We start from the raw sequence: 114,302 nt of genomic DNA, 5'->3' as shown, positions 1-114,302 counted from the left end.
GGCGGCGACGACCGCTCCGGAGACGGCGTGCACGATCCCGGGCTGGTCGTCGCAGACGAGCGTCAGGGTCCAGTGCGTGGGGGTCGGGTCGGTCACCGGATCAGGGTACCGGGCGCGGCGAGCGCGGTGCTTCGTGCGCAGAAATGGTCGAGTGCCGTCACGCGACCCGACCATTTCTGCTCACGAAGCGGGCGCGGCGGCGGTGCGGAGGCGGCGGTCGGCCAGGGTCAGGACCGTCAGGAGCACCGCGACCCCGAGGATCACCCACGCCAGCACGTGCAGGTCCGGTGTGGTCGGGGCCTGGCCGAACACGCCACCGATGAGCGACGAGGCCCCGATCGCCCCGATGTACACCGCCGTGCGGGACAGCCCGGCCGCGGTGCCGATGTACGACGCGGGCACGAGCCGGTACAGCGCCGCCTGGTTCGACACCGACGCCAGGGCCTGCGGGACGCCGAACAGCGCCGGCGCCAGCGCGAGCAGCACGACCGGCGACCCGGTGTGCAGGAAGAGCAGGAGCGCCCCGCCGACGATCGGCACGACGGCCGCGACGATCAGGGGTCCGCGCACGGCGGTCTTCCGGGCGACGACGAACGACGCGATCCCGGCCACGATCGCGGCCGGCAGCTGGATGTACCCGGCGACGTCGCTCGAGTACCCGGCGACGTCCTGCACCCACTGCGAGAACCCGTAGGTCATCGTGTACGCGAGCAGGTAGGTCAGGAACAGCCGCACGTAGGTGCGGGACAGCGCCCCGTTCCGAGCGAGCATCCGGACGTCCACGAACGGTCGGACCGCGCGCAGCTCCCACAGCACGAGGGCGACGAGCAGCACGATCGCCACCGCGAGCAGCCACCACAGGCCGGCGGACAGGTCGAGCAGGAAGACGAGCAGCGCCGAGACGGTGCCCGTCATGAGCAGCATGCCGAACGGGTCGAGCGCCTGCAGGACGGGCAGGGCCTCGTCGTCACGCGGACGGAGCCGGTCGGACGGCAGCCACATCGACGCCACGACGATGCCGAACGCCGCCAGGGGCACGTTCACCAGGAAGATCGCGTGCCAGCCGAACGCGGCGATCAGCGCGCCGCCGAGCGGAGGCCCGGCCGCCGCGGACACGAGCGAGGTGATGGACAGCGCTCCGAGCACGAGCGGCGGGGTCGGCTTCCCGATCCGTGCCGAGTGCTGTCGGAGGGTGGTGAGTGCTGCCGGGTACGCCGACGAGGTGCCGATGCCGATGAGCACGCGGGCGAACACCGCGCCGCCGAAGCCGGTCAGGAACTCGGGCACGACCCCGGCGACACCGACGATCACGAGCCCGGTCAGGAACACCTTCTTCGGGCCAAAGCGGTCGGCGAGCTTGCCCATCGTCGGCTGCGCGATCGCACTCGCCAGGTACAGGGCGGCGACGAGCCAGATCGCCTGCGCCGCACCGATCCCCAGGTCGCGGGAGATCGGCGTGAGCGCGACGGACACCATCGTGGTGTTGATCGGGTTGAGCAGCGGCCCGACGAGCACCGGGATGAGGAGCTTCGGGCCGAAGCCACTGCCGGTGCTGCCCGGCGCGACGACGGGGGTGGGAGTGGTCGAGGTGGACGTGGGAGTGCTTCTTCCGGGGTCAGCGTTCGGTGAGCGGGGCGAGGATCGCGATCGCTCGGGCGACGGTGTCGCGGTCGGCGTCGGGCAGCGCGGCGAGCCGGTCGGTCAGGACGCGGGTGCGGGTGGTCCAGGCGTCCTCGCGGGCACGGGCGCCCTGGTCGGTCGCGCGGACGAGCGCACGGCGGCGGTCGGCGGGGTCAGGACGTCGTTCGACGAGGCCGAGGTCCTCGAGCGCCTGGACGGTCGCGCCCATCGACTGCGGTCGGACGCCCTCGGCGCGGGCGAGCTCGGCGACCGTGCTCTCGCCGTGCCGCAGCAGGCGGCCGAGCGCGGCGGTCTGGGACGCCGTGACCTCGTCGGCCTTGCCGGTCAGCAGCGTGCGACGGATCCGGCCGTACAGCGTCAGCAGGTCACCGGCGAGCGCGGTCGGATCGGGTGATTCCATACCGGCACGGTACTACTTCGACAGCACAACTTGCAAGGCTGCCTTGCGAGTTCGAGGCTCGCCGCTCCGGATCGGCTCAGCGCTCGAACACGATGCGGCGCCTCGTCACCACGAAGCCGGCCCGCTCGAACGCCCGGCGCATCGGGGTGTTCGCCGCGTCCGTCGTGCCGACCACCTTCGGCTCCCCGGCCTCGGCGTGCACGCGCAGCCCCTCGGTGAGCAGGCCGTCGACCACACCGCGCCCACGGTGCTGCGGCAGCACGCCGATGAAGCTGATCGCCGCGTCGTACGCCGTCCGCGTCGCCAGGACGAACCCGACCACCAGGCCGTCGGGGTCGAGCGCGACCCGCCAGCCGTCACGCGACCCCGGCAGCGAGCGGTAGAACTCGAGGTCGTCGGCGGCGGCGCCCCGCGGGCCGAGTTCGTCCACCGACGCCACGGTGTGGGCGTCGAGGCTCCCCACCGCGACGCGGGCGAACAGGTCCACGAACTCGTCGTCGTCACCGGACCGGAAGCGCAGCGAGGACGGCATCGGCACTCCGTGGTCCGGCGTCCACGCCACACTCACCCGCTCCGTCGAACGTCCGAGCCCCGCAGCCCGGGCGGCCGCCGTGCGCCACGACACCGCGGCGACGGCCTCGGGGTCGTCGTGCCAGTCCACCGCGACGTCGACGATCCACTCCGGTCGCGCCCCGAACGCAGCGGTCCCCGCCGTGATCAACCCGGCGGCGATCGCCACCTGCTCGTCCTCGGGCACGTCCGGAGCCACCAGCAGGTCGTCGAGGGTCGACGGCACCTCGGCGTCCGCGCCACCCCACCAGAGCGCCCGTGCCACCGGACGGCCGTCGCGCTCGGCCAGCCACGACCACCCCGGGCGGTAGTTGTCCGTGCCGGACTCGGCGCGGTACCGGTCCGGACCGATCCACGCGACCGGTTCCGACGTCGAGAACGCGAGCAGGGCCTCCCGGTCGTCCTCGGTGGTCGCGCGGAAGGTGACCGTCACCGCGGGTCGGTCATCGTCGTGATCAGGTGCTCCTGCACGTAGCCGAGCCAGTCGTAGACGTCGCGCAGGCCGACGCCCGCGTCGGCCTCGACCGAACGCTCCTCGTCGTCGGCGTCGACGATCCCGAGGCGGTCGGCGATCGTCAGCCGCAGGTCGGTAAGCGTGCGGAGCCAGGCCTGCTCGTCCTCCGGGTCGAGGGCGCCGTCGCGGGTCCCCGTCAGCCACTCGTGCACGGTCGTCGCGTTCGAGGTCTTCTGCGCCAGCAGGTCGGACTGCGTGTACTTGCGGAACTCCGCGCTGGCGTCGTCGTCGTCCGGGTAGGCGTCCGGGAACATCCGAGTCGCCACCGGGTCCGCCGTCAGGTCGCCGTCGAGCACCTGGCGCAGCTGCTCGGTCAGGGACGTGAGCAACCCGCGCTCGCCGGAGGACATGCCGAGGTGGACGCCGTCGGCCCGGCGGACGAAGGGGATCACGCTTCGGGGGCCTTGTCGACGGTCGCCTGCAGGCCGTAGCCGTGCATCGACTGGACGTGGGCCTCCATCGCCTCGCGCGGACCCGTCGCCACGATGGCCCGACCCTCGGTGTCCACCTGGTGCATGAGCCGTTCCGCCTGCGCACGACCGAAGCCGAAGTGCCGCTGGAAGACGTACGTGACGTACGACATCAGGTTCACCGGGTCGTCCCACACGACGGTGACCCACGGGGTGTCCGCGCGCGCACTGGTGCGTTCGTCCGGGGTGGTCCGTTCGTCCACGTCGGGCGAGGTCAGCGTCATGCATCCAGGGTGACACAGGGCGGGCGGCTCGGTACGATCGTCACGTCGCGACTGGCGTTGGATGGGTCACCATCGGGGAGCGACACCTGACACGGTGCGCGGCCGTACGCCTGGGCTGCACCGACCGATCGTCCGTGCGCGACCCACCGGTCGTCGCCAACCCACGTAGGAGAACCGTGTCCATCACCGATCTGCCCGCCGTCGACGGCTCCGTCGACACCGACCGCGCAGCCTTCAACGCCCCGCTCACCGAGGTCGACCCCGAGATCGCCGCCGTCCTGCAGCAGGAGCTCGGCCGTCAGCGCGACACCCTCGAGATGATCGCGTCCGAGAACTTCGTGCCGCGCGCCGTGCTCGAGTCCCAGGGCTCCGTCCTCACCAACAAGTACGCCGAGGGCTACCCCGGCAAGCGCTACTACGGCGGCTGCGAGTACGTCGACGTCGCCGAGCAGCTCGCCATCGACCGTGCCAAGGCGCTCTTCGGTGCTGCCTACGCCAACGTCCAGCCGCACTCGGGCGCCACGGCCAACGCCGCGGTCCTGCACGCCATCGCCAGCGCCGGCGACACGATCCTCGGCCTCGAGCTCGCGCACGGCGGTCACCTGACCCACGGCATGAAGCTCAACTTCTCCGGCCGCATCTACAACGCCGTCGCGTACGGCGTCGACCCCGAGACGTTCGAGGTCGACTACGACGACATCCGCGCCAAGGCCATCGAGCACCAGCCGAAGGTCCTCATCGCCGGCTGGTCCGCCTACCCGCGCCAGCTCGACTTCGCGAAGTTCCGCGAGATCGCGGACGAGGTCGGCGCCAAGCTCTGGGTCGACATGGCGCACTTCGCCGGCCTCGTCGCCGCCGGTCTGCACCCGTCCCCGGTCCCGCACGCCCACGTCGTCTCGTCGACCGTGCACAAGACCCTCGGCGGCCCCCGCTCGGGCATCATCCTGTCCAACGACGAGACCCTGTTCAAGAAGCTGAACTCCGCGGTCTTCCCGGGCCAGCAGGGCGGCCCGCTCATGCACGTGATCGCCGCCAAGGCCACCGCGTTCCTGCTCGCCGGCACCCCCGAGTTCAAGGCCCGCCAGGAGCGCACCATCCGCGGTGCCCGCTTGCTCGCGGATCGGCTCACGCAGCCGGACGCCCGCGCGGCCGGCGTCGACGTCCTCACCGGCGGTACCGACGTGCACCTGGTGCTGGTCGACCTGCGCACCTCCGAGGTCGACGGCAAGCAGGCCGAAGACCTGCTGCACGAGGTCGGCATCACCGTGAACCGCAACTCCGTGCCGTTCGACCCGCGTCCTCCGATGGTCACCTCGGGTGTCCGCATCGGCACGTCGGCGCTCGCCACGCGTGGCTTCGGCGACGCCGAGTTCACCGAGGTCGCGGACATCATCGCGCTGACCCTCATGCCGAACCCGGACATCGCAGCGCTCTCGGCCCGGGTGAAGACCCTGACCGACGCGTTCCCCCTCTACGCGTGAGCGACGCCCTGAGCCCCCTGCCCGTCGAGCGATGGGCGGGGGAGGGCACTGCCGTCCGCATCGACGGCACCGCCCTCGCTGCCCGGACGCTCGACGAACTGCGGGTCCGCATCGATCGGTTGCACGAGCACGGCATCCGTCCGGGGCTCGGCACGATCCTGGTCGGGGAGAACCCCGGTTCCCTGTCCTACGTCGCGGGCAAGCACCGCGACTCGGCGCAGATCGGGCTCGACTCGCACCGCATCGACCTGCCTGCGACGGCATCCGCCGCGGACATCCGAGCCGCGATCCTGCAGATGAACGACGACCCCCGGGTCACCGCGTTCATCCTGCAGCTGCCGCTGCCGGAGGGCATCGACCCGACGCCGATGCTCGAGCTGATGGACCCGTCGAAGGACGCCGACGGCCTGCACCCGACGAACCTCGGTGAGCTCGTGCTCGCCGTGCCCGGTGGTGCCGGCACGATCGACGCGCCCCTGCCCTGCACCCCGCGGGGCATCGTCGCGATGCTCGAGGCGTACGACATCCCGATCCGGGGCGCGCACGTCACGATCATCGGGCAGGGCCTGACGGTCGGCCGGCCGCTCGGTCTGCTGCTCACCCGCCTCGAGGCCACCGCCACCCTGACCCACTCCCTGACGGCGGACGTCGCCGCGGAGTGCCGTCGCGCCGACATCGTCATCGCGGCGGCCGGGGTCGCCGGGCTCGTCAAGCCGGACTGGATCCAGCCCGGTGCGGCCGTGATCGACGTCGGCATCACCCGCGTGGTGAACGACGAGACCGGGAAGGCAAAGCTGCACGGCGACGTCGACCCCGCCGTCGCGTCCGTCGCTGGGTTCATGTCGCCGGTGCCCGGCGGCGTCGGCCCGATGACCCGCGCGATGCTCATGAAGAACGTGGTCGAGGCGGCGGAGCGCCACCTGAAGTAGGTGCGGCGGTCGGCTCACGAGGCGCGCGTTGGCATCGTGAGCAGAAATGGTCGGGTCCCGTCGTGGGACTCGACCATTTCTGCTCACCAGATGCGGCCGGGAGGCGCGGCTCGCCCCCGCCCCGCGCGTTCGGGGGACGGGTGCGGAGCCGCCCCCAGTGCTACGGTCACCGCATGGGGGAGAACGTCCAGACCGCGCCCGTGATGGCGGCCACCGGCAGGAAGCTGCGTCCGCGTGCGTGGGGACTCGTACTCGTCGGGACCGTCGCACTGGTGCTGTCCCCGAACCTGGTGCTCTGGAGCACGTCGACGGGCTACGGCGGGGTCGACGCCGACGACAACTGGATCGACAACGGCGGCAAGGTCCTCGAGACCGCGCCCATCACGGTGCAGGTCGAAGCGCACGTCGCACCGGCCGCACTCGCACTGTTGCTGCTCGTGGTCGTCGTCGGGATCGTCCTGCCGCCGACGCTCGCGCGCTACGGGCACCGCACCCTCGGCGACATCGTGCGGTACTCCGCGTACCTGGCGGTCCCGGTGTGCATCGTCGTCGGCGTGCTGGTCTACACGGTGTGGCAGGGCCACGTCGTGATGGACCAGCTCCAGCACGAGGTGCTGCACCCGCACGGGTTCCCGTGGGGCGGCGTCACCGTCACCACGGGTCACATGACCCACTGACGTCCGAGTCTCGCGCTGGATTGCGCCGAAGTTTCGCGGTCAGCGACACCTCACGGGCCGTGCGCCGCGTGACGTGTCGGTGAGCGCGAAACTCCGCCGGTCAGGCTCAGTCGCGGCGGGCGCCCTGCGCGGCGTGCACCGTGAAGACGTTCGGCTCGCGGTACCCGGCGGCTGCGAAGGCGGCGGTGACGGCCTCGGTGATCGCGCCACGGGCCTCCCGGTCGACCAGCGCGATCGCCGCACCACCGAACCCACCACCGGTCATCCGCGCACCGACGGCGCCGTGCTCGACGGCGGTCGCGACGGCCAGGTCGAGCTCCGGCACGGAGATCTCGAAGTCGTCGCGCATCGACTCGTGCGACGCGACGAGCAGCGAGCCGATCGCCCGCGGGCCCTGTTCGCGCAGCGTCCGGACGGTGTCGAGGACTCGTTGGTCCTCGGTCACGACGTGGCGCACGCGGCGGAAGGTCTCGTCGTCGAGCAGCTCCTGCGCACGGGGCAGGTCATCGACGCTCAGGTCACGCAGGGCCTCGACACCGAGCACCTGCGCACCCTTCTCGCACGAGGCCCGACGAGCTGCGTACCCACCGGTGGCGTGGGCGTGCTCGACCCGGGTGTCGATGACCAGGACCTCGAGCCCGTTGGCCTCGAGCGCCAGGTCGACCACGGCGGTGTCGAGCGTGCGGCAGTCCAGGAACACGACGGCGTCCTGCTCGCCGAGCAGTGACGCGGACTGGTCCATGATGCCCGTCGGTGCGCCGACGGCGTGGTTCTCGGAGTACTGCCCCACGCGGGCGAGGGTCTTGCGGTCGAGCCCGAGCTCCCACAGGTCGTTGAAGGCGAGCGCGACGCCGCACTCGATCGCGGCGCTGGACGACAGGCCGGCCCCGACGGGGACGTCGGACTCGATGAAGACGTCGAACCCGGTCTTGTCCGATAGGTCTGCGCCGGCCTGCTCGCGGAGTGCCCAGGCGATGCCGAAGACGTACGCCGACCAGCCGGTCATGTTCGACGGGTCGAGGTCGTCGAGCGACAGTTCGAGCACCGTGTCGGCGTCGAACGCGGACGAGACGCGCAGCACACGGTCCGGCCGCGGGGCGATCGACGCGGTGGTGCGCCGGTCGATCGCGAACGGCAGGACGTACCCGTCGTTGTAGTCGGTGTGCTCACCGATCAGGTTGACCCGGCCGGGGGCGGAGTACCGCACCGCCGGCTCGTACCCGTAGACCTGCTGGAACGTCATGCTCGCTCGATTCCCTGTCGGATGAACTCGGCTGCCTTCTCGGGCACGAGGTCCCCGATCCAGGCACCCATGGCGGCTTCACTGCCGGCCAGGAACTTCAACTTGTCCGCCGCCCGACGTGGCGACGTGATCTGCAGCATGAGCCGCACGGTGTCCCGCCCGACGTGCACCGGCGCCTGGTGCCACGCGGCGATGTACGGGGTCGGGTCGCCGTAGAGCTCGTCGATGCCCCGCGTCAGGCGCAGGTGCATGTGGGCCAGTTCGTCCTTCTCGGCTTCGGTCAGGCCGGCGAAGTCGGGGACGTGGCGGTGCGGCAGCATGTGGATCTCGATGGGCCAGCGTGCGGCGAACGGCACGAAGGCCGTGAAGTGCTCGCCCTGCAGGACGACCCGGTCCGAGGCCCGCTCGTTCGCCAGGTGCTGTTCGAACAGGTCCGGCCCGAAGCGCTCGATGGAGTCGAGCAGACGCTGCGTGCGGGGCGTGACGTACGGGTACGAGTAGATCTGCCCGTGCGGGTGGTGCAGCGTGACGCCGATCGCTTCGCCGCGGTTCTCGAACGGGAACACCTGCTGGATGCCGGGCATGGCGGAGAGCGCGGCGGTGCGGTCCGCCCAGGCCTCGACCACGGTGCGGGCACGCGACTCGGAGATCGACGCGAAGGACCCCTCGGTCGCGGGCGAGAAGCACACGACCTCGCACCGGCCGACGCTGCGGAGCTGCCGGTTCAGGCCGACGTCGGACAAGGACTGGAGCGAGGACGGAGCGTCATCGGCCTCGAGCAGCGGACCGAACGACGGTGACCGGTTCTCGAACACGGCGACGTCGTAGGTGCTCGGGATCTCGGACGGGTTCTGCGGTGTCTGCGGCGCGAGCGGGTCCTGGTCGGCCGGCGGCAGGAACGCACGGTTCTGCCGGCTCGCGGCGATGGAGACCCACTCGCCGGTCAGGACGTCCTGGCGCATCCGCGCGGTCTCGGGCCGAGGGTCGAGCGCACGCTCGTCGATGGCACGCTCAGCGGGCAGGGTGCTGTCCGCATCGTCGAAGTAGAACAGGTCGCGGCCGTCCGCGAGCTTCGTCACGCGCTTGGTGATCACCGGAACAGCCTAGCGCTGATCCGAAGCGTTGCGAAAGACTTCGGAAGCAAGCGAAACTAGAGCCGTGACCGACGACGACCTCTCCTTCCTGGCCGGATCGCTGCCCGCGCCGCTGCGGCAGGACCGCATCGTCTCCATCGTCGAGGGCGCACCCGGCATGGTCCGGACCGCCGCGCTGGCCGCGTCGCTCGGTACGAGTGAGGTGACGGTCCGGCAGGACCTCGCGGTCCTCGACCAGGAGGCCCGGATCCGGCGGGTGCACGGCGGAGCGGTCCGCCTCGGGGCCGGGTCCACCGAGCGCCCCTTCGAGGAGACCGCCGTCGAGCACCAGGTGGCCAAGGCCGCCATCGGCCGTGCGGCCGCAGCGCTCGTGCGTTCCGGCGAGTGCGTCGTGCTCGACGTCGGCACCACCCCGGCAGCGGTCGCCGAGGCGCTCGTCGCCCGCACGGAGCTGTCCGACGTCACCGTCGTCACGAACTCGCTGACGACCGCGCTGGCCCTCGAGCGCGCCGTACCGCGGTTCACCGTGATCGTCACCGGCGGCACCCTCCGACCGCTCCAGCACTCGCTCGTCGCGCCGTTCAACAACACCCTGTTGCCGGTGATCGCCGCTGACATCGTGTTCCTCGGTGGCACCGGTGTGGACGTCGCGCACGGTCTGACCAACGTCAACCTGCCCGAGACCGAGGCGAAGCGGGTGCTCGCGGCCACGGCTCGGCGTACCGTCGTCGTCGCGGACGGGTCGAAGTTCGGCCGGGCCCACATCGGGGTCGTCCGCGCGCTCGAGGACATCGACGTCGTCGTCACCGCCGAGGCCGAAGCCGACGCGGTCGCCACGATCCGGGCGGCCGGCGTCGAGGTCGTCGTCGCGGACGGCGAGGACACAGCCGGAAGGAACCACACCCCATGACCGCAGCACCCACCGGTGGCCAGTACCGCCTGCACCACGCCGGACCGGACGGCGTCGTCGAGGCCGTCGTGACCGAGGTCGCCGCCGGCATCCGAGAACTCCGTGTCGCCGGCTTCGACCTGACCGAGCCGTTCCCCGTCACCGAGCAGCCGCCCGGTGCCAACGGCATCGTGCTCGTACCGTGGCCGAACCGCGTCGCCGGCGGGGTCTGGGGACTCGACGGCAAGCGGCAGCAGCTGGACGTCTCGGAGCCGAAGTACGGCAACGCGTCGCACGGCCTGCTCCGCTTCGCGCCGTACCGCGTGGTGTCGCAGACCGAGACGGGCATCGTGCAGGAAGCCACGATCCACCCGCAGCACGGCTGGCCGTTCACCCTCGAGACCCGCGTGCACCACGAGCTCGTCGACGACGGCATCCGGGTGACGCACGAGATCACGAACCGATCCGGTGTCCGCGCGCCCTTCGCCGTGGGGGCACACCCGTACCTGCGCGCCGGCGACACCCCGGCCGACGACCTCGTCGTCACGCTCGACGCCGCCACCGCCTTCACCGTCGACGAGCAGAAGGTGCCGAACGGGTCCGTGTCGGTGGAGGGCACTTCGTTCGACCTGCGACGGGGACTGCGCGCCGGTGACGCGGATCTCGACACCGCGTACTCCGACATCACCCCGGATGCCGACGGGGTCCGTCACACGACGCTGCACGGCCCCGAGGGTGACGGCGTGCAGCTCTGGCAGGACGCGTCGTTCCCGTACGTGCAGGTGTTCACCTCACGGGAGTACCCCCGCGGCGACGGGAAGGGTCTGGCCGTGGCGGTCGAGCCGATGACCGCTCCGGCCAACGCCCTGAACTCCGGCGAGGGCCTGCGGTGGCTCGAGCCCGACGAGACCTGGACGGGCACCTGGGGCATCCGCCGCGTCTGGTCCTGATCGCCTTCGTGCACTGAGAAGGCCCCGCCGGATGTCCGGCGGGGCCTTCTGCGTTCGTGGCGGGGAGCTGCTGGTCAGCCGCGGCGCATGCGGAGTGCCTCGACCGCGAGTGATTCGCTGGCGTAGCGCCCGACCTCGTGCGCCCAGGCCGGGTCGTCCCCGCGCAGGGCGATGAAGTCCTTGCGCTGTCGGCACACGTAGCCGAGCACCGCGGTGGCCGTCGCGACCTCGATGAAGTCCTTGCGGATGTGCCGGGTCGTGACCTGCGCGTTGCGACGGAGCGTGTCGAGCAGGAGCTCGTTGCTCATCGTCGTGTTGGTCGCTGCGGCGAGCTCGACGATGCGGCGCGCGTCCCCGGTGCTGCTGGTCTGCGTGGCTTCGATGGGCTCGATCACGGTGTACCCCGTTCATTCGTGGTGGTGCGGTGCTGCAGGATCCGGTGATCAGATCCGGGAGCGACACTATCGGCGGCAGCCCAACAGTCGGCTGTGCGCAGGCTGATGTGTGCAGGGGATCTGCCATGAGCCAGCTGGGGACGACTTGTACCCCGAACCCGAACCCGAGGTCAGGCGCAGCGTTCGTCGTCGGAGGCAGCGAGCGCGTCGAGGGAGTCCGAGACCCGGTCCGCCAGGTACTGGTAGCCGGCGTCGTTGAGGTGTCCGCCGTCGATCGCCGCGTAGCCCGGGCTGTTCGCCGCGGTGAACCACTGCCCGGCGAGCGCGTCGATGTACGGCACGCCCGCTGCCGCTGCCCCCGCGGAGACCGATGCGGCGACCCCGACGGTCGACTTCGCCCACGGCAGCGGCGCCGACGGCCCGAGCGCGACGATGACGGCGTCCGGCCACGTCTGTTCGGCGTCGCGGAGGGTCTTCTCGACGCGGGCCTGCAGGACCGACGCGTCGACGAGCCAGTCGTTCTGGCTGCCCTGCACGATGACGAGCTCGGGATCGACGGTCGCGGCGTGCCGTTCGAGGCGGGGGCCGAACGTGTAGTGCGAGGACCCGGTGCGGCCGGTGTCGACGTAGCCCGTCCCCGGGTAGCCGTCGATCGTGGCCTTCCAGTCCCGGTCGGCCGCGAGGTCCTGCGCCCACCCGTCGATGCCGCTGGTCGAACCGCGGCCGGAGGTGTACGAGTCGCCGACGATGAGCACACGCGAGCCGGGGGCGATCGCGTCGGTGACCTCGGCGGAGGAGACGCTCGCCGACGTCGTGACGGGCTGGCAGGCACTCGACACGGTCGGCAGGATGACGAGCAGCCCGCTCACGCCGAGAGCCATAGCTCCGAGCGCGATGCCGGGGAGGAGTCGTCGTGCCATCCGCCACATCTTAGACAACGGACGCACGGACCAGGCTGATGGTGGGCCCCGTGGGGCTCGAACCCACGACCCTCGGATTAAAAGTCCGGTGCTCTACCAACTGAGCTAGAGGCCCTCACCCGCAAGGCTAGCGGGTGAGGGCCTCTGGGAAGAACCTGGTGTCGAGGGTCAGCCGCGACGCCCGGTGAGCGTCCGCAGCAGCCACAGGACGACGGCCACGATGAGCAGCACGATGCCGACCCACAGCAGGAACTTGAGGCTCGCGGTGAAGCCACCGACGAACAGCAGGATGACCGCGATGACGGCCAGGATGATGAGCAACGGGTTCATGGGGGAGTCCTCTCCTTCACGTTCGGGAGGAGCGCCTCCCGACGAGACACCGTACCCGCGGCGCTGCCGTTGCGTTCTGGGCGAACGGAGGGCGGGCGTGTCACCGGCCGTGCCTACACTGACGCGGTGCCTCGCGATCACCACCGTCCTGTCCACTTCACCGATGCCGAGTTCGCCGCGATCCAGGGCGGTGAGGACCCGGCGGTCGTGAACCGTGTCGCGCACGAGACCGCGAACGCGCTGCTGCACCGGGTGCGTCAGGACCCGGACCCCGCGGTGGTGGAGCGGCTCGTCACCTACACGGACGTGCACGGCATCGACGCGATCGCCGAACTCTGGGCACGGGTGGGTGCGCACACCCTGCCGGGCGCCCTGTGGCGGGTGTACCTGGTCCGCACGGTGATCCGGCAGAACCCGGAGGAGATCGCGTACTTCTTCCAGCGCGGCACCGAGCGCATCGGCACGATCGACCAGGCCGTCGCGGGGGCGGAGCAGCCGACCGGTCCTGCCGAGATCCTCACCTTGGCGGACCGCATCCTGCACGGGCTGTACACGGGCGACTTCGCCGTGGCGCTCGACCGTGGGGCGGCGTTCTGCCGGCTGACCGCGGCCGGTGCGACTGCGGTGGCGGACGAGTCCGACCTCACCGCGACCGGCCGCGCGAGCGAGCTGACGCGGCGGGCGCTCCGTCTCACGGAGCTGGCGGCCGACCTGACCGAGGCGGCGGCGCTCTGGCGTCGCGAGAGCCTGGACTAGCGAGCGAACGCGCCGGATCCGCACCGGGCCTCCCGGCTGGCTGCGCATGGTGAGCAGAAGATGTCGGGTCGCAACGATGCAAGCGACCATTTCTGCTCACGAAGCGAGACGGGACGAAGCAAGACGAGACGACGCAAGACGGCAGAGAAGAACCGGGCCGCAGAAGCGCCTCTCGGCGCGAGGCCGCTCGAAGCGGCGAATTTTGGAGCCCGGGGCTTGCTGCGGCCCGGCGACACCAACTCTACGACGCGTCGGCTGAGTCTGCTGCCCTGTTCACTCTCGGTGGACAGATCCGGACCCGGGCGTGCCCGGCAGACGGCCCGGACGCGGCGTCCCGACAACTTCTCGGCATCCGATCCAATCCACCACGGGCACCGCGCCGAATCATCAGCGTGACGGACTTGATGACCGTCACGAACGCGAGAGGCCCGGCGTGACCCGGACCGGTATCCGCCGGTCAATTCCCTGTGGGTCACGCTGGCCTCTCGTCTCGACCGCACGACGCGGCGGCTTCGTCCTACCCGGGGCGGGACCGCAGCACAGCTCCAACCGCAGCACAGCACCACCAGCACCACCGCATCACGCAGTACCCCTGACAGAACGGCCACAACCGGTCGCCGACGCACCCGAGAGGAGGGAAACCTGCAATGCTTGCCCTCGTGGATAGCGACACCGAACGCTGGAGCTCGTCAGAGCCAGCCCAGGCATCGCCGGACGACCTCTTGGCGCGGGTTGCCTCCGGTGACCAAGCCGCCTTCGCGGACCTCTACGACGCCCTCTCCGGCCGGGTCCTCGGACTCGTGACGCGGCTCCTCCGGGACCGCGCCCAGTCCGAAGAGGTCACGCAAGAGGTGTTCCTCGAAGTCTGGCAACAAGCCACCCGGTTCGACCGGAAGCGCGGGACCGCCTCCAGCTGGGTCCTGACCATGGCGCACCGCCGAGCGGTGGACCGGGTCCGGGCGTCGCAGGCCTCGCACGACCGGGACACGAAGATCGGTATCCGCGACCTCGAGTCCGGTTTCGACCAGGTCTCCGAGTCGGTCGAGATCCGCATCGAACACGAACGTGTCGGCAGGGCCCTGGCCAAGCTGACCGAGTTCCAGCGCCAGGCCGTGCAGCTCGCGTACTACGGAGGCTTCTCGCACAGCGAGATGGCCGAACAACTCGGTGTCCCCATCGGCACCGTCAAGACCCGTCTGCGTGACGGGATGATCCGACTCCGAGACGAGATGGGGGTGACCTCATGACCGAACGACACGACGACCCCGCCCTGCTGACGGGTTCCTACGCACTCGACGCGCTGTCCGACGATGAGCGCATGCTCCTCGAGGACGTCCTCACGACGTCGCCCGAACTCCAGGCCGAGGCCGACTCGCTGCGCGAGACCGCGCTGCAGCTGGCCTTCGCCGCCGCTCCGATCGAGCCGCCGACGTCGCTCCGCGCGTCGCTGCTGGCCCAGATCGCGACGACCCCGCAGGCTGCACCACTGGCCGAGACGGCTCCTGCCGTCGACACGACATCCGTCCAGGAGGCCCGTCCCGAGCCCGCCAGGCACGTCGCCTCGATCGCCGACGGCTCCACCACCGGTGGCCGGGCGACCTCCGAGGCTCGCCGCCGCTGGTTCCAGCGTCCGGCAGTGATGCTGACGGCCGCCGCTGCCGTCGCCGCGGTCTTCTTCGGGGGACTCGGGTTCGGATCGGTCTTCGACCCGAACGGCTCCGGACCGGGCACCGGCACCACGCAGGCGTCGAGCGGCCTCGACCGCATCTACGCCGCGTCGGACTTCCAGCGCAGCACCACCAAGGTCGAGGGCGGCGGCACGGCCACGGTCGTGTGGTCGAGCGACCTCGGCAAGTCCGCGGTCATCCTCGACGGTGTCGCCCAGGCGCCGAAGGGCAAGACGTACGAGCTCTGGTACATCGGCTCCCAGAACGAGGGCGGCACGATCAAGTCGGCCGGCCTGGTCGACGGTGTCGCCGACGGCGTGCACTCGGCCGTGCTGAAGGGCTCGATGTCCGACGGCGCGACGATCGGCATGACGGTCGAGCCCGCCGGTGGTTCGGAGCAGCCGACCACGACGCCGATCATGGCGGTCCCGACCACCTCGGCCTGACCCTCCCCGGAAGACCGACCCCGAACGACACCCTCGACGTCGCACGACATCGAGGGTGTCGTTCTGCGTCGGCACGGCCACCGCTCCCAGCGCAACCACGAAGGCCCGGTGCGCGTCCGTTGCGGACGTGCACCGGGCCTCCCGGCCGTCCGTCAGCACGACGGACGCAAAGCGATCAACCGAAGCGACCCGAGACGTAGTCCTCGGTGGCCTGCACGGACGGGTTCGAGAACATCGTGGCGGTGTCGTCGAACTCGATGAGCTTGCCCGGCGCACCGGTGCCGGCGATGTTGAAGAACGCCGTCTTGTCGCTGACGCGCGACGCCTGCTGCATGTTGTGCGTGACGATGACGATCGTGAACTCCTTCTTGAGCTCGCCGATCAGGTCCTCGATGGCCAGGGTGGAGATCGGGTCGAGCGCCGAGCAGGGCTCGTCCATCAGCAGCACGTCGGGCTGCACCGCGATGGCGCGGGCGATGCAGAGACGCTGCTGCTGCCCACCGGACAGGCCCATGCCGGGCTTGTCGAGGCGGTCCTTGACCTCGTTCCACAGGTTCGCGCCCTGCAGGGAGCGCTCGACGATGTCGTCGGCCTCGGACTTCGAGACGCGCTTGTTGTTGAGCTTCACGCCCGCGAGCACGTTGTCCTTGATGGACATCGTCGGGAACGGGTTCGGACGCTGGAAGACCATGCCGACCTGGCGACGCACGAGCACCGGGTCGACCCCGGGGCCGTACAGGTCGTCGCCGTCGATCTTGACCGAGCCCTCGACCCATGCGCCGGGGATGACCTCGTGCATGCGGTTCAGGGTGCGGAGGAAGGTGGACTTGCCGCAGCCGGACGGGCCGATGAAGGCGGTGACGGTGCGGGGCTCGATGGTGATGTCGACACCCTCGACCGCCTTGAACTTCGAGTAGTAGACGTTGAGGCCGTCGACCTCGATGCGCTTGGACACGTTGATCCTTCTGGTGGGTGGGGAAGTGGGTTCGCTAGCGCGAGAGCTTGGGGGCGAAGAGTCGGGTGACGAACCGGGCGAGCAGGTTGAGCGCCATCACGATGAGGATGAGCACCAGCGCGGCGGTCCAGGCACGGTCGACGAACGGCTGCGGGTTGGCGCCCTGCTGCGAGTACTGCGTGTACGCGTACACCGGCAGGGTCATCATCGGGTCCTTGAACAGGTCGTAGTTCATGCTCGCGGTGAAGCCGGCGGTGACGAGCAGCGGAGCCGTCTCGCCGATGACGCGGGCGATGGAGAGCATGACGCCGGTGGTGATGCCGGCGAGCGACGTGGGCAGGACGACCTTGAGGATCGTGAGGTACTTCGGCACCCCGAGGGCGTAGGACGCTTCGCGGAGCTCCATCGGCACGATCTTCAGCACCTCTTCGGTGGAGCGCACGACGATCGGGATCATCAGCACCGACAGGGCGACGGAGCCGACCAGGCCGAAACGGGCGCCCGGGCCGAGGAACAGCGCGAACAGCGAGTACGCGAACAGACCGGCGACGATCGAGGGGATGCCCGTCATGACGTCGACGAAGAACGTGATGCCCTTCGCCAGCGCGCCGCGGCCGTACTCGACCAGGTAGATCGAGGTGAGCAGCCCGATCGGCACCGAGATGAGCGCCGCGAACAGGGTGATCTCGAGCGTGCCGACCAGCGCGTGGATCGCGCCGCCACCCTCGGAGATCACGCCGCGCATCGAGTACGAGAAGAAGTTCGCGTCGAAGCGGGCCAGGCCGTCGGCGATCACGGTCCAGAGCAGCGACACCAGCGGCAGGACCGCGATGACGAAGGCGGTGATGACGAGCGAGGTGACCAGTCGGTTGACGGCCTGACGACCGCCCTCGACGATGCGCGAGACGACCACGATCAGGACGTCGAACAGGACGGTGCCGAGGAACAGGGCGGCGACGACGTTGAAGTCCTTGACCGCACCGCCGGCGTTGAGCAGGGCGAACACGGCCACCAGGGCGACCCAGCTGCCGACCAGCAGCAGCCACGGCACCGAGCGGTGCAGCTTGCCGTTGGCGTAGACGTTGCCGGCGGTGCCGGTCTGACGGAGCGCGAGGGACATCGGGTGCGACCTCTCAGCTGACCCGCGTGCGGACGATGTACCGCGCGAGCATGTTGATGACCAGGGTGATGACGAACAGGATCAGGCCCGTCGCGATCAGGGCGTTCAGGGCGGTCCCCGATGCCTCGGCGAACTGCAGCGCGATGTTCGCGGCGATCGTCGAGGGGTTCTGCGAGGTCAGCATCTGGAAGGTGACGTTCGTCGAGACCGACAGCACCAGGGCGATCGCCATCGTCTCGCCCAGGGCACGTCCGAGCCCGAGCATGATCGCGGAGACGATGCCCGACTTCGCGAACGGCAGCACGGACAGGCGGATCATCTCCCAGCGCGTCGCACCGAGGGCCAGGGCGGCTTCCTCGTTGAGCGTGGGCGCCTGCAGGAAGATCTCGCGCATGACGGCCGTCATGATCGGGATCGCCATCACGGCGAGGACGATCGACGCGGTCAGGATGGTGCGGCCGGTGCCGGACACCTGGCCGGAGAAGAGCGGGAACCAGCCGAGGTACTCGTTCAGGAAGCCGTAGAACGGCTTCACGAACGGCGCCAGCACCACGATGCCCCAGAGGCCGTAGACGACCGACGGGACCGCGGCGAGCAGGTCGATGACGTAGCCGAGCACCGGCGCGAGGCGTCGCGGTGCGTAGTGCGAGATGAACAGGGCGATCCCGAGGGCGAGCGGGACCGCGATCACGAGCGCGATGAGCGCGGACCAGACGGTGCCGAACACCAGGGGGCCGACGTAGTCCCAGAAGTTCGTGGCGTTGTTCGGCAGGTCGCCGACCTTGGCGGCGAACGCCGGGATGCTCTGCCAGACGAGGAACGCGGCGACGAGCACGAGCACGAAGAGGATGAGGCCGCCGGCGATCACCGAGGCGGCGGAGAACACCCGGTCACCGACGCGGACGACGGCCTTCGGCTTGGTCGGGGTGACGGTGGCCCCTGGCTGGGCCGGTGCGGTCGTCATGGGACTCCTGTCGGAGGAACGCCGGGGGAGGCGACGGGTTCGGGTGGTGGAGCGTGGAGCGTGGAACGGGGTGCTGGTCGGACGGGCGCTGGCGGTGGAGCCGGGCTGCTCGCGTCGCGACGAGCAAGGGCCCGGACGCCGGTCAGGTGGGTGGGACCGGCGTCCGGGCGCTCGAGGGTCTTACTTGATCGAGTCGACCGCGGCAGCGGCCTTGTCGGCCAGGTCGGACGACAGGGCGGCCGACTTGGCCTCCTTCGCCGCAGCGTCCTGGGCGTCGCCGGAGACGACGTAGTTCAGGAAGCCCTTGACCAGGTCGGCCTTGTCCGAGTCCTTGTACTCCTGGCACGCGATGGCGTAGGAGACGAGGACGAGCGGCCAGGCGCCGTCAGCGGTGTCCTTGCGGTCGATGTCGATCGCGAGGTCGTTGTCCTCGCGGCCGGTGGCGACCTTCGAGTCGGCGACGACCTGCGCGGCGCCGTCGGCGGAGATCTCGGTGGCCTTGTCGCCGACCATCAGCTTCGCCTTGTCGAGGTCACCCGCGCCGGAGTCGTCGATGTAGGTGATCGCGTTGGAGGCGCTGCCCATGGCGGAGGCGACACCGGAGGTGCCCTTCGCGCTGTCACCGACCGAGTACGGGAAGGTCTGGCTCGGCTCTTCGGTCCAGACGTCGCCGGCGTTCGCGGAGACGTACTCCGAGAAGTTCTGCGTGGTGCCCGAGTCGTCGGAGCGGTGCACGACCGTGATGTTCGCGTCCGGCAGGTCGACGCCGTCGTTCAGGTCGGCGATCTGCGAGTCGTTCCACTTGGTGATCTTGCCCGAGAAGATGCCCGCGATGGTCTTCGCGTCGAGGGTCAGGTCGCTGACGCCGTCGACCTTGTAGGCGATCGCGATCGGGGAGATGTAGACCGGGATGTCGATGGCCTTGGTGTCGGCCTTGCACAGGTCGAAGGAGCCCGAGAGCTCCTCGTCGTTCAGTGCGGCGTCGGAGCCGGCGAAGTCCGCGGCGCCCGAGATGAAGTTCTTGCGGCCGGCGCCCGAGCCGTCGGGCGAGTAGTTCACCGTGACGCCCTTGGCGACGTCCTGGAAACCGGCGGCCCAGGTGGCCTGCGCGGTCTGCTGGGCGGAGGAGCCGGAGCCGGTCAGGGTTCCGGTGAGGCTCGAGGAGCCGGTGTTGCTCGAGGAGGACTCGGTGCTGCCCGCGTCCTCGTTCGCCGCGCAGGAGGAGAGCACGACTGCGCCGGCGATCGCGATTGCTGCGATCGAACCGATTCGCTTGATGTTCACAGGGGTCCCTTCGGGGATGGGGTGCAGTGGGACCACTGCGGTCCCTGGGCCGGTGCCGACCCGGGAGCGACTGTAGGGACGCGAGGTGACGGGGATCACGCGCGTTGGTGAACGGAAGGTGAACGAGGGGTTGTGCCGACCGGGAGGCGCGGATCGCGTTCCGCGCGCGGCGGACGCCCGGCCCGTGGCCGGGCGCAGGGCGTGCGGTCGCTACGCCGGGATCGTGTTGCGGTGCGTCTCGACGGCGACGAGGGTATCGCCGGCGATGTGCATCACGGAGAAGTCGCCGACCGAGAGCATCGCGGCGCGGCGGAGGTCGAACCGGCCGGAGTCGTCGGCGGTCGCGGTGGCGATCCGGGCGATGATGTCCGGCAGCACCGGCCCGTGCGAGCACAGCACCGCGGTCTTGCCCTTGTCGAGCCGGCGGCGGACGATGCCCTTGACGTCGGCGGCGCCGCGGTCGTGGGCGTCCTGGCTGATGTCGGGGGTGCTCGAGACGCCGAGCTTCGTGGTGGCGGACAGCGGTTCGACGGTGGCGAGGCACCGGGCCGCCGTGCTGCTCACGATCTTCTTCGGGCCGAACGCGGCGACGGGCGACGCGGCGGCCTTGGCTTGGGAACGACCGACGGGCAGGAGCGGACGGGTGGCGTCCGGGCCGTTCCAGTCGGAGCCGGGCACGGTCTTCGCGTGTCGCAGCGCGATCAGGGCGAACGTGCGGTGGTGGCCCGCGGCGGCGCGCTCGGCGAACCGGTCGAGGATCGCCACGTCCCGCTCGTAGGTCAGGCGGTTGCGGGCGTCGTCGATCGTGACCCACTCGAGAGCGGCGACCTCGTGGTTCGGGGTGAAGTCACCCGCGCGGGCGTACTCCTTCGACGAGACACGGGCGGTCCAGTAGTGCACGACCTTGTCGCGGCCGTTCGGCAGCACGTACTCCGCGGTGCCGAGCGGGGCGCCGAGGTGCACGCGGTACCCGGTCTCCTCGTCGATCTCGCGCACGGCGGTCGTCGGGACGGCCTCGCCAGGGTCGACCTTGCCCTTGGGCAGGGAGACGTCCTTGTGGTGGTCGCGGTGGATGAGCAGCACGAGGGGCGTGCCGTCCTGTTCGCGCCAGACGACTGCGCCGGCGGCGAGGACGGGGCCCGAGGGACCGCCGCTCACCGAGTGGAGCGCTTCCGAGCCGAGATCTTCCGCATCGTCACATTCTGCACGTCTTCGAGCGGGCGACCGTCATCGTCGGTCGAGTGCCGCGTCCACTCACCGTCGGACTCGAGGTGCCACGAGCTCGCGGTGTCGGCCATCGCCAGGTCGAACATAGCGAGCACCTCGTCGATGTGGTCCGGAGCCGTCAGCCGGACGAGGGCCTCGACGCGGCGGTCGAGGTTGCGGTGCATCATGTCGGCGCTGCCGATGAACACCGCCGGGTCGCCGTCGTTGTGGAACGCGAACGCACGGGAGTGCTCGAGGTACCGCCCGACGATGCTCCGCACCCGGATGGTGTCGCTCACGCCCTCCATCCCCGGCTTGAGGGAGCAGATGCCGCGCACCCAGACGTCCACCGGCACGCCGGCCTGGCTGGCCAGGTACAGGGCGTCGATGATCTGCTCGTCGACCATCGAGTTGACCTTGATCCGGATGCCGGACGGCTTGCCGGCACGCGCGTTGTCGGACTCGGTCTGGATCCGCTTGAGCAGCCCCTTGCGCAGGTGCAACGGCGCGACCAGCAGCCGCTTGAACTTCTTCTCGATCGCGTAGCCGGACAGCTCGTTGAACAGGCGCGTCAGGTCCTTGCCCACGGTGTCGTCGGCGGTGAACAGGCCCATGTCCTCGTAGATGCGCGAGGTCTTCGGGTTGTAGTTGCCCGTGCCGATGTGGCTGTAGTGCTTGAGCGTGCCGCCCTCTTGCCGGATGACGAGCACGAGCTTCGAGTGCGTCTTCAGCCCGACCAGGCCGTAGACGACGTGCACGCCGGCCTTCTCGAGCTTGCGGGCCCACGTGATGTTGTTCTGCTCGTCGAAGCGCGCCTTGATCTCGACGAGCGCCAGGACCTGCTTGCCCGCGGCGGCCGCGTCGATCAGGGCCTCGACGATGGGGCTGTCACCCGAAGTGCGGTACAGCGTCTGCTTGATCGCGAGCACGTGTGGGTCGGCCGCGGCCTGCTCGAGGAACGCCTGCACGCTCGTCGCGAAGGACTCGTACGGGTGGTGCACGAGGACGTCGTTCGCCTTGATCGCACGGAACAGGTCGGGCTTCGTGTTCGGCTCACCGGGCTGGAACTGCACCGGGGTCGTCGGCACGTGCTTCGGGTAGTGCAGGTCCGGGCGGTTGATCTTCGAGAGCTCGAACAGGCCACCGAGGTCGAGCGGCGACGGCAGTCGGAAGACCTCCTGTTCGGTGATGTCGAGTTCGCGCACGAGCAGGTCGAGGGTCACCGGGTCCATGTCCTCGGTGATCTCGAGACGGATGGGCGGACCGAACCGGCGACGCAGCAGCTCGCGCTCGAGTGCCTGGATGAGGTTCTCGGCCTCGTCCTCCTCGATCTCGACGTCCTCGTTGCGGGTGACCCGGAACACGTGGTGCTCGAGCACCTCCATCCCCGGGAACAGGTCGTCGAGGTGGTTCGCGATGAGGTCTTCGAGGGGGATGAAGCGCATCCGGCCGGAGTTGTCGTCCGGCAGCTTGATGAAGCGGGAGAAGTTCTGCGGCACCTTGAGGCGCGCGAACTCCTGGCGCTGCGACTTCGGGTTGCGGACCCGGACGGCCAGGTTGAGCGAGAGCCCGGAGATGTAGGGGAACGGGTGCGCCGGGTCGACCGCCAGGGGCATGAGCACCGGGAAGATCTGCTCGTTGAAGTACTCGCGCATCCGGAGCCGGTCGGCCTCGTCCAGGTCGGACCAGTGCTCGACGTGGATGCCGGCGGCGTCGAGGTCGGGCTTGAGTGACCCGATGAACGCCTGGGCGTGCCGGTCCTGCAGCTCGTGTGCCTTCTTCGCGATGTCGCGCAGGACGTCGCTCGGGGCGCGGCCGACGTTGGTGGGCACGGCGATGCCGGTGTCGATGCGGCGCTTCAGGCCCGCGACCCGGACCATGAAGAACTCGTCGAGGTTGGACGCGAAGATCGCCAGGAAGTTCGCCCGCTCGAGCAGGGGCTGCGTGCGGTCCTCGCCCAGCTCGAGCACGCGCTGGTTGAAGCGGAGCCAGCTCAGCTCGCGGTCGAAGTAGCGGTCCGACGGCAGCGACTCGTGCTCGATCTCGACGACCTCGTCGAAGTCGTCGAGGTCGGGTGCGACGGATTCGCCGTCGAGCTGCGGTTCGGTGTCCATGTCCACATCCTGCCACCAGGGCACCACGGCCGGAGGGGCTCTGGTGGACGCTGTGGAAACACGCGGTGAACGCGCTCAGCAGGATGTCGACGGTCTGCGCAGGAGCGGGACGTGGCCCCACCGCGTCACGACGCGCCACGACCACTCGACCGGGCCGTACGTGAACCGGCGCAGCCAGAGTCGGCTCGCGATCGACTGCGTCGTGATCGAGAGGACTCCGATCACGACGACCGGCCACGAATCGGCACTGTGCCGGAGGTCGAGGGCCGGTCCCGCGACCCAGGCGATGACGGCCGCGGCCACAAAGTTCGTCAGGGCCATCCGGCCGAGCGGCTCGAACACGGCTGCGAGCACGCGCTGCGCCGGAGTGTGCCAGAGCAGGGCGAACCCGGCCGTGTACGCGATCGCCATGACGACCCCGGCGATGCCGCCCGGTGTGGTGAAGCGCGGATCGCCGGGCGTGGTCGTCTGCCACAGCGCTGCCGGGACCGCCGCGACGGCAGCGACGCCGAACACCACGCCGATCCACCTGGTGCCGCGCTCGGCGACCCACGGCAGCCCGAACGCGGCCGACCCGGCGCCGAGCAGCATGAGTCCGGGCAGGCTCAGCACACCGCCGCCGGTGGACACGTACGCGGCGACCGTCCCCACGGCCCCGAGCAGCAGCACGGGGAGCCGGGGCAGCAGCAGGACGAACGGCATCACCACGAGACCGACCACGCCGTACTCCGCCAGGATGTTCCCGGGGTAGATCAGCCAGAGCAGGGCACCGATGGCGAAGAGGGCGACCAACCGGCGGACGAGCACCGCCCAGACGGCCGCACCACGTCGGCGCGCGCCGTCCTGCACGAACCACAGGCCCATGCCGAACAGGAACGCGAACACCGGGACGAAGCGCGTCTGCACGGTGAAGTCGAGCACGTCCCGCACGGGGTCGTCGTGCATCGGGTCGAGGGCTGCCCCGATCTCGGTGATGTCGGCGATGTTCACGGCGATGATGCCGGCGAGTGCGAACCCGCGGACGGCGTCGAGCAGGTGTGCGCGGTGGGGGAGTTGCGGCGAGGTGGTCATGCCTCCGATCCCAGCGGAGGGCGCACCGGTCTCGCGTCGTTCCGACGGATGATATTCCGTACATCACCAGAAGTACCGCGCTACGGCGAGGAGGAATGGTCACGATATACGAACGGTGACATCTGCGCCGGATTGTGGGTATGGTGGGTCCCGTCAGAGCCTCCGGGGGGATTCCACTGCGCGGGGGTGCAGCTACGAATGAAAGAGGTTCATCATGTCGCGTGTCCTTTCGACCGAGCAGGCCAAGACCGCCATCCGTCAGGTGCAGTCGATCATCAACGGTGGGTTCACCGACCAGATCTCACAGCTCGACGCCCAGGGCCGGATCCTGTCCGACTCCAACGTCTGGGACGGCCCGCTCGCGGCGACGTTCCGTGGGTCGACCTGGCCGGAGACCAAGGCCGCCCTCGACAAGGCGAAGACCGAGCTGGAGCAGCTCCGCACGCAGCTCGACAAGATCTCGCAGGACATCTTCACCGCGGGTGGCGGCGCGTAAGCAGCCACTCGTTCCGCCCGGACCGTCGCGCTCGCGGCGGTCCGGGCGTTCGCGGTCGGTGGGGCCGCGTGACCAGCACGACCAGTACGACTTCGGGGGATGAACCATGGCTGACCTGCACGGCAACGATCCGGTCAAGTTCGACAACGGCACGGCCGACGCACTCAGCACGGCGCTGAACGGCGCGGCCGAGTCGATCGAGGGGCAGGCCGGCTCACGGCAGTCCTACGTCACCACCGCGTCGCAAGAGTTCCGCGGGCACTTCTCCGAGCTCTTCGCGCAGAACGCGTCGACGGCAGCGTCCGACGGTTCGACGATCGCCGCGAACCTCCGCACCGTCGCGGGGTGGGTCGACAAGATGAAGGCCGCCGCCGAGCGGGAGAACGCTCGTCGCAAGGAAGCCCGCGACTGGGAAGCGGAGTACGGCGACCGGAACTTCTTCGAGTGGGTGCACGACAAGGTCGCCGGGGCGCCCGTGCCGCCCACCGTCCACCACGAGGACGCACCGACCTTCGACCAGGCGACCGGACCGAGCACTCCGCGCCAGACGCCGAACCCCGGCTCCGGTGGCGGGGGTGGGGGCGGGACGTCGTCCGCGAAGCCCGCCGACCTCCGCTCGTTCGCCACCGGGTCGTCGACGCTGAACCAGTCCCTCGACGGCAAGCCTGCCGGTCTGCGCGGCAAGCTCACCGACTTCGCGGCGAAGTGCTCCTGGGGGCACATCGACGCGACGAGCCTGGTGAACGCCTTCGAGCAGTGGATCACCGCCAACGGCCAGGACGTCACGTGGGCGAACACCATCGCCGACGCGTTCGCTGCTGCCGGCGGTGAAGGCGCCGTCTCCACGGTCTCGGATGCCGCGCTCGCCGCAGCCCTGGCTGCCGCGGGGGTCTCGCAGTCCCGCACGGACCTGCAGTTCGATCCGCCGTCCGCCTACGGGGCCCAGCCGACGACCGGCTACTCGATGGACCCGGTCAACACCACGACGGGCAACTTCCTCGAGCCGGAGCTCGACCTCGGGTTCACCGGTGCATCTGCAGCGCTGCAGGTCACCCGCATGTACAACTCCCTCGACCAGCACGTCGGGCTCTTCGGTCCGGGGTGGGCGTCGATCCTCGAGACCCGGCTGCTCATCGACGACGAAGGCGCGTCCTTCGTCGGTGCTGACGGCCGCCAGGTCCGGTTCCCGCGCGACGGCGAGGGCTGGGCGCGCGGAGTCGGCGAGAACCGCTGGCTCGCGGCCGAGGGTGACCGGCTCGTCGTCCGCGACAACCAGGGCGGGCGCATCGACTTCTCGCCGTCGGGGCAGTGGCTCGGACAGCGCGGCGGAGCCGGCACAGCGGTCCGCATCGAACGGAACAGCGACGACGTCGTCGTCCGCCTGGTGCACGAGCGAGGCCGCTCGATCGACGTCGACCACGTCGACGGCCGGGTCACGGTGCTCCGCGCGTCCGACGGCCGCCGCGTCGAGTACGGGTACGACGACCGGGGCCGCCTCGTCACGGTGACCGATGCCGTCGGCACCCGGACCTACGGCTGGAACGACGACGACCTGATCACCACGGTCACGAGCGCGGCCGGTGTCGTCGAGGTCGACAACACCTACGACGACCAGCGCCGCGTCGTCGAGCAGGTCAGCCCGCACGGCCGCACCGTGCGCTTCGCCTACCTGCCCGGTCGTGTCACGGTGGTGTCCGACCACGACGGTTCCCGGTCCAACTCGTACATCGCCGACGCCAAGGGGCGTCTCGTCGGGGTCATTGACTCCGACGACCGCCGCCAGTCGATGAGCTACGACCGCCACGGCAACCTGGTGTCGGCGACCGAGCGCGACGGGTCCGTCACCGTGCACGCGTACGACGACCGCGGCAGGAAGACCCGCACCGTCACGCCGTCCGGCGGTGACCTGACCTACGGGTACGACGAGCAGGACCGCGTCACGACCGTCGTCACCGAGGCCGGCGCCGTCGTCACCTACGAGTACGTGGGCGACGACCGCGACCCGTCGGTGATCACCGACCCGGTCGGCGGCCGGACGGAGCTGACCTGGCGAGACGGCGCGCTCACCCACGTCGTCGACCCGACCGGCGTGGTCCTGACCTTCGACCACGACGCGTTCGGCGAGCTCGTCGCGACCACGAACGCCGTCGGCGCCACCGCTCGGATCGAGCGCGACGACGCCGGTCGCCCGGTCGCCGCCGTCAGCCCGTCCGGCGCCCGGAGCGAGTACCGCTACGACGCAGCGGGGCTCCTCGTCGAACGGCGTGACGCCGACGGGGCCGTCTGGCGCTTCGAGTACGGCGCCGGCTCACGCATCGCAGCGGTCGTGGACCCACTCGGAGCACGCACCACGTTCGACTACGCCCCGAACGGTGAACTCGCGACGACCATCGACCCGCTGGGTCGGCGTGTCTTGCGGACGTTCGACGACCAGGGGAACCTGGCGGAGCTCGCATTGCCGGGCGGCGCGGTCTGGACGTTCGCGCACGACGCGTTGTCGCGCCTCCAGGCCGTCACCGACCCCGCCGGCGCGACCTGGCGTCGTGAGTACGACGTCGTCGGCGAGCTGACGGCGACCATCGACCCGACGGGGGTCCGCCAGGAGTTCTCGGACGACGTCGCGACCGGCGTCGCGACCCTGCGTGACGCCTTCGACGCGGCGACCGTCCGGTTCGACGAGTACGGCCGACCCGTCGAGTCCACGTCTGACGAGACCGGTTCCGAACTCATCACCTACGACGCCGCCGGTCGCCTCGTCGAACTCGTCGACGGCGAAGGCGGACTGACCCGACTCGAGCGCGACCTCGCCGGTCGCGTCGTCGCGTTGGTCGCCCCCTCGGGCGCGCGCTCCACGTACGAGTACGACGCCTGCGGGCGTCCCGCCGCAGCCACCGACGCCGCGGGGGCGCGGACGACGCTCACCTACGACGCGGACTCCCGCGTCGTGGCTCGGACCCTACCCACCGGCGAAGTCGAGGAGGTCACGTACGACGCCGTCGGACGTGTGGTCACGCAGACGACTCCGGGTTCCGGCACCGCGCGGTTCCGGTACGACCAGGCCGGGAGGCTCGTCTCCAGCCACGACGCACGCTTCGGCCGTCGTCGGTTCCGCTACGACCCCGCGGGCCAGCTGATCCAGGTCGTCAACGGTCTCGACGGGGTCACCTCGTTCGAGTACGACGAGCGCGGGCGCCTGGTGACGATCACCGACCCTGCCGGCGGGACCACTCGACGCGAGTACGACGCCGCCGACCACGTGGTCGCTGTCACCGATCCGCTCGGACGGACGACCACGGCGGCCTACGACCCGGCCGGGCGCCAGATCCGCCAGACGGATCCCGACGGCCGCACGACGGAGTGGACCCACGACGCGGCTGGCCGACAGCGGGCCGTGCTCGTCGACGGTGCGGTGCAGTCGGAGATCTCCCGCGACGGCGTCCACCGCACGGTCGTCGTGGCGGACCACACCCGTGGTGCCGGTCGGACGATCGAGCACGAGCTCCAGCACGACCGCCGTGGCCTGCTCGTCCGCCGTGCCCGAGGCGACCAGTCCGTCGCGTGGGAGTACGACGCCGACGGCAACCGCACCGCTCGGGTCGACCCGAACGGCACCCGCACCACCTACCGTCGCGATTCCGTCGGCCGCGTCGTCGGGGTGGAACGGGACGGCGCCCCTGCCGGCATGTTCTCGTACGACGCCTCGGGTCGGATCGTCCAGGCAGCCACTGGTGAACTGGTGCAGTCGTGGTCGTACGAGGGTGGCGCACTCGTCGCGCACACCTCGACGACGCTCGACGGTGCCACCACCACGCGCATCGAGCGCGATGCCGACGCGCGGATCACCACGATCGACGGACCGTCCGGGACGGTGTCGTACGAGTACGACCCTGCCGGCCAGCTCGTCCGCGCCGGGGAGTCGACGTGGACCTACGACGACCGTGGGCGGCTCGTCGCCGAGACCGTCGGCGGAACCGAGACACGCCACGAGTACGACGCTGCCGGTCAGCTGGTCGCGACGTTCACCGAAGCCGGCCGGACCGAGTACGTCCACGACGGTCTCGGCCGACGCATCCGGCGGACCGCCGCTGACGGTTCGACCACCGAGTACGCGTGGTCGGACCTCGGGTACCTCGCTGCCGTCGTCGACCGCGACGCCTCGTACGCTGAGACCGGCCGGATCGACGTCTGGGTCGATGCCCTGGGTGAACTCGCCGAGGTGGGCGGGGTCGCGGCGTGGTGGGACTCCGCCGCGGTCGTGCCGTCACTCATCAGCATCGCCGACACGTCGCTGCTCGACCTGCCGGGGGGTGTCACCGCGATCGGCGATGTCGTCACGCAGCCCGCGTGGCGCAGCGCGCGCGCCACCGATGCTGCGGATCCGTGGGCCGCGCTCGCTGCCGTCACCGACGTCGGACTGCCCGCGGGGGTGTCACTGACCGGCTCGGGCGGGGTCTCCGTCGCCGGGTTGGAGTGGCTCGGCGCACGTGTGTACGACCCGGCGGCGCGGGGCTTCCTGTCGGTCGACCCGCTCGCGCCGATCCTGGGTGCGGCGTGGTCGGGGAACCCCTACTCGTACGCGGGTAACGATCCGTTGCAGGCCGTCGACCCGCTCGGGCTGCGGCCGGCGACGGACAAGGACCTGCAGGCGTACCGGGATGCGAACCAGGGGGCGATCGCGGCTGCCGGGAGCTGGTGGAACGACAACTGGGAGTACGTCGCCGCAGGTGCTGCGATTGGACTGGGTGTCGCGCTCATGTTCACCGGGGTCGGCGGCCCTGCTGGAATCGCGCTCATGGCTGCGTCTGGGGCGTTGCTCAGCGGGGGCGTCTCGGTGGCGTCGCAGAAAGCACAGACCGGAAAAGTAGATTGGGGCAGAGTCGGAGTCGACACTGCTGTGGGCGGCGTGCTCGGTGCAGCCGGTGGCGGAGCAATGATGTTCGGCAAGGCTGCCATGGCAGGCGCACCTGCAGGCCAAGCGGCGCGAGCCGTCGCGGTCAACATGGGTGTCAACGGAGGGGTCGGTGCTGTGAGTGGTGGTGTGACCAACCTTCAGAAGAACGGCTGGCAGATCCGCAACGGGTGGGAGTTTGCGGGGGACGTCGTCGGCGGTGGTGTGTCCGGTGCTGCCGGAGGAATGGCTGGTCCGGCCGGGGGCACGATCGCTAAGGAAATCGGGTACTCAGCGTCCGGAGCGCTCGCTCAGGGGACGTCCTTGGTGCTGAGTGGCGCATCAACGGCGGCCGGGACGGCAGTCAGTCAGGTGATCAGCGGGGACGGAGTGGATCTCGGCACTGTGGCGCAGAACGGAGCCACGGGTATGGCGGGCACGTACGTCAGCGGGAGGATCCTCCCGGGTCAGCACGGAGTGGATACCCTTGCGCAGATGCCCTACTTCCACCCGCGAACCCCCTCCGGCGCGTTCAACTTCTTCCAGAAGAACACGAGCACCTTGTGGGGATCGGCCGTCGGCGGTTCGGTCGTGGGAGGTCTCTTCGGATGACAGGTCGATCAGGCCGTCGATTGAGACCTTGGTTCGTAGACGCAGTTGCAGCCGTCGCTTGCCTTGGAATCGCCTGGTGGCGCTTGCGGAGTAGTCCCCAAGACATCGACGTCCCCGCGGCGATCATTGTCGGCGCCGTTGCTCTTGGCTACGGGGGTGCCGTCGGATGCTGGTCGAAGCTGAACGATCGCCGTCCGGTGGTACTGGCCTCGCTTATGGTGGTTGTGATCTTGGTCTTCATCGGCCTCGTCGGCGCTGCTCCCCCGATTGCGGGCCTTCAATGGTTGTGGCTTCTCACCACGTTCGCCGGTCTGATCAGTGGCGCGGCGGTCGGCGATCGCGTGAGCGTGCGGTTCCGGGGAACTGCGCAACCGAATATCGAACGTTGATCTATCCCGTTTGAGCTGCTAGGCGCAGACAAGTTCTGTTCGGCGCGCAGTCCCGCTGGGTAGCGGGTTATCACGCGCAGTCTCGTAACCAAGAACGCAGTCGCTCAACTTCGGCCGCCGTGAGCGTGTGTACGACGGACTCGACGTTCGGCGTGATGACGAGAGCGATTGCGTCGGCCGGAACGTTCTGTCGCGCCACATCGATGGGTGCACCTGTGCCCTGTTCTCCGCCGAAGAACAGGAATGCGATCGGAGTCGAATCAGACTCGATCTGCTGCACCCGACCGTTGACAAGGCTCGAGAGTTCTTCGCCACGAAAGACGGCGACGTCGCTGGCAATCTTCATTGTCACGATGAGCTGGAGGCGACGAGTCAAGCCGCGGGGTTCGGCGGAAGCTGTGATCCGAAGACCGCCGGAATCCGACGTCCACGGTGACGGCATCTGGATCGCTTCCGCCTTGGAGGCACGTTTTTCGAACATGCCGAAATGCTACTGACGTGTGCTGCTGGGCGGGCCGCCCGCGAGCAGGAAGGCCCTCGCAGACCCCGATGAACCGGTCAGATCGACGTCCAACGGAGACGGCTCCATCACCCTCGGCGCCGACGACCGTCCCCTTGAAGCCGACGACGGCGCGGGCGGACTGACCCGCCTCAGACCTGATCTCGCGGGCCATCCTGCTGAGGATCGTCCTTTCTGGCGTCGGACGACCCTTGCGACCGATCAATTGGGCCGCCGCATCTCGCGGACGTTCGACGACCAGGGGAACCTGGCGGAGCTCGCGGTGCTTGGCGGCGCGGTCCGGACGTTCGCGCACGACGCGTTGTCGCGCCTCCAGGGCGTCACCGACCCCGCTGGCGCGACGTCGCGGCGACCGTCGACCCGACGGGCGTCCGCCGGGAGTTTTTCTCGCGATGTCGCGACGGCCGAGACGATCCTCGTCAACGGTCTCGACGGGGCACCTCGTTCGAGTGCGACGAGCGCGGGCGCCTGGCGACAATCCCCATCAGATCGCGTTCACAATCTCACGGGGAACTACACCTAGAGCTTGCAGCATTCATTGCCAACCATTGCGCCAGGCGAGCTCCCTCGTGCCGATTGATCGGCGGTCGAGTTTCACTTCGAGGCCGCGTTCCTTTGGGAAGTCCGGCTGTCCAACCGTGGAGTTTGACTCGCTGAGCACGGCAAGCCAAAGGCGGATGAAGCTGGTCGGTTCTTAAAGGGCATCGGCGCGTTCTACGCGGGTGTTGGATTCGACACCTCTGATTGCGGCCGTCTGACCTACTCGAGGACAATCTCGTTCGATAATCCAGACGCTTTCACCGCTACAACCCTGCCCTCGGGCCGTACGTAGTCGCCGTCGGCGCAGGTTCGTTCTGGGCGAGGGAGCACGCGCCGTGGCTGCGGCTGGACCCGGAGGTGTGCGACGTCAGCGAGCTTAGGCGAATTCGAGGTGCCTGTTCGGTGGGCACAGCTTGTGACAGGTCCAGAGACCCTGGCGGCGCTGATCGTGCCGGATCAGGAGTTCCCGGCGGCTCAGTCTGATGGCAGACCGTCCATCCATCTCCGGGACGATTTCGGTTCAGCGCCGTGGAGCACCATGACCGGGTGTGGCAGGTCGCCGACGAGTAGCGCGAGCGCATCATCGGGAACACCTGCCGTCGCCGAACCCGCCGCGGAGGAACGGGCAGCGCTCCCTGGGAGGAAAAGGTAGGCCTCGGGCGACGAGAGCGACTCCGCGATCCCGTGCCGGCCGCTCGGGACAGCGCGCAGTTCTTCGAGCGCAGTGCGGCCATGCCGGCGGCGGGCCTGATGCGGACAACTGGCTGCGACCCAGGGCCGAATCCCAATGGAAGCATCGTCCAGTCTGTAAAAACGTCCACTCCACGCCAGGCAGGAACAGCGGATTGAAGGATGCCATCAACGGTGCCGTGTCAGGTGCCGGCGGGCCTACGGTTGGTCTCCACATCCGCTGATGCGGAACAACGAACATCGGAGCTGCAGTTGACGAGATCGACGCTCGAACGCACAGCGCAGAGAAGGCTCGTGCGCAGGAGGCGGATTCTTGCTTCCATCGTGCTGGCGTTCGTTGTCTTGGTTCCGCTGCTCGGCTTCTTCATCGGACCGATAACTTTGAAGGCGTACGACGCCGGACATCGTGTCGAGCCGATCTGCACAGTCAGCTCGGCGCACAGCAGCATCGATTCGTCTCGTTCGTTGAAGGGCGTTGGGTCGTCGACATCTCAAGTCGTGTTCGAGACGTCTGACTGTGGAACGCTCGTGCTGCAGAGGGGTGTCACGCGCGACAACGAGGACGACATCGCCCGAGGTGTCGACGAGGGCGGGCGATACAGATTCGACGTGGGAGAGGGGTCCTACAACATGCGGGGATTCCTGAACGGAATCCGCCAAGCCGTCTACGTGAAGAGCTTCGAACCCGCTTGACCTCTCCGCGCGCTTCCGGCGCCGGTGATCGGGGATCGGACGGCGTTCCCCGGGTGCTGATGTCACCCGGTCGAAGGGCGGCGCTCAGCAGCCGGTGTTGAGCCCGGTTCCCACCGGGCTCGAGTTCTTGCTCGCTGGTATCCGTCCCTGGGCCGGGATGTACGTCACGTTGTAGGTCGACATCGCGACTGGGTCCGCGTCCGTGCTCGGGCGGTACTCCACGCAGACTGTTCCGCTGATGGAGGTCGACCTCTTCGTGATCTCCCACGTCCCGAGACGGTGGTGCTCGCCGAGCGGGTTCGCTTGCAAGTAGTCCTCGCTGTCCGCATCCAGCTCGCCTGCTGCGATGGACTCGAGCATGGAGTTGGCGGCGGCCTCGGCATCGGACGTGAGCCCTGGCAAGGTCGCCTTCCGTTGTGCCTGCGACATGTCTGGTTCCGTCTTCTGTGCAGGGGCGGGGTCGATGTTGCCCCCGCTGCAGCCGGTGATCGCCACCAGAATCGCTGCTCCGAAGGCGAGGGCGCTGGTCGAACGGCGGGTGTTCATCGTCTTGTGCTCCTTGTGTGTCATCGCCCGAAGACCTGCACGAATTCGTTCCACTGCGCCGGCGCACGCTGCTCGAGCCATCCACACAGTTCGGGGTAGGCCGCATCGATGGAGATGACGCTGATGACGCCGCGCTGCCCGTTCACCTTGATGTCCAGGCCGCCGAACCGGTTGGTGGTGGGACGGATGTGCTTGATCGCCGTCGGGTCGATGGTCCGTGCTGCGCGGAACATCGGGGTGACCACCAGCTGGGAGTCGTACGCCTCGACGCGACGGCGCTTCTGCCCGACGCCGAGGTAGACGAACAGGATCCCGAACAGCACCATGGCGACAGCAGTGATGAGCATCCCGATCGCGTCAGGGTCGTCGAGCAGCGTGAGCGTGGCGAGGAAGAAGAACCCTCCCACGACGATGAACACGATCCCGATGATCCGGAGCAGCAGGTAGTTCCACCGGCGTGCGCGGACGGTGAAGAGCACGCCGTACGCCTCGTCGCCGACGACGGTGGACGGTGGTCGCTTGCGATCGCTGCGGCGGACGAGCGCGCTGACGGCGGCCGGGATCGCGATCATCGCGAGCAGCGCGATGAGGACCGGCGAGAGGTTGAGTGTCACCGATCTGCCCCCGGTCGTGCGTGCGGACGTCGTCGTTCGATGGGCCCGAAGCCCTGGTCCCCCTGGATCATGCGTGCAGAGTATCAGCGCGGTTGTAGACGGCGAACGCGCAACTCCCCGGATGCGATACGTTGTATTCCAGTCGGGGCGTGTGGCCCGAACGGGGGCGGCCAGGGCGGCCGATCGACGCGGACCCGACGCCATCGAGCAACTAGCATCGATGTGCTCGACGATTCTCTTGGGGGGAAGACCGTGATCAACCAGCGTGCCGGGAACACCGGAGCACGAAGCACCACTCGCCGGCTCGTGGGGGCGGTCGCCGTCACCGGCATCGCCGCGCTGGTGCTCGCCGGGTGCACGTCCGACGACAAGCCGGTGGCTGACCCGTCACGGATCTTGCAGACGGTCGACACGCGTCTGGCCGCGGACGGCTCGATCACGTCGATCTCCGACACCGCGATCTCCGTCGCGGGCAAGGACTCCTCGTCAGCGACGACCGACCACGACCCCGCGAAGGCGGCTGGTGACCTCCCGCTCCGCATCACGACGCAGTACTCGACGTCGAAGAAGACCGGTACCGACCTTGCCGACCTCGACGGGTACTCGGGTCGTATCGCGATCGACCTGACGATCGAGAACCTCACGGTCACGTCGAAGAACCTGACCTACGACGTCGCCGGCACCTCACGCTCGACGCCGGCGCTCGTGGGTGCGCCCTTCAGCCTCGCCGCTTCGACCGTCCTCACCGGCACCGCGGCCGACCGGATCGTCACCGATGCCGCTGACTCCGGTTCGTCCACGGACGGAGTCGTCAGCACGAACGAGGACGGGGACGCGGTCGTCCAGTGGGGCCGCCTGCTGGCACCGCCGACATCCGGCGCGAGCAGCACGTTGCACCTCGTCGCCGACGTCAAGGACTTCACGGCGCCGACGTTCGACGTCGCCGCGCAGCCCGGGCTGTCCACGGACCTGTCCTCGACCGGCGTGGTGAACGCGGCGTTCGGGTCCGACAGTGACTCCGAACTCGCGCTCCAACGCCGCACCATCGACCTCATCTCGCAGGTGAACGAGGTGCTCGCACGAGCGGGCGGCACGATCACCGAGGTCCGGTCCAACCTCGAGACCACGTCGAAGACCCTCGGCGTCAGGACGGCCGAGCGGCTCAAGGAGAGCAGCTCGTCCCTGGCGGGCACCATGCGGTCCCTGTCCGGCGAGCTCGGTTCCCTGAACGGCGACCTCGGCACGACCGTCAAGGCGACACAGTCCACCGTGCTGCAGCAGCTCCAGCAGACCACGACGAGTCTCGACAGCCTGCTCGGCGACACCTCGGCGACGGCACCGGCCACGGTGCTCGACGGTAACGGGTGCGCGGCGACGCCGAAGACCTCGACCGCGGGTGGCAGCGTCTACGGCAACCTGCTCCGCGTCTCGTCGCAGCTCGAGGGCTACGCCGACGCGAGCGAGGCGTGCAAGCAGCAGGTCAGTGCGCAGTTGGCGGGATCCGTCGGCCCGGCGTCACCGGACGCAGCGACGTGCGCCCCTCAGGAGGCCCGTGGATCGTTGACCTGCGCGCTCTGGGAATCGTCGCGTGCGGTGAGCACCTCGTTGATCGGTCTGGTCAGCACCGGGCAGCAGCTCGCCGACCAGCTCGACCCCAAGCTCACGGACACGGCGATCGAGCAGTCGAACGCCCTGCGCGCCAAGCTCGGCGAGATCGACACCGCGGTCCAGGCCCTCGGAAGCGACGGCACCGGCGAGGTTGCTCGCAGTCTGCAGGCTTTGCAGGACCTGCGTGACCAGACCGCCGACGACCTCGGCCCCGTGCGCGACGCCGTCACGACGGTGAACCGGCAGGCCATCGCAGCGAGCGGGCTCGTGGGCAACGTCGACGATGGTCTGTTCAGCACCTCGATGCAGGCGCAGAACCGTGTGGTCGCCGACCAGCTCTGCGCCCTCGCGGCAACCGACCAGCTCGACGCGGAACAGGCGGATGCGCTGCGGGGCTACCTGACCGCGACCCCCTGCCCCGGCGCCGAAGAGGGCACGACGCTGAAGCCCGGAGGACGTTTCAGCACCCCGATGGATGAACGCCTCACGGACCAGGCGAAGCAGTGGGACGCGGTGATCGCGGCAACCGATCTCCGTTCCGCGACCGGCATCGGTGCCGCGATCACGACGCTGTCCGACGACGTCGATGCACTCGACGACGGCATCGCGGAGGTGCGTCGAGCGGTGCGCAACGACGGGGGTTCGGTCGACGGCGCAGCCCGCCAGCTCGAGGAACTCGTCGAGCAGGCAACGAAGTCGAGCGATGTGGTCGGCACCCAGCTGACCGCGATCAGCGCCCAGCAGTCCGAGCTGCAGGACGCCGTCCGCAAGGCCTTCGCAGACGCGTCCACGCAGTCCGAGAAGGACGTCCAGAAGATCATCGACCAGCAGGTGCGGCAGGTCAGCGAGACGGCGAAGGGCAGTCGTGACGCCGTCATCTCGGCCTTCGACAAGTCGATCGCCGGCCTCCGGTCCACCTCGGGCGAGGTCACGAAGGACTCGAAGGGAACGATCGACGAGCAGAAGAGCACGCTCGAGCAAGAGGGCTCGGAGCTCTCCTCGGCGGTCGACCGGCAGACGGCGTCCAGCCTCGAGCGGATCGCGGCCAGCACGAGCGCCTCGACGCGTGACGTGCAGGGTGCTTCGACGCTGCTGACCGGCGACCTCAACCGGGTGATGCTCGACCTCGGCGACCGCAAGGTGAACGGCTCCGGCATCCTCGGCGCCATGGCCACGAGCGCGGCCAAGTCCGACTCCGCCGACTACCAGCTCGCCCTGGCGTCGCAGAACGCCGCGGGCTACGCGAACGTCCGGGCCGAGGACGTCGCCGGCATCCTGCTCCAACAGGAGCAGTTCCGTGCATCGCTCGATGCGGCGACGACGCTGCCGGCGTTCCAGCTGAAGGTGCCCGCCAGCGCGACGTCGACCACGCTGTACACCTTCCGGATCGGGGCGAACCGATGAGCGACCAGACGACCGAAGCCACGGCGACGGAGAGCTCCGACGGGACGCGTCCGCGCAGCCGCCGTCCGCTGCTCTTCGTCGGCATCGCGGTGCTCCTGGTGGCCGCGGTGGTCGCCGCCGTCCTGACGTTCCGGGCGTTCGGCAGCAGCACCCCGGCCGAAGCGGTCTCGGCGACCGTGCCGGTGAAGATCACGGTGGCGCACGTCCCGGCGAAGACGACGATCGGCGTCATCGTCACCCTCGGCGACGGCGAGGGATCTGAGTGGAACGAAGCGGCGCAGGGTGCGCTGGTGGCGGAGCGTCGGCTCGCACTCGGCGGCACCGACGTCGCGCTCGTCACGAAGAACGACGGCGGAACCGCTGCCGGGGGCACGGCCGCGGTCGACGCCCTGGCGAAGAGCGGGGTCGCGGGCATCGTCGTCGCCTCGTCGGGCAGCCACGTGTCCGGCGCCCTCACTGCTGCTGCGGCGAAGGGCATCCCGGTCGTCCTGCCCTACGCTCCGGCGGAGAAGGACTCCTGGTCGACGGCGCCGGCGGCTGGCTCGATCAGCACGGCGATGACCACGGCACTCGGCGACGCCGACGCGCCACTGCTGGTCGACCTGGGCGGCGGTGCTCCGGCGGGCCTGCGGGTCGCGCACGTCCTGGACGGGGACGACACCGCGGACACTGCAGCGCTGGCCACGACCGTCGCCGAGCGCACCGGCGCGACGAGCAACGAGGAAGACGCCGATGCCGACGAGAAGACGGTGACGCCGGACTCCGACGCGGTCGTCGTCAGTGGCTCCGCGCAGCGCCAGGGTGCCTTCGTCGCCGCGCTCCAGGCCGAGAACGTCACGGTGCCGGTCGTCCTCACCCCGGATGCGACGAGCCCGGCGTTCGGCGCAGCGCTCGTCGAAGCCGGCGGCAGCCTGAGCGGCGCCTTCCGGACCGTGGGTGTCGCCACCGACGACGCCCGAGCGCTCGCCTCCGATGCCGGGGGGCGCGCGATGTCCGCCTTCCTCGGCGGTGTCCGGGTGCTCGCCGGCGACCAGGACGCCGAGAACCTGACCGGTGACCAGCCGTTCTCGGCGGTCGCGGGCGCAGCGGACTCGCGCAGTCACGACGCCGTCATCGCCCTGGTCCGCGCCGTCGGTTCGGCGCGGAGCGTCGAGCCGACGGACGTCACCGATGCCCTCGCCGCGCTCGACCTCGACGCTGATGCGGGCATCGCCGGTCCGGCACTCGACTTCACGCGGCAGCAGGCACTCGGGACGCCCGCGACGGTGCTCGCGGCGTCGGCGCAGCAGCTCGGTCTCCGTCCGGCCAGCACCGCGTCCGGCGACGGCACGGGGAGCGGAACCGACGCTGCCCGGACCGCGTCGCTCGTCTGGTTCGACGACTCCAGCACGGACTGACCCACCCACGCACCGACCCGGAAGAGGAACGCGAGCATGCGCCTGTTGATCGAGCTCGACGACCGACGTGATGCGGTCGAGGTCGACGGGTGGTCCGGCGCATCCTCGCTCGGGGACCTCGTGTCCGCGGCCATCGGCCTCACGCTCGAACCCGGCACCACCCTGGCGGTCGACGGGCACCGCACCAGCGTCGACACCCCGCTCCGGGACCTCGTGCTGCTCGAGGGATCCCGCATCGGACGAACCCCCGAGGAACGTCCGCTCGGCACCGACGGCTGGACCGTCACGCTCGCCGGCGGGCTCGAAGCCGGGCTCGTGGTGCCGGTCCCGCGCGGGCGGGAGCTCGTGGTCGGAAGGGCACCGCAGGCCGACGTCGTGCTCCCCACCGAGAGCGCTTCGTGGGAGCACTGCACCGTCGAGCGCGAGGACGACGGTGTGCGGGTGCGTGACGCGGGATCGACGAACGGCACCGTCATCGCCGGGGAGCGCATCGACGCCGACGGCGTCCTGCTCACCGGGACGACGAGCGTCATCGTGGGCGGGGCCGTCCTGCTCGTCCGACCGGTTCTCGAAGAGGTGCCCGTGCCGGCGGCCGGGTCCCTGTCGAACCTGACCCCGGCGGCGACCGCGCCGTTCAACCGCCCACCACGCGCCGGACGGACCTCCGACGCCGAGACGGTCGTGCCGCCCGGACGCAAGGACGTGCCGCCGGCGTCGAAGTTCAGCTGGATCACCGTCGCCGCGCCCCTGGTGCTCGCCGGGGCGATGGTGCTCCTGCTCGGCGACGCACGGTTCGCGCTCTTCGCCCTGCTCTCCCCGGTCACCGCGATCGGCATGTGGTTCGAGCAGAAGCACCGCCGCGCGAAGAACCTGAAGGAGGAGGACACCCGCTTCGCCGAGGCCGTGGAGTCCTTCCGCGGTGAGATCTCCGAAGCCGCGGCCGTCGAGGCCGCCCGCCGCCAGGAGCTCGTGCCCGATCCGGCGACCGTGGTGCGGCGAGCCGAGCTGCCGACCACCCTGCTGTGGCAGCGCCGCTCGGATGACGAGGACTTCCTGAGCCTGCACGCCGGCACCGGGGACGCTCCTTGGCGGCCCGAGGTCGACCAGCGTGCAGCGTCCGCGAAGCTCGAGGACGAGGCGAAGGCCGCCATCGCCGACAGCCGTCTGACGGCCGCGCCGGTGGTTGCCGACCTGTCCGACGCCGGCGTCGTCGGGATCGTCGGCGACCGTCAGGGCGCCCTCGCCCTGGCGCGCAGCCTGCTCACGCAGGCCACCGTGCACTGCGGTCCAGCGGACCTGACGGTGGGCGTCTTCTGCGACGCGGGCCGCGCGGAGGACTGGGGGTGGGCCTCCTGGCTGCCGCACGCGCGTGTGGCGGGGAGCAGCACCGGCGCCCGCTGGATGTCGGGGCAGCGCGACCAGAGCGCGGCGATGCTCCGTGGCCTGCGGGAGTCGCTCGACGAGCTGCCGACGCCGAACCTGCTCGTCGTGGTCGACTCCGAGGTGCTCACCGAGGGACGGGATGCCCCTGCCCGCAACCTGCTCGGCCAGGGCCGCTCGGTGCCCGGGCGGTCCCTGCGCCCGGGGGAGCGACCACGGCGGGTGAGTGGGATCGTCATCGCGACGAACGAGCAGCAGCTCCCAGCCGCCTGCACGTCGATCATCACGGTCGGTGCCGATGCCGCCGCCACGGTCTACCGCCCAGAGGACCGGACCCGTGTCGAGGACGTCGTGCTCGCCGGCCTCAGCGTCGAGACCGCCGAGCGCAGTGCCCGGAGCGTCGCCCACTTCGACGATCCCGAACTGCTGGTGCCGGGGGCGTCCTTGCCCTCGCTCGTCCGCCTGCCCGAGCTGTTGTCGAGCGCGGGGATCCGCGCGGCGTGGGACGCCCGCACGGGCTTCTCGACCCCGATCGGCTCGTCCGAGAGCGGTGTGCTCGAGATCGACCTGGTGCGCGACGGCCCGCACGGCCTGGTCGGCGGCACGACGGGTTCCGGTAAGAGCGAGTTCCTCCGGTCCCTCGTGGCCGGGCTCGCCGCGCGCAACGACCCGACACGCTTGAACTTCCTGCTCGTCGACTTCAAGGGCGGTGCGGCCTTCGCGGCGTGTGAGCGCCTCCCGCACACCATCGGCACGATCAGCAACCTCGACGAACAGCTCGCCGACCGTGCGATCCGGGCACTCGAGGCCGAGCTCGAGCGACGGCAGCGCGTGTTCGCCGCGGCCGGGGCGGACATCGACAACCTCGACGCCTACCTGGCGACGAAGCCGAACGAGCCGATGCCGCGCCTGCTCCTCGTCGTGGACGAGTTCGCGATGCTCGCGAAGGACTTCCCGGACGTCCTGACGTCGCTCGTCAGCATCGCGGCCGTCGGCCGAACGCTCGGCGTCCACATGATCCTCGCCACCCAGCGGCCGGCCGGTGTGGTGAGCGAGGACATCCTCGCGAACACGAACATGCGGGTCGCCCTGCGGGTGCAGAGCCGCGAGGACTCGACGAACGTCATCGGTGTCCCCGCCGCAGCCGGGATCGGTCGACAGCAGACCGGCCGCGCCTACGTGAAGCTCGGGCAGGACGACATCACCCCGGTGCAGACCGCCCTCGTCACCGGCCGTGCCCGTGACGAGCGTGCCGAGCAGCCGGTCTCGGTCCGGCCGACGGATGTGTTCGGCGTCCCCGCGCCGATGCCGACACCGGCGCCGACAGCGTCGGACGTCACCGACCTCGACCAGCTCATCGAGGCGATCGGGCAGGCGAACGAGGCTGCCGGGTACTCCCCGCCGCGCCCGATCTGGCCCGAGGCGCTCGGCGACCGCGTCGAGCTCGCCGCCCTGATCGACCCGCGCCCCGCAACGGTGCCCGTCGCCCTCGCCGACGACCCGGACCACCAGCGCCAGGTCACCACCGGATGGGACCTCGACGAGGGCAACCTCATGCTCATGGGCATCCCCGGCAGCGGGACGAGCACCGCCCTCGCCACGATCGCGCTCCAGCTCGCCGCCGCGTCGAGCCCGGACGAGCTCGACCTCCTCGTGCTCGACATGGGTCCGGGGGACCTCGCTCCGCTCGCACAGCTACCGCACACGACGGCCTACGTCGGCTCCGGTGCGGGTGCGGGGGAGCTGCAGACGCGGTTCCTGCGGCACCTCCGCGTCGAGCTCGAGCGTCGCCGTGCGGCACCCGGTGGGCGCCGTGCCGTGGTGCTCATCGACGGCCTCGCCGCCCTGCGCGACGAGTACCAGGACTTCGAGGGGCAGCAGCTGCTCGACGCGCTCTACCGGGTGTACGCCGAGGGTCCGGCGCTCGGCATCTCGTTCGCGGTCTCCACGACGCGCGCGAAGGCGGTGCCGTCGGCGATGGACGAGGTCACCACGCAGAAGTGGATGTTCCGCCTCGCGGATCCCTACGACTACGCGTCCATCGGGGTCCGCCCCAAGGACGTCCCGCCGCCGGTGCCCGGCCGCTTCATCGACTCGACCAGGCGGCTACAGTCGCACGTCGCGACGCCGGACGTCCCGCTCGCGCAGGCGGTCGCACGGATCGCGGAGATCCGGTCGGACGGTACGAAGAAGGCCAGTGCGGTCGGCCGGCTGCCCGACGCTGTGCTCGTGGACGAGCTCGGTGCCGGAGCGGTGTTCGCGGGTGAGCCCTGGCGGATCCCGATCGGCATCGCCGAGGACGACCTGCAGCCGGCGTCCGTCGAGGTCTACGACGGCGAACACGTGCTCGTCGCCGGCCCGGCGCGGTCCGGCAAATCGAGCGTGCTCCTCGCCGTCGCCGAGCTCGCACGGACAGCCGAGGGTGTCCGTCCAGCGGTCTGGGCGATCTGCGACCGCCGGTCGCCGCTCGCCTCGGGTTCGTTCGACCGCATCGCCGTCGGCCCGGACGAGGTCCCGGCCCTGTTGGCCGGGCTGCGGCTCGAGCGTGGACCGGTGCTGCTGTTGATCGACGACGCGGAGCGGTTCGAGGACGGCGACCAGGCCATCGCGACGCTGCTCACGACCGAGCGCCCCGGACTGTGCGTCGTGGCGGCCGGCCGGTCCGCGGACCTCCGGTCGCTGTACAGCCACTGGACCCGAGCGGTCCGGAAGTCCCGGTGTGGCGTCCTGCTGCAGCCGGACGTCGACTACGACGGCGAGCTCCTCGGTGTCACGCTCCCGCGTCGTGCACCGGTCGCGCTGACCGTCGGCCGCGGCTACGCCGCTTCAGGCGGGACCGTCCGTCTCGTGCAGACCGCGTCTGCTGGCAGCTGACCGAGACGCCGAGACCGTCGACCGGGAGGCCCGTGGCTGCGTCCGCCACGGACGGCAGGATCGACCCGCAGTCACGACCAGAGCGCGCTCAGTCGCGCGTCGTGATCCCGAAGGGCGAGCTCTCGAGGTTCGTGAAGTTCCCCACCGTCGCCCGCACCGTGCACGACGGCGCGACCGACAGCGCCGTGACGACCAGCCCGTCGGACGACACCGCCAACGCCCCCGAGCAGCCGTCGGCGAACCGCACGCCGGACTCCCCGCCGGCCACGTCGACGAGCATCTGCGATGGGCGTCCCGTGGCGGGACTGCGGTACAGCGGGTTGAGCTCGTCGGCACCGTTCGGCCACACCGGCACGAGCGTCACCGGCAGGGCCGTCTGACTGACCGTGCGGTCGGGCGTGCGGACCTCGACGCCCTGCAGTCGCTGGACCGGGTAGGCGGTCCCGCGCACCGAGTCGTCGGTCACGGCAGCCGTGGTCGCCTCGCCGACGCCGTCGAGCCACGTCTGCAGCGCCGCGCCGTCCGTGACGGAGGCGAGCGGCACGGAGGCCTCGACCGTGACGTCGCCGCCGGCGGGGACCTCGACCCCGGACAGGGCCCAGGCGCACGCGGCGTCGACACCCGTCAGCGAGGGTTGGTTGCGCTTCGCCGAGATGCCCTCGCCGGACCAGACGACGGCGGGGCACGCGGCACCTGAGCGGGCTCCGGGGACGACTTCGAGGAACGGACCGGTCAGGGCCGATGCCTGCGCCGCGTACGTGACGCGCAGGTCGACGGTTCCCTTCGCCGGGTCGATGGTCGCGCGGCGGGTGGTGGCGAGGCCCGTGGGCAGTGGGCGGTCCTGCTGGTACGCGTTGGCGGCCTGTGCGGTCGCGGTGCCGGCGCCCGGCGTCTTCCGCAGCGCACCGGGCAGCCACACGACGCCACCGACGACCAGTGCGGCCACGAGCACGACGCCGATGCCGCCGAACAGGAGCGCACGGTTCGTCAGCCACTCGGGGCGGACGAACCGACGCGCCGGTGGGGGCTCGGCAGCGGGGGCGGCCGGCAGTGGCTGTCGGGCCATCGGCCGGATGACGGTCTGCGACCCGGCGGGGCCGAGTTCCGGCACCGGCCCGGCGGAGTCCTCCGCGTCGTCGTCGCTGTCCGCGCGAGAGCCAGGGGCGGTGCCGTCCGGCCGGACCCCGCGGACCACGGTGGCGGGCCGCTCGACCTCGTCGAACGCGTCCGGGTCGCTCGTCGCGGCCAGCGCAGGGGCCGATGCGAGGGACCGAGCGAGCCGCCGCAGGGTCGCCGCCGCGTCCGCTGCTGCCGGACGGCTGTTCGGGTCCTTCGTCAGCAGGGCGGACACCGCGGACCACAGCGCATCCGGCACGTCGAGCAGCGGTGGGTTCGAGGTGACGTGCCGGTACGCGACGGCGAAGTCCGTGCCGGGCCCGGCGAAGGGCGTGCGGCCGGACAGCAGCTCGTAGAGCATGACCCCGGCGCCGTAGACGTCCGCAGCGGGACCGGCGCGGCCGTGGCTGATCGACTCGGGCGCCATGTACTGCGGCGTGCCGAGGAGCCCGGTGGTGGTGCGCTCACGCTCGGCGACGACCGACGCGATGCCGAAGTCGGTGACCCGGACGTCGCCCGTCGCACCGGCGGCCCAGGGGGTCTGGAGCAGCACGTTGTCGGGCTTGACGTCGCGGTGGGTCACGTCGCGTTCGTGTGCCGCGGCGAGGGCATCGAGGGTCTCGGCGGTGATCGTCAGAGCGTCCCGCGGGGTCAGCGGACCGTTCGATGCGAGCAGATCGCGCGCGGACCCACCGGGCACCAGGTCCATGACGATCGCGAGCCGGTCGCCCTCGACGACCAGGTCCCGCACCCGCACGATCGAGGGGTGCTGCAGCGCGAGGAGCACCGAGCGCTCGCGGACGAAGCGTTCGACGATCTGCGGGTCGGCGGCGAGCTCAGCGCGGAGCAGCTTCGCAGCGACGTGCTCGCCGGTCGCGGTGTGTTCTGTCCGCCAGACCTCGCCGGTGGCACCGGTCCCGAGCAGCTCGACCAACCGGTACGACGCACCGAGTGGCTCACCCTGACCGTACTGCGCCACTGCGTCCCCGACTTCCCGATTCCCCCGCTGGCCGACCCCTCGCCGACCACGCAATGTTACCGGCCGGTCGGCGCCTCTGCCTGCTCCGGCGCGGCGTACTGCACGTCGATCGCGTACTGCTCGAACCCGGATCGCCGGTACAGCGCCAGCGCGGGTTCGTTGTCGCCCTCGACGTACAGTGCGGCGGCGGTCAGCCCACGGCCGCTGAGTCGAGCGGTCCCGGCACGCATGAGCACCCCGCCGAGCCGTTGCCCCTGCAGGTCGGGTCGGACGGCGACGGCGTAGAACTCGCCGATGCCGTCCTCGACCTTGAGCCAGCACGAGCCTGCCAGCTGCCCGGAGGCGTCGCGGAGCAGCAGCAGGTCCTCGCCGGAGAACCAGGCGTCCGACTCGCGGGCGTGCAGGTCGTCGAGCGTCATCCGGCCCTGCTCGGGGTGGTGTGCGAAGGCCGCGGCGTTCAGGGCGAGCCAGTCGGCCTCGTCCTCGGTGCCGGGTCGGAAGGCGGACAGGCTGTACCCGGCCGGCACGTCGACGGACGGGGCGTCGGTACCGTCGATCGGCGCCCGGAGCTGCAGCAGTGTCCGAACCGCGCGCCAGCCGAACCGATCGGCCAGGGCCCGCGCTGCGGGGTGGTCCCCGTGTGCCCAGGCGAGCACGGGAGCGGCCCCGCCGCCCAGCGCGAGCGCCTGCGTCACGAGGGCGGTGCCGGTGCCGCGACCACGGGCCTCCCGGTCGACCACGAGTTCCAGCTCGCCGTCACGGACCACGGCGACCCCGTCGTCGACGGCGAGGACGGTTGCGCGCCCGGCGCGGACGTCGACCAGGGTCTGGTCCGAGAACGGCGGTGCTTCACCGGGCACGACGAACCGTGCGAGGTCCGGCACTACTGGCCCATCAGGCGCTCGGCCTCGTCGTCGTAGACGTTGAAGCGGTACCCGACGTTGCGGACGGTGCCGATGAGCGACTCCAGGTCGCCGAGCTTGGCGCGGAGACGTCGGACGTGCACGTCGACCGTGCGGGTGCCACCGAAGTAGTCGTAGCCCCAGACCTCGCTGAGCAGCTGCTCGCGCGTGAAGACCCGGGACGGGTGCGTGGCGAAGAAGCGCAGGAGCTCGAACTCCTTGAACGTCAGGTCGAGCGGCCGGCCCCGGACCTTCGCCGAGTAGCTGGCCTCGTCGATGACGACACCCGACGCCTGGATCTTCGAGCTGGACTGCCCCTTGGCCGCACGGCCTGCGGACAGCCGGATGCGGGCGTCGATCTCGGCCGGGCCGGCGCTCTCGAGCACCACGTCGTCGACGTTCCACTCGCTGTTGACGGCGGTCAGGCCACCCTCGGTCACGACGAGCACGATGGGCGTCGTCGAGCCGGACGAGGCGAGGATCTTGCACAGGGCCTTCGCGCTGACCAGGTCGGTGCGGGCGTCCACGAACATCAGGTCGCTCTGCGGCGCGTTGACCAGCTGTGCGGCCTCGGCCGGCACGTGACGGATCCTGTGGCTCAGGAGACCGAGGCTCGGCAGGACGTCGCCGGGCGCGGTCGAGGTGAGTACCAGGAGCTGTGCCACAGGACCTCCGCAGGTGGATGACGTCGTGGACACATCCTAGTGATGCTCGGGAAGTCCTCATCCGGCCGGACGGTTTGCGCGTGAAGCCGCAAGCGCCGGGCGCGGGGCTGCGCCCGCACGCCGGCGCGCAGTCGCTGCGCCTGCGCGCCGGGCGTCACCCCTGTCATGATGGAACGCGTGACCCAGCCAGTGCAGCCCACCGACCAGCGGCGTCTCAAGCTGACGTCCGTCCTGCCGGTCTGGATCCTGGCCGTCGTCGGGGCGGTGCTCGTCCTGACGCTCGCCGAGCGCGACGCCTTCGCCTGGCTGCTGCTCGTGTTCGTCGCCTGCGTGATGGTGAGCTTCGTGCTCCAGCTCATCACCGCGACGAAGGACGGGCTGGTCGAACGGATCAGCATCGCGTCGTCCGGTGCCTTCGTCGTGGTGCTCGTCACCGCGGTGGTGCTCCTGGCGCGTTGAGCCGAGCCGCGTAGACTCCGGGGCATGGATTCGCTGCTTGCGCTCGAGCTGTTCTACGTGGGCCTCCTCGGCCTGGCGTCGCTCGCGATCGCGTTCATCTCGGTCGTCGTCGTCGTGAAGCTGTTCAAGGGTCAGCGTTGATCGAGCTCCCCGAGGGCCTGGCGCCCGAACTGGTCCCGTTGTCGTGGCTCGTCGGCGTCTGGGAGGGCACCGGCGTCGTGGAGTACCCCGTCGGTGACGAAGAGGCACCCCGCACCTACGAGTTCGGCCAGCGCGTGAGCTTCAGCCACGACGGCCTGCCGTACCTCAACTACTCGTCCACGACGTGGCTGCTCGACGACGACCACACCCCGCTCGCTGCCGAGATGGGCTACTGGCGGATCGACCGTCCGACCGAACCCGGTGACCGCGGCCCCGCGATGCTCCTGGGTGAGGGACCGACGCCGTTCACCACCGTCGAGAGCGTCGAGGCGCTGCGCAACACCACCGACGGCTTCGACGTCGAGGCCGCGATCGTGCACCCGACGGGCGTCAACGAGCTCTACGTCGGCCGCGTCCTCAAGGGCCGGATCGACCTGGCCACCGACGCCGTGATGCGCTCGCCGAACGCGAAGGACTACTCCGCCGCGACCCGCCTGTACGGCCTGGTCGAGGGCAAGTTGTTCTGGGCGTGGGACATCGCCGCCCTCGGTCGCGAACTCACCTCGCACGCCTCGGGGCAGCTCGCGAAGGTCGACTGATGTCGGCGTTCGCGGTGCGCGACGGCTTCGTCGCGGCATCTGATGCGCCCGGCGCGCCCGCAGCCCACTTCGGCAACCCCCTGGGCGAGCAACGGCTGCTGGCCCGTGGCCGCGCGGTCGTCGAGCTCGGTCTCGGCGTGGTCACCGTCTCCGGCCCGGACCGCCTGTCGTGGCTCAACTCGATCACCTCGCAGCAGCTGACCGGCCTGCCGACCGGCGTCAGCACCGAGACCCTCGTCCTCGACCAGTCCGGCCGGGTCGAGCACGCCGCCCGCGTGGTCGACGACGGTGCGGTCGTGTGGCTCCTCACCGAGTCGCAGGACGCCGCGCCGCTCGCCGCCTGGCTCGACTCGATGCGCTTCATGCTCCGGGTCGAGGTCGCCGACCGTTCGGCTGACTTCGCGACCCTCGGCTGGTTCGGCGAGGCCGCCCCGTTCGCGTCGACCGTCCTGCCGGACCCGCCCGTCGTCGAGTGGGTCGACCCGTGGGCAGCCGTCACGCCCGGTGGGTGGAGCTACGCTGCTCAGGAGGCCCATCCCGGCTCCGACTGGACCCTCCGCATCGCCGTGGTCACGCCCGGGACCTCGGCCGCGATCGCTGCGTCGGACGAACCCGTCGCGGGGCTGCTCGCGTACGAGGCACTGCGGATCGCCGCCTGGCGTCCGACGCTGTCCGACGCCGACGAGCGCACCATCCCGCACGAGCTCGACTGGCTCCGCTCCGCCGTGCACCTGACGAAGGGCTGCTACCGCGGGCAGGAGACCGTCGCGAAGGTGCACAACCTGGGCCACCCGCCGCGTCGGATCGTGCAGCTGCACCTCGACGGCTCCGACGCCGTGCTGCCGGCCCCGGGCACGCCGGTCATGCTCGGCGACAAGCAGGTCGGGCGACTGTCGGCCTCGGCGGTCCACCACGAGCTCGGCCCGATCGGGCTGGCCGTGGTCAAGCGTTCCCTCGACCCCACCGCGACGCTGACGCTCATCGCCGACGACGTCGTGGTGACGGCGGCGCAGGAGACCATCGTCCCGCCGGAGGCCGGCGCCACGGCGAACGTCCCGCGGCTGCCACGGCTCGGAGCCGTCAAGCGCTCGTAGCGGTCGCCGCCGCCGTCAGGCGGGCTCGATGCTGGCGCGAGACTCGGCCTGAGCGACACTTCTCGGGCCCCGGAGCGCGAGATCAGTCGCTGAGCGCGAGACTCGCCCCCGTCAGGCGGGCTCGACCGCGGCCCACGGCACGCTGAGCTCGCCGAGCCGCCACCTCGTCGGCCCGTGCAGCACCGGCCACCCGCGGTCGCGCATGCCCCGCACCGTGGCGATCCACCGCTGCCGGGGCCCGTACGTGCCGAGCGGCGCCGCGACCGCCCACGACAGGTCGAGGTCGCGCAGGAACGCGTGCACCCGCTCACCCGGCACGTTCCGGTGGATGAGCGCCTTCGGCAGCCGTTCGGCGACGATCGACGGCACGTCGAGTCCGGCGAGCCGCAGCGACACCGTGAACGACACCGGCGCATGCTCGTCGAGCGTCACCCACGAGGCCACCCGCCCGACCTCGTTGCACGTCCCCTCGACCAGCGCGCCGCCGGGCTGCAGCCGGTCCTGCATGATCCGCCACGACCCCACCACGGCGGACTCGTCGTACTGCCGCAGCACGTTGAACGCCCGGATCACGGCCGGTCGGCGCTGCCCGGGCGTGGGCGTCTCGAAGCCGCCGAGCCGGAACGTCACGCCGTCGCGGGTGCCCGCGTTCGCGAACGCCACGCGTGCCGGTTCGATCTCGATGCCGGTGACCTCGACGTCCGGACGCACCAGGGCCAGACGGTCGCGCAGCTCGAGCGTCGTCGTCGGCGAGGCCCCGTACCCGACGTCGGCGACCAGCGGGTCGTCGGCCTTGCGGAGCGCCGGCAGCGACGCGATCCACCGGTCGACACGGCGGAGCCGGTTGTACCCGGTCGTCCCGCGCGTCACGTTCCCGATGGGCATGACGTCAAGGGTACGGGCCTGCCGACGCTCGGTAGACTCGGGAGCATGACCTCCACGCTCGTCCTGCTCCGTCACGGAAACAGTGACTGGAACCAGAAGAACCTGTTCACCGGTTGGGTCGACGTCCGGCTCAGCGAGCTGGGCGAGAAGGAGGCGAAGCGCGCCGGCGACCTCATCGCCGAATCGGGCATCGTCCCCGACGTCCTGTACACCTCGCTCCTCACCCGCGCGATCCAGACGGCCGACATCGCGCTGCTCCAGGCCGACCTCGCCTGGCTGCCGGTCAAGCGCGACTGGCGCCTCAACGAACGCCACTACGGCGACCTGCAGGGCAAGGACAAGGCCCAGACGCTGGCCGAGTACGGCGAGCAGCAGTTCATGGAGTGGCGCCGGTCGTTCGACGTCCCGCCGCCCCCCATCGCCGACGGCGCCGAGTGGTCGCAGGCCGGTGACCGCCGCTACGCCGACCTCGGCGACCAGCTGCCCCGCACCGAGTCGCTCAAGCTCGTGATCGACCGCCTGCTGCCCTACTGGGAGTCGGACATCACGAAGGACCTGGGCGAGGGCAAGACCGTGCTGGTCACCGCCCACGGCAACTCGCTCCGCGCGCTCGTCAAGCACCTCGACGACATCTCCGACGACGACATCGCCGGGCTGAACATCCCGACGGGCATCCCGCTGGTGTACGAGCTCGACGACGACTTCCGTCCGACGAAGCCGGCGTACTACCTCGACCCCGAGGCCGCTGCCGCCGGCGCTGCCGCCGTGGCCGCCCAGGGCGCCAAGAAGTAGCACCGCGCACACGAACGCCCCGTCCGGTCTCCGGGCGGGGCGTTCGTCGTTCTGCTTGTGGGGCCGCGAAAGCGACAGTGTGCCGCGAACGTTCCGCCGACTCCTGTCGCTCTGCCGGGAGGAACGGATCACCGCTCCGACGACGTGTCGCTTCGGCAGGGCGGTCGGCTCCTCGAGCCTCGGCTGATCAGACGAAGTGCGACGCGATCTCCTGCACGAGGGCACCGACGTCGTAGGGCTTCGTCGTGTCGACGCGGACGACGGGGAGCAGCCCGGTCGGTCCCGCAGTGGGGCCGAGGGTGTCCCAGGTGTCGATGATCGACGCCAGGTCGCCGTGGACCTCGTGCCGGATCGGAGCGTCCGGCTCGTAGCGGTCGCGCAGGCGTTCGTCGGCCGTCGCGCGGTCGACGTGGCACCAGACCTCGACGGCCCGCGGCGAACCGGCCGTCAGGAGCCCGGCGGTCAGGAAGTCCCGGCTCTCCGGGGTGACCCAGACGGCGTCCAGGACGACCCCGTTCTCGACCGCGCCGGCCATCGCCCACACGGTGTCCATCGCGATGCCACCGAGCGGACGCGACGCGATCATCGGCCCGACGATGTCGGCGAGGGGCTCCTTGATCCGGTCCTTCGACAGGAACGGGCAGCCGAGCACCTCGGCCAGTGCAGCGCCGATCGTGCTCTTGCCGGAACCGGGCATGCCGTTGACGATGATCGCGACCTGAGCCATGCGTCGATCCTCGCAGACCGCGCAGGTGTGCTCAGACCGCGGCGGTCGAACTCGAGGCGCCGGTCCAGTCGCCGGTCGCCAGGTACTCGACCTTCTTGGCGATCGACACCGCGTGGTCGGCGAAGCGCTCGTGGTAGCGGGAGGCCAGGGTGGCGTCGACGGTGTCGATCGGTCCGCCCTTCCACGCCTCGCCGAGCACGAAGTCGAACACGCTCGCGTGCAGTTCGTCGACGGCGTCGTCCTCGTCGCGGATCTCCGCGGCCAGGGCGATGTCCTCGGTCGCGAGCAGCCGCGTGAGCTTCTGCGACATCGCGACGTCGTGCTTGCCCATCTCCTTGAAGGTGCCGCGGAGTCCCTTCGGCACGACCTTCTCGGGGAAGCGCTGGCGGGCGAGCTGCGCGATGTGCTCGGCCATGTCGCCCATGCGCTCGAGCGAGGAGCTCACGCGCAGGGCGGTGACGACGACGCGCAGGTCGCGGGCGACCGGAGCCTGGCGGGCCAGGATGTCGATGGCGATCTCGTCGAGGCTGTTGGCGGCCTCGTCGATCTTCTGGTCGTCCGCGATCACCTCCTCGGCGAGGGCGACGTCGGAGTCGCTGAAGGCCTGGGTGGCCCGGGTGATGGCGGACTCGACGAGTCCTGCGATCTCGGTCAGTCGCTCCTGGACGTCCTGGAGTTCCTGCTGGAAGACTTCGCGCATGGGGGAGTACCTCTCTCTGCGTACCGGACGAGTGTCGTCAGCCCAGGTGAACGAACGGTGACGTGGGGCTGAACGCTTCGCGATCCGGCCTTCCGGGACGGGTGAACGGTACCGGAACCCCGCATGACCATCCCTACACTGGCGGCATGGACAACGCGTGGCTCGTGCCACTGTCGATGCTCCTCGGCGGGGTCTTCGGCGCGGGCGTCGTGGTGCTGATCATCACCGCCGAGCGCACGGCTCGTGCAGCAGACGTGGCGGAACGCACCCTGCCGGACGGCGTCGCAGCGGTGATCGCGACGATGCACAACCCGGCGGTGGTCATCGACCCGTCGAACACGGTCGTGGCCGCATCGCCCCAGGCACTGACCGTCGGGCTCGTCGTGCGGCGCCGGCTCGTGCACCAGGAGCTCCTCGACCTGGTCGACCGGGTGCGCAAGAGCGGCGAGATGGGGGCGGAGGACCTCGAGCTCCCGCGCGGACGGCACGGGGAGCTCATCGGCTACCTCAGCTTCCGGGCCGCGCAGCTCGGCAACCGGTACGTGCTCATCACGGCCGACGACCTGACCGAGAGCCGGCGCATCGACGAGGTCCGCCGTGACTTCGTCGCCAACATCTCGCACGAGCTGAAGACCCCGATCGGCGCCATCGGCCTGCTGTCCGAGACGCTCGTGATCGCGGCCGACGACCCGGAGCACGTCAAGAAGTTCGCGGCGCAGCTCATCACCGAGTCCGAGCGGCTCGGCGCCCTGACGAAGGACATCATCGAGCTGTCCCGGCTGCAGTCGGTCGACGCGTTGGAGAACAGCGAGGAGACCGGTGTCGACAAGATCGTGCAGGCCGCGGTCGACGCGAACGAGGTCGTCGCGCGCGCCCGCTCGATCGAGATCATCCGGGCGAAGAAGTCGAAGCTCCGGGTGATGGGCGACCCGGGCCTGCTGCAGGTCGCCGTCTCGAACCTCATCGCCAACGCGGTGAAGTACTCGCCCGACGGCACCCGCGTCGGCGTGGGCGTCCGGTCCGCGAAGGGCTTCGTCGAGATCGCGATCACCGACCAGGGCGTCGGCATCCCCGAGGCCGACCTGGACCGCGTGTTCGAGCGGTTCTACCGTGTCGACCCGGCACGGTCACGGGCCACCGGCGGCACCGGCCTGGGGCTCGCCATCGTCAAGCACGTCGTCGGCAACCATGGCGGCGACGTCCGTGTCTGGTCGCAGCCCGGCAAGGGCTCGACCTTCACCATCCGCCTGCCCGAGGCGGACACCGAACTGACCACCGCACTCGAAGAGCAACTGGAAGAGCAGCCATCGTGACCAAGATCCTCATCGTCGACGACGAGCCGGCCCTGAGCGAGCCCCTGGAGTTCCTGCTGCAGCGTGAGGGGTACGAGACCTCCGTTGCGGCCGACGGCGTGACCGCGCTGTCGAAGTTCGACTCGGAGAACCCGGACCTGGTGCTCCTCGACCTCATGCTGCCGGGGCTCTCCGGCACCGAGGTCTGCCGCCAGATCCGCACCCGGTCGAACGCGCCGATCATCATGTTGACGGCGAAGGACTCCGAGGTCGACATCGTCGTCGGGCTCGAGCTCGGCGCGGACGACTACGTGACGAAGCCGTACTCGACGCGCGAGCTGCTGGCCCGCATCCGTGCCGTCCTGCGCCGCCGCACCGAGGACGACCCGGCGGACAGCGGGATCCTGCAGGTCGGCGGCATCCGGATGGACGTCGAGCGGCACACGGTGTCGGTGGACGGGTCGGAGACGGCGATGCCGCTCAAGGAGTTCGAGCTGCTCGAGTTGCTGCTCCGGAACGCCGGCCGGGTGCTCACCCGTGGGCAGCTCATCGACCGGGTGTGGGGCTCCGACTACTTCGGCGACACCAAGACGCTCGACGTGCACATCAAGCGCATCCGCTCGAAGATCGAGCGCGTGCCGTCCACCCCGGAGATCCTGGTGACGGTCCGCGGTCTCGGGTACCGCATCGAGGCCTGAGACGGACGGACAGGAGGCCCGGTGCGAGTCCCTGGGACTCGCACCGGGCCTCCTGTCTGACGCGGTGGCGCTTGCGCGGAGCGGCTACTCGCCGTCCGTCGGCGTGGCCGACGGGGTCTCGACCGGCAGCGTGATCTGGCTGGACGGCTCGGGGGTCGAGGTCGGCGCGAGGGTTGCGTACTCCTCTTGCGAGGTGGTCAGCACCGGCACGTTGGCCGAGACGCCCTCGGCGTCGGGGTACGAGAAGTACACCTTGACGAGCGAACCGGGCTTCGCGTCCGCGCTGTCGAAGTCGAGGGTGTCGTGCTGCGAGTCGTTCGCCAGGTCGACGTGCGAGTTCGCCGGCACCAGCACGGTCTCGGTGTCGCCACCGATCTCGACCGACACGGTGATGCCGTCGGTGTCGGAGTTGTTCACCAGCGTGCCGATGAACCGCGCACCCTCGCCGTCGTCCGAGATGAGGATGGCGTTCCGCACGTCGACCTTGCCGGTCGAGACGTTGACGCCGTCGGTGATCTGCTTGATGTCGACGGTGTGCGCGGGCGACATGAACTCGCACCCGGTGGCGCCCAGCGCGATGGTTGCCGCAACGGCGACGGACACGAGTACCCGAGCTCGCAAGAGATTCCTCCGTAAGTCGATGAGGACCAGACGGTCCCGCTCCATCTTAGCGATCACCGGGAAGGCCCAGTGCTGAGGGTCCCCTTACCCGAACACCCCTTGTGGTAAACTGGAAGTCTGGGAACGGAGCCTGATACATGCAATTCGAGGTCGGCGAGACCGTCGTCTACCCCCACCACGGGGCGGCAACCATCTCTGAAGTCAAGACGCGCGTCATCAAGGGCGAGGAAAAGGTCTACCTGAAACTGCGGGTCACGCAGGGTGACCTGACGATCGAGGTACCGGCGGACAACGTCGACCTGGTCGGAGTCCGCGACGTGATCGGCAAGGAAGGGCTCGACAAGGTGTTCGAGGTCCTCCGGGCGCCGTTCACCGAAGAGCCCACCAACTGGTCGCGCCGGTACAAGGCGAACCTCGAGAAGCTCGCTTCCGGGGACGTCATCAAGGTCTCCGAGGTCGTCCGCGACCTCTGGCGACGCGATCAGGACCGCGGCCTGTCCGCGGGCGAGAAGCGGATGCTGGCCAAGGCGCGGCAGATCCTGATCTCCGAGTTGGCCCTGGCCGAGAAGACCGACGAGGACAAGGCATCGACCGTCCTCGACGAAGTCCTCGCGTCCTGAGCGCACTGCACACCACGACGACCGCACGGTTCCCCGAAGGGGTGGACCGGGCGGTCGTCGTCGTTGCAGCCGGGTCCGGAACCCGGCTCGGCATCGGCACCGCGAAGGCGTTCGTGCCCGTCGCGGGGCAGCTCATGCTCGCGCGGGCGCTCGAGCCGCTGTTCACGTTGTCGGCTCCGACGCTGGTCGTCGTGGTCGCGCCGTCGACCCTGCTCGAGGACTGCCGTCAGGTGGTCGCCTCGGTCGCGGGCGCCGCGGTCGCGTACACGGCGGTGGTTCCGGGAGGCACGGATCGCCATGGTTCGGTCCAGGCCGGCCTGGGCGTGCTGCCGGACTCCGTCACCGCGGTGCTGGTGCACGATGCGGCGCGGTGCCTCACGCCGGCCGCGCAGTTCGACCGGGTGTTCGACGCGGTCGAGGGTTCGGTCGCGACCGGCACCGGTGACGGCGTCGTCCCCGCGCTCCCCGTCACCGACACGGTCAAGCGGGTGTCCGGCGACGTGGTCGTCGAGACCGTCGACCGGTCGGCGCTCGTCGGGGTCCAGACGCCGCAGGGCTTCCCGCTCGACGCACTCCGACGGGCGTACGCGGTGTCGACGCAGTCCGAGACCGATGACGCCGGCGTGTTCCAGGCGGCCGGTGGCACGGTGCGCTTCGTGCCGGGTGACGCCGATGCCTTCAAGATCACGACGCCGTGGGACCTCGGACGAGCAGAGTCGATCGTCCGGTCGCGCGCCACGGTCCCGGGCGACCCCGGTGCCTCGGCGGTCCGGCTCGGGCTCGGGGTCGACGTGCACGCGTTCGACGTCGAGTCGCCGTGCCGCGTCGGCCTGCTCGACTTCCCCGGCGAACCCGGCCTCTCCGGGCACAGCGACGGTGACGCCGTGGCGCACGCGGTGTGCGACGCCCTGCTCTCCGCGGGTGGCCTCGGTGACATCGGCGGGACGTTCGGCACCGCGGACCCCGCCTACGCCGGTGCCTCGGGGGACGTCTTCATCCGCGGTGCCGTCGGGCTGCTCGCCGACGCCGGCCTCGTCCCCGTGTCGGTCACGGTGCAGGTCATCGGGAACCGGCCGCGCATCGGGGCCCGTCGTGCGGAGATGCAGGACGCCCTGTCCGCCGTCGTCGGCGCCCCCGTCGCGGTGTCCGGCACGACGACCGACGGCCTCGGGTTCACCGGCCGGGGCGAGGGGCTCGCCGCGATCGCCACGGCCGTCACCCGACCGGCCTGACGTCCTAGGCTTGGGATCGTGACCGTTCGCCTCTACGACTCCCGCGCCGCAGCCGTCGTCGACCTCGTCCCCCTGGTCGACGGACAGGTCAGCGTCTACGTCTGCGGTCCGACGGTGCAGTCGTCGCCGCACATCGGGCACCTGCGCTCGGCCCTGGTCTACGACATCTGGCGCCGCTGGCTGACGTACCGCGGTCTGCGCGTCACCCTCGTGCGGAACGTCACCGACATCGACGACAAGGTGCTCGACCTGGCCGCCGGCACCGACGAAGCGTGGTTCGCCCGCGCCTACCGCGTCGAGCTCGAGTTCACCGCCGCGTACAACGCCCTCGGCATCCTGCCCCCGACCTACGAGCCGCGGGCAACCGGGAGCGTGCCGCAGATGCACGACATCATCACGAAGCTCATCGACCGCGGCCACGCCTACGTCGCCGCCGACGACTCGGGCGACGTCTACTTCGACACCGGCAGCTGGGAGTCCTACGGGGCACTCACCCGGCAGCGTCGCGAGGACATGGTCGAGGCCGCCGACGCCGACCCCCGTGGCAAGCGCGACGCCCGCGACTTCGCGCTCTGGAAGGGTGCGAAGCCCGGCGAGCCGTCGACCGCGTCGTGGGACTCCCCGTGGGGCCCCGGTCGTCCGGGCTGGCACATCGAGTGCTCCGCCATGTCGCGGCGGTACCTCGGTCCGGCGTTCGACATCCACGGCGGCGGACTCGACCTGCGGTTCCCGCACCACGAGAACGAGCTTGCGCAGTCCACCGCGGCGGGCGACCCGTTCGCGTCGTACTGGTTGCACAACGGGCTCGTCACGGTCGAGGGCCAGAAGATGTCGAAGTCGCTCGGCAACTCGATCTTCGCCGCCGACTTCCTGGCCGCTGCCCGTCCGGCCGTGGTGCGGTACTTCCTCGGCGCCGCGCACTACCGCTCCTCGATCGACCACCACGACGGCTCGTTGGCCGAGGCCGAGGCCGCGTACGACCGCGTCGACGGGTTCCTGCAGCGGGCCGAGGTGCGGCTCGAAGGCGTGCACCTCGCCGACGCCCCCGCCGTGCCGGACGCCTTCGCCGCCGCGATGGACGACGACCTCGCAGTGCCCCAGGCGCTGGCCGTCCTGCACGAGACCGTGCGCACCGGCAATGCCGCCCTGGACGCCGACGATGCGGAAACGCTCGGGGTCGCGTACCATCAGGTGGCCGCCATGGTAGAGGTCCTCGGCATCGACCCGCGAGCCGCCCACTGGTCGGGGGGCGGTCAGGACACCTCGGCAGGCCCGCTCGCCGCTCTCGTCGAACGCCTCGTGCAGGAGCGCGCGGACGCCAGGGCAGCACGGGACTTCGCTGCGGCCGACCGCGTGCGCGACGACCTCGCCGCCGCGGGCATCACGATCGAGGACACGCCGTCCGGAACACGCTGGAGCATCGCCTGAACACGGCAGTGCCGAACAGGAGCTACGCATGAAGAACGTCTCGGGAAGCAAGAAGGGTCGGCCCGGCGCCGTCCGCACCGGTCGCAAGGGCAACAAGCAGGTCGGTTCCGGTGGTCAGGGTGCCCAGGCGCTCGAGGGTCGCAAGCCGACCCCGAAGGCCGAGGACCGGCCGTACCACCCCGCCGGCAAGCGCAAGGCGGCGAAGGACCGCTTCGAGGCAGCCAAGGGCCGTCACGGTTCCTCGAGCACCCCGCAGGGCCGCACCGGTCGTCCGCCGGCCCGGAAGACCGATGACTCCGAGCTCGTGACCGGCCGCAACTCCGTGCTCGAGGCGCTCCGCACGAAGACCCCGTCGACGACGCTCTACATCGCGTCGCGCATCGAGGTCGACGACCGCGTCAAGGAGATCCTGACGCTCGCGAACCACCGCAGCGTGCCGATCATCGAGCTCATGCGCCCCGAGCTCGACCGCATCACCGGCCACGACAGCGTGCACCAGGGCGTCGCGCTCAAGGTGCCGGCGTACCAGTACGCCGTGTCCGAGGACATCGTCGAGCAGGCCTTCTCGCGCGACCAGGTCCCGCTGCTCGTCGCGCTCGACGGCATCACCGACCCCCGCAACCTCGGTGCGATCATCCGCTCGACCGCCGCGTTCGGCGGACACGGCGTCATCGTGCCGCAGCGTCGTTCGGTCGGCGTCACCGCGTCGGCGTGGAAGACCTCGGCCGGCGCCGCGGCCCGCACGCCCGTCGCGATGGCCCCGAACCTCACCCAGACGCTGAAGTCCCTGAAGTCGATGGGACTGTTCGTCCTCGGTCTGGACGGCGACGGCGACGTGGAGCTCGACGGCCTCGCGCTCGCCGACCGCCCGATCGTGATCGTCGTCGGTTCCGAGGGCAAGGGCCTGTCGCGCCTGGTCACCGAGACCTGCGACGCGATCGTGTCGATCCCGATCTCGAGTGCGACCGAGTCCCTCAACGCCGGCATCGCCGCGAGCGTCACACTGTGGGAGGTCGCCCGGCGCCGTCGCGCCGAGTAAGCCCCGGCGCTTCGTCCGCAGGAACGGTCGCCTCCCCTCGTGGGAGGCGGCCGTTCCTGCGTGCGGTGCCGGCCGGGTCAGGCCGGACGGGTCAGGACACGTCGGATGATGCCCGCCGTGTGGTCACGAGTCGTCGTTGCGCGACGCCGCAGGCGACCGTCCGTGACCGGCCGACGTGCACCTGGCGGGGTGTCGGGCGACCGCTCGACGTCCAACGGCACCACCGGCGGTGCGGGCGTGACGGTCTGGAGGGCCGGCGCCGGTCTCCGGGACGCGCGCCGGGCCTCCAGGCGGTCGCGTTCACGGACCCCGAACGGTCACGACATGTCGGCCGGTGTCCTCCGGGTGGTCACATGTCGTCGCTGCGCGACGCCGCCGGCGACGGTCTGTGACCAGTCGGCACCCACCCGGCGGGGTGTCGTGACCGACCGGGGACCGCGTCAGACGGTGGTGCGCCAGTCCTGGACGTCGGACTCGTCGTCTGCGGGGTCGGCGTCGTCGACCACGGGGATCGGCAGCGTCATCGACGACGTCGGCGGGTTGATGAGCAGGCGCTCGTCGCGGCGGTGGCGCAGCACGTCGTTGATGTACGCCGTGGTGGCCTCGGGCAGCGAGACCGACCGCTCCTCTTCCTGCGACATGAACCAGCGGTGCTCGAGCAGCTCGTGGAAGACCTCGGCGGGCTCGAGGCGACCGCGCAGGTCACGGGGGATCGAGCGGACCACGGGTTCGAAGACCCGCGAGACCCACTCGTGCGCCACCATCTCCTCGTCGAGTTCGTCGCGGCCGTTGCGTGCCCGGTACGAGTCGAGGTCGTTGAGCAGGCGTCGGGCTTGGTTCTCGCCGGCGTCCAGGCCGGTCAGCCGCAGCAGGCGTCGCTGGTGGTGTCCGGCGTCGACGACCTTCGGCTGGATCCGCACCTGCGAACCGCCCTCGGTCGTGTGGATCGAGAGCTCCTCGATGTCGAAGCCGAGCTCGTTGAGCCGCTCGACGCGGTCGTTGATGCGCCAGCGTTCCTTGATGTCGAACTGCTCGGTGCCCGTGAGCTCGGTCCAGAGCGTCCGGTACTGCGCCACGATCCGGTTGGAGACGTCCACGGGGTCGGCGTTCTCGTCGAGCCGGCCGCCGGCCTCGAGGTCGAGGAGCTCGCCGGCGATGTTCACGCGCGCGACCTCGAGGTCGTTCTCGCGCTGCCCGTTCGACAGCCCGCCGGGGTAGAGCTTGCCGGTCTCGGCGTCGACCAGGTACGCGGCGAACGAGCCCGCGTCGCGACGGAACAGCGTGTTCGAGAGCGACACGTCGCCCCAGTAGAAGCCGATGACGTGCAGCCGGACGAGCAGCAGCGCGAGGGCGTCGACGAGACGGGTCGCGGTCTCCGGGCGCAGGGTCTGCGAGTACAGCGCGCGGTACGGCAGCGAGAAGCGCAGGTGCCGCGTCACGAGCACGGGGTGCAGCTGCTCGCCGTCGGCGTCGACCCGACCGGTGATGACGGCGACGGGGTCGACGCACGGCACGTCCATGCGCTGCAGCGTGCGGAGCATCTCGTACTCGGAGCGCGCGATCTCCTCGCCGGTCTCCTTCACGGCGGCGACGTACCCACTCAGGTGCACGAAGCGCACCAGGTGCCGTGAGATGCCCTTCGGCAGGGCCACGATGGTCTCGTCCGGCCAGTCCGCCAGCGGCAGGTCCCACGGCAGGTCGAGCAGGCCGGGGTCGACGGTGGCTGCGGTGATGGACATCGAGTCGGGCACGGTGGATCCTTCGGTGTCGTGGGGGACAGCCGAGAGCCCGCGACCCGCCCTTGTGAGGCGGCGCGGGCTCTCGGGGAGTGCGCTTCGGTTACGCGCTGACGACGGCCTTGTCGTCCAGGCGCTCGCCCGACTCGGTGTCGAAGGCGTGCACGTGGCCCGACTTCGGCGTCACCACGATGGTGTCACCGATCGACGGGTGCGAACGGCCGTCCACGCGGGCGACGATGTCGACGCGCGTGCCCTTGACGTCGGCGTGACCGTAGAGGTAGCCGTCGGCGCCGAGTTCCTCGACCACGTCGACCGTGACCGGCAGGCCTTCGCCCGACCGCGCCACGACGACGTCCTCGGGGCGGATGCCCACGGTGATCTGGGCGGAACGCGCGTTGGAGAGCGTGTCGCGGTCGATCGCGTGGTTGAGCGTGCCGAACTTGATGCCGCCCTCGACGACGTCGGCCGGCAGCAGGTTCATCGCCGGCGAGCCGATGAAGCCCGCGACGAAGACGTTGTTCGGCTTCTCGTACAGGTCGCGCGGCGTGCCGACCTGCTGCAGGATGCCGTCCTTGAGCACCGCGATGCGGTCACCCATGGTCAGTGCCTCGGTCTGGTCGTGCGTGACGTAGACCGTGGTGACGCCGAGACGACGCTGGAGCGACGCGATCTGCGTACGGGTCTGGACGCGGAGCTTGGCGTCGAGGTTCGACAGCGGCTCGTCCATGAGGAACACCTGCGGCTGACGGACGATCGCACGGCCCATCGCGACGCGCTGACGCTGACCACCGGAGAGCGCCTTCGGCTTGCGGCCGAGGTAGTCCTCGAGGTCGAGGAGCTTCGCGGCTTCCTGCACGCGGGTGGCGCGCTCGTCCTTGCCGACACCGGCGATCTTGAGTGCGAAGCCCATGTTCTCGGCGACGGTCATGTGCGGGTACAGCGCGTAGTTCTGGAACACCATCGCGATGTCGCGGTCCTTCGGCGGGACGTCCGTGACGTCGCGGTCGCCGATGCGGATCTGACCGGAGTTGACCTCTTCGAGGCCGGCCAGCATGCGGAGCGAGGTGGACTTGCCACAACCCGAGGGGCCGACGAGGACGAGGAACTCGCCGTCGGCGACGTCCAGGTCGAGGGAGTCGACCGCGGGACGGTTGCCTCCGGGGTAGAGACGGGTTGCCTTGTCATAGGTGACGGACGCCATGAGCGTTCGGTCCTTTCTTCACCGGCAGGTACGTGCCGGACGATCCGAGTGAAGCGGTCAGCCCGCGAGGGCCCCGGATGGTCGTCGTCGACCATCGAGGTTCATACAACACGAGTTCTCGCGGGTGCGCCAGTGTTTTCCCCCTGACCGGTCGGTTCCCAGAGCGTGGTTGGGTGGTTCCCAGAGCGGCCCACTACAATCGCCGGGTCCGTCCGCCGAGCGGGGGTAGGTCGTGCGGACGCCGATCAGGAGGACGACGCACCGATGACCAACCGCCCCGAGGGTGATGCCCGCGCCGCGCGGAACGAGCGCCGCGAAGCCGCCCGACAGCGAGCGCAGCGCCACAGGACACAGCAGAAGCGCCGCCAGCGCGGAACCCGGCTCGGACTCCAGATCGGACTCGGTGTCGTCCTGCTCGCAGCGGCCGCCGTCGTCACGCTCGTCCTGGTCGACTCCGTGAAGCCAGCAGGCCCCGGGCCCTCGACCATGTCGCAGGGCGGCATCACCCTCGGCGAGGGGCTCAAGCCCGTGACCGCGTCGAGCAGTGCGTCGCCGAGCGCCTCGGCGACCGCTGGTGCGGGCACGGTGCGCATCACGCTGTACGTCGACTACCTCTGCCCAACCTGCGGCGAGTTCGAACAGGCCAACGGCGACTACATCGAGAGCCTCGTCGACTCCGGCGCCGCCACCGTCGACATCCACCCGCTCGCGGTCCTGTCGAACCGGTCGCAGGGCACCAAGTACTCACTGCGCGCCGCGAACGCCGCGGCCTGCGTCGCCGAGCACTCGCCGGACCAGTTCTACGCGGTCAACAAGGCGCTCTACGCCGAGCAGCCGGAAGAGGGCACCCCCGGCCTGACCGACGCGCAGCTCACCAAGGTCGTCACCGGGGTCTCCGGCCTGCAGGACCGCCGGGCCGTCACGAGCTGCATCGCCGACCAGGACTACAGCAAGTGGGTCGACGAGCAGACCACCGCGGTGTCCGGCGGGGACATCCCCGGGTCGACCCTGAGCGACTTCCCCGGCACGCCGCTGGTGCTCGTCAACGGGCAGCAGTACGAGCTCACGTCGCCGATCACGAACGACGACTTCCGCACCTTCGTGGTCACCGCGGCCGGTGCCACCGAGGCGACGCCCACCCCGACCCCCACGCCGAGCGCGACGCCGTCCGGCACGCGGAGCGCGACACCGACGCCCACGCCGACGAAGGGCTGATCGCTACAGCGACGAACCAGGGACGCTGAACGTGTCGCAGCTCGTCGCGCCCTGCTGGTAGCCGCGGACGAACCACTTCTGGCGCTGCTCACTCGAGCCGTGCGTGAACGAGTCCGGATCGACCCGGCCGCTCGAGCGCTCCTGGATGCTGTCGTCGCCCACGGCGCTCGCGGCGGACAGGGCATCGGCGATCTCGGACCGGCTGATCGGCTCGAAGAAGGTCTCGCCGTTCGCGTCCTCGGTGTTCGCCGCGTCGCCGACCCAGGCGCCGGCGTAGCAGTCGGCCTGCAGCTCGACGCGGACACTGCCGGACGAGGCCCCGGTGCCCGATCGGTCCGTGCTCGCGAAGGCACCCTGCAGCTGCTGGATGTGGTGGCCCCACTCGTGCGCGACGACGTACATCTGCGCGAGCGGCCCGCCCGACGACCCGTACTTCGACTGCAGGTCGTCGTAGAACGCGGTGTCGAGGTAGATCGCGCGGTCCGGCGGGCAGTAGAAGGGCCCGGTGGCGGCGGACGCCTGACCGCACGACGTGTCGGTCGAGCCGTCGAACAGGAAGAAGTCCGGCGCCGTGTACGAGATCCCGAGCTTCCGGGCCTCGGCCGTCCAGTAGCCGTCGAGTGACTCGGCTGCACCCTCCATCCGGCACTCGACCTTGAGGTTGGCGTCTCGCCCGGTGCGGCACTCCGGCGCGGCGTCCACGGTCTCGCCCTGCTGCTGGATCTGCGTCGTGCCGCTGCCGCCGTCGACGAACCCGCTGAGGTCGAAGCCCGTGAACTGCGCGATCAGGAAGACGACGATCGCCGTGACGCCGACGGCGCCGCCGCCGACCGCGGCCGTCCGACCCCGGCGCTTCACCCTGCCGCCCTTGAGCTGCGAATCGTCGTTGAACGTCATGCCCCCGAATGTACGGCCCACGGGACTCGCACGCCGCACGCATGCCCCGCGCGTACCGTCTGGGACGTCGGCGACCCCGACACGTGTCGTACAACCGGAAGGAACCGCAACCATGGCCACTCCCATCAGCACCGTGATGAGCCCCGCCCGCTACGTGCAGGGCAAGGACGCGATCACCCGCGTCGGCGAGTTCATCGCCCCCATCGGCAAGCGCCCCCTGATCGTCGCCGACGACGTCGTGTGGGGCATCGTCGAGGACGCGGTGACGACGAGCTTCCAGGCGGCCGACCTGCGGGTCGAGCGGGTCGGCTTCGGTCGCTTCGCCACTCCGAAGGCGGTCGACGACCTCGTCGAGCAGATCCGGTCGACCGACGCGGACGTCATCGTCGGGCTCGGCGGCGGTTCAGCGATCGACGCGGCCAAGGCCTCCGGACACCTGGCCGGCATCCGCTGGGCGAGTGTCCCGACGGCGGCGAGCACCGACGCCCCGACCTCGGCGCTCGCGGTGATCTACTCCGAGGAAGGGGAGTTCATCGAGTACCGGTTCTTCCCGCACAACCCCGACCTCGTCCTCATCGACACGAAGCTCGTCGCGAACGCTCCCGTCCAGTTCCTGGTCGCGGGCATCGGCGACGCCCTGGCCACCTGGGTCGAGGCCCGTGCCGCCAAGCGTGCGAACGCCGACACCATGGCCGGCGGGCTGCAGACCGAGACCGGCGTCGCGCTCGCCGAGCTGTCCTGGAAGCTGCTGCACGACAACGCCCTGCAGGCCATCGAGGCCGTGAAGGCCGGGGTCGTCACGCCCGCGCTCGAGAAGGTCGTCGAGGCGAACACCCTGCTGTCGGGCCTGGGGTTCGAGTCCGGCGGACTGGCGGCAGCGCACGCGATCCACAACGGACTGACCGCCGCTCCGCAGGCGCACGGCTTGGCGCACGGGCAGAAGGTCAACATCGGCACGATCGCGCAGCTCGTGCTCGAGGGTGCACCGGCCGAGGAGATCGAGGACTTCGTCGTCTTCACCACGAAGGTCGGCCTGCCGAACACCCTGACCGAGATCGGCCTGACCGTCGACGACACGACGGAGCTCCGCGCCGTGGCCGAGGCCGCGACCGTCGAGGGCGAGACCATCCACAACATGCCGTTCCCGGTCACGCCGGAGCTCGTGGTGGACGCGCTCATCGCCGTCGAGGGCATCGCGCGGAGCATCCGCGCCGAGCACGGACTGCCGGAGCCGGTCCTGTACCAGCACCACTGAGGGACGGCTGCGCTGACGGGTCGGGGTCAGGTGCGGACCAGCGGCTCCATCGTCGCCAGGTCCGCACCGATCCCGACGTCCACCAGCTCGATCCGTCCCGCGAGGGTGGCGGCCGGCCCCGTCAGCAACCCGGCCTTCACCCCGCCGAACGTGACCGTGACGTCGGCGTGCAGCACGTGGTCGTCCGCGATCCCACCGGTGTCGACGTCGATGCCGCTCGGCACGTCGACGGCGACGACGAACGGTGCGCGCTGGTCGCGGGCGAGTTCACGGACGGCGTCGACGACCTCGCGGGCGGGGGAGCGGAGGGCCGCAGGCCCCTGCACCCCGATCCCGAGGATCGCGTCGAGCACCAGGTCGGCGTCGAGTGCCGCGTCCGTCACCGCAGCCTCCGGTCCGGCAGGATCATCGAGGAGGCGCGCCCCGGCGTCCAGCGCCGCTGCCAGGCCCGCCTCGTGCACGCGTGAGCCGACGCGCAGGACCGCCACGTGCCTCCCGGCCGCCGCCAGCCGCGCACCCGCGAACAGGGCGTCACCACCGTTGTCGCCGCTGCCCACCAGCAGCAGGACGGACCCCGGTCCGTCGCCCGGCCGGACGGCCGGGTCGTCGAGCAGGTCGCCGACGATGCGGGCCAGCCCGTCGGCCGCTCGTTGCATGAGGGGCTCACCCGCATCGAGGTGCGGCCGCTCTGCCGCCCGGATCTGGTCACCGCCGTAGCCGTCCATGGCGACCACAGTGCCCCGGTACCCTGGAGGGGACATGTCACTCGTCCCCGAAGCGCCCCGTCCCCGCATCGTGATGTCGCCCGACGGCCTCCGGATCGCGACCTACGACTTCGGCGATCCCGATGCCCCTGCGGTCGTCGCGGTGCACGGGTTCGCCTCCGGTGCGGTGCTGAACTGGCACGCCTCCGGCTGGACCCGTGACCTGGTCCGCGCCGGGTACCGCGTGCTGGCGTTCGACCAGCGCGGGCACGGCGCGAGCGCGAAGCCGCGCGACCCCGGTGCGTACTCGATGGACCTGCTCGTGGCGGACGTCACCACCGTGATCGACACGTACCTGCTCGACGAGGTCGCGTTCCTCGGGTACTCGCTCGGTGCACGCGTCGGGTGGCACACCGCCGAACGGCTGCCGGACCGCATCACCCGCGCGGTGTTCGGCGGGATCCCCGACGCCGACCCGATGCGCCGCGTGCGGGTCGACCAGGCGAAGGCGTACCTGGCGGACGGCACACCGATCGAGGACCGCGTGACCAACGGCTACCTGACCATGGCGGGGAACGTCGAGGGGAACGACCTCGCGGCGCTCGTGGCGATGGTCGAGGGGATGCGGAACAGCATCGAGCCGACGCCCGACAACGCCCCCGCGCAGCCGATCCTGATGGCGGCCGGCAGCGAGGACGGCATCCGCGACAGCGCCGTGCGGTTGGCGCAGGCGGCCCCGGACGCGTCGTTCTTCGAGATCCCGGGGCGCAACCACTTCAACGCACCGACGTCACGGGCGTTCCGCGAGGCGGCGCTGGCGTTCCTGCGTTCTTGACCGCGGCGCGTTGTCCGCCCCGCGCTGAGGGGTACTCGTAGGTCCTCGCTGTCGCCGGACACCGCGCGTACCGTCCCCGCCATGGACTACAGACTCCTCGGCAACAGCGGGACATCGGTGTCGACGCTGACCCTCGGCACCATGACGTTCGGCAGCGAAGCCGACGAACCCACCTCCCACACCATCATCGACACGTTCGTCGCGGCCGGCGGCACCCTGATCGACACGGCCGACGTCTACTCGGGCAACGAGTCCGAGCGGATCATCGGCCGCTGGCTCGCGGCACGCCCCACCGAGGCGCAGCAGGTCGTCCTCGCCACCAAGGGCCGCTTCCCGCAGGGTGACGGCCCGAACGACGTCGGCCTGTCGCGCCGGCACCTCCGGGTCGCGCTCGACGCCTCGCTCGAGCGCCTCGGCGTCGACCACATCGACCTGTACCAGATGCACGCCTGGGACGCCCTGACGCCGATCGAGGAGACGCTCCGGTTCCTCGACGACGCGGTCTCCGCCGGCAAGATCGGCTCGTACGGCTTCTCGAACTACCTCGGCTACCAGATCACGAAGGCCGTGTACGAGGCGAAGGCGCACGGTTGGGCCCCGCCGGTCACCTTGCAGCCGCAGTACAACCTGCTCGTCCGCGACATCGAGCACGAGATCGTCCCCGCCAGCCTCGACGCCGGGATCGGCCTGCTGCCCTGGTCGCCCCTGGCCGGCGGCTGGCTGTCCGGCAAGTACCAGCGCGACGAAGCGCCCACCGGCTCCACCCGCCTCGGCGAGAACCCGGCACGCGGCATGGAAGCCTGGGAAGCACGGAACGGTGACGAGCGCACCTGGGCCGTCCTCGACGCGGTGTCCGCGGTCGCCGACGCGCACGGCGCTTCGCGGTCGCAGGTCGCCCTCGCCTGGCTGCTCGCCCGGCCGGCGGTGACGAGCGTGATCCTCGGCGCCCGGACCGTGTCCCAGCTCGAGGACAACCTCGGTGCGGCCGACCTCGTGCTGACCGACGCGGAGCTCACGCAGCTCACCGACGCCAGCGCGCCGCGCATCGACGACTACCCGTACGGCACCGCGGGCGTCGCACAGCGGGGGCGCAAGCTCACCGGCGGGCGCTGAGGATCCGTGCACGTTCGTGCGGATTCGCGCTGATGTGGGCTCCGGGTGTGGACGCACGGTTCGGTGAGGTGTCATCCTCTTCGCACGACCGGCTGGTTACCGCGTCCAGCGCCCGGAACACTCCCTGATCCGTGTTCCACACGCGCCGATGCCCCGGGTGAGTGATCACCCGGGGCATCGTTCCGCCCGGCGGCGGCTATGGGGCCGGCAGCGGGACTTGAACCCGCAACCCCCGTATTACAAGTACGGTGCGCTACCAATTGCGCCATGCCGGCTGACGCCGCTCATCCTACCGGTGAGGGCGTCGGGGTCTCACTCGGCCGGCTTCTCCGCGAAGTTCAGCGAGATCGAGTTCATGCAGTACCGGTCGCCGGTGGGGGTGCCGAAGCCGTCGGGGAACACGTGGCCCAGGTGCGAACCGCAGTTCGCGCAACGGACCTCGGTGCGCACCATGCCCAGCGACTTGTCGTCGATCAGCTGCACGGCGTCGGGGTTCACCGACTCGTAGAACGACGGCCAGCCGCAGCCGGAGTCGAACTTCGTGCCGCTCTTGAACAGCTCCGCGCCGCAGGCCGCACAGGTGTAGACGCCGGCACGCTCCTCGTCGAGGAGTTCACCGGTCCACGGCCGTTCGGTCCCCGCCTGACGCAGGACGGCGTACTGGTCCGGGGAGAGATCCTCGCGCCACTGGGCGTCGGACTTGTCGACGTTGTATGCCATTGTTTCCTCCTGCTTCCGGTCGGGTTCTTCCGGGCACTCCCGACCACTTCAGTAAACTCGCGACGATGTCCGAGCATTCCGTGCACCACGCCCGCTGGACCCGTCTGACGACGGACGAACTGTACGGCATCGTGGTGCTCCGGAACCGCGTCTTCGCACTCGAGCAACGGGTGACGGCCGAGGACTTCGACGGCCGTGACCGCGAGCCCGAGACCGAGCACTGGTGGTTCGGTACGGACACCGAAGCGGTTGGGTACCTGCGCCTGATCCGACCGGCTGCGGACGAGGAGCACCCGGCGGATGCACCGCCGCCATCCTGGGTGATCGGCCGGGTCGCGACGCACCCCGACCACCGTGGGCACGGCATCGCTGGCCGGCTCGTCGCCGCAGTGCTCGCGGCCCACGGGCACGAACCCGTCGTCCTGCACGCCCAGGAGTACGTCGCTGCGCTCTACGAACGCCACGGCTTCGTCCGGTTCGGGACGCCCTACGACAAAGCCGGCATCCGGCACGTCGGCATGCACCGCCCGGGGCGCTGATGGACACCCTCAGCCGCTACGCCGCCTACGCCGACCGCATCGAGGCCGTGTCCCCGTCCTACGCCGCCTGGGCGCGGTCGCTCGACCCCGCGTTGGTCGCGCTCCTCGACGAGGTCGCCGAGCAGCAGCGGCAGCCGGAACTCTTCTTCGCGGTCGCGCGGCGGCTCGGCGCGGATCCGTCGGACCCCGGTGCGCTGCGCGCGATCGGTCGGGAGGCCCGCCCCGCCCTGGTCACGGCCCTCGCCTCCGCCACGGTGCAGGCCAACGACCCGCGGCGGCTCGGTCCCGTCGTCCCGCTGTTCGCGGCGCTCGCCGAGCGGGCCTCGCGGCCGCTCGGGTTGGTGGACGCAGGGGGCGCCGCCGGGCTCTGCTCGATCCCGGACCGGGTCACGCTCGACCACCGCGTCGCGGAGCGCGACGGACTCGTGCGGCTGCACACGGCAGCGGACGATCCGTCGATCCGGCTCGTCGTCGCGGCCTCGGGGGCGGTGCCGGCTCCAGCCCGCGCGCCGATCCGCGTCGGTGCGCGGGTGCTGCTCGACCCGAACCCGATCGACCTGTCGGCGGACGGCGCGTTCGACCGTCTGGTCGAAGCGGTCCCACCAGAGGCCCTGGACCGGATCGCCCTGATGCGCGAGGCGGCGCGCGCGACGCTCGCCGTGCCTCCCGTGCGGATCCGGGGCACGCTGCCGGGCGACCTCGACCGTGCACTGGACGCCCTGCCGGACGACGTGGAGCCGGTCGTGCTGACCACCGGCACCCTGGTCTACGTGCCGGGTGCCGAGCGCCAGCGGTTCGTGGACCGCGTCCGCGAACGCGGCGTGCACTGGATCGCGCTCGAACGCACCGGGATCCTGCGCGGTGTGGCGGGGACGCTGCCCGACGACGTCGACGCGGCGGATCCGGACGCCTTCGCCACGGCCTCGATCGACGGCACCGCGGTCGCCGTCTCGGACCCGTTCGGCACGCGTGTGCGCTGGTTCCGCGACCCGAACCTGTGACCGGTGTTCGCGACAGTCCAGCGCCGTGCCAGGGTCCGGATGCTCTCCGCCCCTACGATGTGCGAGACCCGTTACCCGACCGTGATCGGAACCGCCGTGACCAGCCCCACCGACGAGCACCGTGCTGACGAGCACCGCGCTGACCAGCACCGCGCTGACCAGCACCGCGCTGACCAGCTCAGTGAGCTCGCGCAGCGTGTGCTGTCGTTCGAGCACGACCGGGCACGGCACGACCGCACGAAGGAAGCGGAGATCCGGGTCGAGTTCGAGATGTCGGCGGCGCGCTACTACCAGGTGCTGAACCGCGTGATCGACTCGCCCGCGGCACTCGCGTACGACCCGCAGCTCGTCACCAGGCTGCAGCGGCTCCGGCACGCGCGCACCAGCGCCCGGGCGACGCGCAGCTTCGTCGCGCCCGGTGCTGCTCCCGAAGGACGTGAAGAGGAACGATGAGCACCAGATTCCCCCGTGACCGGTTCGACGACGTCGCCGACGGCCCTCGGGTCGGCGCACACCGCGGTGCCCAGCGCCGCGGCCGTGGCTGGATCGCGTTCGCCTGGGCGGCACTCGCCACCGGTGTGCTCGTCGGCATCGGCGTGCTCGTCCTCGCGCTCCTGAACGGCAGCTACTCGTTCAGCGGTTCGGACTCGCCCTCGGCGTCGACGAGCTCGTCGGCCACGTCGAAGCCGTCCGCGTCCGCCACCTCGAAGCCCTCGGCATCGTCGTCGGCCGGGTCGGGTGCCGACTCCGGAGCCGCTGCCGCGACGCCGGCACAGCAGGGCACGACCACCGTCGTCGTCCTGAACGGCACGACGACCACCGGTCTCGCCGCCCGCGCCAGCGCCACGCTGACCGGTGCCGGCTGGCAGGTCGCCTCGACCGGGGACGCCGGCACGACCGGGTCGACCTCGACCGTCGTGTACTACCAGCAGGCCGCACAGGCGGCGGTCGCGCAGGGCATCGCGAAGCAGCTCGGGGTCGCCGCCGTGCAGCAGTCGGCAGCGTTCCCGAACGCCGACGTGAGCGTCGTGCTCGGGGCCGACTACACCGGCTGATCCGCATTCCGCGGGCGCTCCCCACCCGCATTTGTGACGGTCGTGTTTCGGGCACGTTGATTTCTGACGGAATCGACGTGAAACAACGTCACACCTCTTGCCTGATCGGCGCGCTTCGAGCAGAGTCCCTTGCAGACGACGAACACGTCGTTCGCACAGCAGTACCAGGGAGCAAGAGATCATGGCCAACGGAACCGTGAAGTGGTTCAACGCTGAAAAGGGCTTCGGCTTCATCACCGTCGATGGAGGAGGCCAGGACGTGTTCGTGCACTACTCGGCCATCGACATGTCGGGTTACAAGGTCCTCGAGGAGGGCCAGGCAGTGGTGTTCGACGTCGGCACCGGGTCGAAGGGCCCGCAGGCGGAGGCAGTCCGACCGGCCTGAACGCACGACACTCATCGCGAACGCGCCGTCCCGTCAGGGGCGGCGCGTTCGTCGTGCGTGGCCCGCGCTGCATGACGTGCGTGGCGGGCGGTCCGCAGCAGTGGTCGGGGTGCGCTGTTGGCGGGGCGTGTCCTGGGAAGACGTGACGAGCCTCCCGATCGTGTTGCACTCGCACCGGGCGAGTGCCAGAATCGGCGTTGGCACTCGCTCACGTTGAGTGCCAGCACGACCCCACGACGTCCGGGAGGGACGAGAACTCACATGGCTAAGATCATTGCTTTCGACGAGGAGGCCCGCCGTGGCCTCGAGCGCGGCCTGAACCAGCTGGCCGACGCCGTGAAGGTGACGCTCGGCCCGCGCGGCCGCAACGTCGTCCTCGAGAAGAAGTGGGGCGCCCCCACGATCACGAACGACGGTGTCTCCATCGCCAAGGAGATCGAGCTCGACGACCCGTACGAGAAGATCGGTGCGGAGCTCGTCAAGGAGGTCGCCAAGAAGACCGACGACGTCGCCGGTGACGGTACGACCACCGCGACCGTCCTCGCCCAGGCACTCGTCCGCGAGGGCCTGCGCAACGTCGCCGCTGGCGCCGACCCCGTGTCGCTCAAGCGCGGCATCGAGAAGGCCGTCTCCGCCGTCTCCGACCAGCTCCTCGCCAACGCGAAGGACATCGAGACCAAGGACCAGATCGCCGCGACCGCGTCGATCTCGGCTGCAGACCCGACCATCGGCGCGCTCATCGCCGAGGCCATCGACAAGGTCGGCAAGGAAGGTGTCGTCACCGTCGAGGAGTCGAACACCTTCGGCACCGAGCTCGAGCTGACCGAGGGCATGCGCTTCGACAAGGGCTACCTGTCGCAGTACTTCGTCACCGACCCCGAGCGTCAGGAAGCCGTCTTCGAGGACGCCTACATCCTGATCGTCAACTCGAAGATCTCGAACATCAAGGACCTCCTGCCGGTCGTCGACAAGGTGATCCAGGCGGGCAAGCAGCTCCTGATCATCGCCGAGGACGTCGACGGCGAGGCCCTGGCCACGCTCGTCGTGAACAAGATCCGCGGCATCTTCAAGTCCGTCGCCGTCAAGGCCCCGGGCTTCGGTGACCGCCGCAAGGCCATGCTGCAGGACATCGCGATCCTGACCGGTGGCCAGGTCATCTCCGAAGAGGTCGGCCTCAAGCTCGAGAACGCGACGCTCGACCTGCTCGGTCGTGCCCGCAAGGTCGTCATCACCAAGGACGAGACCACGATCGTCGAGGGTGCCGGCGACGCCGAGCAGATCGCCGGCCGTGTCCGTCAGATCCGCGCCGAGATCGACGCGACCGACTCCGACTACGACCGCGAGAAGCTCCAGGAGCGCCTCGCGAAGCTCGCCGGTGGCGTCGCCGTCATCAAGGCGGGTGCCGCGACCGAGGTCGAGCTCAAGGAGCGCAAGCACCGCATCGAGGACGCCGTCCGCAACGCGAAGGCTGCCGTCGAAGAGGGCATCGTCGCCGGTGGTGGCGTCGCCCTCATCCAGGCCGGCAAGGTCGCGCTCGACGCACTCACCCTCGAGGGTGACGAGGCGACCGGTGCGAACATCGTCCGCGTCGCCATCGACGCACCGCTCAAGCAGATCGCGCTGAACGCCGGTCTCGAGCCGGGTGTCGTGGCCGCCAAGGTCCGCGAGCTCGAAGCAGGTTGGGGCCTCAACGCCGCGACCGGCGAGTACGTCGACCTCATCGCCGCGGGCATCATCGACCCGGCCAAGGTCACGCGTTCGGCGCTGCAGAACGCTGCGTCGATCGCTGGTCTGTTCCTGACGACCGAGGTCGTCGTCGCCGACAAGCCCGAGCGTGCCGCGGCCGCTCCGGCCGGCGACCCGACGGGTGGCATGGACTTCTAAGCAGTCCTGTTCGAAGGGCCCCGCACGCTGCGCGTGCGGGGCCCTTCCGCGTGCGGGGGGCGCGGTACGGGGCGGCGGGGCGGGTCGGGAGGTCACAACACCCCGCTCAGGTCCGCCGAGCGGTCACGAACCGTCGGTTGTGCCCGTTCCAGTCGACGCATCGTGACCGTTGGCCGGCGCAGGAGCGGGGAGTCGTGGCCGGCTCGTGTGTGCGGCTTGCGCGTGTCCGGGGTCTTCTCTCCCGCACAGGAGGCCCGGCTCACCTCGTTCTCCACAGGTTCCGAGCGGACATGGTCGGCTCCCGTGCCCCGCAACGACCATGACGGCATGCCAGCTGCCCGTCGCCTCCCTGCTCCGTTCGACCGATCCACCTTCCGTGTGGCCGATGCGGTGGAGCACGGCATCGATCCGGAACGACTCAGACGCGCCGACCTGGCAGCCCCGGTCCACGGTGTCCGTGCCCCGATCGGCTCGGTGGACTTCGTCGACGCCGTCGCCCTGGTCATGCGTCCCGATCAGTTCTTCAGCCACACGACCGCCGCCGCGATCTGGGGTGCGCCACTGCCGCAGTCGGTGCGCTCGGTCGGGCCGGTGCACGTCTCGACCACGAGGGACGGGAGCCGGATGCGTCGGCCCGGCGTGGTCGCACACCGCCTGGACCGGCCGAGGACGGTCGAACACCGCGGGTTCCCGGTCAGTGTCCCGGCGCAGATGTGGTTCGAGTGTGCCGGCGTGCTCGGACAAGACGCGCTCGTCGCGATCGGAGATCATCTCGTCGGATCAGCCGGGTTGGCGACGGCGGATGACCTCCGTGCGTCGATCCGCCCCGGCACACGCTTCGCGCTCGCTGCTCGGCGCGCGCTGGACCTCGTCCGAGCCGGGGCGGAGTCGCCGCAGGAGACCTGGCTCCGCCTGGCCGCGGTCGAAGCGGGGTTCCCCGAGCCGGAGCTGAACGTCGACGTGCACGACGGTGCGGGGCGGTTCCTCGGGCGCGTCGACATGGCGTGGTCGGAGTTCGGCATCGCGTTGGAGTACGACGGCGATCACCACCGGGAGCGCGACACCTTCCGACACGATCAACGACGGGACAACGGGTTCGTGGTGAACGACTGGCTCGTGATCCACGCGACGGCATCGGACGCACACCGACCCGCGGTGTTGTTCGAGCGGCTCCGCCAGGCGTTCGAGGTCCGAGCGGTCGGAAGCCGTCGGCGGTCAGCGTGACGGCCGTGACCGCCACGCTGAAGATCTCTTCGCCGGGCGGTCACGACATGCCGTCGGTTGTGCGCCGACCGGTCACGAACTGTCGGTCAGCGGGGGCGCAGACGACGGCCCGTGACCACTCGGCGGCGTCGGACGGGGTGTTGCGACCGCACGGGCCGCGCCCGCGCGCCGCGCGCCCGCGTCAGGCGGCGTAGTCGCGCGGCAGCAGCGGCAGCCAGACGCGGAAGGTCGCGCCGCCGCCCTCGGTGTCGAAGACCTCGACCGAGCCGTGGTGTGCCGCGACGATGCCCGACACGATCGCGAGCCCGAGGCCCGAACCACCGGTGTCCCGCGCACGCGAGGTGTCGGCACGCCAGAACCGCTGGAAGATCTTGTCGCGCAGCTGCGCCGGGATCCCCTCACCGTGGTCGATGACGTCGATGTGGGCCATGCCGCGGTCGTCGTCCACCCCGACGCCGATCTCGATCGGGTCGTCGTGCTCGGTGAACCGCATGGCGTTGCCCATCAGGTTCGTGACGATCTGGCGGATCTTGTTCTCCTCCGCCAGCACGATCGGGGGACGCTGGGGCATGACGACCGTCGGCAGCGGCGTCGTCTCGTCGGTGGGGGCGGCACCGGCTTCGATGTCCATCGCCCGGGTCCGCCGAGCACGCAGTCGCGCGATCGTCTGCCGCGAGAACGCGATGGGACCCGTGGTGTTCGCCGACGTGGGCGATGCCGGGGGGACCTCGCCCGTGTCGGACAAGGAGCCCGACGAGTCCGACGACCCCGACGAGAGCGAGGACGACGACGCGGGCGGTCGCACGGCCTGCGGCACGCTCTCGCCCGTCATGGCGTCCTCGACCAGGACCTGGATCTCGCGGTCCGGGTTGGACGCCATGGTGTCGAGCGCCGAGTCACGGGCGATCGCGACGAGGTCGACCGGGCCGAGCTCGAGCGGCTTGGACTCGTCGATGCGGGCGAGCTGGAGCAGGTCCTGCACGAGCAGGCCCATCCGCTTCGCCTCCTTCTCGATGCGTTCCATCGCCTGGGCGACGTCTTCTTCCTTGCGCAGGGCGCCCATCCGGTACAGCTCGGCGTACCCGCGCAGGGAAACCAGCGGGGTGCGGAGTTCGTGCGAGGCGTCGCCGACGAACCGGCGCATCTGGTCGATGGTGCGCTGGCGGTCCTCGAACGCGGTGTCGATGCGCTCGAGCATGACGTTGAGGGAGCGATTAAGGCGCCCGACCTCGGTGTTCGGGGTGTCGGCCTCGAGGCGCTGGTTGAAGTCTCCTGCGGCGAACCGTGCGGCGGTGTCCTCCACGTCACGCAGTGGGTCGAACGTGGCCGTGACGAGCAGCCGTGTGAGCATGGCACCGAGCAGGATCACCGAGATGCCGAAGCCCAGGAAGATGACGGTGAACCGTGCGATGGTTTGGTCGGTGTCGGCACTCGACACCGCGACGAGCACGAAGCCGGTCTCGGTGGAACCGCTCGTCTGGTTCTGCAGTGAGGCCGGGATGACCTGGGCACGCCACTCGTGGTTGTGCTGGCTGTCGTAGAGCGAGAAGCGCGCACCGTTCTGCGCCGCTGCGGAGAAGTCCAGTTCGCGGATGTCCGGGCGGCTCGATGCCTTCGTCTGGCAGATCTGGTCGCCGTCGGCGTCGTACGCGGCCACGTAGGCGCTCTGCGACAGCACGACCGACAGCTTGCAGTACTGCTCGCCGTCGCTGATGTTCTGGCCCTCGAGCTGCTCCGTGGTGCCCTTGACGTTGTTGTCGAGCTGCGCCATCAGGTACGTCGACAGGACGGTCATGGTGCCGAGCCCGGCGACGAGCAGGCCGAGCGCCACCAGGAGCACCGTGATCCCGGTGATCTTGGTGCGCAGGGAGATCCCGTCCCACCAGCGGCTCATTCGCGTGTGCATGCTGCCCCAACGATAGACAGCGGCCGCCCGGTGAAACCGGACGACCGCCGTGAAGAACGGAGGTGCTACGAGGCCTTGGACGCCTTGAGCATGTACCCGAAGCCGCGCTTGGTCTGGATGATCGGCTCGGCCGAGTACTGGTCGAGCTTGCGACGCAGGTAGGAGATGTAGCTCTCCACGATGCCGGCGTCGCCGTTGAAGTCGTACTCCCAGACGTGGTCGAGGATCTGCGCCTTCGACAGCACGCGGTTCGGGTTGAGCATCAGGTAGCGGAGCAGCTTGAACTCGGTGGGGGAGAGCTCGATCTGCGCGTCGCCGATCGTGACCTCGTGCGTGTCCTGGTCCATGGTGAGTTCGCCAGCGCGGATGATCGCGTCTTCCTCGTCGTTCATGGTGCGACGGAGGATGGCCTTGATGCGGGCGACGATCTCGTCGAGCGAGAACGGCTTGGTGACGTAGTCGTCGCCGCCGACGGTGAGGCCGGTGATCTTGTCCTCGGTGTCGTCCTTCGCGGTGAGGAACAGGATCGGCGAGGTGTACCCGGACGACCGCAGGCGCTTGGTGACGCCGAAGCCGTTCATGTCGGGGAGCATCACGTCGAGGATGATCAGGTCGGGTTCTTCCTCGAGCACGGCCGAGATCGCCTGTGCGCCGTTGCCGACGGCACGGACAGCGAACCCGGCGAAGCGCAACGAGGTCGTCAGGAGGTCGCGGATGTTCGGCTCGTCGTCGACGATCAGGATCTTGGGGCCATCGCTCATGGTCCTATCTTCTGACCGTTCCCTAGTGGTTTCCTGAGAGCGGTGCGTACGTCAGCCCACGGGCGCCTGGACCTGGTCGGCATCCAGGATCGTGTAGGAGTACCCCTGCTCGGCGAGGAACCGCTGCCGGTTCTGCGCGAAGTCCTGGTCGACGGTGTCCCGCGCCACGAGCGTGTAGAACGACGCGGGCAGGCCGTCCTTGTTCGGGCGGAGCAGTCGACCGAGGCGCTGCGCTTCTTCTTGCCGTGACCCGAACGACCCGGAGACCTGGATCGCGACGGTGGCGTCGGGCAGGTCGATCGAGAAGTTCGCGACCTTCGACACGACGAGCACGTCCACCTCGCCGGCTCGGAACGCGTCGTACAGCCGTTCGCGCTCGTCGACGGGCGTCGCACCCGTGATCTCGGCCGCGTCGAGCGACGCCGCCAGTTCGTCGAGCTGGTCGATGTACTGCCCGATCACCAGGATCTGCTCGCCGCGGTGCTTCTCGATGAGCTCGCGGACGACCGGGGTCTTCGCGGGCGAGGTGGCGGCGAGCCGGTAGCGCTCGTCGTCGCTCGAGGCCGCGTACTCCAGGCGCTCCTGGTGCGGCAGGTCGATGCGCACCTCGTAGCACTCGGCCGGGGAGATGTAGCCCTGGGCCTCGATCTCCTTCCACGGAGCGTCGTAGCGCTTCGGGCCGATGAGCGAGAACACGTCGCCCTCGCGGCCGTCCTCGCGCACAAGTGTCGCGGTCAGGCCCAGGCGTCGGCGGGCCTGCAGGTCGGCGGTCAGCTTGAACACCGGGGCCGGCAGCAGGTGGACCTCGTCGTAGACGATGAGGCCCCAGTCGAGGGCGTCGAGCAGGGACAGGTGCGTGTACTCGCCCTTCCGACGGGCGGTCAGGATCTGGTAGGTCGCGATCGTGACCGGCCGGATCTCCTTGACGCTGCCCGAGTACTCGCCGATGTCCTCGGCCTTCAGGGTCGTGCGCTTGAGGAGCTCGCTGCGCCACTGCCGTGCGGACACGGTGTTCGTCACGAGGATGAGCGTGGTCGCCTTGACGGTCGCCATCGCCCCGGCACCGACCAGGGTCTTGCCGGCGCCACAGGGCAGCACGACGACTCCGGACCCCTGCGCGAAGAAGGTGTCGACGGCCTGCTCCTGGTACGGGCGCATGTGCCACTCGGCCGTGTCGAGGTCGATCGGGTGCGGCTGCCCGGGGGTGTAGCCCGCCAGGTCCTCGGCCGGCCAGCCGAGCTTCACGAGTTCCTGCTTGATCTGGCCGCGTGCCCACTGCTGCAGCTCGACCTCGGAAGGCGTCCGCATGTCGCCGAGCAGTGGCTTGATCCGCTTCGACCGGATGACCTCGGCCAGCACGGACGGGTCCTCGGCGGTCAGGAGCAGGACGGGCAGGCGCTCGAGTTCCTCGGTGGGGGAGTTCGCGATGACCGGAGCGTCCTCGCGTTCCTCACGCCGGATGACGAGTCGGCCGTAGCGGGACACCGTGTCGCGGATGTCCACGGTGACGCTCTGCGGGACCGGGAACTTCGCGAAGCGCTCGAGGGTGGCGATCATCGCCTCGGCGTCGTGTCCGGCGGCCCGTGCGTTCCACAGGCCGAGGCGGGTGATGCGGTAGGTGTGCACGTGCTCGGGGGCGCGTTCGAGTTCGGCGAAGGCCGCGAGCTCGTGGCGTGCGTCCTCGGCGTCGGGGTGTGCGACCTCGAGGAGCACGGTGCGGTCGCTCTGCACGATCAGCGGTCCGTTCATGACCTGCCAGCCTAGCCGTCGTCACCTGCGTTCGGGTGACCGTGCACCTCAGGCGTCGCTCTCGACCGCCACGACGAGCGACAGCGGCAGCGTGCGCTCGACGTCGACGCTGGTGTCGCGCCCTCGGACGCGTCCGGCGGCGACCGAGGTCGGGATGATCGAGAACGGCCGTTCGGAGCCGTCCGGCATCCGCACCGTCAGCCGGATCGGTGTGCGACCGCGCACGGCCAGGTCGATCTGCCGCCCGAGCCACTCCTGCTCGGGTTCCGCATCGCCACGCTGGGTGGTCAGGCGGAGCCGTTCCACGAGTGCGTGCGCCGCCTGCTCCGGCGAGCGTCCGGTGGGGCTGCGCCGACCGGGAGGCCCGTGGTGCGTCTCGGGGCGGGCGCCGGTCGCGAGCACGGCCGGGTAGCGCTGGTCCTCGAGCGCGGTGTGCACGACGTGCGCCGGGTAGCGGGTGGTGAGCGTCGTCAGGTCGCTGCGCTCCCACGCCATCTGCCGGAGTTCGGCGTCCACACCGATCAGGTCGAGCTGGTCCGCGGTGCCGCGGACGACGGTGCCGACCCCGCCCTCGCCGCGGTCGACGACGATGCTGCCGTCGCGTCCGGCGACCTGGTCGACCAGGTAGGCGAGGGGCTGCGGGACGCCGGTCGACGACAACCGGGTGAGCAGCGCCAGGACGTCGTCACGGGAGTGCCCGGCACGGAACGCCGTGCGCAGGGTGTCCTCGGAGATGCGGTAGCGGGCGGCCAGACCGGGTGCCTCGAGCACGGCGACCGTGCGCAGGGCGGCGTCGTCGACCGGGGCGAGGGGCCCGGGGGCGATCACCGTCAGGTCGTGCTGCATGTACACCTGGCTGACGGTGCCGGGCAGGTCGTCCGCCGCAGGCCTGGCGTCACCGTCCAGCAACGCGCGGCCGGTGCTCGTGACGATGCCGTCGACCGCGAGTCCGAGCGACGCGGCGGTGCCGGCCGCCTCGAGCAGCACGGCGTCGAGCCAGCGGGAGCCCGCCGGGTACGCCCAGCGGCCGAGTGCCACGAGATCGCGCAGGTCGTCGTCGGCGAGTGCGAGGACCTCGTGCACCGCGGGGCCGAGGGTGTCCGCCCAGGCCGACACGAGGGTCGCCCAGCGGTCCGGCCAGTCGGCGACGAGCCAGTCCTGTCCGGCGTCGGTGACCGTCCACCGGCCGGAGCCCGGGTCGGCGAACCCGACCCGGTCGAGCAGTGCGAGGCGGCCGGGCACGACGTCGGCGTCGGTGCCGATGCGCTCGGCCAGGGTCTTCGCGAGCGGCGTCCCGATGCCGCCCTTGACGAGTTCGCGGACGGTGCCGGCGTCCACCGCACGCAGCAGCTCGGCGAGCACGGTCATGCTCGAGAACGCCTGCTCCGCGCCGGTGGTGCGCGCGCGGTCCTGGCCGGCCACGTCGTCGGCGTGGGCGGCGCGGTCGGGGCGATCCGGGCCTCCCGTCGATCGCAGTGCCACGAGGTCGGGGTGGGCGGCCACGCGTGCGGCGACCGCGTCGTCGACGGCGCCGTCCTCGTCGGCCAGGCCGAGCGTGATCGCCGGACCGAGGCGGTCGGCGTCCCCGCCGTCGCGGAGCGCCAGGATCGTGGCGCGGGGCAGGTGCTCGACGGCGGCGTCGACCGCGTCGTCGGTGCGGAGCGCCTCGGCCAGGTCGAAGAAGTCGGTGATCCGTTGCGGACCGGTCTCGCCGAGGGCGGCCGGGGGCAGGCTCCGCGCAGCGACGAGTCGTTCGAGGGAGTCGTCCGGCAACGCCCGGAGTCGGGCGGCCAGGTCGGCGGTGGTCGTCATCGTCCGGTGCCAGCGTCCGGGGCGGACGTCAGCGAGCCGTCCGGTTGGCTCGTGCGCGGCGCGTCCAGGTGATGGCGAGGAGCGTGAAGACCAGGACCATGCCGATCGGGAAGCCGACGAGCGGGATCGCCATGATCACCGGCCACGGCATGGAGCCCTGCGCGCTCGGGACCGTCAACCACATGACGATCATCGCCGCCATGCAGAGGAACGCAGCGATGAAGATGCCACCGACCATGAACGCCAGAGCGCGTTCGGTACGATTGAACGTCACCGGGGGTTCTGCGGAATCCTGCGGGTTCCCGGTTGATCGGGTCGGATTGGCCATCGACCCAGGATATCCGACGCACCACGGCCGTACCACGACCTCGAGGAGTCCACGCATGCCCACCGGCAAGGTCAAGTTCTACGACGACGACAAGGGCTTCGGCTTCATCACCGGAGACGACGGCGACCAGGTGTTCCTGCACGCGTCCTCGCTGCCCGAGGGCGTCGTGACCGTGAAGGCGGGATCCCGGCTCGAGTACGGCGTCGTGCAGGGGAAGAAGGGGTCGCAGGCACTGTCCGTGCGGCTCCTCGACCCGCAGCCGTCGTTGTCCCGGATGACCCGTCGCTCCGCAGACGACATGGCCGTGATCGTCGAGGACCTGGTGAAGGAACTCGACCGGATCAGCGGAGACCTCCGCCACGGCCGCTACCCGAAGAACGGCGATCGACTCGCCGCCATCCTGCGGCACGTCGCAGACCAGTTGGAGGCGTGACGCCATGACAGACAGCGACGCAGTACCTGTTGACGCAGCACCCGTTGACTTCACTGACCTGGCGCGGACCGCGCTGCTCGAGGTGACCCCCGAGTCGAGCATCGGCGCGCCCGTCGGCACCGTGGATGAGGGCGACGGCGTCGTCTCCGTCCTGTTCGCGAACCGCATGCCGGGCTACCCCGGCTGGCGCTGGACCGTCAGCGTCGCGAAGGTCGGCGACGAGGACCCCACCGTGCTCGAGGTCGAGCTGATGCCCGGCGACGGCTCGCTCGTCGCACCGGAGTGGGTGCCGTGGTCCGAGCGACTGGCCGAGTACCGGGCGGCGCAGGACCACGAGTCGGACGAGGAGTCCGACGACGAGGGCGACGACGACGAGTCGGATGACGAGGACGACGACGACTTCGATGACGAGTCGGACGACGACTCGGACGACGACGAGGACGCCGACTACGACGACTCGGACGACGACGAAGCCGACGACGAGTCGGATGACGACGAGGACGACGAGGAATCCGAGTTCGAAGCGGACGAGGACGACCTCGACGAACCGGACGACGACGACATCGATGGTGTGGACGTCGACGCGCTCGCCGACACCGCTGATGCGGACGACGAGGACGTCGACGACGCCCCGCAGCCCCCTCGCCGTCGTCGCGCGCAGCGCGTGCAGCCCGTCGACCCGGACGCCGACCTCGACGGCGCCCAGCTCGATGCCGGTGAGGTCGACCCGGACTTCCACCGCTCCTGACACGCACCCGAAGAACGACGAAGCACCACGGGATCCCGTGGTGCTTCGTCGTTTCCGTGGTGTTCGTCGCCGGCGCTGGCCCGCGCGACGGCCGGGTCAGCGCAGGGCGTCGACCGTGAAGTCGATCGCCTGCACGAGCTTCGCGACGTCGTCCGGGTCGATCGCGGTGAACGTCGCGACGCGCAGCTGGTTGCGCCCGAGCTTCCGGTACGGCTCGGTGTCGACGATGCCGTTCGCGCGCAGGGTCGCGGCGACGGCCTTGGCGTCGATCGAGTCGTCGAGGTCGATCGTGGCGACGACCTGCGAGCGGGCTGCGGGGTCGGTCACGAACGGCGTCGCGTAGTCGACCGACTCGGCCCAGTCGTACAGCGTGGACGACGAGGTCTTCGTGCGGGTGTCGGCCCAGGCCAGGCCGCCCGACTCGTTGATCCACCGGACCTGGTCGTCGAGCAGCAGCAGCGTCGAGATCGCCGGGGTGTTCAGCGTCTGGTTCAGGCGCGAGTTGTCGACGGCGTTCTTGAGCGACAGGAACTCGGGGATGTACCGACCGCTCGCTGCGATGCGCTCGACGCGCTCGATCGCGGCGGGGGAGAACAGCGCGAGCCACAGGCCGCCGTCGGAGGCGAAGTTCTTCTGCGGGGCGAAGTAGTAGACGTCGGTGGCGTCCACGTCGAACGCGGCACCACCGGCGGCGCTCGTGGCGTCGACGACGGTCAGTGCTCCGGCGTCACCGGTGGCGCGGACGACCGGGGCCATGACACCGGTCGAGGTCTCGTTGTGCGGGTAGGCGTAGACGTCGACGCCGTCGACGGGCTCGAGCGCGGCGAGCGATCCGCCGGGGGCCTCGACGACGTGCGGTGCCTCGAGCCACGGGGCGCCGGCGGCCTTGGCGAACTTCGACCCGAACTCGCCGAAGGACAGGTTCTCTGCGCGACGCTCGATGAGGCCGAACGCGGCGGCGTCCCAGAACGCGGTCGAGCCGCCGTTGCCGAGGACGACCTCGTAGCCCTCGGGGACCTGGAACAGGTCGGCGAGCCCGGAGCGGACGCTGCCGACCAGGTCCTTCACGGGCTTCTGGCGGTGGGACGTGCCGAGGATCGTGGCCCCGCGCGTCACGAGGGACTCGAGCTGCGCGCCGCGGATCTTGGACGGTCCGCAGCCGAAGCGCCCGTCGGTGGGGAGGAGTTCGGCGGGGATGACGATGTCTGCCATGCACCGATCCTACCGAGCGCGATCCCAGTGCTGGTGCGCCTGTACCGGCCGGACGGGGAGGGCTGGAGCGCTGCGGCCACGGCCCTGTTCTTGCCCCGTGCAAGTGTCGGTCGGAGTTCGTCGGTCCGAACAAGTAGGGTGGTGGCCGCTGGGCCCAGACATGAGAGGCGGACCGTGACCGATCTCGTCGACACCACGGAGATGTACCTTCGCACCATCCTCGACTTGGAGGAGGAGGCGATCGTTCCGCTGCGCGCTCGCATCTCGGAGCGCCTCGGTCACTCGGGCCCGACGGTCTCGCAGACCATCGCCCGCATGGAGCGCGACGGCCTGGTCGTCGTCTCCGGAGACCGCCACCTCGAGCTCACCGACGAAGGGCGCTCCCGAGCCACCCACGTCATGCGCAAGCACCGTCTGGCGGAGCGCCTGCTGGCCGACGTCATCGGACTCGACTGGGCGTTCGTCCACGACGAGGCCTGCCGGTGGGAACACGTCATGAGCGAGCAGGTCGAGGTCCGCCTGCTCGAGATGCTCGGCAACCCGACCGAGTCGCCCTACGGCAACCCGATCCCCGGCCTGGCCGAGATCGGCGGCCCCGCAGCCGCCGGGTTCCTCGACGGCGTGCAGAACATCGTCGCCGCGACCGAGGGGACCGACGCCGTCGCGACCGGTGTGATCCGTCGTCTGGGCGAGCCCGTGCAGTTCGAGCCCGAGCTCCTGCACCAGCTCCGCACGGCCGGGGTCATGCCCGGTCGTCTGGCGAGCGTGCAGCGCGCCGGGGCCTACGTCGCCGTCCGCGTCGAGGGTGAGGACTCGGGCATCGAGCTCCCCGTCGAGGTCGCGCAGCACGTCTACATCGAGCGGGACTGATTTCAGTGCCCTGACCAGGGCTTCTTTACCGTTTCGTTACAAACGGCCCGTTTCATCTCGACAAGGTAACGACGGCCCCGTACACTCGTCGAGTCCCCGCGCTGCGCCTGAGCCGGAGACCCGTGGCAGGACGTCTCGAACCCGTCTCCTGCCTCGATCGGAAACGATGACGAACGGATGGGGTTGCACGTCGCCGGACACCCACGGCAGCGTGATGACGAGACGCCGGAGACCACACCCTTGACGCAGACCGGTTCCGCCGCGGACGACCAGACGCCCGCCAACCCGACGAACACCGAGAACGCCACCGACGCACCGCTCACCCGACGGTCCGTCCGCCAGGCCGACACGCGCCCGACCCGCAAGGTCGTCCCGGTCCGCTCTGCCCCGCTCCCCGGTGGCCGTCGTGCCGCACAGGCCGCAGCCACCGCGACCGCTGCCAAGGCGAGCTCGTCGTCGCGCAAGCGCAAGTTCCTCGCCCCCATCGTCCTGACGGTCGCCGCCGGCATGTTCGGCACCGTGGCGGTCGCGCCGGCCTTCGCCGCGCAGACCTCCACCGGCACCGAGGCTGCGAACGCGCAGCGCCAGGTCCGTGCGACGCAGAGCCAGGAGTTCTCGGTGTCCGACGCCGTCGCACTGGCCGGCACGAGCCGCGACGGCTACGGCGCCACGTCGACCGCGACGCTCGACGCACGTGCAGCGGCCAAGCAGGCTGCAGCCGACCAGGCCGAAGCGACCGAGGTAGCCGCTGAGCAGGCCGAGCAGGCAGCATCGGCCACGCAGGCGGCGCGTGCCCAGACCGCCGAGCAGTACGCCTCGTACACCGGCCCGTCCGCCGCCGACTACGTGGCCAGCTCCAGCGCCGCGGACACCCCGTTCTCGCTGCCGGCCGTGGTCGCCACCGCCAAGCAGTACATCGGCACCCCGTACGTCTTCGGTGGCGCCGACCCGTCCGGCTTCGACTGCTCGGGCTACGTCATGTTCGTCTACGCCCAGTACGGCATCAACCTCGCGCACTCCGTGCCGCTGCAGGACCAGGCCGGCACCACGATCCCCGAGTCCGAGGCGCAGCCCGGCGACGTCGTCATCTTCAACAACGAGGCGCACGACGGCTTCTACATGGGCAACGGCATGATCATGGACGCCCCGAAGCCCGGCGGCTCCGTGTCGATCCGTCCGATCTGGACCAGCGACTACCACATCGTCCGCTTCGGCATCTGAGGCATCAGACCCGACCGCGGGGCATCGAACCCGTGAACATCGCCGAAACCGGCCCGTGCACCCTCGTGCCGGGCCGGTTTCTGACGTAGCCTGGCGCTGCACCGGTCCGCAAGGCCCCGAGCAGGGAGACCCCATGTCGTTGTTCCGCACGACCCGCACCATGGGTCGGCGCGCGCGCATCGACATACGGTCGACCACCGCCTGCGTGCACGAGCACGCCCCTGCATGACCAGAGCACTGCCCATCCGGGTGGTGCTCTTCGTGGTTCAGGGGACGTGTGCGCGAGCGACGGTCACCTGCGAAGGACCCCGGTCCGACGCACCCGCAGCGCCTGGAAGCCGTCCAGGCACGTCGGAAGGGAACCAATGCGCACTCTCGTCCTCAACGCCGGTTACGAGCCCCTCGCGGTGATCTCGTTCCGACGAGCCCTCGTGCTGGTCATGAACCAGAAGGCCTCCGTCGTCGCAGCCGACCTCGAACACCCGGTGACCGGGTCCACCTCGAGCTTCGATCGGCCGTCCGTCATCATCCTCACCCGGTACGTGCGCATCCCGCACTCGAGACTCGTGCCGGTGTCACGCCGCGGGGTCCTGCGCCGTGACGCCAACCGGTGCGCGTACTGCGACCGGCACGCGACGACGATCGACCACGTGCAGCCGAAGTCGCGCGGTGGGCAGGACTCGTGGGAGAACCTCGTGGCCTGCTGCCTGGCGTGCAACAACGAGAAGGGCGACCGCACCCCGCAGGAGATGGGGTGGCGGCTGCGTTTCCGTCCGAAGATCCCGCACGGTTCGTCGTGGGTCGTCCGCGGCATCGAGCGTCCGCAGGCGGAGTGGGACGAGTACCTCGTGGCCGCGTAGCGAGCCGTGGGCCCTCGTCCGTCGTCCCCCTGTCGCTACGCTCAGGTGAGGGCAGCTCAGTCGTAGCGCTCCGCCCGCTCACTCAGGACGAACGGACCCCGTCATGGACACTGCCCCTGCCCACCACAGTGCGATCGAGACCAACGGATGGCAGCGGTTCTGGAACCGCGGCGGCTGGTGGCGCGCCGTGCTGGCCGTCGTCCTCTACCTCGCCGTCTACGAGGGGCTCGGGTGGCTGAACGCCCACACGCTCGCCCGTGGCATCACCGCTGACGAGCTGTTCGCCACACCCCGTGGCGCCATCGTGGGCGTCGCCTTGCCGATCATCGTGATGGGGCTGTTGACCGTGGCCTTCGTCCGTACCCTCGGGTGGGGGCGCGAGGTCTTCGGCCGGCAGCCGCTACCGGGGCGCGGGTGGATGTGGATCGCCGTGGTCCTGCTGCTCGTGCCGATCGTGATCCGGCTCATCGCGACGAACTGGTCGTCGTACTCGGTCGCAGTGGTCCTCGCGGTGCTGTTCCTCGGCCTGTGCATCGGGTTCGCCGAGGAGCTCATCGCCCGTGGCGTCGCCGTGAACCTCCTCCGACGTGGGCACCACACCGAGCGGACGGTCGCACTGCTGTCGTCGCTGCTGTTCGGGCTGATGCACGCCTCGAACGCGATCGGCGGAGCGGCGTTGCCGACGGTCGCGATCACCGTCGTCTACACCTTCGGCATCGGCATGATGTTCTTCCTGTCGATGCGGGTCACCGGCAGCATCGTCCCCGCGATGCTCCTGCACGCCGCGACCGACCCCACCACGATCCTCGCCACCGGCGGGATCGACACCACCGCGGCGACCGCTGGCGATGCCGGCCTGATCGGCTTCGCCGGGATCTTCAACTTCGTCTACCCCGTGCTCGCGCTCCTGGTGCTCTTCCTCATCAAGGGTCGTGTCAGCGGTCGGGCTGCCGAGGTCGAGCCGGCCGGGGCAGCGGCGTGACCACCGACATCGGTCGACGCCGCGAGGTCCCGCGGCTGTTCTGGATCGCGCTCGTCGCCTGCGCGGTCTACGTGGTGATGGCCGCCGGCTTGGGGAACCTGCTCAGCGCAGCAGTCGACGGGGAGAACCACCCGATCGCCGACTGGCTCGCCGGTACCTGGATCCCGGTCGGCATCATGATCATCGTCGGGCTGTACTTCGCCCGTCGCTCCGGCTGGTGGAAGGACATCTGGCACGAGCGTCCCGTTGCGGTCGGGCGTCCCCGGCGCTGGTGGTGGCTCGCCGCACCGTTGCTGTCCCTCGTGTCCACAGTGATCCTGTTCAGCCTCGTGCCGTGGTCCGAGGCCTCTGCCGGGATCATCGTCGTCGTCCTGATCGGGGCCCTCGGTGTCGGCGTCGGCGAGGAACTGTACTTCCGCGGGATCCTCGTCACCGCGCTCCGCGCGCACCACTCCGAGTTCGTCGTCCTCATCGTCTCCTCGGTCATGTTCGGCCTCGCGCACGTCGTGGGGTACCTGATCGCGGGCCTGCCGCTCGGCTTGATCCTGTTCCAGGTGGCGTTCATCAGCATGGACGGCGCCCTGTACTACGCCGCGCGCCGCGCAACCGGGCGGCTGTGGGCGCCGATGCTCCTGCACGGGCTCAACGACGCTGCGCTGTTCCTGCAGACCGCCGGGCGGAACCACGAGGGCGCCGAACCCCCGGCCACCACCGGGGTCATCGAGATCGTGCTGATCGCGTTGTCCGTCGCGATCGCGATCAGTGTCCTCCGCGAGACGCTCCGGGATCGCCGCGAACGCCGCGCGACCGCCGACACGGTGGAACCGCGCTGACGCGAAGCTCGCGCCGACGAGAAGGGCGCCGCCCCGCGCGGGTCGTGCGCGGCGCCGAGTGAGCAGAAGGCGACGGGTCCCGGGTGGCCACCCGTCGTCTTGTGCTCACTCCGTGACGGACTGGAGGCACGTGGCGGGGCCGCCACGGGCCTCCAGGCCGTCAGGTGGGTGCGTTCAGAGCGCGCGCTTGCGGCCCGGCAGGAGGAAGACCGCAACGATCCCGAAGGCGATGTAGACGAAGTTGAACAGCGACGCGAAGGTGACCAGTGTGTGCGATCCGCCGGTCACGACGGCGTGCGCATCGTTGATGCCGCCCGCTGCCATCAGGGTGGTGGGGTCGGTGAGGGCGTGCAGGAGCATCGGGACGATGAGCCACCGGCTCACCCGGAGCGCGAGGAACATCATCGCGCCGAAGCCCATCGCGTAGCCGACCGTCGCGAACACGAGCAGTGGGTTGCCGCCGCCGAGCAGGTTCTGCAGGTGGATCAACCCGAAGACGACCGACGACAGCACGTAGACCGCGCGTTCGCTGTACCCGTGGTGTTCGAGCAGCTCGACCGTGAGACCACGGGTGAGGAGTTCTTCGGCGAACCCGACGCAGAGGCCGAAGAACAGGATCGCGAGGACGAGCGTGGGGGTGAAGCGGGACCAGTCGGTGCCGGCGAGCTTCATCACCGGCGGGACGACGGTGATGACGACCGCGATCCACATCCACCGCGGGGCGCTTGCCGTACGGCGGCGGAACAGGTGCGGCAGCCATCCGAGTGAGCGCGCGAACAGCAGCAGGAGCAGGCCCATCAGGCCGATCGGCAGGATCGAGGCCAAGAGCACGCTCATGGGGTCGCCGTACAGGTCGTCGAGGTCGATGAACGGCCGCACGAACAGGCCGATCAGCTGACTGATGCCGAGGTACACGAGCAGGTAGACGGCGGCGAGCAGGACCGAACGCCACCACCCGCCGCGTGCCCAGAAGCGTTGCCACGCGTTCGCGGTCGTCTGATCCGTCATGTGGTTTCCCCTGAGGTGTGTGTCGTGTGCGGTGCCTGGTGGGTGGCAGAGGGTCCCAGCCTGCCGTATCCCGGGTCCGCAGGGAGCACCCGCCGTCCTTGTGCTCACTCGGTGACCGCCGTCCGGGTGTCGGTCCCGCTGAGTAGCGTCGCGGGCATGGGTGAGACACCGCAGATCGACGACGCGACCATCGAGGACCTCCGCGGACGACTGCGGGCCACGCGCTGGCCGGACGCACCCGCCGGCGCTGGCTGGTCCCTCGGGGCGGACGTCGACGAGCTCCGGTCACTCATCGAGTACTGGGCCGACGGCTTCGACTTCGACGCGCACCGGGCGGCACTCGCCGCACTGCCCAGCCGACGGCTGACGATCGACGGCACCGGGATCCACGTGCTGCACGCCCGAGCGGGCACGCCCGATGCGCTGCCGCTCCTGCTCGCCCACGGCTGGCCGGACTCCGGGTGGCGGTACCGCAAGGTCCTGCCGATGCTCGTCGAGGCCGGGTTCGACGTGGTCGTGCCGGACATGCCCGGGTACGGGTTCTCCGACGCCCCGCCGCAGCCCATCGACGCCCGCGCGGTCGCCGGCATGTGGGCCGAGCTGATGACCGAGCTGGGCTACGAGCGCTTCGCGGTCGCCGGCGGGGACATCGGCACGCACGTCGCCCGCTACCTCGCGCTCGACCACGCCGACCGGGTCGTCGCCGTGCACCGCATCGACGGCGGGCTCGCCTGGCCCGGCATCGACCTCGACACGTTGTCGCCGGAGGAACGCGGGTTCGTCGCCGCGACCGCCCGGTGGCGCGACGCCGAGGGTGCCTACGCGATGATGCACCGCACCAAGCCGCAGACCGTCGCGGTCGGCCTGAACGACTCACCCGCCGGACTCGCCGCGTGGATCGTCGAGAAGCTCCGGTCGTGGAGTGACTGCGACGGCGACCTGTGGTCCGTGTACACGCAGGACGAGGTGCTCGCGCTGCTGACCGAGTACTGGGCCACCGGCACGATCGGTTCCGCGATGCGGATGTACCACGCGAACGCCGCCATCCCGCCGGAGCAGTCGGCCCGACGGGTCGAGGCGCCCTCCGGTTTCTCGCTGTTCCCCGGCGACCTGGTGGAGCCGCCCCGGGCGTGGCTCGAGCGGACGACGAACCTGGTGTCGTACCGGATGATGCCGCGCGGGGGACACTTCGCGCCGTTCGAGCAGCCGGCGCTGTACGTCGACGAGCTGACGACCTTCCTGGAGCCGTTCCGCCGCTAGAGTGGACGGGCCAGCCTCTGTAGCTCAATGGAAGAGCAGTTCCGTCCTAAGGAAACGGTTGGGGGTTCGAGTCCCTCCAGGGGCACCGAAGCCGGGCGCCGCGGATCACCCCGCGGCCGGCGAGTCCTCCGGGATCGGGTGCTCGCCCTGCCAGATCGTGTCGACCTGCGCGAACTCGCGCGGTGCGCACTGCGTGTCGAGGACGTCGACGGCTTCGGTCGGCGTCGACCAGATGTACCACGGGCCGGCGCCGGGGCCCGTGCTCGACCACAAGCCGTCGGCGTACCACGACGGCGCCACGTCGCCGATCGGGTGCCCCGCCTGCGCCATGCAGGCCGCGAGCCGGTCGAAGGCGGCGGTGTACTCGGCCAGGGTGATGGTGCCGTCGGCGATCGCAGCCTGCTGCTGGGGCGAGGGCTGCGCGATCCGTGCCGACCGGGCCCACGACGCCCACACGGCGTAGCGGGCACCGCCGCCACCGGAGACCGACACGGCGGCCGCTCCGGATCCGGTCAGCGGGGAGAGGCTCCATCGCGGCATGGAACCCGGCGTGCACGCGACGGCGTCCGCGACGGTCGTCCCGCCGACCTCGACCGTGAAGGTGCCGGGGTCGAGACACTCCCACGTGAGCGTCACCCGGTCGGCGCCCTCCGGCCGAGCGCCGAGGGAGAACGAGGCGTCGCCGTGGGTGACGGTGAACGCGGGGGAGCCGAGCATCGATGCGTGGTTGACCTCGACCGTCCCGTAGCGGGTCGTCGTCGCGAGCAGATCCTCGCGTGCGGCGTCCGCAGTGGCGCCGGGGAGCGCCGCAGCCGTGATCCCTCCGGTGAGTCCGGCGCCGACGGCGAAGGCCGTCACGACCGCGGCGACCGTGCCGCGAGTGGGTCGCCGCCGACGCGCGGGGTGGGCCGTTGCGTCGACGTCGGCGACGAGGGCGTCGCGCATCGCGGCGAGACGAGGGGAGATGTGGTCGTTCACAGTGTGCCTCCGAGGGGTTCCGCTGACGTCGAGTACTGCTGCTGGAGTCGTGCCTTCGCCCGGTGGAGCCGGGACTTCACGGTGCCCGGTGCGACCCCGAGGGCTGCGGCCGCTTCGCGTTCGCCGAGGCCTTCGAGCACGCAGAGCGTGAGCACCCGCTGGTCTGCGATCGGGAGCCCGCGCAATGCTGCGACCGCTTCGGCGTCGGTGAACGACTCTGCGGGGTCGGGAGCGGGGTCGTCGACCGGGAACCTCCCGAGGAAGAGCCGGTGACGGCGGGTGGCGCGGGTCAGGTTGTGCGCGGTGTTCGTCGCCGTGACGAGCAGCCAGGGCAACATGGAGTCGTCGACGAAGCGGACGCGTTCGCGCTTCCGCCAGGCCTCGAGGAACGCGATGGCCACGACGTCGTCGGCGTCGACCGGGGTGGGGACGAGGCCGACGGCGTGCCGGCGCAGGCGTGGGGCGTGGCGGTCGAAGACGCGTCCGACCGCTCGGCCGTCGCCGGCCATGCCCAGCGCCCAGTCCGCTCGGTCCCCCGTGATCTGGTTCATGCCCTGTATTGTCCGGGCGCAGCGGATCGGTTCCCGTTTCGCGGGACGAGTTCTCCACAACCGTCGCGCTGGACGGTAGCGTGCCCCGGTCTCCCCGTACGATTGACCCCGTGTCCAAGGTCCTGAGCAGTCTCCCCGTCGGCGAACGAGTCGGCATCGCGTTCTCAGGGGGTCTCGACACCTCCTGCGCCGTTGCCTGGATGCGCGAGAAGGGGGCGATCCCCTGCACGTACACGGCCGACATCGGTCAGTACGACGAGCCGGACATCGACGCCGTCCCGAGCCGCGCCCACGAGTACGGTGCCGAGATCGCCCGCCTGGTCGACGCGAAGAGCGCCCTGGTGGAAGAGGGCCTCGTCGCCCTGCAGACCGGCGCCTTCCACATCCGTTCCGGCGGCAAGACCTACTTCAACACGACGCCCCTCGGTCGTGCGGTGACGGGCACGATGCTCGTCCGTGCGATGAAGGAGGACGGCGTCGACATCTGGGGCGACGGCTCCACCTACAAGGGCAACGACATCGAGCGGTTCTACCGCTACGGCTTGATGGCCAACCCGCGTCTGCGCGTCTACAAGCCGTGGCTGGACTCCGAGTTCGTCGAGGAGCTCGGCGGTCGCAAGGAGATGAGCGAGTGGCTCGTCGCCCGCGGCTTCCCGTACCGCGACTCCACCGAGAAGGCGTACTCGACCGACGCCAACATCTGGGGTGCCACGCACGAGGCGAAGAGCCTCGAAGAGCTCTCGAGCGGCCTGGACATCGTCGAGCCGATCATGGGCGTCGCCGCCTGGCGTGACGACGTCGAGGTCGCCACCGAGGTCGTCAGCATCCGCTTCGAGGCCGGACGCCCCGTCGCGATCAACGGCCAGGAGTACACGGACGCCGTCGCACTCGTCTACGAGGCGAACGCGATCGGCGGTCGTCACGGCCTCGGCGCGTCCGACCAGATCGAGAACCGCATCATCGAGGCGAAGAGCCGCGGCATCTACGAGGCACCGGGCATGGCCCTGCTGCACATCGCCTACGAGCGGCTGCTCAACGCGATCCACAACGAGGACACGGTCGCGTCGTACCACAACGAGGGCCGTCGCCTCGGGCGCCTGATGTACGAGGGCCGCTGGCTCGACCCGCAGTCGCTCATGCTCCGCGAGTCCCTGCAGCGCTGGGTCGCGTCGGCCGTCACCGGCGAGGTCACGTTGCGCCTGCGCCGCGGCGACGACTACACGATCCTCGACACCACGGGTCCGGCGCTGTCGTACCACCCCGACAAGCTCTCGATGGAGCGGGTCGGCGACGCCGCCTTCGGTCCGGACGACCGCATCGGTCAGCTGACGATGCGCAACCTCGACATCGCGGACTCCCGCTCAAGGCTCGAGCAGTACGCGGCCGCCGGTCTCATCGGCGGTGCGACGGCCGAGCTCGTCGGCGAGCTCGAGGCGGGCGAGTCCGAGGAGATCCTCGGTGGCGCCGTCATCGCCTCGGACGCCGAGGACGCACTCGGACGCCGGACGGACCTCGCCTCCGAGGGCGCAGCCTTCGACTCCGGCACCGACTGACCAGAGCGAGACCACGCGACTGGTCACGTGCCCTGATGGCACGGACCCGACGGACGGGAGGCGCGGTGCCAGCTGGCACCGCACCTCCCGTCCGTCGTCTTGCCCCGGCTCAGGCCGCGGCGCCTCCGAGCAGCAGCTCCAGTTGCTCGACGACCAGGTCGGGCCGCGTGATGAACGGGTGGTGCCCGGTCGGCACGTCGACGCTCCGCGTCGCCCGCGCCGCGTGCGCGCGCTGCAGCCCCACGGTGGTGCTGCGGTCCTCGGTACAGACGAGATAAGTCGAGTCGACGTCCTGCCACCCTGCTGCCGTCGTCGGCGTCACGAACGCCCCCGCCGACTGGGCGGTCACCCGGTCCCAGGCGGCCTGCTGGGTGCTCGTGTCGGCGTCCTGCAGGAAGCGGGCACCGAAGGACCCAGCGTCGTACCCGGCGACGGCGAGGACTCCTTCACCGGCCGGGCCGATCGACACGGGGACCGGCTCGTCGGCCATGATGCCGGCCTGCGCGGAGCCGACGTCGGGCAGGTACGAGGACACGTACAGCAGGTGAGCGACGGCGCCGTGCCGTCCGGCCTCGGCGATGACGGTGCCGCCGTAGGAGTGCCCGACGACGATCGCCCCGTCGCTGTCGTCGAGGGCGGCACGCAGGGCGGCTGCGTCCTCGGCGAGCCCACCGTCGGGGTGTCCCGACGGCCCCTCGCCACAGGACGGCAACGAGACCGCTCGGCTGCGGATGCCGGTGCGGCCGCGGGTTCCGGTGCGACTGTGCAGCAGGTCGGCGGTGGGCTGCCACCACCAGGCACCGTCGCGGACCAGGGCGCCGTGGACGAACAGGATCTCCATGCCCCGACGCTACGGCGATCCGGGCGGCGGCGTGCGATCGGCCGAGAAGCGCACCGCGCTCGACGGCGTCGGACGCAACCCCTACCGTGGAGGTACCGGATCGGTCATCAGGGATCCGTCGTCACGATGCTCCTCACAGATGTGGGGTCTGGCACAGCGGGTCGATCCGGACGAATCCGAGATGCGCATCATCTCGACGAAGGGCTGGTCGTCATGACCGCCAGGATGCAGCACGATTGGCACCGCCACGGCCTCCGGTCGCCGGAGGACCTCGAAGCCCTCGTGGCCGAGCGCCTCGAAGGAACCGGCCACGCTTCCACCAGCACGGGTGACGCACGGCGGGAGCAGTCCTACGCCGACTTCCTCGGCGAGCAGATCTGATCCGTCCCGGTCCGCTGCTCTACGGCTTGTAGAGTCTGTGCATGCGGACAGGACGAACGACGGCAGCTTCCCTCGCGATCGTCGTCGGAGGGCTCCTGGCGCTCATCGGGGTTCAACCGGCCTCGGCGCACTCGGCGCTCACCGGCAGCTCGCCCGCTGACGGCGCGGTCATCACCGAACCGCTCGACCGGATCGATCTGACGTTCAGCGAGGCACCGCTCGCCGGTCTCGACGCCGGACTGCGGATCCAGGTCACCGACGCCGACGGCACCGACGTGTCGACGGGCGAGGTGACCGTCTCCGGGATGACGATGGGCAAGGCCGTCGACCTCGAGAACGGCGCGTACACGGTGCTCTGGCGGTACGTGTCGCCGGACGGGCACCCGATCGACGGCTCGTACGGGTTCGAGTACCGGGCCGCGGTCACGACGCCGTCCGCGACGACTCCGGCGACGACGGTGCCGACGGTGCCGACGTCGGACCCCGTCACCCCCACTCCGACGTCGACGGCGAGCGCCACCGGGGCATCCGACGGCGCGCCCGACTCGGCGCCCGGCATCGCCCCGGGTGTCTGGGTCGCGCTCGGCGCCGGCACGGTCCTCGCCGCCGGGGCCGTCGTCGTGCTCCTCCTGCGCCGCACCCGACGCACTTCGTGAGCAGAAATGGTCGGGTCACCATCCGGGACCCGACCATTTCTGCTCACCATGCGCCGTGCCCGCGACCCGGCCACGCGCCGGACGGGAGGCCCGCCACCCGGCCGCCACGGGCCTCCCGTCCGACGCTGGCCACGTTCACCCCCGCTTCGTGAGCAGAAGCGGTCGGGTCCTGGAACGGGACCCGACCGCTTCTGCTCACCATGCGAGCGCGCCGCGCTACGCGGCGGCGGGCGCCTCCTCGAGCGCGGCATCCGCCCGCTCCACGCTGCCGGCGGCCAGGCCGCGCGCGATCTTCCCGCGCGACGCCAGCCACAGCACCACCGCGGCGGCGAACACGATGACCTCGGTGACGGTCAGCGCCCAGATGATCCCGGCGAGTCCGAACCACAGGTTGCCGACGATGACGATCGGGATGAACAGCACGCCCTGCGCCAGCGACAGCACCATCGCGGGCAGCACCATGCCGGTCGCCTGGAACAGCGAGGTGAGCAACCCCGTGAACCCGTTCACGATGGCGGCGACGAGCTGCGCGGTCAGGATCGTCAGGCCGATCGCGAGGACCGAGTGGTCTCCGGAGAAGATCGTGAACACCTGCTCGCGGAAGGTGAAGACCGCGCCGGAGAACACGAGCACGATCGCGCCGACCGTGAAGGCGGCTCCGCGCAGGGCCGCCCGGAGGCGTGCGGCGTCGCCCTTGCCGAACGCGTAGGCGAGGAGCGGCAGCACGCCGATCGTGACGCCCATCACCAGGAACTCCGGCACCTGCGCGATGCGGACCGCGACGCCCATGGCGGCGAGCGGGTCGTCGCCGTAGGCGGCGGCGAGGTTGTTGAGCACGAGCGTCGTGACGATCAGGAAGGCGGACTGCAGCAGTTCGCCGACGCCGATGCCGAAGACGGGCTTCAGGATGTCGGCACGGAGCGTGAACCACTTCGGCGCGAAGCTGACGTTCTCGCTGTTCCGCTGCAGCCAGGTCACCCAGTAGGCGATCGACACGACGTTCGCGAGTCCGACGGCCAGCGCTGCGCCGCCGACCCCCCAGTGCAGCACGAGGATGAAGAGCACGTCGAACACCAGGTTCCCGATGGTGGACAGGACCAGGCCGATCATCGCCTGGCGTGCAGCGCCCTCGGAGCGGACGATCTGCTCGAGGGCGAACGACGAGGCGAGCACCGGGACGAACGCGAGCATCACGGCGACGTACTCGCTCGTGGCGGGGACAGCTGCTGCGTCGGCACCGAGGACGGCGACCAGGGGGCGGAGGAACACGAGCCCGACGACGGCGAGGACCGCGCCGGTGACGACGGCTCCCCACAGCGCGAACGAGGCGACGTGCTTGATGTCCTGCGCCTTGGCGGGGTCGTGCTCCGAGGCGCCGAGCAGACGGGACATCAGGGCACTGCCGCCGACGCCGAACACGCCGCCGACGGCCATGACGATGCCGAGCAGCGGGGTGCCGAAGGTGATCGCGGCGAGCAGTGACGTGTCGTGCTGCGAGCCGATGAAGCCGGCGTTGATGACGTTGTACAGGGCGCTGACGACCATCGCAGCGGCCATCGGCACACACAGGTGCACGAGGGCTCGGGCGATCGGGGCGGCGGAGAGGTACCAGCGGTTGGTGGCCGCGGCGGTGTTCTCGGGGGTGGTGGTGGTCATGACTGCCTCCTCGTGGGCAGGGCTGAGGGCGCGACGGGATGCCGTCGCGTGCGGGGGTGGGGGCCGGGAGGCCCGTGGCGCGTCGAGCGCGCCGGTGACGTCGGTGCCGGGGCGGTGCTACCGCGTCGGTGGCGTCACCGGGTCCGCGGTGCTACCGCGTCGGCGGTGCGAGCTCCGCGGTCACCTTCTGCAGCAGGTGCCGCAGGGTGGCGCGTTCGTCCGTGTCGAGTGGTGCGAGCAGGGTGTCGTCGAGGGCGACCATCGCGTCGGTGAAGCCGGCGATGAGGTCGATGCCCGCCGGGGTGGCGTGCACCGTCTTGGTCCGTCCGTTCGTGGCGTCGGGTCGCCGTTCGACGAGGCCGCGCCGCTCGAGGCCCTGCAGGAGGCTCGAGACGCTGGCCGCGCTGGTCCGGGTGATCTCGGCGATGTCGCGTTGGATCGCCCCGGGGTTCTGCTGCAGGTACCCGAGCACGAAGCTCTGCTCGCGGGTGAGGTCCCGATCACGGACCCACTCGTCAGCCGCCTTGCGCTGTGCCCATCCGATCCACCGCATGAGTTCGAGCGGGGTGGTGAGATCCGGTGCCTGCATGATCAGAACTCTAACTGTTTGATCTCTAACTGTCAACGAGAGTTCAACCCGTGGTTCGGCCCCGGAACGGGGGTATGGCCTCGGGGTGTGGCGCTGGTAGCTTGCACAGGAAGACGGCCTCACCAGCCGTCGTCCTTGGTCCGGTGCCGGACCGTTCGGGTCTCCCGTCGAACCGCCGGGGGATGGATCAGCAGCGGCGGACCTCCGCCCGGGAAAGGGACCCATGACTCGCACTGCGCTCCGAGCGCGACGCCGCCGGCGTCCATGAACTCCGACGCGCGCCGGCGGGTACCGGCGTGCGTCTCCACGGGGCCGCGGCGTTCGGGTCGCCTCGGGCCCTCCGGTGCGGTGGCGGTTCGGACCGCCACCGCACCGGACATCCGCACCACCACGAGTCAGTGAGGACCACCGTGCACGATCACGACACCCACCCGCTCGACCGTCGAGTCGGCCCGCCGCACGTCGAGCGGTTCCGGCTGACGCAGAGCGCCGAGACGCTCGGCGTCGTCTGCACCTGCGCGATCGGCGTCGACCACGACAACACGATCCGGCCGGTGCACGCAGAACCCGTCCGCTGAACGCTGTGCACTCCGGCGGGTGCAGCGGGATACTGGGGTGGTGCGTGAACTCCAAGCCGCCATCGCCGCGGACCTCAACGTCCAGCCGACCATCGAGCCGGAGCAGGAGATCGCCCGCCGTGTCGGGTTCCTCCGTGACTACCTGCTCACGACCGGCGCGAAGGGGTTCCTGCTCGCCATCAGCGGCGGCCAGGACTCCACGCTCGCCGGGCGCCTGACCCAGCTCGCGGTCGAGTCCCTCCGCGCCGAGGGCCACCCCGCCGAGTTCACGACCGTCCGCATGCCGTACCGCGTGCAGGCCGACGAGGACGACGCCCAGCTCGCCCTGCAGTTCATCGCAGCCGACCCGGGCATCACCGTCAACATCGAGCACGGCGTCGACGGCGTCATGCTCGACACCGCTGCCTCGGGCGTCGAGCTGAGCGACTTCGTGAAGGGCAACGTCAAGGCCCGGATGCGCATGGTCGCCCAGTACGCCGTCGCCGGCCAGCGCGGGCTGCTCGTCGTCGGGACCGACCACGCGGCCGAGGCGGTCACCGGCTTCTTCACGAAGTACGGCGACGGCGGCGTCGACCTGACGCCGCTCACCGGCCTGTCGAAGAGCCAGGGGCGGCAGTTGCTCGAGCACCTCGGAGCGCCCGCCCGCCTGTACGAGAAGGCCCCCACCGCGGACCTGCTCGACGAGACGCCCGGCCAGACCGACGAAGCGAACCTCGGGCTGTCCTACGCCGAGATCGACGCCTACCTGCAGGGGCACGACGTGCCGCTCGAGGTCGCCGAGGCGATCGAGTCGCGGTACCGCGCGACCGAGCACAAGCGCCAGGTGCCGGCGACGCCGTTCGACGACTGGTGGCGTGCGGGCGCGTAGGCGCTGACGCGACCATCGACAGGAGGCGCGGTGCAGGTGATCCTGCACCGCGCCTCCTGTCCGTCCTGGTCTAGAGCCCCAGCGCCCAGTCCAGTTGGGGCGAGTCGAAGGCCACGCGCATCGCTTCCCGCTCGTCCCCACCGATCCCGACGCCGGCCGCGACCCGGTCCCACCCCGCCACCGCGCCCGCGACACGCTGGAGCACCTGCTCCGCGTCCGGGCGCCGGAGCCGGAAGGCGTCCGCGATGTCGAGCAGGTTCCGCAGGTCGCGGGACCTGGGGTCGTCCGACGGGGAGATCGCCCGGGAGTCGATCACCCCGCGCTGTCGACTCGGGTTGACGTCGAAGACGGGCGAGAGCCGCCACCCGGTGGGCGTGTGGAGGAAGGCGTGGTTCCGCCAGTGGTCGTCGACGTTGTTCACGAGGACGGACAACGCGATCCGGCCGAACATCTCGCGGAGGTCCGCTGCGGGAGCCGAACTCCAGTGGTCGACGACGTCGGTGAGGTCCTCGTAGGTCAGTCGTGACCCGTCGTCGTGGGCGCCGAGCTCGAGCGCCGTCCGTGCCGACATGTACCCGAGTCGGTCCCCGGAGCCGTCTCGGTCGAAGCGCTCGGAGAGCAGGACGGCACGTCCGGACTCCGGTCCCACGAGTGACCACACCGGCGCTCTGAGCCCGGCATCCGTCGCGAGGGTGAGCGCGACTCCTTCCCAGCGCTCGACGTCGAAGCGGCCGTCCTTCGAGTGCGGCAGCTTCGCGATCGCGAGCGTCCCGCGCGGAGTGAGGACGTTCGCCTTCGGCCGAGCGCCGCCGGGAGAGGTCGCGACGTCACCGAGGTACGCGATGTCCTCGTCGGTCGCCTCGTCGTCCTCGTACCGAGCGGCGGCGGCGAGGATCCGGGCGAGGTCGTAGAGGTTCGCGACCCCGGTCTCCGCAGACGACCAGGAGCCACCCACCCGGAACCGGAGCGCTCCGATCCTGGTGTGGTCCGCGACGCCGAGGAGGTAGTCGAACTCGCCGAGCCGAGCGGCAAGTGACCGGTCTCGCTGTCGTCGCGCGGCGTGGTCTGCGCGGATCAGCTTCTGTCCCCACTCGTCCGGAGCCGCGTCGCTGAACGCACCGGGCAGGGTCTGGCTGTCGGCCGTGTACGTCCGACCGGGGCGGAGTGGGAGGTCGGGGGAGACCTGCCAACCGTGTCGGAGGAAGTCGTCGTCGTACTCGAACGACGACGAGGCCAGCGTCCGCAAGCCCTGGAAGGACGGGCGCAAGGTACCCACGCGACGTGGTTCCGCGGACTCGCCGGTCCAGACCTCGACCGATTCGTCAATCACAGGGCACCGCCGCTGCGGAGGATGTCATCGATCCGAGCGCGCGCCGTCTCGCTCCGGAACGGGTCGATCGCCTCGATCGTCGTGTCTGCGATCCCGAGTGCGCCGAGGACTGCGAAGAGGGAATCGATGCGCCCACCGGTGCCGGTCTCGATCGCTCGCAACGTGTCGCGCGTCACCGCAGCCCGTTCGGCCAACTCCGCAGCGGACATGCCGTTGACAGACCGCCATCGGCGGATGTTCTCACCGAATGACACGAGCTGCTGTCGGCGGCGGGGTGACGATCGCTGGACCATGGGACCTCCTGACAGGGAAGTCTGTCACAAAGAGGTAAAACTGACCGGAAAAGCTGCCAAACACGCACCTCCGGCTGCCGCGCGTCATCGACGGCTCGTAGGATGGGACCCAACGGAACAACAGATGCGGAATCCAGGCTGGTGCCTGGTCCGGAGGGGGAGTCATGGAAGTCCTGTTCGCGCTCGGAGCCATCCCGCTGATCATCGTGGGGATCATCGTCCTCGCCGTGATCGCGCTGATCTACGCGAAGGTCGTGTACCGCAACGCCGGCGCCGACGAAGCGCTCATCATCACCGGCAAGCGCTCGCGCAAGGTCAAGAACGACGACGGCACCGAGACCGTCGAGTCCGGCATCAAGGTCGTGCTCGGCGCCGGTGTCCTCGTCCGACCGTTCTTCGAGAAGGTCGCGAAGCTCTCGCTCAGCTCTAGGGCGATCGACATCAACGTCAACGCGCAGGACTCCCGCGGCGTGACGATCGACGTCGAAGCGGTCGCGCTCGTCAAGGTCGGCGAGACCGATGCCTCGATCCGGGCGGCCGCGCAGCGGTTCCTCGGGCAGGAGAAGAAGATCGACGACTTCGCGCGCGAGGTCCTGTCGGGATCGCTCCGTGCGTCGATCGGTGCGACCGACGTGTCCACGATCATCCGCAACCGCGACCAGCTCACCGTCGCGGTGCTCGACGTGGCGAAGGAGGCCCTGCACAGCCAGGGGCTCGACGTCGACTCCTTCGAGATCAAGGGCATCTCGGACCGCAACGAGTACATCAGCGACCTCGGTCGTGCCGAGCGCGCCCGCGTCCGGCTCGAGGCGGAGAACGCCGAGGCGCAGGCCGACCGCGAAGCGCGAGAAGCCCGTGCCACCGCCGACCAGGCCATCGCCGAAGCCGAGAACACCCTGGCGATCCGCCGCGCCGCACTGCAGCTCGACGCCGACCGGGCATCGGCCGAGGCCGCAGCCGCCGGTCCGCTCGCCCAGGCCCGTGCGGCGCAGGGCGTCGTCGAGCAGGAGCAGATCACCGCGCAGAAGCGTGCCGAGCTGCGCCGTGCCGAGCTCGAGTCCGAGGTCTCCGCCGTCGCCGAGGCGCAGGCGCGCAAGACCCGCGTCGAGGCCGAAGCGGCCGCCGGTGCCCAGGTCGAGACGGCCCGCGCCCAGGCCGAGGCCCGTCGGATCTCCGCCGAAGCGATCGCCGCCGAGGCGAAGGCCGAGTCCGAGGCGCGCAAGCTCGCCGCCGACGCCTCCCGTGCCGAAGGTGAGGCAGCGGCCGACGCGATCCGCGCCAAGGGTCAGGCCGAGGCAGACGCCACGAAGGCCCAGGCCGACGCACTCGCACAGCACTCCGAGGCCGTCCTGCGCGTCAAGGCCATCGAGACCCTGCCGAGCATCGCCCGCGAGCTCGCGGCACCGATGGGCAACATCGACAAGCTGACCGTGGTGTCCTCCGACGGCGCCGGCGCCCTGTCGAAGAGCATCGTGAGCCAGTTCAGCGAGGTCGACGCCCTGCTCGGGACGACCGCCGGGTTCACCCTGAGCGACATCGTCAAGAGCTCGACGACGGGGCAGGCCGCCGCACGGGCCGTCGTCCGCGAGCAGTCCACCGGTGTCGTGGAGCCGATCGAGTAGTCCTCAGCGGTACCCGGAGCGGGCGTGGCGAGGATCAGTCCTCGTCGCGCCCGTTCTCGTCGCGGCGCTCGCGCTGCTGGCCGCCGGCGTCCTCGCGCTGGTCGGCGAGCCGCTGCTGCCACACGACGCTGCGGGCCGCGCCCTCGAGGATGTCGTCGACGCTCCGTCCGGTCTGCGCCGCGAGCGCACCGCTGAGTCCGGCGGTGAGGGTCCCGCCGGCGGATGCCAGACGTTCGATCACCTGCTCCTGGCGTGGGGTCAGGGGCTCGTCGATCATCTCGTCGATGGTGTCGCGGATGTTCTGCTCGCTCGCGTCCAGTGCCGCCTCGTCACCGGAGTGCAGCGCTGCTGCCTCTCCGACGACGACGAGACCGAGGCGCGCGGCGTCGTCTTCGGGACGCGGAGTGCGGTGCTCATCAGTCATGCGGGGGACCGTACGCTCCGTGGCGCCGCGCTTGCTGGACAGACGGGGTACCCGACGCCTGTCGTCCGTCGTCAGTGCGGTGTGGTGTCCCACCGGCGGAGCAACCACTCCGCAGCGGCCAGGCCCTCGCGCCGTTGGAAGTCACGGATGGCCGGCATGTTCGGCGGCGCCGGGGGCAGCGCGTGCTCGAAGAACAGTCCGGCGAGACCAGCGAGGACGGCGTCGACCGTCGCGGCAGGCACACCGGCGAAGACCGGGTGGGTGGCGAGGTGGTGCTCGACGTCGGTGTCCTCGCCGCGGACGAGTGTGTCGATCAGGTAGGTCAGCGGGTCGAGCCAGTGCGCGCCGATGCTCGCCCACGGCCAGTCCACGACCCAGACGACCCCGGAACCGTCGACGAGCAGGTTGTCGGCACGGCAGTCGGCGTGCACGAGGTGGTCGCCGTCGACGATTGCCGCTGCTCGGTCGGCGGCTCGGGCGATCGCGGGTCCGGCGGCGAGGACGTGCGCCGGCACGACCTCGGCCACCCGGTCGGCCAGGGTCGGGTCGCCGAGCATCCGGTCCCAGGCGCCGAACTCGTGGCGCAGGTCGTCGGCGATCCGGGGGAGCGTGCCGAGGTCGCCGGCTGCCGGCGGCAGGGTGTCCAGCGCATCGAGCACCGCCGCGGTGTCGCTGCCGTCGAGTGCTGCCCCGGGGTGCTTGCCCTCGATGTCGTCGAGGACCAGGACGACCCACTCGTCGCCGTCCACGGTGGCGTCGAAGGCGTCCAGCAGGGGTGGTGCCTGCACCGTCGACGGCAGCTGCGCCACCACGCGGGCTTCCCGGCGGTGCAGGGCGAAGGCATCGGCGTTCCGCGATCGCGAGACCGTCTTGACGAACGCCCGTCGCCCCGTCGCCGTGACCACGCGGTCGGCACTGCCCGGCGACCACCCGGCCGTCTGGGACTCAGTGGACGTCACCGCTCCGCCGAGGATCTGTTCCACCCGGTCGCGCAGGAGCGCCGGCACGTCCGTCCACGCAGTTCGCCCCATGGCCGACGACGCTACCTGAGAAGCCGTTCACGAACGTGCACGGACGGCAAGTTTGCGTTGGCAGCAAACGTGCTGATGATGTAAAGTTGCAGCGTCTGCAAGGTTGACCCGCCGTTCGACGGCCCGCCACACACGCTCCGGCGTCCCTTGCCCGCACGACGACCACCACGCACCCCTGAAGGACCCCCATGTCTACTGCCACCGCACCCGTCGAGGTGTCGCGCGGACGACACGACTCCCCGGCCAGCACGCCGGGCAAGCCGATCATGTCGCACCGTCAGATCCTGCTCGTCATCTACGGCCTCATGGCCGGCATGTTCCTGTCGTCGCTCGACCAGACGATCGTCGGCACCGCGATCCGCACCATCGGCGACGACCTGCACGGCCTCGACCAGCAGGCGTGGGTCACGACCGCGTACCTGATCGCGTCGACCATCACGACGCCGATCTACGGCAAGCTCTCCGACGTCTTCGGGCGCCGCCCGCTCTACATCTTCGGCATCGCGGTCTTCATCCTCGGCTCGCTGCTCTCGACGATGTCGACCTCGATGATCATGCTCGCCGCGTTCCGTGCCTTCCAGGGCATCGGTGCCGGTGCGCTGATGTCGCTGCCGCTCGCGATCATGGGCGACATCCTCGCCCCGCGTGAGCGTGCCAAGTACCAGGGCTACTTCCTCGCGGTCTTCGGCATCTCGTCCGTCATCGGCCCGCTCATCGGCGGCCTGTTCGCCGGCGCGAGCACGATCCTCGGTGTCACCGGCTGGCGCTGGGTCTTCCTGATCAACGTGCCGATCGGCGTCGCGGCCCTCCTGATGGTCATCGCCTTCCTGCACCTGCCGAAGTTCGGTGACGCCAAGGCGAAGCCGCGCATCGACTGGTGGGGTGCCACCTCGGTCATCGCGACGCTCGTCCCGCTCCTGCTCGTGGCCGAGCAGGGCCGCACCTGGGGTTGGGGATCGGCCGGCGCCATCGCCTGCTACGTGATCGGTGCGCTCGGGCTCGTCGCCTTCCTGGTGATCGAGACCCTGATGAAGGACGACGCGATCATCCCGCTCAAGCTCTTCCGCTCGGGCACCTTCTCGATGGCCACGATCCTCGGGTTCCTGGTCGGCTTCGCGATGTTCGGCGCCATGCTGACCATCCCGCTGTACCTGCAGATCGTCACGGGGCTGACCCCGACGGAGTCCGGCTTCGCGACCCTGCCGATGATCGGTGGTCTGATGATCGCCTCGATCGCCTCGGGGCAGATCGTCGCCCGCACCGGTCGCTACCGGATCTTCCCGGTGATCGGCACGGCCCTGGTCTCGGTCGGCTACGTCGTCCTGACGTTCATGACGATCGACAAGCCGCTCTGGTTCCTGATGATCGGCATGTTCCTGATCGGCCTCGGCCTCGGGCAGCTCATGCAGAGCATCACCCTCGCCTCGCAGAACTCCGTGCAGCCGCGGGACATGGGTGTGGCGACGTCGTCCGCCACGTTCTTCCGGCAGATCGGCGGAACGCTCGGTACGGCGGTGCTGCTCAGCATCCTGTTCTCGATCATGCCGGCGAACATCCTGCACGCCACCGCGGACCAGAAGAACCTGTCCGGTGCGCTCGACGCCGCCCTGAACCCGACCGTCGCCACGGCGAAGGCGAACGCGGGCGTCATGGAGCAGATCTGGAACCCGATCGTCACCCCGGTGAAGTCGCAGGTGCAGTCCGGCCTCGACCAGGCCACCGCGCAGGTCACCGCTGCGACGACCGGCGCCCCGGAGGCCGTGCAGCAGCAGGCCCTCACCGCCGCAGCCGACAAGGCACACGCCAGCGTCCAGGACGGCAAGCTCGTGGTCGACTGGTCGGACGCCTCGCAGCGCTCGTACTGGGTCGGTGAGCTCGCCCCCGAACTGTCGAAGCAGATCGACAAGGGGGCTGGCGACGGCAGCAGCTCGAGCAGCGAGACGAGCGACACGTCCTACCTCAACGGTGCGACCCCGGCGCTGACCAAGCCGTTCATGACCGGCTTCAACGCGTCGGCCGTGACCGTCTACTGGGTCGGCTTCGCCGTGATCCTGCTGGCGTTCATCCTCAGCTGGTTCTTCAAGGCGCCGCCGCTCCGCAAGAGCTCGGCCCTGCAGGAGCAGGCCGACCAGGCCGGCACCGCTGATGACCTCGAGGTGCAGGCCGTCAAGGCGGCCGACACGATGGGGTCGCCCACGGCGCCCGTCACCGGATCGATCCCCGTGCAGCGGGACCGCGCGTAGGACCGGCCACCGGGGCCTCTCGTCGCCAGACGGGAGGCCCCGACCCGCACCAGGAGCAGCAGTGAGCACGATCGAATCGCACCCGGCAGGCGACAGTGGCCTGCGGGAACGCAAGAAGCAGCAGACCCGGCACGCGATCCACCAGGCCGCGCTGGCGCTGGTCTCCGACCGGGGCCTGGCCGGCGTCACGGTCGAGGAGATCTGCGCCGACGCCGGCGTCTCGCCCCGCACCTTCTTCAACTACTTCCCGTCGAAGGGCGACGCAGCACTCGGGCTCCCCGAGAGCTCGGTGCCCGAACCGGCACGACAGGCGTTCCTGACCGCGGAGGGCCCGCTCGTGTCGGACCTCTGCGACCTCGTCGCCCGCACGGTGACTCTGCCGGCGGACCGCCGTCGCATGAAGGAACTCGTGCAGGCGCGACCGGAGATGGTGCCCGCGATGCTGCAGTGGATGGCGCGTGCCCGGCTCGCCGTGTTCACGGTCGCCGCCGAGCGCACCGACGTGGACTCCGCACGGACCGCGGTGACGCTCGTCATGGCGGCGCTCATCGAGTCCGCACACCGCTTCGCCGACGGCTCGCGCGACGAGCTGGCGGACCGCCTCCGCGGCGTGGTGGCCGAGATGGGCCGGCTCGCCTCCGCCTGAGGCGCGACCACGGACGGGAGGCGCGGCGCGGGTCCGACCCGCACCGCGCCTCCCGTCCGTGGTCCGGTCGCAAGCCGCGCAGCCATCCGACGACTCGGCCCCGTTCGAGACCAGAGCGTGACGAAGAGTTCTCTTGACGCGCGAGACATCCGATGTTTTGATTGCCTCGTTCGGTCGACGGAGACCGGACGGCAGGAGACACGAATGAGCCGCATCACCGGTCTGCACGTGCGCGACATCCGTTTCCCGACCTCTCGGGAGCACGACGGATCCGACGCCATGAACCCCGCGCCCGACTACTCCGCCGCGTACGTCGAGATCACGACCGACGCCCTGGACGGACACGTCGGCACGGGCTTCGTGTTCACGATCGGCCGCGGCAACGAGGTGCAGGAAGCCGCGATCGCCGCCCTGCGCGGGCACGTGGTCGGCGCCGACGCCGAAGCGGTCCTCGCCGACATGGGCGGCACCTGGCGCGCGATGGTCCACGACTCGCAGCTGCGCTGGCTCGGCCCGGAGAAGGGCGTCATGCACATGGCGATCGGCGCCGTGGTGAACGCGCTCTGGGACCTCCGGGCGAAGCGCGCGGGGCAGCCGCTGTGGGCGCTGCTGGCGGACCTGAGCCCCGAGGAACTCGTCGAACTGGTGGACTTCCGGTACCTCACCGACGCGATCACCCCGGACGAGGCGCTCGAGCTGTTCCGGGCCGCCGAACCGCACCGTGCGACCCGTCGGGCCCGGCTCGAAGCGCAGGGCTACCAGGCGTACACGACGACCCCGGGCTGGCTCGGCTACGACGACGAGAAGCTCGCCCGGCTCTGCCGCGAAGCCGTCGACGAGGGCTTCGAGCAGATCAAGCTCAAGGTCGGCGGCGACCTCGACGAGGACGTCCGCCGGATGGGCATCGCCCGCGCCACGGTCGGCCCGGACATCCGGATCGCGGTCGACGCCAACCAGCGGTGGGACGTCGACGAGGCCGTCCGCTGGATCGAGCGGCTCCGCCCGTTCGACCTCGCCTGGGTCGAGGAACCCACGAGCCCCGACGACGTCCTCGGGCACGCCGAGATCGCCCGGCGCATCGCCCCGATCCCGGTCGCGACCGGCGAGCACATGGCCAACCGGGTGATCGCGAAGCAGCTCATCCAGGCCGGGTCGATGTCGGTGCTGCAGATCGACGCCACCCGGGTCGCGGGGGTGAACGAGAACCTCGCGATCCTGCTGCTCGCCGCGAAGCACGGCGTCCGGGTGTGCCCGCACGCCGGCGGGGTCGGCCTGTGCGAGGCGGTGCAGCACCTGTCGATGTTCGACGCCGTCGCGCTGACCGGCGACCTCGACACCCGCTGCATCGAGTTCGTCGACCACCTGCACGAGCACTTCGTGACCCCGGTGGACGTCCACGACGGCCGCTACTGGCCGCCGACCGCTCCCGGAGCCGGCACCGAGATGCTCGCCGACTCCCTCGACGCCTACGCGTTCCCGGACGGCCCGGCCTGGGTCGTCGTCGACACCGAGACGGTCCCCGACGCGGTCCGCGTCGCCTGATCCCACCCCACACACCCATCACCACGACGAAGTGGAGACTCCGATGCAACGACGACGCATCATCACCGGGCTCGCGGCAGCAGCTGCCGCGGCCCTCGTGCTCACCGGCTGTTCCTCCGGCAGCAGTGCCGGTGGAAGCCAGTCGAAGGACGCCCTGACCTGGTCCATGTGGATCGCCGGGAAGGAGGACAAGGCCGCCTGGCAGAAGGTCGCCGACACCGTGAAGAGCGAGGACGACATCACCCTGACGATCCAGGGCGCGCCGTTCGAGAACTACTTCACGAAGCTCAGCACGCAGTTGAGCGCGGGCGGCGCCCAGTGCGTCGTGAGCATGCAGTCGCTCCGCACCGCGAACTACACGTCGTCGCTGCTGCCGCTCGACGACCTCGCGAAGCAGGACGGCACCGACCTGTCCGCGTTCGACAGCACCGCCCTCGACGGCATGAAGGTCGACGGGAAGCTCTACGGCCTGCCCTACGACACCGGGCCCATCATGATGTTCTACAACAAGGACGTCTTCACGAAGGCGGGCGTGGCCGAGCCGAAGCCGGGGTGGACCGTCGACGACTTCGAGGCGGCGGGCGCCGCGCTCAAGGCGAAGGGCGTCACCATGTTCGGTTCGACGGTGGGCGACCTCAACCTCGAGTCCCTGGTCTACGGCTACAACGGTGGCCGGGTGATCACGTCCGACGGCGAGCTCGACGCGTCGAACGCGAAGTTCGCGGACGGCCTCGACTGGCTCTCGACACTGGTGGAGAAGGGCTACGCGACGCAGGCGTCGTCGGACGCGTCGACGCCGGGCAACGACTTCGCCGCCGGCAAGGTCGCGATGTACACCGACGGTCCGTGGTCGCTCATCAGCCAGAAGGCCAAGGTGAAGTTCGACCTCGGGGTCACGACGCTCCCCGCGGGGACGTCCGGTCCGTCGACCTTCGCCGCTGGCTCCGGCTTCGGTGTCTCGAAGCAGTGCAAGTACCCGGAGCAGGCGTTCAAGGCCGTCCAGACGATGACCAGTGAGAAGGTCCTGACGTCGCTCGCCGAAGCGGGACGAGCCTTCCCCGGCCGCACCGCTGCCCAGTCGGCGTGGTACTCGAGCGCCGGCATCGACGGCGCCGAGGCCGCGCTCAAGGCGGGACTCGCCAAGTCCTCGCCGCTCCTCGGGAACAAGCAGAGCGACCAGCTCTCCCAGCTGTTCACGCAGTACGCCCTGCAGGCGGTGAACGGGCAGACCTCCGGCAAGGAGACGATGTCCTCCATCGCCGGCCAGCTCGGCACGCAGTGACCAGCTGAACCAGTGATCGGACGGGAGGCCCGTTGCGGCCCCGCCACGGGCCTCCCGTCCGATCCATCCCCTGTTCAGGACCGCGCGAACGACGAGGAGGTCGTCGCATGACCACCATCCAGGACCCACCGGCCGAAGCGGCCGTCCCCGCGGTCGCGACCGCGGTCGCGGTCGGAGCCGCCACCCCGCGGCGGAAGGACGGCGAGGACACGAGCGCGCTCGGGCGCCGCTCCTGGTGGGGCGCCGCGTTCGCGGCACCGCACTCGATCGGACTCGTCGTCTTCACGGCGTTCCCGATCGTCGCCTCACTCGTCGTCAGCTTCATGAACTGGCCCATGCTCGGCGAGCGCAGCTGGGCGGGCATCGAGAACTACACCCGGCTCTTCGCCGACCCGGTCTTCCGCACCGTCGCCCTCAACACGGCGCTGTTCGTGGTGCTCTACGTGCCGCTCAACCTCGTCGTGTCGCTCGGGCTCGCCGCCTGGCTGACACCGCGGATCGCCGGCCGGCACGTCTTCCGCGTCCTGTTCTTCATCCCGACCATCACGCCGATCGTCGCGAACGTCGTGGTGTGGCGGATGCTGTACCAGCCCGGGGGAGCGATCGACGCGTCACTGCAGTCCACCGTGGGCGTGCACGCGCCGAACTTCCTCGCCGACGAGCACTGGGCGATGCTCGCCATCGTCGCGATGAGCGTCTGGCAGGGCTTCGGCTACAACATGCTGATCTTCTCGGCGGCCCTCGACGCCGTGCCGGAGAACCAGATCGAGGCCTCGCAGCTCGACGGCGCGAACGCCTGGCAGACCTTCTGGGCCATCAAGTTCCCGCTCATCTCGCCGTCCGTGTTCTTCGCGACGATGATGACGCTGATCACCTCGTTCCAGGTGTTCGTGCAGCCGTTCGTCCTCACCAAGGGCGGGCCGGGCACCGCGACGGAGACCCTCGTGCAGTACATCTACAACACCGGCTTCCAGAACCAGCAGCTCGGTCTGGCCTCGGCCGGCGCCTGGGTGCTGTTCGTCATCATCCTCGGGATCACGGCCGTCCAGTTCCTCGGGCAGAAGCGGTGGGTGCACTATGAGTGAAGCGGTCCGCGGGCACGTCGGTGCCACCACGTCGAACCGGACGGTCAACCCCCGTGCCGTCGCCAGGACGAAGTCCGCGCCACGACCGGGGCGGGTCCGGCACGCGATCGGGTACGCCCTGCTCTGCCTCGTCACGCTCCTGTTCGTCTCGCCGCTCATCTACATGGTCGCGACGAGCCTCAAGCCCGCCGACCAGGTGTTCACCACCCCGCCGACGCTCTGGGGTCGCTCGCTCGAGTGGGACAACTACGTGCAGGCGTTCACCTACCTGCCGTTCGCCCGCTTCATCCTCAACGGCGTCTTCGTCGCGGCGGTCGGGACGGCGATCAACGTCGCCGTGGCCGTGCTCTCCGGGTACGCGTTCTCACGGTTGCGCTGGCGCGGCCGGAACACGGTGTTCCTGCTGTTCCTCGTCACACTGATGATCCCGCAGGACGTCCTCGTCATCCCGATGTACGTGATGATGCAGGGCTTCGGCTGGGTCGACACGTTCCAGGCACTCATCATCCCGTGGGCGTTCACGGCCCTCGGCGCGTTCCTGGTCCGGCAGTTCTTCCTGACCGTGCCGCAGGAACTCGACGACGCCGCCCGGGTCGACGGGGCTGGCGCGATCCGGACCTTCTTCTCGGTGATGATGCCGCTCGCCCGACCGACCATGGCCGTCCTCGCGGTGTTCTCGTTCATCTCGTACTGGAACTCGTTCCTCTGGCCCCTCGTCATCGTCAACGACGTCGAGGCCCGGGGCACCATCCCACTCGGCCTGCAGCAGTTCTTCGGCCAGCAGGGCTCCGAGTGGAACCTCGTGATGGCGGCGTCGGTGATCTCGATGCTGCCCACCGTGATCCTGCTCGTCCTGCTGCAGAAGCACCTCGTCAAGGGCATCGTCACCAGCGGCCTCGGCGGCCGGTGACACCCCTCCCCCCTCTGAAAGGAACACTGGCCTCATGACCATCACCGCACCTGCAGAGCCGCAGACCGCGACCGACGCGAGCGGCCTGCCCGCCTGGTTCACCCACGACCGGTTCGGCATGTTCATCCACTGGGGGCTGTACGCCCTGCCGGCACGGCACGAGTGGGTGAAGAACCGCGAACGGATCACCGACGCCGACTACCAGAAGTACTTCGACCACTTCGACCCCGACCTGTTCGACGCCGCCGACTGGGCCCGCCGTGCGCGCGAAGCCGGCATGAAGTACGTCGTGCTCACCACGAAGCACCACGAGGGCTTCTGCCTCTGGGACAGCAAGCTCACCGACTACAAGTCCACGAACACCCCGTTCGGCCGCGACATCGTGCGCGAGTTCGTCGACGCCGTCCGGGCCGAGGGGCTGCGGGTCGGCTTCTACCACTCGCTCATCGACTGGCACCACCCGGACTTCACCGTCGACGGCGTGCACCCGAGGCGCGATGACTCGCCCGAGGAGATCGAGGCGTTCAACCAGGGCCGCGACATGTCGCGCTACCGGGAGTACCTGCACGGGCAGGTCGAGGAGCTGCTGACCGACTACGGGCAGGTCGACTACCTGTTCTACGACTTCTCGTACCGGGACAACGACCACGAGGACATCTGGGGCGGCAAGGGTCGCGACGACTGGGGATCCTCGGAGCTGCTCGAACTGACCAGGCGGCTCCAGCCCGGCATCATCGTCAACGACCGGCTCGACCTGCCGGGCGACATCGTCACCCCGGAGCAGTACCAGCCGGACAAGCCGATGGAGGTCGACGGCACCCAGGTGCCGTGGGAGGCCTGCCAGACGCTCAACGGGTCGTGGGGCTACGACCGCGACAACGTGAACCTCAAGCCCGTCGACCTGCTCGTCCGCATGCTCGTCGACGGCGTCTCGAACAACGGGAACATGCTGCTCAACATCGGCCCCACCGGCCGCGGCGAGTTCGACGGGGTCTCGCGTCAGACCCTCGACGGCATCGGGACGTGGATGCACCAGCACGCCCGCTCCGTCTACGGCGCCGGACCGTCGTCGTTCGTCGCGCCGCGCAACACCGTGTACACGCAGAACGGCAACCGCCTGTACCTGCACCTGTTCGCGTGGCCGTTCGAGCACGTGCACCTGCCCGACCTGGCCGGACGTGTCGCCTACGCCCAGCTGCTCAACGACGCGTCGGAGCTGCACTTCCGCGAGATCCCGCCGGGGACCCGTGCGCAGAACACCGGGCTCGGCGGGCAGCCGGCGGGGACGCTGACGCTCACGCTGCCGATCGTGCGACCCGACGTCGCCGTGCCGGTGGTCGAACTGTTCCTGCGCGACTGATGCAGCGCATCCTGTCGAGGACCCGACTGCGGGCGGGGAACGAGGCCGCGTACGACGCCGTGCACGCTTCGATCCCGCCCGCGCTCGCGGCCCGACTGCGCGACGCCGGCGTGCACGACTGGACGGTGTGGCGGGACGGGCAGGACCTGGTCCACCTGATCGAGGTCGAGGACTACCGCGCGATGCGCCGGGCGCTCGCCGACGACCCGGTCAACGCGGAGTGGCAGGAGACGATCAACCCCCTGCTCGAAGCCGACGACGACTACTCGGGGAACGACGACGGGATCCCGCTCGTCTGGACCCTGGAAGGACAGGGATGACCGACCTCGACCGCGGTCCGTTCTGGTTCGGCGGCGCCGGCATCGGCAACCTGCTGCGCCCGGTGTCCGACGACGACGCCCGTGCCACCGTCGACGCTGCCTGGGAGGCCGGCGTGCGCGGGTTCGACACCGCGCCGCACTACGGCCTCGGGCTGTCGGAGCGGCGGCTCGGGGCGGCGCTCGCCGACCGCCCGCGCGACTCGTTCCTGGTGTCGACGAAGGTCGGGCGGCTGCTCGTCCCCGGGCGGGGGGACGGCGACGACCTGGCCTCCGGCGGGTTCGCGGTGCCGAACGACACCGTGCGGCAGTGGGACCCGTCGCCGTCGGGTGTTCGGCGGTCGTTGGACGAGTCGCTCGGGCGGCTCGGACTCGACCACGTCGACGTCGCGTACCTGCACGACCCCGACGTCTACTCGCTCGAGGACGGCCTGACGCAGGCGCTGCCGACGCTCGCCGAGCTGCGGGACGAAGGCGTGGTCCGAGCCGTCGGCGTCGGGTCGAACTCGTTCGAGGCCCTCGACGCCGCGGTGTCCACCGGGCTGTGCGACGTGGTCATGCTCGCGGGCCGGTACACGCTCCTGGAGCAGCCGGCGGCGGAGCTCGTCGCCCGGTGCGCCTCGCTCGGCGTCGCGGTCGTCGCGGTCGGGGTCTACAACTCGGGACTGCTCGGGCGGGACCGGCCCGACACCACGGCGACCTACGACTACGCCACGGCACCGGCCGCACTCGTCGCGCGGGCGAACGCGATCGCCGACGTCTGCGAGCGGCACGGGGTCACGCTGCCCGAGGCTGCGCTGGCGTTCCCGCGCCGTGCGGCTGCGGTGGCCGCGATCGCCCTCGGCGTGCAGTCCGCCGAGCAGGTG

The 114,302-nt window shown here is 70.3% G+C and carries 108 protein-coding genes, 3 tRNA genes and 1 riboswitch (2 of these 112 only partly in view); of the genes, 60 read left to right on the top strand and 51 right to left on the bottom strand.

Annotated features, from left to right (window positions below):
* The 6 genes from purU to clpS all read right to left on the bottom strand — a co-directional run.
* A protein-coding gene (gene purU / locus M4960_RS08460) for a formyltetrahydrofolate deformylase (RefSeq protein ID WP_260096799.1) crosses the window boundary here: on the bottom strand, positions 1-141 show its start. The gene continues 765 nt to the left of window position 1, outside the view; the window shows 141 of its 906 coding nt (coding positions 1-141); its start codon is at positions 139-141; its stop codon lies off the left edge, out of view.
* Between the two features lie 39 nt (positions 142-180).
* A complete protein-coding gene (locus M4960_RS08455) occupies positions 181-1,515 on the bottom strand; it encodes an MFS transporter (protein WP_248704011.1) in 1,335 nt (444 codons plus the stop codon).
* 100 nt (positions 1,516-1,615) lie between these two features.
* Complete coding sequence (locus M4960_RS08450; RefSeq protein WP_248704010.1) at positions 1,616-2,041, bottom strand: MarR family winged helix-turn-helix transcriptional regulator; 426 nt, start codon at positions 2,039-2,041, stop codon at positions 1,616-1,618.
* A 76-nt stretch (positions 2,042-2,117) separates the two neighbouring features.
* Positions 2,118-3,044 carry a GNAT family N-acetyltransferase gene (locus M4960_RS19680; RefSeq protein WP_248704009.1) on the bottom strand — a complete coding sequence of 309 codons (927 nt, stop codon included), beginning with the start codon at positions 3,042-3,044 and terminating at the stop codon, positions 2,118-2,120.
* Positions 3,041-3,517 carry a DUF2017 family protein gene (locus M4960_RS08440; protein ID WP_123340930.1) on the bottom strand — a complete coding sequence of 159 codons (477 nt, stop codon included), beginning with the start codon at positions 3,515-3,517 and terminating at the stop codon, positions 3,041-3,043. The genes M4960_RS19680 and M4960_RS08440 overlap by 4 nt, the downstream gene beginning before the upstream one ends.
* A complete protein-coding gene (gene clpS / locus M4960_RS08435; RefSeq protein ID WP_185003162.1) occupies positions 3,514-3,819 on the bottom strand; it encodes an ATP-dependent Clp protease adapter ClpS in 306 nt (101 codons plus the stop codon). The genes M4960_RS08440 and clpS overlap by 4 nt, the downstream gene beginning before the upstream one ends.
* Positions 3,820-3,856: 37 nt before the next feature.
* Positions 3,857-3,942, top strand: a riboswitch (ZMP/ZTP riboswitch).
* A gap of 53 nt (positions 3,943-3,995) precedes the next feature.
* On the opposite strand from clpS, the gene glyA reads away from it, so the two are divergent.
* The 3 genes from glyA to M4960_RS08420 all read left to right on the top strand — a co-directional run bounded on the left by glyA (position 3,996) and on the right by M4960_RS08420 (position 6,906).
* Complete coding sequence (gene glyA, locus M4960_RS08430) at positions 3,996-5,300, top strand: serine hydroxymethyltransferase (RefSeq protein WP_333925078.1); 1,305 nt, start codon at positions 3,996-3,998, stop codon at positions 5,298-5,300.
* Positions 5,297-6,229, top strand: a complete 933-nt coding sequence (locus tag M4960_RS08425) for a bifunctional 5,10-methylenetetrahydrofolate dehydrogenase/5,10-methenyltetrahydrofolate cyclohydrolase (protein WP_248704008.1) — start codon at positions 5,297-5,299, stop codon at positions 6,227-6,229. The genes glyA and M4960_RS08425 overlap by 4 nt, the downstream gene beginning before the upstream one ends.
* A 173-nt stretch (positions 6,230-6,402) precedes the next feature.
* On the top strand, positions 6,403-6,906 hold the full coding sequence (locus M4960_RS08420; RefSeq protein ID WP_248704007.1) for a hypothetical protein: 504 nt from the start codon (positions 6,403-6,405) through the stop codon (positions 6,904-6,906).
* A 106-nt stretch (positions 6,907-7,012) separates the two neighbouring features.
* On the opposite strand, the gene galK is transcribed toward M4960_RS08420, so the two are convergent.
* Together galK and galT are read right to left on the bottom strand one after the other, a co-directional pair.
* Positions 7,013-8,149, bottom strand: a complete 1,137-nt coding sequence (gene galK, locus M4960_RS08415) for a galactokinase (RefSeq protein WP_173168872.1) — start codon at positions 8,147-8,149, stop codon at positions 7,013-7,015.
* Positions 8,146-9,243 carry a galactose-1-phosphate uridylyltransferase gene (gene galT, locus M4960_RS08410; protein ID WP_123340927.1) on the bottom strand — a complete coding sequence of 366 codons (1,098 nt, stop codon included), beginning with the start codon at positions 9,241-9,243 and terminating at the stop codon, positions 8,146-8,148. The genes galK and galT overlap by 4 nt, the downstream gene beginning before the upstream one ends.
* Before the next feature lie 64 nt (positions 9,244-9,307).
* On the opposite strand from galT, the gene M4960_RS08405 reads away from it, so the two are divergent.
* Positions 9,308-10,153, top strand: coding sequence for a DeoR/GlpR family DNA-binding transcription regulator (locus M4960_RS08405; protein WP_181437524.1), 846 nt, complete (start codon positions 9,308-9,310; stop codon positions 10,151-10,153).
* Positions 10,150-11,082, top strand: a complete 933-nt coding sequence (locus M4960_RS08400; RefSeq protein ID WP_248704006.1) for an aldose 1-epimerase family protein — start codon at positions 10,150-10,152, stop codon at positions 11,080-11,082. The genes M4960_RS08405 and M4960_RS08400 overlap by 4 nt, the downstream gene beginning before the upstream one ends.
* A gap of 74 nt (positions 11,083-11,156) precedes the next feature.
* Here the strand turns inward: M4960_RS08400 and M4960_RS08395 are convergent, their stop codons facing one another.
* The 4 genes from M4960_RS08395 to M4960_RS08380 all read right to left on the bottom strand — a co-directional run bounded on the left by M4960_RS08395 (position 11,157) and on the right by M4960_RS08380 (position 12,727).
* Positions 11,157-11,477, bottom strand: a complete 321-nt coding sequence (locus tag M4960_RS08395; protein ID WP_111085292.1) for a hypothetical protein — start codon at positions 11,475-11,477, stop codon at positions 11,157-11,159.
* Between the two features lie 170 nt (positions 11,478-11,647).
* Positions 11,648-12,397: an SGNH/GDSL hydrolase family protein gene (locus M4960_RS08390; protein ID WP_248704005.1), complete on the bottom strand. Its 750-nt coding sequence runs from the start codon at positions 12,395-12,397 to the stop codon at positions 11,648-11,650.
* Positions 12,398-12,436: 39 nt separating this feature from the next.
* Positions 12,437-12,512: transfer RNA gene (locus M4960_RS08385), tRNA-Lys, on the bottom strand.
* 53 nt (positions 12,513-12,565) lie between these two features.
* The gene (locus M4960_RS08380; protein ID WP_146249745.1) at positions 12,566-12,727 is read right to left on the bottom strand and encodes a DUF2207 domain-containing protein; all 162 of its coding nucleotides are present in this window, start codon (positions 12,725-12,727) and stop codon (positions 12,566-12,568) included.
* A 126-nt stretch (positions 12,728-12,853) separates the two neighbouring features.
* Between M4960_RS08380 and M4960_RS08375 the strand changes: the two genes are divergently transcribed.
* The 3 genes from M4960_RS08375 (at position 12,854) to M4960_RS08365 (ending at position 15,596) form a co-directional block, all read left to right on the top strand.
* Positions 12,854-13,483: a DNA-directed RNA polymerase subunit beta gene (locus M4960_RS08375; RefSeq protein WP_131846030.1), complete on the top strand. Its 630-nt coding sequence runs from the start codon at positions 12,854-12,856 to the stop codon at positions 13,481-13,483.
* A 647-nt stretch (positions 13,484-14,130) separates the two neighbouring features.
* Complete coding sequence (gene sigK, locus M4960_RS08370) at positions 14,131-14,730, top strand: ECF RNA polymerase sigma factor SigK (RefSeq protein WP_123340923.1); 600 nt, start codon at positions 14,131-14,133, stop codon at positions 14,728-14,730.
* Positions 14,727-15,596, top strand: coding sequence for an anti-sigma factor domain-containing protein (locus M4960_RS08365; RefSeq protein ID WP_248704004.1), 870 nt, complete (start codon positions 14,727-14,729; stop codon positions 15,594-15,596). Before sigK ends, M4960_RS08365 begins: the two co-directional genes overlap by 4 nt.
* Positions 15,597-15,771: 175 nt before the next feature.
* On the opposite strand, the gene pstB is transcribed toward M4960_RS08365, so the two are convergent.
* The 7 genes from pstB to M4960_RS08330 all read right to left on the bottom strand — a co-directional run bounded on the left by pstB (position 15,772) and on the right by M4960_RS08330 (position 24,310).
* Positions 15,772-16,551, bottom strand: a complete 780-nt coding sequence (pstB, locus tag M4960_RS08360; RefSeq protein ID WP_123293274.1) for a phosphate ABC transporter ATP-binding protein PstB — start codon at positions 16,549-16,551, stop codon at positions 15,772-15,774.
* A gap of 34 nt (positions 16,552-16,585) precedes the next feature.
* Complete coding sequence (pstA, locus tag M4960_RS08355) at positions 16,586-17,671, bottom strand: phosphate ABC transporter permease PstA (RefSeq protein ID WP_111085282.1); 1,086 nt, start codon at positions 17,669-17,671, stop codon at positions 16,586-16,588.
* A gap of 13 nt (positions 17,672-17,684) precedes the next feature.
* Complete coding sequence (pstC, locus tag M4960_RS08350) at positions 17,685-18,635, bottom strand: phosphate ABC transporter permease subunit PstC (RefSeq protein WP_111085280.1); 951 nt, start codon at positions 18,633-18,635, stop codon at positions 17,685-17,687.
* Between the two features lie 180 nt (positions 18,636-18,815).
* Positions 18,816-19,919 carry a phosphate ABC transporter substrate-binding protein PstS gene (pstS, locus tag M4960_RS08345; RefSeq protein WP_123293275.1) on the bottom strand — a complete coding sequence of 368 codons (1,104 nt, stop codon included), beginning with the start codon at positions 19,917-19,919 and terminating at the stop codon, positions 18,816-18,818.
* A 210-nt stretch (positions 19,920-20,129) separates the two neighbouring features.
* A complete protein-coding gene (locus tag M4960_RS19675) occupies positions 20,130-21,077 on the bottom strand; it encodes an NUDIX domain-containing protein (protein WP_248704003.1) in 948 nt (315 codons plus the stop codon).
* On the bottom strand, positions 21,074-23,239 hold the full coding sequence (locus M4960_RS08335) for an RNA degradosome polyphosphate kinase (RefSeq protein ID WP_123293277.1): 2,166 nt from the start codon (positions 23,237-23,239) through the stop codon (positions 21,074-21,076). The genes M4960_RS19675 and M4960_RS08335 overlap by 4 nt, the downstream gene beginning before the upstream one ends.
* 75 nt (positions 23,240-23,314) lie before the next feature.
* Positions 23,315-24,310, bottom strand: coding sequence for a DUF418 domain-containing protein (locus M4960_RS08330; RefSeq protein ID WP_248704002.1), 996 nt, complete (start codon positions 24,308-24,310; stop codon positions 23,315-23,317).
* Positions 24,311-24,524: 214 nt separating this feature from the next.
* Between M4960_RS08330 and M4960_RS08325 the strand changes: the two genes are divergently transcribed.
* Positions 24,525-24,806: a hypothetical protein gene (locus tag M4960_RS08325; protein ID WP_027466625.1), complete on the top strand. Its 282-nt coding sequence runs from the start codon at positions 24,525-24,527 to the stop codon at positions 24,804-24,806.
* Positions 24,807-24,912: 106 nt separating this feature from the next.
* The gene (locus M4960_RS08320) at positions 24,913-30,306 is read left to right on the top strand and encodes a DUF6531 domain-containing protein (protein ID WP_248704001.1); all 5,394 of its coding nucleotides are present in this window, start codon (positions 24,913-24,915) and stop codon (positions 30,304-30,306) included.
* Positions 30,307-30,765: 459 nt separating this feature from the next.
* On the opposite strand, the gene M4960_RS08315 is transcribed toward M4960_RS08320, so the two are convergent.
* Positions 30,766-31,176, bottom strand: a complete 411-nt coding sequence (locus tag M4960_RS08315; RefSeq protein ID WP_132099074.1) for a hypothetical protein — start codon at positions 31,174-31,176, stop codon at positions 30,766-30,768.
* A 19-nt stretch (positions 31,177-31,195) separates the two neighbouring features.
* Between M4960_RS08315 and M4960_RS08310 the strand changes: the two genes are divergently transcribed.
* Both M4960_RS08310 and M4960_RS08305 read left to right on the top strand, forming a co-directional pair.
* Entirely contained in the window at positions 31,196-31,738 is a 543-nt protein-coding gene (locus tag M4960_RS08310) for an RHS repeat protein (RefSeq protein WP_132099073.1), read from the top strand.
* 959 nt (positions 31,739-32,697) lie between these two features.
* Complete coding sequence (locus tag M4960_RS08305) at positions 32,698-33,138, top strand: hypothetical protein (protein WP_248704000.1); 441 nt, start codon at positions 32,698-32,700, stop codon at positions 33,136-33,138.
* 84 nt (positions 33,139-33,222) lie between these two features.
* On the opposite strand, the gene M4960_RS08300 is transcribed toward M4960_RS08305, so the two are convergent.
* Together M4960_RS08300 and M4960_RS08295 are read right to left on the bottom strand one after the other, a co-directional pair.
* Positions 33,223-33,684 carry a hypothetical protein gene (locus tag M4960_RS08300; RefSeq protein ID WP_248703999.1) on the bottom strand — a complete coding sequence of 154 codons (462 nt, stop codon included), beginning with the start codon at positions 33,682-33,684 and terminating at the stop codon, positions 33,223-33,225.
* A gap of 20 nt (positions 33,685-33,704) precedes the next feature.
* On the bottom strand, positions 33,705-34,298 hold the full coding sequence (locus M4960_RS08295; protein ID WP_248703998.1) for a hypothetical protein: 594 nt from the start codon (positions 34,296-34,298) through the stop codon (positions 33,705-33,707).
* Positions 34,299-34,550: 252 nt separating this feature from the next.
* Between M4960_RS08295 and M4960_RS08290 the strand changes: the two genes are divergently transcribed.
* Genes M4960_RS08290 through M4960_RS08280 form a run of 3 tightly spaced genes read left to right on the top strand, consistent with a single transcriptional unit; the run spans position 34,551 to position 42,961 of the window.
* Entirely contained in the window at positions 34,551-37,310 is a 2,760-nt protein-coding gene (locus M4960_RS08290; protein ID WP_248703997.1) for a hypothetical protein, read from the top strand.
* Entirely contained in the window at positions 37,307-38,707 is a 1,401-nt protein-coding gene (locus M4960_RS08285) for a hypothetical protein (RefSeq protein WP_248703996.1), read from the top strand. The genes M4960_RS08290 and M4960_RS08285 overlap by 4 nt, the downstream gene beginning before the upstream one ends.
* A gap of 36 nt (positions 38,708-38,743) precedes the next feature.
* Positions 38,744-42,961: an FtsK/SpoIIIE domain-containing protein gene (locus M4960_RS08280; protein ID WP_248703995.1), complete on the top strand. Its 4,218-nt coding sequence runs from the start codon at positions 38,744-38,746 to the stop codon at positions 42,959-42,961.
* Between the two features lie 88 nt (positions 42,962-43,049).
* On the opposite strand, the gene M4960_RS08275 is transcribed toward M4960_RS08280, so the two are convergent.
* The 3 genes from M4960_RS08275 to M4960_RS08265 are packed head-to-tail and all read right to left on the bottom strand — an operon-like array spanning position 43,050 to position 46,623.
* Entirely contained in the window at positions 43,050-45,056 is a 2,007-nt protein-coding gene (locus M4960_RS08275; protein WP_248703994.1) for a serine/threonine-protein kinase, read from the bottom strand.
* A gap of 56 nt (positions 45,057-45,112) precedes the next feature.
* Positions 45,113-45,940: a mycothiol synthase gene (gene mshD / locus M4960_RS08270; RefSeq protein WP_248703993.1), complete on the bottom strand. Its 828-nt coding sequence runs from the start codon at positions 45,938-45,940 to the stop codon at positions 45,113-45,115.
* Positions 45,940-46,623 carry a winged helix-turn-helix domain-containing protein gene (locus M4960_RS08265; protein ID WP_123293289.1) on the bottom strand — a complete coding sequence of 228 codons (684 nt, stop codon included), beginning with the start codon at positions 46,621-46,623 and terminating at the stop codon, positions 45,940-45,942. Before M4960_RS08265 ends, mshD begins: the two co-directional genes overlap by 1 nt.
* 177 nt (positions 46,624-46,800) lie before the next feature.
* Between M4960_RS08265 and M4960_RS08260 the strand changes: the two genes are divergently transcribed.
* The 3 genes from M4960_RS08260 (at position 46,801) to M4960_RS08250 (ending at position 48,916) form a co-directional block, all read left to right on the top strand.
* A complete protein-coding gene (locus M4960_RS08260; RefSeq protein WP_123936868.1) occupies positions 46,801-47,082 on the top strand; it encodes a hypothetical protein in 282 nt (93 codons plus the stop codon).
* 137 nt (positions 47,083-47,219) lie between these two features.
* Positions 47,220-47,822 (top strand): FABP family protein, encoded by a 603-nt coding sequence (locus M4960_RS08255; RefSeq protein ID WP_123293291.1) that lies wholly within the window; start codon positions 47,220-47,222, stop codon positions 47,820-47,822.
* Positions 47,822-48,916 (top strand): folate-binding protein YgfZ, encoded by a 1,095-nt coding sequence (locus M4960_RS08250; protein ID WP_248703992.1) that lies wholly within the window; start codon positions 47,822-47,824, stop codon positions 48,914-48,916. The genes M4960_RS08255 and M4960_RS08250 overlap by 1 nt, the downstream gene beginning before the upstream one ends.
* Before the next feature lie 111 nt (positions 48,917-49,027).
* Here M4960_RS08250 and M4960_RS08245 read toward each other — a convergent pair whose 3' ends face one another.
* Entirely contained in the window at positions 49,028-49,801 is a 774-nt protein-coding gene (locus M4960_RS08245; protein ID WP_132099064.1) for a class I SAM-dependent methyltransferase, read from the bottom strand.
* Positions 49,802-49,846: 45 nt separating this feature from the next.
* Between M4960_RS08245 and M4960_RS08240 the strand changes: the two genes are divergently transcribed.
* Positions 49,847-50,593, top strand: a complete 747-nt coding sequence (locus M4960_RS08240; RefSeq protein ID WP_123293294.1) for a phosphoglyceromutase — start codon at positions 49,847-49,849, stop codon at positions 50,591-50,593.
* 187 nt (positions 50,594-50,780) lie between these two features.
* Here the strand turns inward: M4960_RS08240 and M4960_RS08235 are convergent, their stop codons facing one another.
* Positions 50,781-51,320, bottom strand: coding sequence for an AAA family ATPase (locus tag M4960_RS08235; RefSeq protein WP_194647523.1), 540 nt, complete (start codon positions 51,318-51,320; stop codon positions 50,781-50,783).
* 31 nt (positions 51,321-51,351) lie between these two features.
* A complete protein-coding gene (gene phoU, locus M4960_RS08230) occupies positions 51,352-52,020 on the bottom strand; it encodes a phosphate signaling complex protein PhoU (protein WP_123293296.1) in 669 nt (222 codons plus the stop codon).
* Between the two features lie 146 nt (positions 52,021-52,166).
* Here phoU and M4960_RS08225 point away from each other — a divergent pair, with 146 nt between their 5' ends.
* Together M4960_RS08225 and M4960_RS08220 are read left to right on the top strand one after the other, a co-directional pair.
* Positions 52,167-53,333 carry a cell wall metabolism sensor histidine kinase WalK gene (locus M4960_RS08225; RefSeq protein WP_111085243.1) on the top strand — a complete coding sequence of 389 codons (1,167 nt, stop codon included), beginning with the start codon at positions 52,167-52,169 and terminating at the stop codon, positions 53,331-53,333.
* The gene (locus M4960_RS08220) at positions 53,330-54,010 is read left to right on the top strand and encodes a response regulator transcription factor (RefSeq protein WP_111085241.1); all 681 of its coding nucleotides are present in this window, start codon (positions 53,330-53,332) and stop codon (positions 54,008-54,010) included. The genes M4960_RS08225 and M4960_RS08220 overlap by 4 nt, the downstream gene beginning before the upstream one ends.
* An 84-nt stretch (positions 54,011-54,094) precedes the next feature.
* Here the strand turns inward: M4960_RS08220 and M4960_RS08215 are convergent, their stop codons facing one another.
* Entirely contained in the window at positions 54,095-54,613 is a 519-nt protein-coding gene (locus M4960_RS08215) for a DNA modification methylase (protein WP_173168852.1), read from the bottom strand.
* Between the two features lie 155 nt (positions 54,614-54,768).
* Between M4960_RS08215 and M4960_RS08210 the strand changes: the two genes are divergently transcribed.
* Genes M4960_RS08210 through rlmB form a run of 4 tightly spaced genes read left to right on the top strand, consistent with a single transcriptional unit; the run spans position 54,769 to position 58,950 of the window.
* Complete coding sequence (locus tag M4960_RS08210; RefSeq protein WP_017888066.1) at positions 54,769-55,251, top strand: CarD family transcriptional regulator; 483 nt, start codon at positions 54,769-54,771, stop codon at positions 55,249-55,251.
* A 41-nt stretch (positions 55,252-55,292) separates the two neighbouring features.
* Positions 55,293-56,483: a 2-C-methyl-D-erythritol 4-phosphate cytidylyltransferase gene (ispD, locus tag M4960_RS08205; RefSeq protein ID WP_248703991.1), complete on the top strand. Its 1,191-nt coding sequence runs from the start codon at positions 55,293-55,295 to the stop codon at positions 56,481-56,483.
* A gap of 18 nt (positions 56,484-56,501) precedes the next feature.
* Positions 56,502-57,911, top strand: a complete 1,410-nt coding sequence (gene cysS, locus M4960_RS08200) for a cysteine--tRNA ligase (protein WP_248703990.1) — start codon at positions 56,502-56,504, stop codon at positions 57,909-57,911.
* Between the two features lie 28 nt (positions 57,912-57,939).
* Positions 57,940-58,950: a 23S rRNA (guanosine(2251)-2'-O)-methyltransferase RlmB gene (gene rlmB, locus M4960_RS08195; protein ID WP_123936859.1), complete on the top strand. Its 1,011-nt coding sequence runs from the start codon at positions 57,940-57,942 to the stop codon at positions 58,948-58,950.
* 440 nt (positions 58,951-59,390) lie between these two features.
* On the opposite strand, the gene M4960_RS08190 is transcribed toward rlmB, so the two are convergent.
* Entirely contained in the window at positions 59,391-60,701 is a 1,311-nt protein-coding gene (locus tag M4960_RS08190; RefSeq protein WP_248703989.1) for a DUF4032 domain-containing protein, read from the bottom strand.
* A gap of 88 nt (positions 60,702-60,789) precedes the next feature.
* Positions 60,790-61,890, bottom strand: a complete 1,101-nt coding sequence (locus tag M4960_RS08185) for an ABC transporter ATP-binding protein (RefSeq protein ID WP_248703988.1) — start codon at positions 61,888-61,890, stop codon at positions 60,790-60,792.
* A 264-nt stretch (positions 61,891-62,154) separates the two neighbouring features.
* On the opposite strand from M4960_RS08185, the gene M4960_RS08180 reads away from it, so the two are divergent.
* Entirely contained in the window at positions 62,155-63,105 is a 951-nt protein-coding gene (locus M4960_RS08180) for a thioredoxin domain-containing protein (RefSeq protein WP_248703987.1), read from the top strand.
* Positions 63,106-63,108: 3 nt separating this feature from the next.
* Here M4960_RS08180 and M4960_RS08175 read toward each other — a convergent pair whose 3' ends face one another.
* Positions 63,109-64,002: a neutral zinc metallopeptidase gene (locus M4960_RS08175; RefSeq protein WP_123936857.1), complete on the bottom strand. Its 894-nt coding sequence runs from the start codon at positions 64,000-64,002 to the stop codon at positions 63,109-63,111.
* Positions 64,003-64,114: 112 nt separating this feature from the next.
* Here M4960_RS08175 and M4960_RS08170 point away from each other — a divergent pair, with 112 nt between their 5' ends.
* Positions 64,115-65,257 (top strand): glycerol dehydrogenase, encoded by a 1,143-nt coding sequence (locus M4960_RS08170; protein ID WP_248703986.1) that lies wholly within the window; start codon positions 64,115-64,117, stop codon positions 65,255-65,257.
* A gap of 26 nt (positions 65,258-65,283) precedes the next feature.
* Here M4960_RS08170 and M4960_RS08165 read toward each other — a convergent pair whose 3' ends face one another.
* Positions 65,284-65,982, bottom strand: a complete 699-nt coding sequence (locus tag M4960_RS08165) for an NAD(P)H-hydrate epimerase (RefSeq protein ID WP_248703985.1) — start codon at positions 65,980-65,982, stop codon at positions 65,284-65,286.
* 34 nt (positions 65,983-66,016) lie between these two features.
* Here M4960_RS08165 and M4960_RS08160 point away from each other — a divergent pair, with 34 nt between their 5' ends.
* Both M4960_RS08160 and M4960_RS08155 read left to right on the top strand, forming a co-directional pair.
* Positions 66,017-66,796 (top strand): alpha/beta fold hydrolase, encoded by a 780-nt coding sequence (locus M4960_RS08160; protein ID WP_111085229.1) that lies wholly within the window; start codon positions 66,017-66,019, stop codon positions 66,794-66,796.
* 81 nt (positions 66,797-66,877) lie between these two features.
* Positions 66,878-67,909 carry an aldo/keto reductase gene (locus M4960_RS08155; RefSeq protein WP_248703984.1) on the top strand — a complete coding sequence of 344 codons (1,032 nt, stop codon included), beginning with the start codon at positions 66,878-66,880 and terminating at the stop codon, positions 67,907-67,909.
* Between the two features lie 199 nt (positions 67,910-68,108).
* On the opposite strand, the gene M4960_RS08150 is transcribed toward M4960_RS08155, so the two are convergent.
* Positions 68,109-68,184: transfer RNA gene (locus tag M4960_RS08150), tRNA-Thr, on the bottom strand.
* Positions 68,185-68,221: 37 nt separating this feature from the next.
* Positions 68,222-68,629, bottom strand: a complete 408-nt coding sequence (gene msrB, locus M4960_RS08145) for a peptide-methionine (R)-S-oxide reductase MsrB (protein ID WP_123340893.1) — start codon at positions 68,627-68,629, stop codon at positions 68,222-68,224.
* Between the two features lie 65 nt (positions 68,630-68,694).
* Between msrB and M4960_RS08140 the strand changes: the two genes are divergently transcribed.
* The 7 genes from M4960_RS08140 (at position 68,695) to M4960_RS08110 (ending at position 74,717) form a co-directional block, all read left to right on the top strand.
* Entirely contained in the window at positions 68,695-69,168 is a 474-nt protein-coding gene (locus M4960_RS08140) for a GNAT family N-acetyltransferase (protein WP_248703983.1), read from the top strand.
* Entirely contained in the window at positions 69,168-70,169 is a 1,002-nt protein-coding gene (locus M4960_RS08135; RefSeq protein ID WP_248703982.1) for a DUF2332 family protein, read from the top strand. Before M4960_RS08140 ends, M4960_RS08135 begins: the two co-directional genes overlap by 1 nt.
* A 96-nt stretch (positions 70,170-70,265) precedes the next feature.
* Positions 70,266-70,622: a DUF3263 domain-containing protein gene (locus M4960_RS08130; RefSeq protein WP_248703981.1), complete on the top strand. Its 357-nt coding sequence runs from the start codon at positions 70,266-70,268 to the stop codon at positions 70,620-70,622.
* Positions 70,619-71,224 carry a LytR C-terminal domain-containing protein gene (locus M4960_RS08125; protein ID WP_123293309.1) on the top strand — a complete coding sequence of 202 codons (606 nt, stop codon included), beginning with the start codon at positions 70,619-70,621 and terminating at the stop codon, positions 71,222-71,224. Before M4960_RS08130 ends, M4960_RS08125 begins: the two co-directional genes overlap by 4 nt.
* A 181-nt stretch (positions 71,225-71,405) precedes the next feature.
* The gene (locus M4960_RS08120; RefSeq protein ID WP_111085222.1) at positions 71,406-71,609 is read left to right on the top strand and encodes a cold-shock protein; all 204 of its coding nucleotides are present in this window, start codon (positions 71,406-71,408) and stop codon (positions 71,607-71,609) included.
* Positions 71,610-71,870: 261 nt separating this feature from the next.
* The gene (groL, locus tag M4960_RS08115) at positions 71,871-73,493 is read left to right on the top strand and encodes a chaperonin GroEL (protein ID WP_111085221.1); all 1,623 of its coding nucleotides are present in this window, start codon (positions 71,871-71,873) and stop codon (positions 73,491-73,493) included.
* Positions 73,494-73,820: 327 nt separating this feature from the next.
* Complete coding sequence (locus M4960_RS08110) at positions 73,821-74,717, top strand: hypothetical protein (protein WP_248703980.1); 897 nt, start codon at positions 73,821-73,823, stop codon at positions 74,715-74,717.
* 181 nt (positions 74,718-74,898) lie between these two features.
* Here M4960_RS08110 and M4960_RS08105 read toward each other — a convergent pair whose 3' ends face one another.
* The 5 genes from M4960_RS08105 to M4960_RS08085 form a co-directional block, all read right to left on the bottom strand.
* Positions 74,899-76,623 (bottom strand): cell wall metabolism sensor histidine kinase WalK, encoded by a 1,725-nt coding sequence (locus tag M4960_RS08105; protein ID WP_123671511.1) that lies wholly within the window; start codon positions 76,621-76,623, stop codon positions 74,899-74,901.
* Between the two features lie 65 nt (positions 76,624-76,688).
* Positions 76,689-77,384 (bottom strand): response regulator transcription factor, encoded by a 696-nt coding sequence (locus M4960_RS08100; RefSeq protein WP_017888045.1) that lies wholly within the window; start codon positions 77,382-77,384, stop codon positions 76,689-76,691.
* 51 nt (positions 77,385-77,435) lie between these two features.
* Positions 77,436-79,133, bottom strand: coding sequence for a DNA repair helicase XPB (locus M4960_RS08095; RefSeq protein ID WP_248703979.1), 1,698 nt, complete (start codon positions 79,131-79,133; stop codon positions 77,436-77,438).
* 48 nt (positions 79,134-79,181) lie between these two features.
* On the bottom strand, positions 79,182-80,945 hold the full coding sequence (locus M4960_RS08090; protein ID WP_173168843.1) for a helicase-associated domain-containing protein: 1,764 nt from the start codon (positions 80,943-80,945) through the stop codon (positions 79,182-79,184).
* Between the two features lie 28 nt (positions 80,946-80,973).
* The gene (locus M4960_RS08085; RefSeq protein WP_123340886.1) at positions 80,974-81,219 is read right to left on the bottom strand and encodes a hypothetical protein; all 246 of its coding nucleotides are present in this window, start codon (positions 81,217-81,219) and stop codon (positions 80,974-80,976) included.
* Between the two features lie 109 nt (positions 81,220-81,328).
* Here M4960_RS08085 and M4960_RS08080 point away from each other — a divergent pair, with 109 nt between their 5' ends.
* Both M4960_RS08080 and M4960_RS08075 read left to right on the top strand, forming a co-directional pair.
* Positions 81,329-81,706: a cold-shock protein gene (locus M4960_RS08080; protein ID WP_131846066.1), complete on the top strand. Its 378-nt coding sequence runs from the start codon at positions 81,329-81,331 to the stop codon at positions 81,704-81,706.
* 4 nt (positions 81,707-81,710) lie between these two features.
* A complete protein-coding gene (locus tag M4960_RS08075) occupies positions 81,711-82,454 on the top strand; it encodes a DUF3027 domain-containing protein (RefSeq protein WP_248703978.1) in 744 nt (247 codons plus the stop codon).
* 96 nt (positions 82,455-82,550) lie between these two features.
* Here the strand turns inward: M4960_RS08075 and serC are convergent, their stop codons facing one another.
* A complete protein-coding gene (serC, locus tag M4960_RS08070) occupies positions 82,551-83,666 on the bottom strand; it encodes a phosphoserine transaminase (RefSeq protein WP_248703977.1) in 1,116 nt (371 codons plus the stop codon).
* A gap of 174 nt (positions 83,667-83,840) precedes the next feature.
* On the opposite strand from serC, the gene M4960_RS08065 reads away from it, so the two are divergent.
* The 5 genes from M4960_RS08065 to M4960_RS08045 all read left to right on the top strand — a co-directional run bounded on the left by M4960_RS08065 (position 83,841) and on the right by M4960_RS08045 (position 88,432).
* A complete protein-coding gene (locus M4960_RS08065; RefSeq protein ID WP_111085212.1) occupies positions 83,841-84,536 on the top strand; it encodes a metal-dependent transcriptional regulator in 696 nt (231 codons plus the stop codon).
* A 177-nt stretch (positions 84,537-84,713) separates the two neighbouring features.
* On the top strand, positions 84,714-85,757 hold the full coding sequence (locus M4960_RS19670) for a C40 family peptidase (RefSeq protein ID WP_308221999.1): 1,044 nt from the start codon (positions 84,714-84,716) through the stop codon (positions 85,755-85,757).
* A gap of 365 nt (positions 85,758-86,122) precedes the next feature.
* Positions 86,123-86,617, top strand: coding sequence for an HNH endonuclease (locus M4960_RS08055; RefSeq protein ID WP_111085210.1), 495 nt, complete (start codon positions 86,123-86,125; stop codon positions 86,615-86,617).
* Between the two features lie 103 nt (positions 86,618-86,720).
* The gene (locus tag M4960_RS08050) at positions 86,721-87,599 is read left to right on the top strand and encodes a CPBP family intramembrane glutamic endopeptidase (RefSeq protein ID WP_248703976.1); all 879 of its coding nucleotides are present in this window, start codon (positions 86,721-86,723) and stop codon (positions 87,597-87,599) included.
* Positions 87,596-88,432, top strand: coding sequence for a CPBP family intramembrane glutamic endopeptidase (locus M4960_RS08045; protein ID WP_248703975.1), 837 nt, complete (start codon positions 87,596-87,598; stop codon positions 88,430-88,432). The genes M4960_RS08050 and M4960_RS08045 overlap by 4 nt, the downstream gene beginning before the upstream one ends.
* Positions 88,433-88,606: 174 nt before the next feature.
* Here M4960_RS08045 and M4960_RS08040 read toward each other — a convergent pair whose 3' ends face one another.
* Positions 88,607-89,440, bottom strand: a complete 834-nt coding sequence (locus tag M4960_RS08040; protein ID WP_248703974.1) for a CPBP family intramembrane glutamic endopeptidase — start codon at positions 89,438-89,440, stop codon at positions 88,607-88,609.
* Between the two features lie 156 nt (positions 89,441-89,596).
* On the opposite strand from M4960_RS08040, the gene M4960_RS08035 reads away from it, so the two are divergent.
* The gene (locus M4960_RS08035) at positions 89,597-90,700 is read left to right on the top strand and encodes an epoxide hydrolase family protein (protein WP_248703973.1); all 1,104 of its coding nucleotides are present in this window, start codon (positions 89,597-89,599) and stop codon (positions 90,698-90,700) included.
* 13 nt (positions 90,701-90,713) lie between these two features.
* A tRNA-Arg gene (locus M4960_RS08030) sits at positions 90,714-90,785 on the top strand.
* Between the two features lie 20 nt (positions 90,786-90,805).
* Here the strand turns inward: M4960_RS08030 and M4960_RS08025 are convergent.
* Positions 90,806-91,678, bottom strand: a complete 873-nt coding sequence (locus M4960_RS08025) for a hypothetical protein (protein WP_248703972.1) — start codon at positions 91,676-91,678, stop codon at positions 90,806-90,808.
* The gene (locus M4960_RS08020) at positions 91,675-92,229 is read right to left on the bottom strand and encodes an RNA polymerase sigma factor (RefSeq protein WP_123312044.1); all 555 of its coding nucleotides are present in this window, start codon (positions 92,227-92,229) and stop codon (positions 91,675-91,677) included. Before M4960_RS08020 ends, M4960_RS08025 begins: the two co-directional genes overlap by 4 nt.
* A 110-nt stretch (positions 92,230-92,339) precedes the next feature.
* Between M4960_RS08020 and argG the strand changes: the two genes are divergently transcribed.
* Positions 92,340-93,782, top strand: a complete 1,443-nt coding sequence (gene argG / locus M4960_RS08015; protein WP_131877443.1) for an argininosuccinate synthase — start codon at positions 92,340-92,342, stop codon at positions 93,780-93,782.
* 109 nt (positions 93,783-93,891) lie between these two features.
* Here the strand turns inward: argG and M4960_RS08010 are convergent, their stop codons facing one another.
* Positions 93,892-94,623, bottom strand: coding sequence for an alpha/beta hydrolase (locus M4960_RS08010; RefSeq protein WP_173170882.1), 732 nt, complete (start codon positions 94,621-94,623; stop codon positions 93,892-93,894).
* 213 nt (positions 94,624-94,836) lie between these two features.
* On the opposite strand from M4960_RS08010, the gene M4960_RS08005 reads away from it, so the two are divergent.
* Both M4960_RS08005 and M4960_RS08000 read left to right on the top strand, forming a co-directional pair.
* Positions 94,837-95,004 (top strand): hypothetical protein, encoded by a 168-nt coding sequence (locus tag M4960_RS08005; protein ID WP_248703971.1) that lies wholly within the window; start codon positions 94,837-94,839, stop codon positions 95,002-95,004.
* 41 nt (positions 95,005-95,045) lie between these two features.
* A complete protein-coding gene (locus M4960_RS08000; protein WP_248703970.1) occupies positions 95,046-95,660 on the top strand; it encodes a copper resistance protein CopC in 615 nt (204 codons plus the stop codon).
* Between the two features lie 216 nt (positions 95,661-95,876).
* Here the strand turns inward: M4960_RS08000 and M4960_RS07995 are convergent, their stop codons facing one another.
* Both M4960_RS07995 and M4960_RS07990 read right to left on the bottom strand, forming a co-directional pair.
* Positions 95,877-97,316 carry an MATE family efflux transporter gene (locus M4960_RS07995; protein WP_248703969.1) on the bottom strand — a complete coding sequence of 480 codons (1,440 nt, stop codon included), beginning with the start codon at positions 97,314-97,316 and terminating at the stop codon, positions 95,877-95,879.
* Positions 97,317-97,467: 151 nt separating this feature from the next.
* Positions 97,468-97,905, bottom strand: a complete 438-nt coding sequence (locus M4960_RS07990; protein ID WP_123340836.1) for a MarR family winged helix-turn-helix transcriptional regulator — start codon at positions 97,903-97,905, stop codon at positions 97,468-97,470.
* Positions 97,906-98,315: 410 nt separating this feature from the next.
* Between M4960_RS07990 and M4960_RS07985 the strand changes: the two genes are divergently transcribed.
* On the top strand, positions 98,316-98,483 hold the full coding sequence (locus M4960_RS07985) for a hypothetical protein (protein WP_159570252.1): 168 nt from the start codon (positions 98,316-98,318) through the stop codon (positions 98,481-98,483).
* A gap of 40 nt (positions 98,484-98,523) precedes the next feature.
* Positions 98,524-99,351 carry an ammonia-dependent NAD(+) synthetase gene (gene nadE, locus M4960_RS07980; protein WP_123293421.1) on the top strand — a complete coding sequence of 276 codons (828 nt, stop codon included), beginning with the start codon at positions 98,524-98,526 and terminating at the stop codon, positions 99,349-99,351.
* A gap of 70 nt (positions 99,352-99,421) precedes the next feature.
* On the opposite strand, the gene M4960_RS07975 is transcribed toward nadE, so the two are convergent.
* Entirely contained in the window at positions 99,422-100,627 is a 1,206-nt protein-coding gene (locus tag M4960_RS07975) for a type II toxin-antitoxin system HipA family toxin (RefSeq protein ID WP_173170878.1), read from the bottom strand.
* Between the two features lie 50 nt (positions 100,628-100,677).
* On the bottom strand, positions 100,678-100,974 hold the full coding sequence (locus M4960_RS07970; protein WP_123340833.1) for a helix-turn-helix domain-containing protein: 297 nt from the start codon (positions 100,972-100,974) through the stop codon (positions 100,678-100,680).
* Positions 100,975-101,138: 164 nt separating this feature from the next.
* Between M4960_RS07970 and M4960_RS07965 the strand changes: the two genes are divergently transcribed.
* The gene (locus tag M4960_RS07965; protein WP_173170876.1) at positions 101,139-102,596 is read left to right on the top strand and encodes an SPFH domain-containing protein; all 1,458 of its coding nucleotides are present in this window, start codon (positions 101,139-101,141) and stop codon (positions 102,594-102,596) included.
* A gap of 34 nt (positions 102,597-102,630) precedes the next feature.
* Here the strand turns inward: M4960_RS07965 and M4960_RS07960 are convergent, their stop codons facing one another.
* Positions 102,631-103,020, bottom strand: a complete 390-nt coding sequence (locus M4960_RS07960; protein WP_123293330.1) for a hypothetical protein — start codon at positions 103,018-103,020, stop codon at positions 102,631-102,633.
* A gap of 71 nt (positions 103,021-103,091) precedes the next feature.
* On the bottom strand, positions 103,092-104,051 hold the full coding sequence (locus M4960_RS07955) for a phosphotransferase (RefSeq protein ID WP_248703967.1): 960 nt from the start codon (positions 104,049-104,051) through the stop codon (positions 103,092-103,094).
* A 188-nt stretch (positions 104,052-104,239) separates the two neighbouring features.
* Between M4960_RS07955 and M4960_RS07950 the strand changes: the two genes are divergently transcribed.
* The 9 genes from M4960_RS07950 to M4960_RS07910 all read left to right on the top strand — a co-directional run.
* On the top strand, positions 104,240-106,294 hold the full coding sequence (locus tag M4960_RS07950) for an MDR family MFS transporter (RefSeq protein ID WP_123293332.1): 2,055 nt from the start codon (positions 104,240-104,242) through the stop codon (positions 106,292-106,294).
* Between the two features lie 61 nt (positions 106,295-106,355).
* Positions 106,356-106,940 (top strand): TetR/AcrR family transcriptional regulator, encoded by a 585-nt coding sequence (locus M4960_RS07945; protein ID WP_173170872.1) that lies wholly within the window; start codon positions 106,356-106,358, stop codon positions 106,938-106,940.
* Positions 106,941-107,144: 204 nt separating this feature from the next.
* Positions 107,145-108,482, top strand: a complete 1,338-nt coding sequence (locus M4960_RS07940) for an enolase C-terminal domain-like protein (protein WP_248703966.1) — start codon at positions 107,145-107,147, stop codon at positions 108,480-108,482.
* A 43-nt stretch (positions 108,483-108,525) separates the two neighbouring features.
* Positions 108,526-109,764: a sugar ABC transporter substrate-binding protein gene (locus M4960_RS07935; protein ID WP_248703965.1), complete on the top strand. Its 1,239-nt coding sequence runs from the start codon at positions 108,526-108,528 to the stop codon at positions 109,762-109,764.
* Positions 109,765-109,871: 107 nt separating this feature from the next.
* Positions 109,872-110,849 carry a carbohydrate ABC transporter permease gene (locus M4960_RS07930; protein WP_159570231.1) on the top strand — a complete coding sequence of 326 codons (978 nt, stop codon included), beginning with the start codon at positions 109,872-109,874 and terminating at the stop codon, positions 110,847-110,849.
* Entirely contained in the window at positions 110,842-111,759 is a 918-nt protein-coding gene (locus M4960_RS07925; protein ID WP_123936827.1) for a carbohydrate ABC transporter permease, read from the top strand. Before M4960_RS07930 ends, M4960_RS07925 begins: the two co-directional genes overlap by 8 nt.
* Positions 111,760-111,793: 34 nt before the next feature.
* The gene (locus M4960_RS07920; RefSeq protein ID WP_248703964.1) at positions 111,794-113,119 is read left to right on the top strand and encodes an alpha-L-fucosidase; all 1,326 of its coding nucleotides are present in this window, start codon (positions 111,794-111,796) and stop codon (positions 113,117-113,119) included.
* A complete protein-coding gene (locus tag M4960_RS07915; protein WP_248703963.1) occupies positions 113,119-113,439 on the top strand; it encodes an L-rhamnose mutarotase in 321 nt (106 codons plus the stop codon). Before M4960_RS07920 ends, M4960_RS07915 begins: the two co-directional genes overlap by 1 nt.
* Positions 113,436-114,302, top strand: partial view of an aldo/keto reductase gene (locus tag M4960_RS07910; protein WP_248703962.1) — the 5' portion only. The gene runs 84 nt beyond the window's last position; 867 of the gene's 951 nt are visible here — the first part of the coding sequence; it begins with the start codon at positions 113,436-113,438; its stop codon lies off the right edge, out of view. The genes M4960_RS07915 and M4960_RS07910 overlap by 4 nt, the downstream gene beginning before the upstream one ends.

The sequence above is a fragment of the Curtobacterium sp. MWU13-2055 genome, from assembly GCF_023242305.1.
GTDB lineage: Bacteria > Actinomycetota > Actinomycetes > Actinomycetales > Microbacteriaceae > Curtobacterium.
Note: the sequence above shows the minus strand (reverse complement) of the source record. Positions and strands in the feature narration are given on the sequence as shown.

Bases quoted from the DNA above. Each gene is read 5' to 3' on its own strand.
- M4960_RS08450 (WP_248704010.1), bottom strand. From the start codon at position 2,041: ATGGAATCACCCGATCCGACCGCGCTCGCCGGTGACCTGCTGACGCTG.
- clpS (WP_185003162.1), bottom strand. From the start codon at position 3,819: ATGACGCTGACCTCGCCCGACGTGGACGAACGGACCACCCCGGACGAA.
- M4960_RS08420 (WP_248704007.1), top strand. From the start codon at position 6,403: ATGGGGGAGAACGTCCAGACCGCGCCCGTGATGGCGGCCACCGGCAGG.
- galK (WP_173168872.1), bottom strand. From the start codon at position 8,149: ATGACGTTCCAGCAGGTCTACGGGTACGAGCCGGCGGTGCGGTACTCC.
- M4960_RS08400 (WP_248704006.1), top strand. From the start codon at position 10,150: ATGACCGCAGCACCCACCGGTGGCCAGTACCGCCTGCACCACGCCGGA.
- M4960_RS08390 (WP_248704005.1), bottom strand. From the start codon at position 12,397: ATGGCACGACGACTCCTCCCCGGCATCGCGCTCGGAGCTATGGCTCTC.
- M4960_RS08380 (WP_146249745.1), bottom strand. From the start codon at position 12,727: ATGAACCCGTTGCTCATCATCCTGGCCGTCATCGCGGTCATCCTGCTG.
- sigK (WP_123340923.1), top strand. From the start codon at position 14,131: ATGCTTGCCCTCGTGGATAGCGACACCGAACGCTGGAGCTCGTCAGAG.
- M4960_RS08365 (WP_248704004.1), top strand. From the start codon at position 14,727: ATGACCGAACGACACGACGACCCCGCCCTGCTGACGGGTTCCTACGCA.
- pstA (WP_111085282.1), bottom strand. From the start codon at position 17,671: ATGTCCCTCGCGCTCCGTCAGACCGGCACCGCCGGCAACGTCTACGCC.
- pstC (WP_111085280.1), bottom strand. From the start codon at position 18,635: ATGACGACCGCACCGGCCCAGCCAGGGGCCACCGTCACCCCGACCAAG.
- M4960_RS08335 (WP_123293277.1), bottom strand. From the start codon at position 23,239: ATGGACACCGAACCGCAGCTCGACGGCGAATCCGTCGCACCCGACCTC.
- M4960_RS08330 (WP_248704002.1), bottom strand. From the start codon at position 24,310: ATGACCACCTCGCCGCAACTCCCCCACCGCGCACACCTGCTCGACGCC.
- M4960_RS08325 (WP_027466625.1), top strand. From the start codon at position 24,525: ATGTCGCGTGTCCTTTCGACCGAGCAGGCCAAGACCGCCATCCGTCAG.
- M4960_RS08320 (WP_248704001.1), top strand. From the start codon at position 24,913: ATGGCTGACCTGCACGGCAACGATCCGGTCAAGTTCGACAACGGCACG.
- M4960_RS08315 (WP_132099074.1), bottom strand. From the start codon at position 31,176: ATGTTCGAAAAACGTGCCTCCAAGGCGGAAGCGATCCAGATGCCGTCA.
- M4960_RS08300 (WP_248703999.1), bottom strand. From the start codon at position 33,684: ATGAACACCCGCCGTTCGACCAGCGCCCTCGCCTTCGGAGCAGCGATT.
- M4960_RS08285 (WP_248703996.1), top strand. From the start codon at position 37,307: ATGAGCGACCAGACGACCGAAGCCACGGCGACGGAGAGCTCCGACGGG.
- M4960_RS08280 (WP_248703995.1), top strand. From the start codon at position 38,744: ATGCGCCTGTTGATCGAGCTCGACGACCGACGTGATGCGGTCGAGGTC.
- M4960_RS08250 (WP_248703992.1), top strand. From the start codon at position 47,822: ATGTCGGCGTTCGCGGTGCGCGACGGCTTCGTCGCGGCATCTGATGCG.
- M4960_RS08245 (WP_132099064.1), bottom strand. From the start codon at position 49,801: ATGCCCATCGGGAACGTGACGCGCGGGACGACCGGGTACAACCGGCTC.
- M4960_RS08240 (WP_123293294.1), top strand. From the start codon at position 49,847: ATGACCTCCACGCTCGTCCTGCTCCGTCACGGAAACAGTGACTGGAAC.
- M4960_RS08235 (WP_194647523.1), bottom strand. From the start codon at position 51,320: ATGGCTCAGGTCGCGATCATCGTCAACGGCATGCCCGGTTCCGGCAAG.
- phoU (WP_123293296.1), bottom strand. From the start codon at position 52,020: ATGCGCGAAGTCTTCCAGCAGGAACTCCAGGACGTCCAGGAGCGACTG.
- M4960_RS08225 (WP_111085243.1), top strand. From the start codon at position 52,167: ATGGACAACGCGTGGCTCGTGCCACTGTCGATGCTCCTCGGCGGGGTC.
- M4960_RS08210 (WP_017888066.1), top strand. From the start codon at position 54,769: ATGCAATTCGAGGTCGGCGAGACCGTCGTCTACCCCCACCACGGGGCG.
- rlmB (WP_123936859.1), top strand. From the start codon at position 57,940: ATGAAGAACGTCTCGGGAAGCAAGAAGGGTCGGCCCGGCGCCGTCCGC.
- M4960_RS08185 (WP_248703988.1), bottom strand. From the start codon at position 61,890: ATGGCGTCCGTCACCTATGACAAGGCAACCCGTCTCTACCCCGGAGGC.
- M4960_RS08180 (WP_248703987.1), top strand. From the start codon at position 62,155: ATGACCAACCGCCCCGAGGGTGATGCCCGCGCCGCGCGGAACGAGCGC.
- M4960_RS08175 (WP_123936857.1), bottom strand. From the start codon at position 64,002: ATGACGTTCAACGACGATTCGCAGCTCAAGGGCGGCAGGGTGAAGCGC.
- M4960_RS08170 (WP_248703986.1), top strand. From the start codon at position 64,115: ATGGCCACTCCCATCAGCACCGTGATGAGCCCCGCCCGCTACGTGCAG.
- M4960_RS08165 (WP_248703985.1), bottom strand. From the start codon at position 65,982: ATGGACGGCTACGGCGGTGACCAGATCCGGGCGGCAGAGCGGCCGCAC.
- M4960_RS08160 (WP_111085229.1), top strand. From the start codon at position 66,017: ATGTCACTCGTCCCCGAAGCGCCCCGTCCCCGCATCGTGATGTCGCCC.
- M4960_RS08155 (WP_248703984.1), top strand. From the start codon at position 66,878: ATGGACTACAGACTCCTCGGCAACAGCGGGACATCGGTGTCGACGCTG.
- msrB (WP_123340893.1), bottom strand. From the start codon at position 68,629: ATGGCATACAACGTCGACAAGTCCGACGCCCAGTGGCGCGAGGATCTC.
- M4960_RS08140 (WP_248703983.1), top strand. From the start codon at position 68,695: ATGTCCGAGCATTCCGTGCACCACGCCCGCTGGACCCGTCTGACGACG.
- M4960_RS08135 (WP_248703982.1), top strand. From the start codon at position 69,168: ATGGACACCCTCAGCCGCTACGCCGCCTACGCCGACCGCATCGAGGCC.
- M4960_RS08125 (WP_123293309.1), top strand. From the start codon at position 70,619: ATGAGCACCAGATTCCCCCGTGACCGGTTCGACGACGTCGCCGACGGC.
- M4960_RS08120 (WP_111085222.1), top strand. From the start codon at position 71,406: ATGGCCAACGGAACCGTGAAGTGGTTCAACGCTGAAAAGGGCTTCGGC.
- groL (WP_111085221.1), top strand. From the start codon at position 71,871: ATGGCTAAGATCATTGCTTTCGACGAGGAGGCCCGCCGTGGCCTCGAG.
- M4960_RS08110 (WP_248703980.1), top strand. From the start codon at position 73,821: ATGCCAGCTGCCCGTCGCCTCCCTGCTCCGTTCGACCGATCCACCTTC.
- M4960_RS08105 (WP_123671511.1), bottom strand. From the start codon at position 76,623: ATGCACACGCGAATGAGCCGCTGGTGGGACGGGATCTCCCTGCGCACC.
- M4960_RS08100 (WP_017888045.1), bottom strand. From the start codon at position 77,384: ATGAGCGATGGCCCCAAGATCCTGATCGTCGACGACGAGCCGAACATC.
- M4960_RS08095 (WP_248703979.1), bottom strand. From the start codon at position 79,133: ATGAACGGACCGCTGATCGTGCAGAGCGACCGCACCGTGCTCCTCGAG.
- M4960_RS08090 (WP_173168843.1), bottom strand. From the start codon at position 80,945: ATGACGACCACCGCCGACCTGGCCGCCCGACTCCGGGCGTTGCCGGAC.
- M4960_RS08080 (WP_131846066.1), top strand. From the start codon at position 81,329: ATGCCCACCGGCAAGGTCAAGTTCTACGACGACGACAAGGGCTTCGGC.
- M4960_RS08075 (WP_248703978.1), top strand. From the start codon at position 81,711: ATGACAGACAGCGACGCAGTACCTGTTGACGCAGCACCCGTTGACTTC.
- serC (WP_248703977.1), bottom strand. From the start codon at position 83,666: ATGGCAGACATCGTCATCCCCGCCGAACTCCTCCCCACCGACGGGCGC.
- M4960_RS19670 (WP_308221999.1), top strand. From the start codon at position 84,714: ATGGGGTTGCACGTCGCCGGACACCCACGGCAGCGTGATGACGAGACG.
- M4960_RS08055 (WP_111085210.1), top strand. From the start codon at position 86,123: ATGCGCACTCTCGTCCTCAACGCCGGTTACGAGCCCCTCGCGGTGATC.
- M4960_RS08050 (WP_248703976.1), top strand. From the start codon at position 86,721: ATGGACACTGCCCCTGCCCACCACAGTGCGATCGAGACCAACGGATGG.
- M4960_RS08040 (WP_248703974.1), bottom strand. From the start codon at position 89,440: ATGACGGATCAGACGACCGCGAACGCGTGGCAACGCTTCTGGGCACGC.
- M4960_RS08035 (WP_248703973.1), top strand. From the start codon at position 89,597: ATGGGTGAGACACCGCAGATCGACGACGCGACCATCGAGGACCTCCGC.
- M4960_RS08020 (WP_123312044.1), bottom strand. From the start codon at position 92,229: ATGAACCAGATCACGGGGGACCGAGCGGACTGGGCGCTGGGCATGGCC.
- M4960_RS08010 (WP_173170882.1), bottom strand. From the start codon at position 94,623: ATGGAGATCCTGTTCGTCCACGGCGCCCTGGTCCGCGACGGTGCCTGG.
- M4960_RS08005 (WP_248703971.1), top strand. From the start codon at position 94,837: ATGACCGCCAGGATGCAGCACGATTGGCACCGCCACGGCCTCCGGTCG.
- M4960_RS08000 (WP_248703970.1), top strand. From the start codon at position 95,046: ATGCGGACAGGACGAACGACGGCAGCTTCCCTCGCGATCGTCGTCGGA.
- M4960_RS07995 (WP_248703969.1), bottom strand. From the start codon at position 97,316: ATGACCACCACCACCCCCGAGAACACCGCCGCGGCCACCAACCGCTGG.
- M4960_RS07990 (WP_123340836.1), bottom strand. From the start codon at position 97,905: ATGCAGGCACCGGATCTCACCACCCCGCTCGAACTCATGCGGTGGATC.
- M4960_RS07970 (WP_123340833.1), bottom strand. From the start codon at position 100,974: ATGGTCCAGCGATCGTCACCCCGCCGCCGACAGCAGCTCGTGTCATTC.
- M4960_RS07965 (WP_173170876.1), top strand. From the start codon at position 101,139: ATGGAAGTCCTGTTCGCGCTCGGAGCCATCCCGCTGATCATCGTGGGG.
- M4960_RS07960 (WP_123293330.1), bottom strand. From the start codon at position 103,020: ATGACTGATGAGCACCGCACTCCGCGTCCCGAAGACGACGCCGCGCGC.
- M4960_RS07955 (WP_248703967.1), bottom strand. From the start codon at position 104,051: ATGGGGCGAACTGCGTGGACGGACGTGCCGGCGCTCCTGCGCGACCGG.
- M4960_RS07950 (WP_123293332.1), top strand. From the start codon at position 104,240: ATGTCTACTGCCACCGCACCCGTCGAGGTGTCGCGCGGACGACACGAC.
- M4960_RS07940 (WP_248703966.1), top strand. From the start codon at position 107,145: ATGAGCCGCATCACCGGTCTGCACGTGCGCGACATCCGTTTCCCGACC.
- M4960_RS07935 (WP_248703965.1), top strand. From the start codon at position 108,526: ATGCAACGACGACGCATCATCACCGGGCTCGCGGCAGCAGCTGCCGCG.
- M4960_RS07930 (WP_159570231.1), top strand. From the start codon at position 109,872: ATGACCACCATCCAGGACCCACCGGCCGAAGCGGCCGTCCCCGCGGTC.
- M4960_RS07925 (WP_123936827.1), top strand. From the start codon at position 110,842: ATGAGTGAAGCGGTCCGCGGGCACGTCGGTGCCACCACGTCGAACCGG.
- M4960_RS07920 (WP_248703964.1), top strand. From the start codon at position 111,794: ATGACCATCACCGCACCTGCAGAGCCGCAGACCGCGACCGACGCGAGC.
- M4960_RS07915 (WP_248703963.1), top strand. From the start codon at position 113,119: ATGCAGCGCATCCTGTCGAGGACCCGACTGCGGGCGGGGAACGAGGCC.